This is a genomic window from Methylobacterium sp. P5_C11 (assembly GCF_054049775.1).
Genome location: NZ_JBFULS010000010.1, coordinates 1 through 111,146 on the forward strand (window position 1 = coordinate 1; position 111,146 = coordinate 111,146).

Consider the following 111,146-nt stretch of genomic DNA (forward strand, 5'->3'; position numbering starts at 1 on the left):
GAGACCCTCAAGGACGCGACCGTCAAGCGCTACCACTACGACAGCCACGACCAACTGCGGGAACACCTCGCCGCTTTCCTGGATGCCTACAACTTCGCCCGGCGGCTCAAGACCCTACGCGGCCTCACGCCATACGAAGCGACCTGCCGAGCCTGGGCAGACGACCCAGGCCGGTTCAGATACGACCCAACCCATCTCACCTCGGGACTGAACACCTAGAAGCTTGTTCGGTCCTGATACTGGCCCAACGCCTCAGGTCCGAACGATACGACCTCAGCGCTTAACGGCCTTTGGCTCGTTTCGGCGAACAGCTGAGGACGAGACCGGTCCAACAGCTGCTTCCATCCGTCGTTGCCTTTAATAATTAACCGGTCTATTTCTAAATCATGAAGTCCGAATCGGTATCAGCAGTCACGGCACGGAAGAGGGGGCGCCCGCCGCGGCTGGAGCCGGCCTACGGAATGTCGCGAGAGGCCTTGATCCGAGCCGGCGTCGCACTGCTGTCGGAGAAGGGGTACTCAGCCACCGGCCTCGAAGAGGTCCTACGCAGCGCCGGTGTGCCGAAGGGTTCGTTCTACCACTACTTCGCGAGCAAAGATGTCTTCGGTGCCGAGCTCGTCGACGCGTACGCGAACTATTTCGCGCGCAAGCTCGACCGCTGGTTGCTCGACGAAAGGACGGCCCCACTTCAGCGCCTGAGGAACTTCGTCGCCGACGCGCGTGTCGGTATGGCGCGCTACGAGTTCCGCCGCGGCTGCGTCGTCGGCAATCTCGGGCAAGAGATGAGCGCCCTACCGGAGTCTTTCCGGGACCGCCTGCATGGGGTTCTGCTGGACTGGCAGACGCGGACTGAGCGCTGTCTCAGAGATGCCCAGGCCGCCGGTGAGATCGCCGCGGACGCCGATTGCACGGCACTGGCAGCCTTCTTCTGGATCGGCTGGGAGGGCGCGGTCCTCCGCGCAAAACTTGAGCGCAACCCTGAGCCCCTCGACCTCTTCGCCAACCTGTTCCTGACCTGTCTGGCGCGCTGAGCGCCACCCGCGGAGTGCACCGGATGTTCAAGGCGATTGTGATCGAAAAGGATGAGGCGGGCTACCGCGCCGGCTTGCGCGAGATCGACGAGGCGCACCTGCCCGATAGCGACGTCACCGTCGATGTTGCCTACTCGACGCTGAACTACAAGGACGGACTCGCGATCACCGGCAAGGGCCAGGTGGTGCGCAAGTTCCCGCTGGCGCCGGGCATCGACCTCGCTGGCACCGTCCGCGAGTCTCGACATCCCGATTACAAGACGGGTGATCAAGTCATCCTCAACGGCTGGGGTGTCGGCGAGGCCCACTGGGGCGGGCTGGCACAGGTCGCGCGCCTAAAGGGCGACTGGCTGGTCCCGCTGCCCGAGGCGTTCACTCCGCGCCAAGCGATGTCCATCGGCACCGCCGGCTACACTGCGATGCTGTGCGTGATCGCGCTCGAACGCCACGGCGTAAGCCCGGACAAGGGCGAGGTCGTCGTCACCGGCGCGGCCGGCGGCGTCGGCAGCACCGCGGTCGCCCTCCTGTCGCGGCTCGGCTACACCGTCGTGGCGGTAAGCGGACGCTCGGAGGAGGCCAGCTACCTGCGCGGACTCGGCGCAGCTGAGGTGGTCGACCGGGCGGCGTTCTCGCAGCCGGGCAAGCCGCTCGCCCGGGAGCGCTGGGCGGGGGCTGTCGACGTGGTCGGCAGCCACACCCTCGCGAACGTCTGTGCTGCCACGAAGTACCGTGGCGTCGTCACGGCCTGCGGTCTCGCTCAGGGCATGGATCTGCCGGCGAGTGTGGCCCCGTTCATCCTGCGTGGTGTCAGCCTGATCGGCATCGACAGCGTGATGTGCCCGCGGCCTGAGCGGCTTGAAGCCTGGGGCCGGCTTGCCCGTGACCTGGACCCGGTCAAGCTCGACGCAATTACGAACGAAATCGGCCTGTCGGATGTCGTAGCCACGGCAGAGCGCCTGATGGCCGGCCAGGTGCGCGGCCGTGTGGTCGTCGACGTCAACCGCTAAAGGTCTCGATCCGACCCGGCAGTTCGACTGCTGGCGCATGTAACAAGAGCACGAGGAAAATCTGAATACAATGACTTGACGACAAGCGCGGCGCCGCCGCCGGACTGACAAAAACAATCGCAGTCCGCTCATAACAATGGAGGAACGACCATGAAGGGTGTATTCGCGCTGGCGATGCTGTTCAGCGGCACGGCTGCTGCGCACGCCGATCCTCTGCCGACCTTTCGCATCGGCGTGCTGAACGACCAGTCCGGCCTCTACGCCGACATCGCCGGCCCCGGATCGGTCGATGCCGCACGCATGGCGGTTGAAGACTTCAAGCCGGAGAACAAGGGCTTCCGTGTCGAGGTTCTATCGGCCGACCACCAGAACAAGCCCGATATCGGTGCGGCTATCGTGCGGCGCTGGTTTGACGTAGACCATGTCGACGCCATTGTCGACGTGCCGACATCGTCGGTTGCGCTTGCCGTCTCGAACATCGCGAGCGAGAGGAATAAGGCCTTTCTCATCGCCAGCGCTGGCAGCTCGGACCTGACCGGCAAGAACTGCACCCGCACGAACGTCCACTGGACCTACGACACCTGGGCGCTCGGCAACAGCACGGCCCGCGCGGTGATCAAGCAAGGCGGAAGATCTTGGTATTTTCTCACGACGGACTATGCGTTCGGCCACGCCCTTGAGCGCGATGCCACCGAGGCCGTGACGAAGGCCGGCGGCAAGTCCCTCGGCCACGTCCTCGCGCCCTTCCAGAGCACCGACTACTCCTCCTACCTTGTCCAAGCCCAGGGCAGCGGCGCGCAGGTCGTCGCGCTCGCCAATTCTGGCGGCGACACGATCAACGCCATCAAGCAGGCCTCGGAGTTCGGCCTCACCGAGGGCGGGCAGAAGCTCGTCGCACTCCTGGCCTTCATCTCCGACATCCATTCGATCGGCCTGAAGGTCGCTCAAGGTCTGACCCTGACCGAGGCGTTCTACTGGGACCTCAACGACGGCACCCGCGCCTGGGCAAAGCGGTTCGCAGCTCGCAATGGTGGCCGCTACCCGACCATGAACCAAGCCGGCACCTACGCCTCGACGCTCCACTGGATGAAGGCCATCGCCGCCATCGACAAGGACAAGGCGCATCACGGCACCGAGGTCGTCACGCAGATGAAGGCGATGCCGACCGAGGACGCGTTATTCGGGCACGGCTCGATCCGCGCCGACGGGCGCACCATCCACGACCTCTACCTGTTCCAAGTGAAGAGCCCGGCGGAGTCGAGGGGCGCGTACGATTACTATAAGCTTCTCGACACCATCCCCGGCGAGCAGGCCTTCCGGCCCATGGCCGACGGGGGCTGCCCCCTCGTGGCCAACACAGCCGCGAAGTGAGGTGGCCTGGCCATGGCGCTCCCTGACGCGGTCGAGGGCGCTGACGTCGCCGCCAAGCGGACGGCGATGGCGCTGCTGCTTCTCAGTGAGGTTGCGGCAATGGCGACGTGGTTCGCCACCACCGCCTCGATCGGCGCGATCCGCACGCACTGGACGTTGAGCCCCTTCCAGGAGGCTCTGCTCACCAACAGCGTCCAGGCCGGGTTCGTCGCCGGTACCCTAGTCAGCGCGCTGTTGGGGCTAGCGGACCGGTTCGACCTGCGCCGGCTGTTCTGCGGGTGCGCCGTGGTAGCGGGCCTCGCCAACTTGGCGATGCTGGCCTTCGAGCCTACTTCGCCGGTGGTGCCGCTGCTACGCTTCGTGACCGGGGCCTGCATGGCCGGCGTCTACCCGGTCGGCATGAAGATCGCCGCGACCTGGGCGGTGGGCGACCTGGGGCTGCTGATCGGCCTGCTGGTGGCCGCGCTCACCCTCGGCTCGGCGCTCCCGCATCTCGTGGCGGCATTCGGCCAGCTCGACTGGCACCTGCCGGTGCTCGGCGCGGCGCTGGGGGCGCTCCTGTCTGCTGCCCTGATCCGCTTCGTGCGCCTCGGGCCGCTGCGGTCGGAGGCGCCACCCCTGCGTCTGGAGAACGCGCTGGAAGCGTGGCGCAACCGCGGCGTGCGCCTGGCCAACCTCGGCTATCTCGGCCACATGTGGGAACTCTACGCCATGTGGGCCTGGATCGGTGCCTTCATGGCTGCGAGCTTCCGGGAACGCTACGGCAATGCGCCCCCGTTCCCCCCAGAACTCGCCGCCTTCGCTGTGGTCGCCGCCGGAGCTTTTGGTGCCATGCTCGGCGGCTGGGCGGCGGACCGGTTCGGACGCACCCTGGTCACCGGAGCCTCGATGCTCGCCAGCGGCTGCTGCGCCATCGCGGTCGGCTTCCTGTTCGGCGGCCCCGCCTGGGCGGTGCTGTCGGTAGGCGTGCTCTGGGGAGTAGCCGTGATCGCAGACTCGGCGCAGTTCTCCGCTGCGGTGAGCGAACTCAGCGATCGCCGGCTGATCGGCACGATGCTGACCGTCCAAACCTGTGTCGGTTTCCTGCTGACGCTCGTCAGCATCCAACTCATCGCCTTCGCGGGGACCTATTTCGGCTGGCGCTTCGCCTTCGCACTGCTCGCTATCGGGCCATTCCTGGGGCTCGCCTCGATGCTGCGGCTGCGGCGCCTGCCCGAGGCCAAGCGACTGGCGGGAGGACGCAAGTGACAGCGAGGAGAAAGCCGCCTGTGACCTTCACGACGATCACCTACGAGACGCTCGCGCCCGTGGCCCGCATCACGCTGAACCGACCGGAGCGCACCAATGCGATCAGCGCGACCATGCTCGACGAACTCGCGCAGGCGATGGACGCGGCCGAGGCCGACGCGGCGGTGCGCGCCGTGATCGTGCGCGGGGCCGGTACGGCCTTCTCCTCGGGCTTCGACCTCAAGGATCAGATGGCACTCCGCCCCGAAGGCGTGAGCCAGTGGCGCCCGATCCTGCGCAAGGACTTCGACGTGCCGATGCGTTTCTGGCACTGCCCGAAGCCGACCATCGCGGCGGTGCGCGGCCCGTGCCTTGCGGGCGCCTGCGAGCTGGCACTGGCCTGCGACCTGACCGTGGCGGCCGAGGACGCCTTCTTCGGCGAGCCGGAACTCAAGTTCGGGGCCGGAATCGTGGTGATGATCCTGCCCTGGATCGTCGGGCCGAAGGCCGCCAAGGAGATCATCCTCACGGGCGAGGACCGCATCCCGGCGCGGCGCGCCTACGAGATCGGGATGGTCAACCGGGTGGTGCCCGCCGCCGATCTCGACGACAGCGCCCTACACCTCGCCCGGCACATCGCCGCGATCGACCCGAACCTCGTTAAGGAGACGAAGCGGGCGATCAACCGCTCCATCGAGGCGCGCGGCATGCTGGAGGCCTTGGAGATGGCCCTCGACATCGACCTGCTGATCGAGGGCGAAGGGTCGCCGGACAAACGGGCCTTCATGGACATCGCCCGATCTCAAGGTCTCAAGGCGGCGCTGGAGTGGCGGGACAGCCGCTTCCCGGGAGCCAGGTCATGACCGGGGCGCTCGCGACGATCATGCGCGAGGGGCTCGCCCACCCAGGCAACCGAGTGGACGAGGCCTTCGGCCCCGGGATGTCGGGGCACGAGCTCGACGCGCACGCGGACCTCGTGGCGGGATTGCTGCGCGAGGCAGGCGTGCGTCCGCATGAGCCCGTGCATGTGAGCATCGGCAACCGAGCCCTTGATCTCGGGACGCTGCTCGGCGTCTGGCGGATAGGGGCTGTCGCAGTGCCCGTGCATCGGACCGCCGCGCCGCTCACCCGCGCGGCGGTCGAGCGGGCGACGCGCGCCCGCTTCTTGGTCGATGGGCTCACCCTAGATACGATCGTGGACGAGGCGCCGCCTGAGCGGCCACTTCTGAACGGGGCTGCGCTCGTAGTGTTCACCTCGGGCAGCACCGGAGCACCGAAGGGCGTGGTGCTCGGGCACGATGCCCTGGCGCGCAAGCTCGCGGTCCTCGATCGGTTGCTGGACTTCAGTCCGGACGATGTGGTCGTGGTGCCGCTCCAGTTGACGTTCATCTTCGGCATCTGGGCGAGCCTCCTTGCGATCCGCTCTGGGGCAACCCTCGTCCTCGTCCCGAAATTCACTCGCGCGACGCTCGCGGGCCAACTCGCCGCGCAGGCGACCGTGCTCGCCGCGGTGCCGACCATGCTGCGGGCCTTGCTTGCCGATGGTGCTCCGCCGGGTCCTAAGCTCCGTGCGGTGCTGACCGGGGGCGAGGCGCTCAGCCCGTCCCTGGCCCAAGCGGCCTGCGGCAGCTGGCCGGACGCCGAGCTCATCGACCTCTACGGATCGACCGAGACCGGCTCCTGCGATTTCTGCCACTGGCCGCGGGATGCCGCGGTGGCCGGGTCCATCGGTGTCCCGACAGAGGGCGTGTCGTTCCGCATAGTTCGAGACGACGGCACGCTGGCCCCTCCCGGCGCGGTGGGCGAGCTGCAGATTTGCACCGTGTGCGGCATGCTGGGCTACCTCGACAATGCCGAGCTGACCCAAGCCTCATTCGAGGCAAGTCACTTCAGAACGGGAGATCTCGCACGTCTGCGACCGGACGGTCAGGTTGAGCTCGTCGGACGCTCGAAGGAGATCATCTCGCGTGGCGGCAACAAGATCTCGCCGCTGGAGATCGAGAACGCCCTCTGCGCGCATCCGGACGTCGCTGCAACCTTGTGCGCCGGCGTACCCGACGAACGTCTCGGCGAGGCGATCCACGCCGTAGTCGTGCTGAAGCCCGGGCTCGCGTTGACGGTGGACGAGCTTAGGCGCTGGGCGTTGGCTAACCTCGAACGCTACAAGGTGCCGGACGTGATCGTCTTCAGCGACGTGCTGCCATGTGGCGCGACCGGTAAGGCGAGCCGTGCGATGGTCAGTACGATCACACAGGTGTCCACCGACACTTCGACAGCGAGCATGCATCGCGCGCTGCCGGGGCTTTGAGCATCAGGTACTTAATCCCGTTCAGATCCGAACTCAAAACGGAGGAAACGATGCCGGCCCAGCATGCTCCCTCGCCCCCGGCTGAAGACGAAGCCTGCCCCTGTCGCGACGGCATGTTCGCCACCCGCGGCGCCGACCGACGCCGGTTTCTCGTCGCCGCGGGTTCCGGCGTCGCCGCAGCACTTGCGGCGGGTCGGACTATGGCCGACGACGGAGTCCCAGCCGGCGCCCGCCATTTTGATGTGCCCAGTGACCCGACCAAAGAGCAGGGCCGCCCCGTCGCTGCGGACGGCGGCTATGGATCACGCTCACAGTTCGAGAAGGCTGTACGGGTACGCTACCCAACGCCCAACGAGAACACGTCCTGGTCATTGACCCCACTCGCCGCGCTGGTCGGCAACATCACGCCCTCCGGGCTACACTTTGAGCGGCACCACGGCGGCATCCCCTCCATCGATCCCAAGCGCCACAGCCTCGTCGTCCACGGTATGGTTGGCACCCCGAAGCGGTTCAGCATGGACGACCTCCAGCGCCTGCCATCGGTGACGCGCAAGCACTTCATCGAATGCTCCGGCAACGGCTTGACCGAATGGAAGAAGCCGACGCTCAAGACGGTTCAGGGCACGCACGGGCTGCTCAGCACGTCGGAGTGGACCGGCGTGCTCTTCTCGACCCTGGCCCGCGAGGTCGGCCTGCAAGAGGGAGGAGGCTGGGTTCTCGCCGAGGGCGCGGACGCCGCCGTGATGACCCGGTCCATCCCCCTGGAGAAGCTCCTCAAGGACGGGATCATCGCCTATGGCCAGAACGGCGAGGCGATCCGCCCCGAACAGGGCTACCCGGTCCGTCTGCTGCTGCCCGGCTACGAGGGCAACACCCACATCAAGTGGCTGCGGCGACTAGAGGTCAGCGACAAGCCCTTCATGACGCGGGAGGAAACCTCCAAGTACACGGACCTGATGGCGGACGGCCGTGCACGGCAATTCTCGCTCGACATGGACGCGAAGTCAGTCATCACGTTCCCATCCGGCGACATGCGTCTGCCCGGTCCCGGAGTCTACAACGTCACCGGCTTCGCTTGGTCCGGACGCGGGCGCGTACAATCGGTGGACGTATCGATCGACGCGGGCAAAACCTGGTATCCGGCCTACCTTGGCTCGGCGCCTGAGCCGATGTGCACGGTGCGCTTCACCTTCCCTTGGACCTGGGACGGCACGCCCGCCGTGCTGCAAAGCCGGTGCGTGGACGAGACCGGCTACTTTCAGCCGACGCGCCAGCAACTGCTCGCCATCCGCGGCGACCACGGGCCATCCGCCTCGATCTACCACCTGAATGCGATCCAGAGCTGGGCCGTCGCGAGCACCGGGGAGGTCAGCAATGTCCATGCGTGAGCGCGTGCGCGGCCTTGAACCGACGACGTCAGTTCTACTCGGCCTTATGCTTCTCGCGACGCCTGCGGCGTCCCAGACGGCGGCCGATACCCGCCTCGGCGTCGGCAAGCCGGTCACCGAAGCCGAGCTTGGGGCCTACTTTTCGATCCCGCCGAGCGGGAAGGGTTTGCCGCCGGGTCACGGCAATGCTCAGGAAGGCGCCACGGTCTTCCAGGAACAGTGCGCCGCCTGTCACGGTGAGAAGCTCCAGGGCAACATGGCGCCCGGCATCGGCGCCGATCGATTGGTCGGCGGTCGCGGCAGTCTTGCGTCGGATAATCCGATCAAGACGACTGAGAGCTACTGGCCGTACGCCACGACGCTGTTCGACTACGTCAAGCGCGCGATGCCGTTCAATGCGCCGGGCTCGCTCACGGACGACCAAGTCTACGCGGTCGTCGCGTACATCTTGTCGGAAGGACACGTCATCACGCCCGACGAGAATTTGGATGCGACCAGCCTACCCAAGGTGCAGATGCCCAACCGCGGCGGGTTCATCCCCGATCCTCGGCCAGAACTTAGTCTCTATCGATAGCGTATCATCGCGCGTTGGCCCTCATTCGGGATGGCGTCATAAAACGTAAAATCCTGCCTGCGATGTCTGCGCACAGGAAGCCAATATGCGCACGGTAGTGTCTGGGTTGGGCGCAAAGCCGAAGGTCCGGTTTCCGGCCGAAACTTGAGCTCCGCTGCCGGTGCAACCGCACCTTGCCGCATAACATCAGCCCGAACTCGTACGGACATGTGCCCGGCGGGGTCGTCGCTCACCTCGCGAGGGAGGCCGTTAGTCAGCGGCCAAGCGTTGGTTCGTGGACCGGTTGGGGGGATACATGGGCGAGTTCAATGTCGTGTTGCCCTCGTCCTGCCAGGCGTGATCCGGCGCTCGTTCATTGTCTCGAACAAGGGCGACCACCGCCGGCGAGGGCTCTCCACAGGATGACCCGCTAGAGCTCTCCGCCGGAACCCGCTCTCGCCGGCCTGATCTTTACTTGGCCGGCACCAACTCGGCTCTGGTAGGCCAGTTGTCGAGCAGGTCGATGATAGCGGTCTCACCGTCCTCCTTGTGCAAGGTAGACGGATCGATGTTTGTGATCCCAAGCTTCTGAAAAAAGATGCTGTTTCTCATCTTTGCGTCGGCTAGCAGCTTCGGATAGGAGATGATCTCTACAACCGCATCAGGATTGTTGAGATATCCGACAAGCCCCTGGCCATCCGGTGTTTCATGGAACCGATAACCTTCGATGGCCTCACGAAGAGAGTCCGTGATGTCTGCAATGATGTAGCAGTGAAATGTTGCGTTCTTCAGTCGTGGCGAGAGTTGTCGGCCCTTGGTGTCCTTCAAAGACGTTGATGTCTTAAAATTTTTAATATAGCCCATAATTTGCTTAAGCGGGTTCTCTTCGCCATCGTAGTCGTCTCTTGAAGGGCGCTTGAATTCTACCAATACCACCGTGTTGGCGGCTTCCTGCTCCCGCCAAGCGAAGCAGGTATCGTAGAAAAATGCGATATCAGGCCGGTCAAGGGATTTATTGTCCGTGTAAGACTTTAACGGACGGTCAGATGCAAAGTGCGCGAAAAACGCCAAGCGGTCGTCGATGAGCCAGAGTTTATGGTCACCGATCTCGATGCTGGCCGAGTCGGTGCGCATCGGCACGATGAGCTTGTGCACTGCCTCTTCGAGGTAGTGCTTGGTTGTGCCCTCTTGAAATTGAGCGTAGCGGTCTAAGATGTCGATCACGCTTTTCCTCAGCAGAACGTACTCCGCGAGTACACTTTTCTGCTGGTCCTGCACAAAGTCCTGATAAGCCTCTACTTTCCGACCAAGTTCCTCGGTGAAGCTCGGACCTGCCTTAGTGACCTCTTCTATTTGCTTGAACTCGTGGTTGGTCTTCCGAAATCTGTGACGGCACATTTCCACGTAGACGGCCTCCCTGGAGGTAACGCCAGGAGCTAGCTTATTGATGAAATCTTCCATCTCGCCGTGCAAGTATAGAAATTGAGGATATTCCTCGATCACCTGCTGCACGAGCTGGTGCTTCTTCTCCTTTAATCGACTTACGTATGTGTCGAGGTAGACCATGACCGACGCCTGAAGCGCGCGCCGGATGTCGCGGTTCTCCGCACTGTCAAAGCTGAAGCCAGTTCGTTCCTGGTTGACGTGGGCGTCGAGGTGGGCGCCCGATACGCACCCGATGTAAACCTCGTTGCCATCGAGGGATTTAAGGCCAATCGCATCGTCGATGACCGTCTCCTCGACCGCTCGATCGTTGGCGGTTAGGAACAGGCAGTTGTAGGCCTTCTTGTTCGTGTCGGGCCGGACCGATTTCGCGGCGCGGATGTGACGGATCGTGAGGTCAATCGAGGCGTCCTCTCCGAGCGGGATGGTCACGCGCTGCTCGGCCGTGTTCCGAACGAGGTCGCCGAATGCCGCCTTCAAATCCACGGTCTCGATCCCATCCGCCATCTTGATGGACGGGGCGAGATCCGCTGCCAGGAGCTGCATGAAATGCCCGATCATACGTTGACGCAGCGTAGGTGCGTCGACCGGGCACTTCGTGCCGTCAGCAGTGTCGTAGGTCCGCAGCGAGATCCGAGTGCCTGGTCCGGTCGGGAATGGCTCGATCCCGGTCTTCAGCAAGACCTGCTCGTCCTCCCTGAGCACGAAGTCGAAGGCTCGCACGGCAAGTGCACCGGAGTTGTCCAAGTAAGTGCTCTCGACCTTGATGTCTCGGAATACTTTGAGCCATCCGAGCCGGCCAACGCCTTCGCCACCTCGATGGAGTTTGTGTTGCGAGTCGGGCCGCAAGAACGACGCGTAGTTCTCGTCGTTCAAGCCGATCCCATTATCCTCTATCACGAATCCGATGACGGGAGAGTCGGGCTTCTTTGGGTCTTCCCGCAAGACCTCGACCTGAATGGAACCTTGTGTCTTCGCCTTGTCGCGGTGCCGATCGTCGATTGCATGCAGCCCGTTAGATACGGCTTCGAAGAGCGGCATGAGGGCAGAAATAGCGGAGGGCTTGAGCGACAGGCGCTTAACGCGGCCAATTAGGTCGGTTGCTAGCGTTGGCATTCTCGGTCCCTGGCCGTCGCGGGAACGAGTGGTGCTATGCGTAGCCGTGCCCGCACGGGCCGGCAATCGCCTGTGCGGGGCACATCAACAAGGTTGAAGGTATCGATGGTCCGATAGATGCAGTGCATCGCCGAGGTTAAGTTTATCATCGACGGCATGACGTAGAATGCATCATGGGCACGGTAGCACACTGGCGTAACAGCCACGAGCCCTCCGCTCGGCGTTCGATGACGTCGAAGACCCCGCACAAATTGATCATCCTTTCTGTGCCAGCCCTCGGAGCCGCCATTGTTCCTGCAAAATGGGATGTCCGGTACTAGGCGTTGAGCTGGTGTCCACTTATGGCGCGAAGCCGAACGCCCGCTTCTCACTGCTCAATCGCGGCAGTTCAACGCCATGCTCGTGCCGGCCCGATTCTCTGCGCACGCCCTCCGAGTTCGCTTGCCCAATCGTCCGTCAAGTGACTCGGCATGAGTTCGGCACTCATTGCGCCGAGCTGGACCCCGGCAATAGGCCACGGCGGAGCCGGAGCAGCTTCTCGGCAGCATGGGGAACGGCGAGGAACGCCATGGGGAACATGGGGAACACCTCGGCCGCTCAGAGGACGATATATCGCAGAAGGTGCAATGGGTTAGTTGGAGCGGGCGATCGGGATCGAACCGACGACATTCAGCTTGGGAAGCTGACGTTCTACCACTGAACTACGCCCGCCGACATGGCCGGCACGGAAATGGCTTGCTCCGGATACCGAACTCCGAATGCGCTCCGTGCGCTCATGTACGGCTACGATCTAGCAGCCCGAGGACGATGGCGTCAAACGGATCCTGGCCGGTCAAAGGTGCGCTCGGACGTATCGGTGAGGAGCAATCGCCGGCACGCCGAAGATTGCCGGCGCCTACCGGCCGCGCTGCCCACGACGAGGCGCAACGGCCCGCGGGTGCGGAGCGTTGTCGGCGTTTGGTCGAGGCAGCACCTTCCGACGAACGCGACCCGTCCCATGCCGGAGTCGCTAATTCTGAGGCGATCGTCCTGGGGGCCACGACGGGCTCCGGTCGAGACTACCGTCCGTGCGCCCGCGCGGCCTCAGGCGACGCGGGAGAGGCTGCCGGACTGCGATCCGAGCGTGCCGCGCGCCGAATCGTAGGCGCGGTTGCGTAGGGCCGTCTCGCTCGGCAACTGCTCGATCACGTTCCCAGACGACGGGTCGAGCACCTGGAAGACGATCGTGCTGGTGTCCCGGTCCTGGATGTAGCGCGCCTTTCCGCCATTCGACCCGATATCGAGCTTCACCGCGGGTTCGAGGGGCGCAGCATTCGCAAGAGGTCCTGGCGCCTCCTGCGACACGGCGGGGGCGGACGTCGCTCCGAGGGCATCGAGTCCCTGAGGCCCCGGCGTCGTGGTGGTCAACGGTCGGATCTCCATCCCCGGTCTCCTGCGATCCTGTGATCGGAGGATTGAGGCGGTTCGGGGCCTAACCGTCGGTTAACGCCGGAGACCGGTCCACCGGAGGCCGATCGGCGTTCGGGGATGCGATGAAGATCGCGTTAGCGCGCGCCCACAAATGTCCCGCATCGTTCCGGTGCGGGATCGGGCAGCGCCGCCCGGGTGGCACACGAAAAACCCGCGCCCGGTGGCGGGCAGCAGGTTCGGATCGATCGGTGTCGCGCGGCGCGGCGGTCCGGCGGTTGCCGGCCCCTTCGGATCGGGAAGGAGCCGGCTTTCCTGGCGGTCGTGTTGTCGTATCAGCCGGCGGCGTCGACGTAGAGTTTCCCGCCCTCCGCCAGGAATTCCTGCGACTTCGCCCGCATGCCGGCCTCGGCCTCGGCCTTCGACATCGCGGGCGACGCGCCCACGACCTCGCCGGCCTCCTCCATCGCCAGCACCTCGGCGCGCAGGTCCTGCGTGATCTTCATCGAGCAGAACTTCGGCCCGCACATCGAGCAGAAATGCGCGACCTTGTGAGCGTCCTTCGGCAAGGTCTCGTCGTGGTAGCGCCGGGCCGTGTCCGGATCGAGCCCTAAGTTGAACTGGTCCTCCCAGCGGAAGTCGAACCGGGCGCGGCTGAGCGCGTCGTCCCGGAGCTGCGCGGCGGGATGCCCCTTGGCGAGGTCGGCGGCGTGGGCGGCGATCTTGTAGGTGATGACGCCGGTCTTCACGTCGTCCCGGTCCGGAAGGCCGAGATGCTCCTTCGGCGTGACGTAGCAGAGCATCGCGGTGCCGAACCAGCCGATCATCGCGGCGCCGATGCCCGAGGTGATGTGGTCGTAGCCCGGCGCGATGTCGGTGGTCAGCGGGCCGAGGGTGTAGAACGGCGCCTCGCCGCACTCCTTCAGCTGCTTCTCCATGTTGACCTTGATCTTGTGCATCGGCACGTGGCCGGGGCCTTCGATCATCACCTGACAACCCTTGTCCCAGGCGATCTTGGTGAGCTCGCCCAGCGTCTCCAGCTCGCCGAACTGCGCGGCGTCGTTGGCGTCGGCGATCGAGCCCGGGCGCAGGCCGTCGCCCAGCGAGAACGAGACGTCGTAGGCCCGCATGATGTCGCAGATCTCGTCGAACCGCTCGTAGAGGAACGATTCCCGGTGCCCGGCGAGGCACCAGCGGGCCATGATCGAGCCGCCGCGCGAGACAATGCCTGTGACCCGCCGGGCGGTCAGGGGCACGTGGGCGAGGCGCACGCCGGCATGGATGGTGAAGTAGTCGATGCCCTGCTCGGCCTGCTCGATCAGCGTGTCCTTGAAGACCTCCCAGTCGAGCTTGAGCGGGTCGCCGCCGACCTTCTCCAGCGCCTGGTAGATCGGCACTGTCCCGATCGGGACCGGGCTGTTGCGGATGATCCACGAGCGGATGTTGTGGATGTTGCGGCCGGTCGACAGGTCCATGACCGTGTCGGCGCCCCAGCGGATCGACCAGACGAGCTTCTCGACCTCGTCGGCGGCCGAGGATGTCACGGCCGAGTTGCCGATGTTGGCGTTGATCTTGACCAGGAAGTTCCGGCCGATCGCCATCGGCTCCAGCTCGGTGTGGTTGATGTTGGCCGGGATGATCGCCCGGCCACGGGCGATCTCGTCGCGCACGAATTCCGGGGTGATGAACGGCGGGACCGAGGCCCCGAAGCTCTGGCCGTCCGCGAGCGCGGCCTCGGCGCCCGCGAGCATCGCCTCGCGGCAGACGTTCTCGCGATGGGCGACGTAGATCATCTCCTCGGTGATGATTCCCGCGCGGGCGAACTCGTACTGGGTCACCATCTGGCCCGGGGCCGCCTTGCGGATGGTCCGCTCGGCGGGGCAGGGGGCCACGAGCTTGTCGCCCGCGAAGCCGTTATCCTCGGGCTTCACCGCCCGCGGCGCGACGGCCGCGTAGCCGCGCGCCGCGATCCAGGGCTCGCGCACGCTGGGGAGGCCGGCATTGAGGTCGATGCGGGCGTCGGTCTCGGTGTAGGGGCCCGACGGGTCGTAGACCCGCACCGGCTCCTCCTTCGGATCGGAGAGGACGATCTCGCGGTAGGGGACGCGGATGTCCGGCCGTCCGGCCGGGTTCGCGTAGGCCTTGCGCGATCCGGTCACCGGACCCGTGGTCACGGTCTCGGGGCTGCCTTTCACGTCCTTGGGGAGAACGGGTGCGTTCATCGTGGGCCTCTCCTGGCTCTGGAGCGGTCCGGTCCACGCGATGGCCGAGATGAGATCCGGTCGCGCCACGCGCGGCCGCAGGTTCCCGTCCCTCCGCCGGTATGAGCCGGATCAGGTTCAAGGGTCAGGGCAATGCGCCCAATCTCAGCCCCCTGCGGGGCTCCCCTCGGAACGTTTCCAGACTCGGTCCCGCGCCCGCCTTTGTCAATGCATCCCCGGTTGCCTTAGACAACACATCAGGAAAACCCTTCGTCCGACCCCGCGCGCGCCCGGAATTTTCCACCCCGCATGCGTCTTCTCGCCGGTCTCTTGCTCACCGAGCTCTTGTTCGGCGGCCTCGCATGTGCCGTCCTCGCGCTCGGCCAGCGACGCTTCCTCTATCCGGGCGCTCAGGGTCGGCCGATCCGCGTGGCGGTGCCTCCCGGGATCGCGGCGATCACGGTCGCGACGGTGGACGGCGAGACCCTGCACGGGCTTTGGCGTCCTCCGCGGCCGGGCTGCGGCGTGGTCGTCACCTTCCACGGCAACGGATCCCGCCCGGAACCGCACGCGGCGCGCTTCGCCGCGGGTCCGTGGCGGGCGCAGGGCTGGGGCGTCCTCAGCGTGGCCTATCGGGGCTATCCGGGCTCGACCGGGCGCCCGGACGAGGACGGGTTGATCCGCGACGGTCTGGCGGCCGCGGCGGCCGCCACGGCACGGGCGCCCGGCGCGCCGATCCTGCTGCACGGCCACTCCCTCGGTGCCGCCATCGCGGTGGCCGTTGCCGAACGGGTGTCGTCGGTCGGGCTCTACCTGGAGGCGCCATTCGATTCGATGACCCATGCCGTGCGGCTGCATGTCTCGCTGGTCCCGACCTGGCTCCTGCGCGACACGTACCGCTCGGACTTGCGCATCCGCGGCGGAAGCGAGCCGGTGCTGATCGTGCAGGGCCGTGACGATCCGGTGGTGCCGGTCAGATTGGCCTTCGGCCTCGCTGCCGCGGCCGGTTCGCGGGCGCGGATCGACGTCGTCCCGGGCGATCACGTCTCCATCCTGGGTGTGCGGGATCGCGAGGCCGCGGAGGTGTTCGGCCGGCTCGTGCGGCCGGCCTGCCCGCACCTGACCGATGGGCGGCTTTAGGGGGAGAGGCCCGTGGTCGGGCGGCGATCGCAACGCTGGCGTGAGGACGATTCGGACACTGCGGGCGGGCAGAGCCCAGCCGATCCGGTCTGCCCGCTCTGCGAGCGGCCGATCCCGCGCCGCGCCCGATCCAGCCTCCATCACCTGACACCGAAGCTGAAGGGCGGTACCCACCACGGCACCGTCCGGCTGCATCAGATCTGCCATTCGGCGATCCACGCACGCTACAGCGAGGCGGAGATCGCCAGGCGCTTGGCCGACATGGAGGCCCTCCGGAGCGATCCGGAGATCGGTCGGTTCCTCGTATGGATCCGCGGAAAGCCCGACGATTTTCACGCCGCGACCCGCATGACCCGCGACCGTCGGGCGGCGCGGCGCAAGATCTGATCGGCCGCCGTTTACCGCCCGTTCGGCACGTCCGAAGATCGCGGCTGTTGCAGGCCTTGCCGTCAACCCGAGCGGGTTCAGGATCGCCCCGGTTTCGAGGGTGTGGCGATGGCTGGGGTCGGGGATGCGGGCGGGCGGCTCGCCTGGGTCGATATCGCCAAGGGGATCTGCATCCTCCTGGTGGTGATGATGCATTCCGTCACCGGGACAGGCGAGGCTATGAGCGGCGAGGGGTTCCTCCACCCGATCGTCGCCTTCGCGAAGCCGTTCCGGATCCCCGACTTCTTCCTGTTGTCGGGCCTGTTCCTGGGCCGCGTGATCGACCGTGACTGGCGGTTGTTCTCCGATCGCCGGGTCGTCCACTTCGCCTATTTCTACTTGCTGTGGCTGGTGATCCAGTCGGTCGTCAAATACGGGAAGATCGTCGGCGATGCCGGACCCGGGGCCTTCGCGGCCCACCTCGTCCACGCCCTGATCGAGCCGTATTCCAGCCTCTGGTTCATCTACCTGCTGGCGGTGTTCTCGGTCGTCACCAAGGCCCTGCGCCGCGTGCCGGGCTCCGGGCTTCTGGTCGCGGCCGCGCTCCTGCAGATCGCCGACATCCGCAGCGAGTCCACGCTCATCGAGGAGTTCTGTGCCCGGTACGTCTATTTCGTAGCGGGCTACCTGTTCGCCGACCGGATCTTCGGCCTCGCCGACATCGCGCGGCAGCGCCCTGGCCTCGGCCTCTGCGGCCTCGCCGCCTGGGCGGCTGCGGAGGGCTGGCTCGCGCTGACCCCGACGGCTGTCCCGGATCATCCCACCCTCGCCAGCCTGCCCCTCGTGAGCCTCGCCCTCGGCGCCGCTGGCGCACTGGCGATCGTGGTGGCCGCCTCCCTGATCGGCCTGGCCGGCGGTCCGATCGCCGAGGCCGTGAGAACCTGCGGACAGCGCTCGATCGTGATCTATCTCGCCTTCTCGTTGCCCATGGCGGCCACCCGGGAATTGCTCGTGCGCACCGGCGCGGTCGCCAATATCGGCCTCGCGTGCCTCACCGTGATGGCGATGGCGGTGCTGCTGCCGCTTGTCCTGGAGCGTCTCGTGCGCGGCACGGCGCTCGACCTGCTGTTCGTGCGGCCGCGTTGGTTCCGGCTCGTGTCCTCCGCTCCGCGCCCGCGGCCGGCCCTGCGGACCACCTGACGCGCCGGCCTCAGACCTCGAACGCGATACCGATCCGGCGGCTGCGCCGCCACACCACGGTGGCCGCCCGCGGCTCGGCGTCCGCCGATACGCGCAGCGGGAAGCGGTCGGGCACTACCTGTCCGTCCTCCACCTCGATCTGCGCCCCCGTCCCAGTGGCGTCCCACACGAGGCAGCCGACCTCGCCTGCGGGAAGCAGGACGGTGCCGAAGGTGAAGGCGTTCTTCCGGAAGGCGCCGCGCCGATTTTCCGACATCAGCTCCCCCATCCGGTCTCGCGCATGCGCGGACACGGGCTCCGCCGCATTCGATGATGCGGGATGAGGGTTAACAGGGCAGATACGATTTGAGGCCTGCCCGGATGCCGGCGATCAATAATCGTCCGGAACACCCCGGTAGCGGTGCGGCCTTGGTTCATAATCGTCGTCGTAAGGCCAGGACATCGGCGGCCGGTCGTAGTCGCGGCCTTAGCGGTAGGCGTCGCGCCGCGGGCCGTCGTCCTCGTCGCTGCGATAGCCGCCACCGCCTGCCGTGATGCGCGGCGCGTACCAACAGCTCTTCGCCTGACCCGGCGCGGGATCGCCGAAGGTCTGGCTGTTGCAGGGCACCATGCCACCCTGTGGAAACGGCCTGCCGTTCGTCCGGCCGGGGACGCCGTAATAGACGTTGGTCGGATAAGGCATCCGGCAGACGCCGCCATCCCGCGCACAGCCGACCAGATTTACAGTGTCGAGCTGATAGGCGAGGGCTGGAGCGGACGCCAGCGCGCCGGCCCCCAGCGTGAGGCCCCCGAAGGCCAGAGCGATCCGAATCTGCACACCCCCGAATCTCCGAGGTCTGCGGTCGGCACGCCGAATAATCCGGCGAGCGGCTTCCGGCCAGCGGCTCAGCTCGTTAAGGCGTCGGCCATGCAGGCTCGCAGCCCGGCCCACGGTCGGCGAGGCGGCCATCGGTGCGTGTGGATCGGGCGGAGCGACTCGTCGTCGAGCGGGTGAGGGCGCCCCTGGAGGCCTTGATGAGGGATGCGTCTGCGCAGGAGCTTCTCCTGCTGAGCGCGCTGCAGCAGTGCCGGATCCAGCTCGACGCGGCGCGAAGGGACGAGGCCGCCCGCGCGACCGTTCGGGAGGACCTGGAAGCCGCCCTGCGCCGCGAGGCGGTGCTCTCGGCCGCGATCGTCGAGGAGCGCGAGCGGACCGAGGCCGTCCGCCTCGTCCTGCAGGCGCTGGTGATGAGCATCGGCCGGTTGGGTCTGCGTCGGCGCCTGTTCCTGTCGCGCATCCAACGGCTTGGCCGCGAGACGCCGGATTCCGGTCCGCAGGCCGCCCGGCATGCGGTCCTGCTCGCGGAGTCGCGCCGGGTGCTCGGCACGCCGGCTGCCGACCCGCCGACCGACGGGTGAGGGACGTCGCCCGGGATCCGGAACGGGTGCCGAACGCATCGATAACGGCCCCTTAAACCGCCGCATTTAGCGTGCGGAAACCGTCTTGCGCCGCAGCCGGGATGCGCGCCGCGACGGAACATTCGAAGACGGGATGCATGGCCAAGGGTCGGGGCAGGATTGAGCCGAATTTCGACGTGCCCGAGGGGCGCGTCCGGGATCGCGGCGAACTCGATCTGCGCCTGTCCCGGGAGGACCGGCCCGGGGCAGGAGACGGCGTGGCGAAACGATCGGGCGGGACGGCGCGGCAGCCGGGCAAGGGGCCGGCCAAGACGACACGGCCGGCGAAAGCCCGCGGCCGACGCCGGCGCTCGTGGCTCGGCCGCATCGTCTACGGGACGGTCGTCCTCGGCCTCTGGGCGGTGATCGGGCTGGCCGGGCTGATCGCCTACCACGCCTCGCAGCTGCCGCCGATTGATCAGCTCGCCGTGCCGAAGCGGCCGCCCAACATCGCGATCCTGGCGAGCGACGGCTCGCTGCTCGCCAATCGCGGCGAGACCGGCGGCCGGGTGGTGTCGATCAAGGAGCTGCCGCCCTACCTGCCGCGCGCCTTCGTGGCGATCGAGGATCGGCGCTTCTATCAGCATTTCGGCGTGGATCCGGTCGGTATCCTCCGGGCGATCGGCCAGAACCTGACGCGACGCGGCGTGGCGCAGGGCGGTTCGACGCTGACGCAGCAGCTCGCCAAGAACCTGTTCCTGACGCCGGAGCGCTCGGCCTCGCGCAAGATCCAGGAGGCGATCCTCGCACTCTGGCTTGAGCACAAGTACACCAAGGACGAGATCCTCGAACTCTACCTGAACCGCGTCTATTTCGGCGCCGGCGCGTATGGGGTCGAGGCGGCCGCGCAGCGCTATTTCGGCAAGCCCGCCAAGGAGGTCAGTCTCGCGCAGGCCGCCATGCTCGGCGGCCTCGTCCAGGCGCCCTCGCGGCTTGCGCCGAACCGCAACCTCCCGGCGGCGCAGGCCCGCGCCGCGCAGGTCCTTGCCGCGATGCAGGAACTCGGCTTCGCCTCGCAGCAGGACGTGAAGGTGGCGCTCGCCCAGCCGGCGAAGCCCGCCAATGCCCGCGGCGGCGGCTCGGCCAACTACGTCGCCGACCTCGTAATGGACGTGCTGGACGATTACGTCGGCAAATTCGACACCGACATCACCGTCCAGACCACCGTCGATACCGGCCTCCAGGCGAGCGCCGAGAAGGCCCTCACCGACGAACTCAACGCCAAGGGCGCGCGGTTCAATGTCAGCCAGGGCGCGCTGGTCTCGATGCGGCCCGACGGCGCGATCCGCGCGTTGATCGGCGGGCGCGACTATGCCCAGAGCCAGTTCAACCGGGCCACCACAGCCAAGCGCCAGCCCGGTTCCTCGTTCAAGCCCTTCGTCTACCTCGCCGCCGTCGAGCACGGCGCCACACCCGACACGGTGCGGGACGATGCACCGATCCGCATCGGGAACTGGGCTCCGGAGAACTATTCCCACCGTTACGAGGGACCGGTCACCCTGCGCACCGCGCTCGCCCACTCGCTCAACACGATCGCGGTCCGCCTCGGTCAGGAGGTCGGCCCGAAGGCCGTGGTCCAGACCGCGCAGCGGCTCGGCATCACGTCGCCGCTCCAGGCCAACGGCTCGATCGCCCTCGGTACGTCCGAAGTCACGCTCCTGGAGATGGTCGGCGCCTACGGGGCCTTCGCCAATGGCGGCACCGGGGTGATCCCCTACGTGGTCACCGCCGTGAAGGGTCAGAACGGCAAGGTGCTCTACAAGCGGGCCGACAGCGGGCTCGGCCGGGTGATGAGCGCCGATGCCGACGGCATGATGAACGCGATGATGCACGAGACCTTCGTCAGCGGCACCGGCAAGAAGGCCGACATTCCCGGGTGGGATCTGGCCGGCAAGAGCGGCACCACCCAGGATTACCGCGACGCGTGGTTCATGGGCTTCTCCGGCAGCCTCGTGACCGGGGTCTGGCTCGGTAACGACGACGGCGAGCTGACCAAGAAGGTCACGGGCGGCAACCTGCCGGCCGAGATCTGGAAGACCTACATGACCCAGGCGCTGAAGGGACAGACGCCGGTCCCGCTCCCCGGCCTGAACCGGTGGCGCCGGCCGCCGGAGACGACTGCCTCCGTGGCGAGCGCCGCACCGGCCTCGCCGGGCGGCCTCCTCGGGCAGATCCTGGGCGAACCGGAGGCTCCGTCGCCGCGCCCGGCCGCACCGGGGCGCCGCGCCCAGAAGGACGACCGCAACTTCATCGAGAAGTTGTTCGGCCTCGGAGACTGATACTTCCAAATCGTCGCAGGTTTCGTACGGCGCGGGTGGTTCGCTCCCCGCGCTGCGAACGGATGCAGGCCCGGTTTGGGGCCGCCGGGAGCGGAAGCGCCGCTGCAGCCCTTCCTACTCATTTGATGGATGGCGCGACGGATATTGTTATCAGCACCGGTATAGTGCTTTTGAATTCGGCGAATAACCAATTTTTCAATATTCAGGGACGTAATATCGGCTTGATAGAAAGTCCGGCTGCCGCACCGGTGCGGCCGTCGGCAGCCCGATCGAGCCCATGGTCCTGCGCGCGACTGCCACAGCGATCCGAGCCCACCTCGCCGATCGCGCCTCGCGTCTGATCGCAGCCGGCGGCACGTGCCTGTTGCTCAGCCTGATCCTGCTCGGCGCCTACCTGTGCCTCGATCTGCGCGCCGTCGCTTGGCAGAATGCGCGGCGCAATACCGCGAATCTCCTAGCCGTCGTCGAAGAGAGCCTCGGCCACAGCCTCCGGACCTACGACCTGGCGCTGGAGAGTTCCGCGCGCCTTGCGAGCCGCCCGGACATCGCGACCCTGGATCCCGGCCTCAAGCGCTTGGCCCTGTTCGACAACACCAGCCCGGATTCCGGTCTCGGCGCGATCACCGTCACGGATGCGGCGGGCGACGTCCAAATGACGAGCGATCCCAACCAGCAGAAGCGGCCGAACCTAGGCACGCTGCCGGAATTCCAGATCCACCGCTCCGATCCCGATGCGGGCCTGATCCTGTCGGGGCCGACCGCCTCGCGTCTGACCGGGGAGCCGATCATCCGCATGACCCGGCGTATCTGGACGCTGGACGGCACCTTCGCGGGGATCGTGTCCGGGTCGATCGCTCTGGCGCATTTTCAGGCGCTGTTCGACCGGCTGCGCTTCGAGGACGGTCTCGCCCTGAACGTCTTTCATCGAGATGGGACACTCCTGATCCGCGCCCCGGCGCGCCCGGGCACGCTCGGTCAGAGCATCAGCGCGAGTGCAGGCTATCGGATCTACAGTACGCAGGCGCGCGGCGAGTTTCTGGGGCGCTCGTTCCTGGACGACGTCGAGCGGCTCTACAGCTTCGCCAACCTCGTCGATCTGCCGCTGATCGTGACCGTGGCCACGAACGTCGACCGCATTCGCGACGTCTGGATCTACAAGGCGGCGATCGTCGGCGTCCTGATCCTCTGCCTCTGCATCCTCACCTTCGGACTGACGATCCTGCTTCACCGGGAGATGGCGCGCCATGCCGCAACAGAGGCCTCCACCCGCGCCGCGAACGCCGCCCTCGCGGTGCTCGCCCGGACCGACGGCCTGACCGGCCTGCCGAACCGGCGCAGCTACGACGAGCACTTCGCCGCGGAGTGGAGGCGGGCCGCGCAACTCCGGACGCCGCTGGCCTTGATGATTGTCGACGCAGACCACTTCAAGCAATTCAACGACCGCTTCGGGCACCAGCGCGGCGACGAGGTTCTCAAGGCCGTGGCGGATTGCCTGCACAGGGCACTCGACGCCCAGGGCCTCAGCTTTCGGATCGGTGGTGAGGAATTCGTGGTGCTGCTGCCCGGTCTCGATGCGACGGCTGCGGTTATGACGGCCGAGCGTCTCCGCCGGGCGGTGGCCAATCTCCGGATCCCGCCTGCAGCCGATGTCGGGGGCCTCGCCACGGTGAGCATCGGGGTCGCCTGCGCCGATCCGGGCGCGGGACATCCCCCCGAGGCCCTGTTCGTCGCAGCCGACGCCGCCCTCTACGCGGCGAAGAAGGCTGGCCGCAACCGCGTGCGGGCCGCCCCCTCGGCCGACCCGATGACCCTGGCGCGGCGGGCCTGATCAGGCGGACGCCTCACAGCATGGGCAGGATGCGCGGCTGCGGGCCGCGCGGGAAATGGGCGTCGATCAGGGCGATCTCGGCCGTCCCGAGATGCAGATCTGCCGCTCCGGCATTCTCGACGGCCCGGTCCGGCCGGCCGGTCTTTGGGATCGTGAAGGTGCCCGGCAGACGGGTCAGGAAGGCGAGGGCCACGGCGTAGGGCGTGGTCGCGTGGGCCTGGGCGATGCCCTCCAGAACACGGCCTCCGGCGCTCGCGGGATCGGGGAAGTCACCGCTGCCGAAGGGCGAGTAGCCGACCATGGCGACGCCGTGCTTCTCGCACCAGGGCAGCACGGCATGTTCGATCGCCCGCTCGTTCAGGTGGTAGAGCACCTGATTGCAGGCGATCCGATCCGGCCCCGCGATGGCGAGGGCGCGGTCGAGGTTCGCGACGTCGAAATTGCTGACGCCCCAGGAGAGGATCTTGCCCGCCCGGCGCAGGTCCTCGAAACCACCGATCGTCTCCTCGAGGGGATGCTGTCCCGGCCAGTGCAGCAGGTAGCTGTCCAGTCGATCCGTCCGCAGGCGCCGGAGCGAGGCCTCGCATGCGCGCGCAACGCCGCGGCGCGTTGCGTTGCCCGGGACGACCTTCGAGACGAGGAAGACCTCCTCGCGGCAATCCGCGATGGCAGCGGCGACGATCGCTTCCGCATCGCCATACATCTCGGCCGTATCGATATGGGTCATGCCGGCATCGATTCCGGCCCGCAGCGCCCGGATCGCATCAGTCCGGTCCGAACTGTCGATGTGCCACGTGCCCTGGCCGATCACCGGGACCGGGACGCGCGTCGCTCCGAAGCTCCTGGCGTACATGGCAGCGCTCCCTCTTCGCTGTCGCAACGGTCGCTGGCGGCGATCCGGTCGGGTTCCGGGCGGCTTGCATGTCACGCTCGGCCGCGCCGCAACCCGGCACGCCTTACTCGCGCCATCTTGGGGCGTTGAGCAATGGGCGGCGGCTTTTCGCGGCGCTGAACTTTAGGCCGAAGCCTGAAAGCCTGCGGCGCGCCGCGCCTGGGCGTCCCCGCGCGGGGACGCTGCGCCGGGCCTCGGAAACCCGGTCCGGGGCGGGGTCCATCGGTTGGCCATGCTGGAGACGCGCCGATGCTGCCGGCCCACCGGATGTTCTGGGGTCTGATCCTGCTGGCGGCGGCCGGGGCGGGCCTCCTCTACAACATCATCTTCGCGGCCGGCGCATCGCCGCTCGCCGGGTTCACCTACGGCTTGTGCATGGGCGCCACGGTGCTGGCCTTCGACCGCGGGCTGATCCTGGCCGGCCTTCAGGCGCGGATCCGGCGGCTGCCGGCCTGGCTCTACGTTCCGGCCGCGGAACTCGCCTACGTGCTGATGATCATGGCGGGCAACGCCCTGGGCGGGCTAGTCGTGTGGGCCTTCGCCCTGACGCCGGACGATCTCACCTCGGCGACCCGGATGACCGCAAGGGTCCTCGCCTACGCCCTGGCCGTGTCGGGCCTGCTCGTCTTCGTGATCCGGATGCGCGACCTCGTCGGCGGCGAGGTGTTCGTGAATTTCATGATCGGCCGCTACCACAAGCCGGTGGCGGAGGAGCGCATCTTCCTGTTCCTCGACGTAGTCGGCTCGACCGCCTTCGCGGAGGCGCATGGTGACCTGCGCGCCCAGGAATATCTCGGCGCCGTGTTCGCGGCACTGGCCGAACCGGTCCGCCGCAACGGCGGCTCGGTGGACGATTACGTCGGCGACCTCGCCATGGTGACGTGGCCGATGGCGCGCGGGCTCAAGGACGCGCGCTGTGTCACTTGCCTGTTCGATGTGATCGACCGGATCGAGGCGGATTCCGGAGCCTGGACGGCCCGGTTCGGGACGGTCCCGCGTCTCCGCGCAGCCCTGCACGGCGGCTCGGTCGTCACGGCCGAAGTGGGCGTGGACCGGCACAAGATCGCGTATTTTGGCGATGCCGTGAACGTCACGTCGCGGATCGAGGCCCTGTGCCGGCCCCTCGGCGTCGGGATTCTGATCTCCCAGGATCTCCTCGGCCGATTGCCCCGTCTGCCCGCCGGGGTCCGGGCACGCTCACTCGGTGCCCATGCGCTCCGCGGGCGCGGCGCGCCACTGTCTGTGGCCACCCTCGAACGTGGTCCGGCCGAGAGCGCTCCAGTGGCGGATCTGGCGCCCCGGCGCGCCGCGGTCGCCCGCTGATGGCCGGGACCGATGGTGTAGGCGCCGGCATTCTGGTCGCCGCGAAGTTGGCGCTGCGTTTCGGGTTGCCGCTGCTGGGGCTCGTGGTCTTCGGCCGCGCCGTCGTGCTGTCGGTGGGGGGCGATATCGAGCGCTGGCAGTTCGGTCTGGGGGTGCTCCTGATCCTGGCGGGCTTCACGTCGAAGCTCGTGCCCCGGCCATGAGCGCCGGGCCGGCGGGACCGCCGATCTATCTCGATGCCGATGCCTGTCCGGTCAAGGACGAGACCTACCGGGTCGCCGCGCGGTACGGGCTAACCGTCCACGTCGTCGCCAACAGCGTGCTGAACCTGCCGCGCGAACCCTGGATCGAGCGCATCGTGGTCTGCTCGGAACTCGATGCCGCAGACGACTGGATCGCGGCGCGGGCCGGACCCGGGAGCATCGTACTCACCGCCGACGTGCCGCTGGCCGCCCGCTGCGTGAAGGCCGGCGCGACGGTCCTGGCCTTCACCGGCAAGCCGTTCAGCGAGTCATCGATTGGCCTCGCCCTCGCCACACGGGACCTGATGCAGTCGCTGCGAGAGGCCGGGACGATCACGGGCGGTCCGAAGCCGTTCTCCCGCGCCGACCGCTCGGCCTTCCTGTCGGCCCTCGATCGCGCCATCAACCGGATCCTGCGGGAACGGCCGAAACCGACCTGAGGCGCGATCGTGGTCGCCGACCTGTCGGTGGATCAGCCCTCGGTCGCTGGCACCAGCGCCTTGAGCGCCTCGTTGATGCGGTCCTGCCAGCCCGGCCCGTCCTTCTGGAAATGGGCCAGCACGGCGCTGTCGAGGCGCAGGCTCACGACCTCCCGCGAGCCCGGGATCGTCGCGGTGGGCCGTGCGACGGGCGGCGCCGGCGGCGGAGCGGCCGGCTTCGGTGTGGTGGCGGCCCGGAAAGCCGCCTCGGCCGTTGCGCGGGGATCGGTGAAGCGGCGGCGGTTGCGGTCGTCGGACATCGACCCCTAATCCTTCGCGGTCGTCTTCTTCGGTGCGGCCTTCTTCGCAGCACTCTTGGCGGTGCCCTTGGAGGCACTCTTGGAGGCGCCCTTGGCCGCCGCCTTGGCTTCCTTCTCGGCCGCCTTGGTCTGTGCGTCCGCGGCCTCCTTGGCGAGGCGGAGCGAACGCAGCTTCAGGGTTCGTTCGTCCACCGCCTTGATGGCCGCGTGATGCTCGGCCATCGCCTGGGCACCCTCGCGGGCCATGCGCTCCGCGCGTTCCGCGCGCTCGGCGCGGTTATCGGCACGCGTCTTGGCTTCCGCCTCCGCGTCGCGGGTGGCATTCACCTCGTCGAGGTCGTACTCGGTGTCGTCGCTCATCCTGTCCCTTTCAGCCCGGCTCAGAAGTCCCAACCCTGCGCATCCTGCCTGGGACGGGGACTGAGCGGGTCCGGCCTGTTCGAGGGGAGGGGGATAGGCCGGATGGTCGGCCATTCTGCGCAGTCACGGGACGCGCATGAAGTGCCAGTTCACCGAGGCTTTAGCATGCCCGGCGCGCCAATGGCGAATCGTGATCGCGGGCCGGGACTGACGACCCACACTATTCGTATCCGGCGTGAGACTGTGCCGGCCAGATGGGAGGTCAGTCGAGACTGACGGGTGGCTGCCCTCGCTCACCGGACTCGGAAGTTGAGCGGAATGGAGACGGACAGACTCGACTGCGTCACCCCGGGCGGCGCCGCCGGCAGGCTGCCGCGCACCGCCGCGAGGGCGGCGCTGTCGATCTGGCCGACGCCGCTGGAGCGGGCCACACCCGCGCCCGTGACCTGACCCGAGCGCATCACGGTAAAGCGGACCACGGCCGTTCCACCGCTGGTGCCGGCGGCGGCGTTCGCGTTCATCCGGCCATGGATCGCCGCGCTGATCGCGCCCTGCCATTGACGCATGGCGCCGGGATCGCTGCCTGCGGCTGCCCGACCGGCGTTGTTCTGGCGGGAGGCCGAGGCCGAACTGCGCTCGGCGCCCTGCTGGGCTTTGGCCTCGCGAGCCTTGGCCTCCCGGGCCGCCTTGGCCTTCGCCTCCCGGATCTCCTCGAGGCGCTCCTGCCGCGCCTCCTCGCGCTTCTGCTCTCGGAGCTTCTCCTCGCGGATCTTGCGCAGCTTGGCCTCCCGCTCGGCCTTGAGCTTGGCCGGGTCCGGTGCCGGCTTCGGCGGCTCCTCAGTCTTGGCGACCTCGGCGGGCGGCGGAGCCTGGGGCTCCGCGGCTTCGGAGGTGGAGGTGATGACCTGGCTCTGCGCCTCGACCGGCTGGGCCTCCGGTGGTGCCTCGACTGCCTGGGTCTCTTCCGGCTTCACCTCGGTCATCTGCGGGGGCGGCGGCTGGACGGCCTCGTCCGGTGGGGCGTCCACCGGCTTGGTCTCCGGAGGCGCCTCCTGGCTCATCTGCTGCTCTGCCGGCGCTTCGGTCGCCGCGTCGGTCATGAGCGGCGCCAGATCGACGGTGATCTGCTGCTCGCCCGTGGGCGCGGGGGGCGCGAGCCGCAGGACCATCACCGCAGCCAGCACGGCGGCGTGCAGGGTCAGGGCGACCAGGAAGGCGGCGACCAGCCCGGACGGCCGATGCTCGCCGAGACCGGCCGGCAGATCCGTCGACGTGGAGATGTTCATCGGATCAGCGTGCGGTCCCTGCGGGGGCGGCGGGCGATGCCGACGGGGCGCCGCCGGGCGACTGGGCGATCAGCGACACCTTGGTGAAGCCGGCCTGACCGACTAGGCCCATCACCTCCATCACCTTGCCGTAGGGGACGTCGCGGTCGCCGCGCACGAGGATCACCTGATCCTTGTCGGCGGCCGCCATCTCGCGCAGGCGCGGCACGATGCTGTCCATCGTGAACACCTCCTTGGCGATGGACGGGTTGCCGTCCTTGTCGACCGTCACCTCGGCGGGCTTCTTCGACTGCGCGACCTTGGGTGCTGCAGTCTTCGGCAACTGTACCGGTACGCCGGTCGTCATCAGGGGCGCCGCCACCATGAAGATGATCAGCAGGACGAGCATCACGTCGACCATCGGCGTGACGTTGATCTCGGACATCGGCATGTCGTCGAAGTCGTCGTCGTCGCTCGTGCGAAGGGATCCCATCGCCATGGGGCGTCTCCGGTACCGTTGCGTTGGGCTCTGTGCGGGCTGGCGCCGGCGGCTCTACTCGGCGGCGGCGCGGTGTGCGCCGGCTCGGTCGCGGGCGAGGCGGTTGCCCAGTACCGAGATGTAGGAGGCGAAGGTGCTCTGGATGCCGCCCACGTCGCTCGAGAGCTTGTTGTAGGCCATCACCGCCGGGATCGCGACGACGAGGCCGATCGCGGTCGCGAACAGCGCCTCGGCGATGCCGGGCGCCACCACGGCGAGGGACGTGTCCTGGCTCCGGGCGATCGACGAAAACGAATTCATGATGCCCCAGACGGTGCCGAACAACCCGACGAACGGGGCCGTGGAGCCCGACGTCGCGAGTAGCGACAGGCCGGTGCGCAGGCGCTTCACCTCGAGGGTGAGAGCGCCCTTCATCGCCCGCTCGATCCGTTCGCGGCGCTCCGCCCGCGTTTCGGAGGAATCCTGGTCGCGCCAGGCGTCGATGGCGGCCTTGACCACGTGGCCCGCGATGCCGCGGTGCTCGCCGTCGAGGCTTCCGCCGGAGCGCACGAGCGTGGCGAACGCCTTGGCCTGGCGCCGCGCCGCGGCGAGCCGGATGACCTTCTCGAACACCACCGTCCAGCAGGCGATCGAGGCGATCACCAGCAGGATCATCACACCCTTCACAATCGGGTCGGCCTGCAGGAACAGGCCGAGGAACGAGAAGTCGTGCGCCGCCTCGATCGGGGCTTGTGTCGGGTCCATCGCGGGCTCCTGGCGTCCTGGTCTGGTGCGGCCCTGCGCCGCCGTCGTGTTGTGTGCGGTGAAAGCCGCAGGCCGCCCGGCGGCCGTCGCCGCCGGGCGGTTTGGTTTCGTCGACCGTCAGATCGTCCGCATCAGCGGTCGAACTGGATGCCGGCCTTGCTCTCCGTCTCGGTCCGCTCCAGGCAGCCCTCCCGGGCCGCGTCGCCGCCGTCACAGGCCAGCACGTCGTTCAGGAGCACGCGCCCGACCTTGTTGCAGGCGATCCCGGGGAAATCGAAGATCTTCACGGTGGTCTTGCGCGGCGGAAGCGGCCCGAGTTCGACCGCCACACGCTTCTGCGCGACGCCCTCCGTATCGAAGGCGAAGAGGTCGACCTTGTAGGACTTCAGGCCGGTCCCCTTGGCGTTGTCGATCACCATGGTGATCCGGCAGGCCTCGCCGGCGGTCTCGAGCTTGTTGAGCTGGAGCTTGAGCGGCGCGGCCTTCTCGGACGCGTCCTGCGCAAGGGCCGATACGACCAAGAGTGCGGAGAGTGCGAAACAGGCCGCCGTGTCGAGGGCGACACGCCCGATCCGCCGGCGGTAGAGGGGAGCACGCAGGGCAAGCACCGTACCAGAGTCCTCTTCGACTTCGAGCCGGCCGACGACACCTGCCGCCCCGGCCAGTGTGATGGATCGCCGGCGGCCGATCAGTGCAGCACGGCGCGCGCGGGGCATTGGCTCGGCGCGAGGCGCCGGGCCGCCGCGTCGAGCGGACCGACTGCCGCCCGGACCGCCGCCACGAGGCGCGGCGCCGCGTCCTGCCCGGTGATCTCGGCCGCGGCCGTCTCGAGATCCGTCCAGAGACGCTGCCGTCCCCGGTTGATCAGGTTCACCAGCGCGCATTCATGGCCGGTCACCCGGCAGCAGCTCGCCGGCATGAACGACCAGTCGCCATCGCGTTCCGCCCGCAGGGCGCGGACGATCGCGACCATGCAGGCCACGAACTGGCACCCCTCCGCGGGGCCGAGCAACTGTTCGGCGCCGTCGAAGGCGGCGTTCCAACAGGCGACGTCGCTCGTCATGTATCCGGCCGCCACGAAACGGGCCACCGACAACGCCAGGATGTCGGCCTCGTCGCCGCACACCTCGGCGACGCGTCGGGTCGCCGCGTGGTCCGACAGGGTCAAGGGCGCGCTCATGGACTGCGGTGCCTCGCGTCGCAGGAAGGATGGCGTCGGACCGACCGTTTCGGTCGGGGCATCGCCTGTCGCGGCAGTATCCACGCCCGCGGCCGGGATCAAGGCCCGGGGAGAAAATCAGAGCAGTTCCAAATTGTTAGAGGAAAGCGTGGCCGTTGCGGTCATTGCCTGACACTCCCGGTTATATTTGCCGAAACGTCCTGGATGTCCGCGATCGGTCGTGGCCGCATGACACCGGCGCCCGCCCTTGATGGCCCCGGTGGGCTCGGCCATATCTATCGGTTGCCGGCGGCGTCTCGTCCGGCGGAGCGCTGCCCACGGTGGGCTCCCTGTCGACGAGGTGCTCAGGCATCCCGGGGGCGCGGCACGTCCCGGGGTCGGAGGCCTCGCTTTGTGGATGACGGCCGCGATGACGCGAACCTCGCCCTTCGGGCACCCGTTCCTGCTCGGCTTCGACGAGATCGAGCAGGCCCTCGACCGGGTCTCCAAAGCCGCCAACGACGGCTACCCGCCCTACAACATCGAGCGTCTGCCCCGCACCGACAGCGAGCCTGAGCGCCTGCGCATTACGCTCGCGGTGGCCGGGTTCACCCGCGATCAGCTGGACGTGATGCTCGAGGAGAGCCAGCTCGTCGTCCGGGGCCGGCAGGTCGACGAGCGCGAGCGCCACTTCCTCCACCGCGGCATCGCGGCGCGCCAATTCCAGCGGACGTTCCTGCTCGCCGACGGCATGGAGGTTCTCGGGGCGGACCTCGCACACGGCCTGCTGTCGATCGACCTTGTGCGGCCGGAGCCGGACCGCATCGTGCGCAAGATCGATATCGGTGCGCGGGGCTGACCAATTGATTGGGAGGCCGGGCTCCCCACATCAGTGTGGAGCCGCCGGTGCCTTCTGGATCGGCGGCAGACGCTCTGCCACCCTAGGAGGGCTTGATGTTCGCTTCCAATCCGTCTCCCTTGACCCCTGCCGATCTCGACCCGGCTGATTTCCAGCCGGCCGATCTGGCGGCACTCGGTGAGGGCCACATCGCCTATGTCCGGCCGATACGGTCCGACGAGGTGCATCGCTTCTTCCCGCAGGCCCCCGATCTGTCGCCCGGCCTCGACCTGTTCGCCCTGCTCTCGGCAAGCGGCGCGCCGATCATGCTCGCCGATTCCCGCGACGTCGTGCTGGCCAACGCCTTCGCGCACGATCTCCAGCCGGTGAGCCTGCACTGAACGGCCCGCCTCGATCGTCCGGTCAACGGGATCCGCGGACGCGGATCCCGGCGACGCGGGCTTTCATCCTCACGCAGCAAAGATCCGGGCGGACGCCGCGTCGGCGCATCTGAGCCCCAGCGGCGCCGGTCAGGCGATGGTGTCCACCGCGTCCACGAGCCGCGCGATATCCTGCGGTCGCGACAGGCGATGGTCGCCATCTGCGATGAGGGTCAGGACGGTGCCTTCGGCTGGAAGCCGGCCGAGGATCTTCAGCGCATGGGTGTAGGGGACATCGGTGTCCCGCATCCCTTGCAGGATATGAACCGGACAGCCCGGCTCGACCGGTCCGCCCAGCATGCAGTGCTGCCGGCCATCGTCGATGAGCGCCCGGGTGATCGGAGTCGGTTCCGGCGCGTACTCGCTGGGTTTCCGGAGGACGCCGTCGCGAAGGAGCATGGCCCGGGCAGCCTCGCTGAGACGGTTCCAGATCAGCTCTTCGGTGAAATCCAGGGCCGGCGCGATGAGCACGAGCCCCGCGGTCGTCTGCCCCCGGGCGGCCCGGTCGCGGGCGACCAGGCAGGCGATCCAGCCGCCCATCGACGAGCCGACGAGGATCGGCGCCGTCCCGGCATAGGCGTCGAGAACTGCCCGCGCGTCTTCCAGCCACCAGGAGATGGTGCAATCCGTGAACGTGCCCTCCGAGGCGCCATGCGCCGTATAGTCGAACCGGACGAGTCCGCGGCCTGTCTCGGACGCCCAGGCGTCCAGGGCGGTCGCCTTCGTGGCGGTCATGTCCGAGCGGAAGCCGCCGAGCCAGACGACCGGAGGACCGGCGCCGTCGCGCACCCGAACGGCGATGCGCCGGGCGGCGTCGTCCGTCCCGACGGTGAGGAATTCGGGGGTCGTGTCCATCATCGTCCGCTCCGATATCCCTCTCCGCGAGTGGAAGAAGTCCGGCCCTGAACGGTACGGCTTCAACCTCCGTTTACCAGACCGTAAAGCGCACCGGCGATGCTGGATCAATGGCAGCGAGCATTTGGCAGATACCGGCCGGGGGCATGCGTGTCCTCGCCGAAGGACCACGGACGAGCGACGTGTCCCACGCTCTGTCGGGCTTTCCGGCGGAGATCGGCGCCCTGGCGGGCGCGCGCATCCTGCAGATCATCCCCGAACTCGAAGCGGGCGGCGCCGAGCGCACAACGGTCGACGTGGCCGGTGCCCTCGCGGCCGTCGGCGCACGCGCGCTCGTCGCGACGGAAGGCGGGCGACTCGTCGGGGAGTTGCAGGCCAAGGGCGGCCACTGGCACCGCTTCCCAGCGGCCTCGAAGAATCCGGCGCGGATGGCCGTGAACGTGCTGCGGCTGATGGCGCTCTGCCGCCGCGAGGGCGTGCAGATCATTCATGCCCGCTCGCGCGCCCCCGCCTGGGTCGCCCTCGGCGCGGCCCGCCGCCTCGGGATCCCGTTCGTGACCACCTATCACGGCAGCTATTCCGGCCGCTCCAACGTGAAGGTGCTGTACAATTCGGTGATGGCCCGCGGCGACGTCGTGATCGCGAACTCGCATTACACCGCCGACCTGATCCACCGGCTGCACGCCGAGCAGGCGGGCGACCGGGTCCGGGTCATCCATCGCGGCACGGACCTCACCGTGTTCAATCCCGTGGCGGTCGGGGCGGCCCGGGTCGAGGCCCTGCGCCGGAGCTGGGCCGTAGCCCCGCACGAGCGCGTGATCCTGCTGGCGGCGCGCCTCACCGCCTGGAAGGGCCATCGCGTCCTGATCGAGGCCGCCGCGCAGATGCGCGACCGCGGCGTCCCCGACCTCGCCGTCGTGCTGGCGGGGGATCCCCAGGGCCGCGTATCCTACGAGCGCGAACTCGACGCGCTGATCGCCGCGCGGGGGCTCGGCGGCATCGTCCGCCGAGTCGGGCATTGCACTGACATGCCGGCCGCCTTCCGGGGCGCCTCCGTCGTGGCCGTTCCGTCCGTGGAACCGGAGGCGTTCGGGCGCTCGGCCGTGGAGGCGCAGGCGCTCGGCACGCCCGTCGTGGTGTCCGACCTCGGGGCCGTGCCGGAAACGGTGCTCGCCCCGCCGCAGGTATCCGGGAGCCAGCGCACCGGATGGCACGTGCCGGCCGGAGACGCGGCCGCACTCGCCGCCGCGCTCACCGAAGCCCTGTCCCTCGGCGCCAGCGCCCGCGACGCCCTCGGCCGCCGGAGCCGCGCCCATGTCGAGGCGCACTTTTCCCTCGAGCGGATGGTCGGCGACACGCTGGCGGTCTATGCAGGGTTGCTCGGTCGGTCCCAGTGAGCGGCCCGGGATTTCCGAGTTCGGTCTCCGCACGCGGCCGCCGATTATTTTCGGCCGCGCCGGGCTAGCCCGTTGACTCTGGCCGTGGTTCCACCAACGTAGTAAGTCCGGATGAGACCGGAGCGGCTGGCGGTCAGGTGGTCCTTCCGGGGATCGTCCGTTCCGCCGATTCGCCGTTGCAGCAGGAGACTGAAGCCATTCGTAGACCGATGAGAGCCATGCCGGCCCCGCAGAAGGACGGGCCGCGCGCGAACCGCGACATTCGCGGTGTGCGGGAAGTGCAGCTGATCGACGATACCGGGCAGAACCGCGGCGTCGTCCCCTTCTTCGACGCCCTCACTCTTGCTGAGGAAGCCGGTCTCGATCTCGTGGAGATCGCGCCGAATTCCGTGCCGCCCGTCTGCAAGCTGCTCGATTACGGGCGCTTCCGCTTCAACGAGCAGAAGAAGCAGAACGAGGCCCGCAAGCGGCAGAAGACGGTCGAGGTGAAGGAGATCAAGCTCCGCCCCGGCATCGACAAGCACGATTACGACACGAAGATGAAGTCGGTGCACCGCTTCTTCGAGGAGGGCGACAAGGTCAAGGTGACCCTGCGCTTCCGCGGTCGTGAGATGGCTCACCAGGACATCGGCTTGCGCCTCCTAGAGCGCGTGAAGAGCGAGACCGCGGAGATCGCCAAGGTCGAGAGCGAGCCCATGCTCGAAGGCCGCCAGATGATCATGATCCTCGCGCCGCGCTGACGGCAGGATCTTCGGATTTCGGACCCGCGCCGCCTCCTCACCGGGGCGGCGTTTTCATGTTGGCGCTTCCGATAAGCGTCGCCGCGGATTATGGGCAGCCATGGCCCTCGCCCCCGACGAGATCGAACGCTACGCCCGCCACCTCGTCCTCGCCGAGGTGGGCGGACCGGGTCAGGCCCGGATCAAGGCCGCGCGGATCCTGGTCGTCGGGGCAGGGGGGCTTGGTGCGCCGCTCATCCAGTATCTGGCGGCAGCTGGAATCGGCACGATCGGCCTCGTCGACGACGACACCGTCTCCCTGTCCAATCTCCAGCGCCAGGTCATCCACGGCACGCCGGATCTCGGCCGGCCGAAGGTCGAGAGCGCCGCCGACGCGGTGGCGCGCCTCAACCCGCACGTGGCGGTGATCCGGCATCCGTTCCGGATCGATCCCGACAACGCGGTCGATCTCATCGGCGGCTACGACGTCGTCGCCGACGGGTCCGACAACTTCGCCACGCGCTACGCGGTGTCCGACGCCTGCTTCCACGCGCGGCGGCCTCTGGTGACGGCAGCGCTCGGCCGCTTCGACGGCACGTTGACCACGATCCGCGCGCACGAAGCGTCGCCCGACGGGACTCCGAACCCGACCTATCGCTGCCTCTTCCCGAACCCGCCGCCCGCCGGCAGCGTGCCCGCCTGCGCGGAGGCCGGAATCCTGGGGGCCTTGGCCGGCGTGATGGGCTCGCTGATGGCCCTGGAGGTGATCCGCGCCGTGGCGGGCTTCGGAGAGCCCCTGGTCGGACGCCTGCTAATGGTCGATGCCCGCGCCATGCGGTTCGAGACGTTGCGCTACGGGTGGGATCCCGAGAATCCGCTCAGCGGCACCGGCGCCTCAGCCGCCTAGCGGGACCGGCGGCATCCAGGGGCCTTCGGCCTCCACCTTGCCGAGGCAGCATTTCTTGAACTTCTTGCCCGAGCCGCAGGGACAGGGATCGTTGCGGCCGACATCCTTGAACGGATTGCGCTGCGGCTCACCGGCCCCTTCCTCGGTCCAGTCGAGGGCCTCGACCGGATCGTCGAGGTAGCCGTACTGGTACGGTCCGAGGCGATCCCGGTCGTCAGGCTTCGCCTCTGCCTTGCGCAGCGTTTCCTTGAACCAGTCGGCGTCGCTCACCTCGTCGGTGAGGCGGCCATCGGCGCGGGCCGCGGCCGCCCGAGGGGCCAGATCCCGGAAGCCCAGATGCGCAATCGTCTCCTCCCAACCGACCCAGACCGGCGCCTCCTCGACGGCGGCCTGCGCATCGTCGAACCGGACCAGCAGGTCGTGCATCGCAGCCCGGTCGATCCGGCCTTCCAGGGTCAGGAAGGTGCAGGCGCTGAGCAGGGCCATGCGGGCGAAATCGTCGACGGTGCTGTCGAGGATGAGCCGGAACAGCGGCTGCGGATCGCCGTCGAACAGGCTCGCCAGAACCTTGGCGAGGGTCGCGGTCAAGGCATCGCCGATGACGGCGTCGAGGGTCTCCTCATCCTGCCGGAGCAGCCTGAGGAGCGGCGCCAGGGCGCGGGTGTCCCGGGCATGCGCCAGGACGTGCAGGCCCCAGAACAGGAGATTTGCCTCATCGGGCGCGAGTTCGCGCCCGTCCGCGGCCGCCTCGAGCAGCGGCAGGGTTGCCTCGGCCACGGCGGCGGGATGCTGAAGCGCCTCCCGCAGCGCCGCCTTCGGCCGGTACTCGGCCGCCGCGAGATCCGCGATAAGTAGGGCGATCCGGTCCATGGCGTTCCTCAGGTCCGGAGGGTCGCGCCCGTCCGGCGGGAGACCTCGGCGACGATCCGGGCGCTCACGGCCTCGATCTCAGCGTCGGTCAGGGTCCGCTCCACCGGCTGAAGGCGCACGGCGATCGCCACCGACTTGGAGCCCTCGGGCACGCCGGGTCCCTCGTAGAGGTCGAACACGTCGACCCCGGTGACGAGCTTGCGCTCGGCATTCTGGGCGGCCTTCACGAGGTCGCCCGCCGGCACGTCGCGGCCGACCACGAAGGCGAAGTCCCGGGACAGGGGCTGGAATTCCGAGAGCGCCAGTGTCGGCTTGGCCTTGGTCGGCTTGTGCTTGGGCAGCGGGAGGGCGTCGAGCACGATCTCGAAGGCCACGAGGTTGCCCTTGAGATCGAGGGCCTGCAGCGTCCGCGGATGCACCTCGCCGAACCAGCCGATCTCGGTCTTCGGGCCGAAGCGCAGGGTGCCGGAGCGGCCGGGATGCAGCCAGGACGGGCCACCCGCCGTGATCTGGAGGCCGCCCGTCGGCACACCGAGGCTGCCGAGCAGGGCCAGGGCATCGGCCTTGGCATCGAAGGCATCCACGGTCTGGCCTGCACCATCCCAGTGCCGTCCTGCGCCGGCCAGGGTCGCGCCTCCGCGGCGGACCGCTGCCGCACGGATGCTCTGGCCCTCCGGCTCGTCCGAGGCGAAGCACTGGCCGACCTCGAACAGGGCTGCGTCCGGATAGCCGCGGTCGGCATTGCGCTGGGCCGCGCGCAGGAGGCCCGGCAGCAGGCTCGGCCGCATGTCCGACAGCTCCGAGGCGATGGGGTTGGCCAGGACGAGATCGGCGCGGCCGCCGCCGAACAGCTCGGCATCCGCGTGCGGGACGAAGGACCACGTCACCGCCTCCATCAGGCCCCGGCTGGCCAGCGCCCGCTTCGCGGTCCGGGTGCGCTTCTGCATCACCGTGAGGAGAGGCCGGCCGATCCCGGCGAGCCGGGGCAGCGGCTTGGCCTCGATCCGATCCAGACCGGCGATGCGAACCACCTCCTCGACGAGGTCGGCCTTGCCTTCGACGTCGGGCCGCCAGGACGGCGTCAGAACCTTCACCCGGTCCCCGGTGCCCGAGACGTGGAAGCCCAACGTCTCCAGGATCAGCTTCATCTCGATGCGAGGCACCTCGATGCCGGCGAGGCGACGGACCTCGGTCCAGGGGAAGTCGATGATGTGCTCCGAATCCGGCGGCTCACCGGCGATCCGCGCCTGGGTCGGCGTGCCGCCGCAGAGATCCACCACCAGACGGGACGCGAGGTCGAGGCCCGGGAGCGTGAAGGCCGGATCGACGCCGCGCTCGAACCGGTATCGCGCATCGGTGATGATGCCGAGGCGACGGCCCGACTGGGCGATGTTGGCCGGGTCCCAGAGCGCCGATTCGATCAGGACGTCCGTCGTACCGGCGTCGCAACCGGAGTGCTGGCCGCCCATGATGCCGGCGATGGATTCCACGCCGTTCCGGTCGGCGATCACCACGGTCTCGTCGGTGAGCGCGTGGGTGCGCCCATCGAGGGCGAGGAGGCTCTCGCCGCTCTGCGCCCGCCGCACGGTAAGCGGTCCCGAGACCTTCGCCGCATCGAAGACGTGCAGCGGTCGGCCGCGGTCGAAGGTGACGTAGTTGGTGATGTCCACCAGGGCGTTGATCGGGCGCAGGCCGATCGCCCGCAGCCGGGCCTGCATCCAGGCCGGCGACGGGCCGTTCCTGACCCCTCGCACCAGCCGCACGGCGAACAGCGGGGCGAGATGACGGTCGTCCGGCGCGAAGGCCAGCTCGACCTCGACGGGACAGGCGCCTTCGCCGCGCACACCCGGCAGGGTCTCGCGCTTGAGTGTGCCGATGCCGGCGGCGGCGAGGTCGCGGGCGATGCCGTGGACGGAGGTGCAGTCCGGGCGATTCGGCGTGAGGTTGATCTCGATCACCGGATCGTCGAGCCCGGCATAGAGCGCGTAGGGCTGCCCGATCGGCGCGTCGGTCGGCAGTTCCATGATGCCGTCATGGTCGTCGCCGAGGCCGAGTTCCGCGCCCGAGCAGAGCATGCCGCGGCTCTCGACGCCGCGGATCGTGCCCACGGACAGGGTGATGGCCTTGCCCGGGACGTAGGTGCCCGGCGGTGCGAAGACCGAAACGAGGTCGGCCCGGGCATTCGGCGCGCCGCAGACCACCTGCACCGGCTCGCCGGCGCCGGTATCGACGGTGCAGACCCGCAGGCGGTCGGCGTTGGGATGCTGCTCGGCCGTAAGGATGCGGGCGATAACGTAGGGCTTGAGCGCGGCGGCCTTGTCGTCGACGCCCTCCACCTCCAGGCCGATCCGCGTCAGCGTATCGGCGATGGTGTCGAGGCTGGCCTCGGTGTCGAGGTGATACTTGAGCCAGGAGAGGGTGAATTTCATGATGGACCTTCGAGAGCCTGACGTCGGCTCGACCGTCGGAGGAACAGGATCACGGGGCCTTCATCGGAGCCGGACGGCGGCGGCGAGGGCGTAGGCGGCTCAGCCGGACAGGCCGCCCACCAAGCTCGGCACGTCGAGCGGTCGGAAGCCGTAATGGTCGAGCCAGCGGACGTCGGCCTCGAAGAACGGCCGGAGGTCGGGCATGCCGTATTTCAGCATGGCGATCCGGTCGATGCCGACGCCGAAGGCGAAGCCCTGGACGGCGTCCGGATCGAGGCCGCAATTGCGCAGCACGTTCGGGTGCACCATCCCGCAGCCGAGGATCTCCAGCCAGTCGTCGCCCTCGCCGAAGCGGATCTCGCCGCCCTTGCGCGAGCACTGGATGTCGACCTCCGCGGAGGGCTCGGTGAAGGGGAAGAAGGACGGGCGGAAGCGCATCTTGACGCCTTCCACCTCGAAGAACGCCTTGCAGAACTCCTCCAGCACCCATTTCAGGTTGGCGATGTTGGCGGCCTTGTCGATCACCAACCCTTCGACTTGGTGGAACATCGGCGTGTGTGTCTGATCGGAATCGTGCCGGTAGGTCCGGCCCGGGATGATCACTCGGATCGGCGGCGTCTGAGACCGCATCGTCCGCACCTGAACCGGCGACGTGTGAGTGCGCAGCACCTTGCGCTTCCCGTCCTTGTCGGGCGCCAGGAAGAACGTGTCGTGCATCTCACGGGCCGGATGGCCGGGCGGAAAGTTGAGGGCGGTGAAGTTCAACTCGTCCGTCTCGATGTCCGGACCCTCGGCGACCGAGAAGCCCATATCGGCGAAGATCGCGGTGATCTCGTCGATCACCTGGGAGATCGGGTGGATCCGGCCACGCACCTCCGGCGCCTCGCGGACCGGCAGGGTCACGTCCACCCGTTCGGAGGCGAGGCGGGCCTCCAGGGCAGCCTCGGCGAGGGCGGTCTTGCGGGCCGTGACGGCGCCCTGGACCCTGTCGCGCAGGCCGTTGATGAGCGGGCCGCGTTCCTTGCGCTCCTCGGGCGTCATGGAGCCGAGGGTCTTCAGCAAATCCGAGACGCTGCCCTTCTTGCCGAGCGCGGCGACGCGGACCGCGTCGAGGGCCGCCTCGTCGGATGCCGCGCCCACCTGGGCCAGGAGATCGCGTTCGAGGGTGTCGAGATCGGTCATCGCTGTCTTCGAACAGGGTTGGCTGAGTCGGCCGTCGCGGCCGTGCTCTGGCGCGTTGTGCGCCCGGGCGCAAGCGCGGGACCAAGCCCACGACCGCGCAAACGACGAAGGCGCGGCTCCCCCGGGGAACCGCGCCTTCCGTACGTCTCGCTTCAGGCCTGGATCAGGCGGCCTTGGCGGTGGTCTGCGGTAGCGCGGCCTTCGCCTTCTCGACGACGGCGGCAAAGCTCGCCGGCTCGTGGATCGCCAGCTCGGACAGGGCCTTGCGGTCGACGACGATGCCGGATTTCGCGAGACCGTCGATGAAGCGCGAATAGGTCAGTCCGTGCTCGCGGACCGCCGCGTTGAGGCGCTGGATCCAGAGGGCGCGGAACGTGCGCTTCTTGTTCTTGCGGTCGCGGTAGGCATACTGCATGCCCTTCTCGACCGCCTGCTTGGCGATCCGGATCGTATTCTTGCGCCGGCCGTAATAGCCCTTGGCGGCCTTCAGAACTTTCTTGTGCTTCGCGTGACTGGTCACGCCGCGCTTGACGCGGGCCATCGGTTATCTCCTGGATTCGACGAAAGACAGTGGCAACGGGTGTCGAAGGACTTACCGCGCGTTCGGCAGGAAGTACTTCTTCACGTTGGCGGCATCGCCCTCGAACAGGGTCGTGGTGCCGCGCAGGTTGCGGATCTGCTTGGTCGTCCGCTTGATCATCCCGTGGCGCTTGCCGGCCTGGGCGTACATCACCTTGCCGGTGCCGGTGATCTTGAAGCGCTTCTTCGCGCCCGATTTCGTCTTCAACTTGGGCATTTGGCTCTCCGTTGCGCGAAAGTCCCGCAGGCCGACCCGCGAGGGTCGGTTCAGGTTCGCGCGCTGATGCTTCTGGTGGAGCAGCACGAGCCGCCACGGCAGCCCTATCGGCCGGGCGGTTCGACGCGGGGCGGCTTATGACAGAAAGCTGACGCGACGGCAACGTCCATGCCGCTGCCGGCGCCCCAGCCTTGCGGCGGCGCCGAGCCCGGAGCGGCACCCTCTGAGTCGGAGGAATTCGGGGACAGCTTGCGCGGTGCACAAAACGGTGAGCGACAGCGGGGGGCCAGGAACCATAACCTTGGCCGTCCGTTTCATTCATGTCCCGCTCAGGCCGGCAGGGGTAGACCCCCCGTCAAAATCGGCCAACCAGGAGACACTTCGTGCGCATTGCCCAGATCGCTCCGTTGTCGGAGGCCGTCCCTCCGAAGTTCTACGGCGGCACCGAGCGCGTCGTCAGCTGGATTACAGAAGAACTCGTCCGCCAGGGTCATGAAGTCACGCTCTTCGCCAGCGGAGACTCCGAGACGACTGCCAAGCTCGCGGCCTGCACGCCGGAGGGCCTGCGCTTGCTCGGCTACCGGGATCACACCGCCAGCCACTTGGCGATGCTCCATCAGGTGCACCGCCGCGCGCACGAATTCGACATCCTTCACTTCCACATCGACCTGCTTCAGTACCCGATGTTCGAGGATCTGAACCACAAGTGCATCACCACGATGCACGGTCGCCTCGACGTGCCGGATTTCATGCCGGTCTATCGCACCTTCACGGGCATGCCGCTGGTCTCGATCTCCGACAACCAGCGCCTGCCGATGCCGTCGACCTCTAACTGGCTGGCGACGATCCATCATGGCCTGCCGGCCGAGAACTGCCCGTACTTCCCGGAGGCCAAGGGCGGCTACCTCGCCTTCCTCGGCCGGATCTCGCCCGAGAAGCGGCCCGACCGTGCGATCGAGATGGCGATCCGGTCCGGTACGCCGCTGAAGATCGCCGCGAAGGTCGACAAGGCCGACCAGGATTACTGGGACGAGGTCATCGAGCCGATGACCCACCACCCGCTGATTGAGTACATCGGCGAGATCAACGAGGAGCAGAAGAAGGATTTCCTCGGCAACGCGCTCGCACTCGCCTTCCCGATCGACTGGCCGGAGCCCTTCGGCCTCGTGATGATCGAGGCGATGTCGGCCGGAACGCCGGTGATCGCCTTCCGCAACGGCTCCGTGCCGGAGGTCATCAAGGATGGCGTCGGCGGCGTGCTCTGCACCACGATGGACGACGCCGTCGCCGCGGTCGCCCAGGTCAAGGCCATGAGCCGCGCCGGTGTCCGCCGCCACTTCGAGAGCCAGTTCACTGCCGAGTGCATGGTCAAGAAGTACGTCGCCGCCTACCAGGACCTGCTGGCCCGGGGCGCGGACGTGATCAAGCTGCCGACCTCCGGCTTCAAGCCGCAATATGGTGAGGTGAATGGCTCCGCCCGGCCGGCGATTCCGGTCGCCGCGATGCCGGCTTGAAACCCGGCACCGGGCTTGCGAGGCGGGACCGGGTCGGCCTAGCGTCTTAAAGGCGACTCATCCGTAGGGTGAACAAGGGCTGCTGCATCGCAAGGATGCGGCAGCCCTCTCGATTCGTACCTCTCTCTTGCACCTGGAGATGCCCTGCATGGCGGCGGACAACACGGCAGCGGCCCACGATGCGAAGGCCCGGACCGCGGCGAGCGCCGGAAGCGTGGCGCACGGCTTCCAGGACGCGGACGACGTGCTCCCGACCTATCACATCGAGGCCCAGACCTCCCTGGTCGAACGTCCTCTGCGCGCCCTGAAATTCGGCGAAGCCTTCGGGGTCCTCGATTCCTACGGCGACATCGGTGTCCAGCCCGGTCCCGAGGGCCTCTATTTCCAGGACACGCGCTACCTCTCGCGCCTGGAACTGACCGTGGAAGGCCAGCGCCCGCTGATGCTCTCCTCGGTGATGCAAGATGACAACGGTGCGCTCAGCGTCGACATGACGACGCCCGACATCCGCCTCGACGCGCATGACGAGACGGCGATCCCCCGCGAGACGATCGCGATCGAGCGCACCAAATTCCTGTTCCGCGGCACCTGCTACGATAGGATCGGCCTGCGCTCCTTCGATTCGAAGCATCGCCGCCTGCGCATCGCCGTGACCTTCGACGCCGACTTCCGCGACCTGTTCGAGGTGCGCGGCACGGATCGGCCGCAGCGCGGCAAGCGTGGGGTCCTCGTGGCGAGCGACCGGGAAGTCCAGTTCCGCTATGTCGGCCTCGACGAGATCGTGCGGACCACGGCCCTGCATTTCGGGCCGACCCCGGACCTGATCGAGCCGGGCCGCGTCGCCTTCGACGTGTCGCTGCCTCCGGGCGGCCGCGCGTCGCTGTTCATCCGCGTCGCCTTCGAGGCGCATCGCGCCTTCACCAAGCCGCCCGGCGACACGATGGTCGGCGAGGATGCGGCCGCCAAGCTGACCCTCGCGGCCAATGTCGGGGGGGCGCGCCGCGAGTCGAAGGACCTCGGTGAAGGGATGATCTTCGCCCGCGCCTACCGCGACGCGCGGCGCGATCTGCGGGCGCTGACCGCTGGCATCACCACGATCATCTCGTCGAACGATCAGTTCAACGAGGGCCTGTGCCGCGCCACCGCCGACCTCTACATGCTGGCGAGCCGCACCCCGGAGGGCATCTACCCGTTCGCCGGCATCCCCTGGTACTCCACGGTGTTCGGCCGGGACGGCATCATCACGGCGTTGATGGCCCTGTGGATCGATCCGAAATTCGCCCGCGGCGTGCTGCGCTACCTCGCCGCGACGCAGGCCAAGGCGGTCGACCCGGCGGCCGACGCACAGCCCGGGAAGGTCCTGCACGAGACCCGCCGCGGCGAGATGGCGATGCTCGGAGAGGTGCCGTTCCGCCACTATTACGGAACGATCGACGGCACGCCGCTCTTTGTGATGCTCGCCTGGGAGTATTATGCGGTCACCGGAGATCTGGAGACTGTCCGGGCGATCTGGCCGGCGCTGGAACTCGCCCTCGAATGGATGGACCGCTACGGCGACCGCGACGGCGACGGCTTCGTGGAATACGCCCGCGATACCGACAAGGGGCTGGAGAACCAGGGCTGGAAGGACAGCCACGATTCGATCTTCCATGCCGACGGCCAGCTCGCCAAGGGTCCGATCGCCCTCTGCGAGGTGCAGGGTTACGTCTACGCGGCCAAGCACGGCATGGCGAAGCTCGCCGCCCTCCTCGGGCACGATCCGATGGCCGAGCGCCTGACCCAGGAGGCGGCGCGCCTGCGCGAGCGGTTCGACGCGGCCTTCTGGAACGAGGAGATCGGCACCTACGCGCTCGCCCTCGACGGCGCGAAGAAGCAGTGCGCGGTGCGCTCGTCCAATGCCGGCCATGCCCTGTTCACCGGCATCGCCAAGCCCGAGCGGGCGTCGCGTGTCGCCGAGACGCTGCTGGGCAAGGACGGATTCAACGGCTGGGGGGTGCGGACCATCGCCAAGGGCGAGGCGCGCTACAATCCGATGTCCTACCACAACGGCTCGATCTGGCCGCACGACAACGCGCTGATCGCGATGGGTCTGGCGCGCTACGACCGCAAACACGAGGCCGCGCGCATCTTCCAGGGGATGTTCGACACCTCGCTCTACCAGGACCAGAAGCGGCTCCCGGAGCTGTTCTGCGGCTTCATGCGTCGCAAGCAGCGCGGGCCGGTCTCGTACCCGGTGGCCTGCAGTCCGCAGGCCTGGGCGGCGGCGGCGCCGTTCGCGTTCCTCGCGGCCTGCCTCGGCCTCGAGCTCGACCACAACCGCAACCGCGTCCGCCTGAAGAACCCGATCCTGCCGTCCTTCCTCGACGGCGTGACCCTCTACAACGTCAGGCTCGGCGGCTCGCGCCTAGACATCCGCTTCCAGCGCTACGACGACGACGTCACGGTCTCTGTGCTGCGCCGACACGGCGACGTGCAACTGGTGGTGACCAAGTAGGGCACCGCGCGGGGCTCCCGGGACGGCCCGCTTCGGGGTAAGCGGGCCGTGCGGCGCGTCACGCCGCCGAGGACGGGTTCATGCCGGCTGATCATCACGCTCCCGACGCGGCCCTGCGCCTCGCACAGGACCTGATCCGCTGTCCCTCCGTCACCCCGGAAGATCGCGGCGCCCTCGACGTGGTCGCCGACGTACTCCGGGCCGCCGGCTTCACCGTCGAGCGCCCGGTCTTCTCGGAGCCCGGCTATCCCGATACGCCGAATCTCTACGCGCGCGTCGGGCACGCAAGCCCATGCCTGGTCTTTGCCGGACACACCGACGTCGTGCCGGAGGGCGACGGCACCTGGCAGCACGGCCCGTTCGATGGCGCGGTCGCCGACGGGAAGCTCTACGGCCGGGGCGCCGCCGACATGAAGGGCGGGATCGCCTGCATGCTGGCCGCGACGCTTTCCTTCCTGGAGCGGCGAGACGCCGACGTCCCAGGCTCCATCGCCTTCCTGATCACCGGCGACGAGGAAGGGCCGGCGGTGAACGGCACCGTGAAACTGCTCGCCTGGGCGCGGGCACGGGGCGAGCGGTTCGACCATTGCGTGCTCGGGGAGCCGACCAATCCGGGCCGGCTCGGCGAGATGATCAAGATCGGCCGGCGCGGCTCGCTCACCGGCAAGCTGACGGTTCTCGGCCGTCAGGGCCACGTCGCCTATCCCCACAAGGCCGAGAACCCGATCCCGGGCCTGCTGCGCCTCGCCTCGGCACTGATCGCCGAGCCGCTGGACGGCGGGACCTCGCATTTCGATGCGTCGAACCTGGAATTCACCACGATCGACGTGGGCAACCCCGCCACCAACGTGATCCCGGCGACCGCGCGGGCGACGTTCAACGTGCGCTTCAACGATGACTGGACCGCGGAGAGCCTGGGTGCCGAGATCCGCCGGCGCCTGGAACTGGCAGCCGGAAACGCCGTGCGCTTCAGCCTCGACCTTCAGCCGTCGAACGCCCCGGCCTTCCTCACCCAGCCGGACGCCTTCGTCGATCTCGTGTCCGAGGCGATCCGGGCGGAGACCGGCCTGACACCCACGCTCTCGACCACGGGCGGCACGTCGGATGCCCGCTTCATCAAGGATGCCTGCCCGGTGATCGAGTTCGGCCTCGTCGGCGAAACCATGCATCAGGTCGACGAGTGCGTGGCGGTCGCCGATCTGGAGCGGTTGACGGCGATCTACGGGCGGGTGCTGGAGGCCTATTTCACGGGCTCGTAATCCACGCCCACGAAGGTCAGTCCCGCCGCCGGAGCCAGCGGTCCGCACCGGCGCTTCTCGCCCGAGGCGAGGATGTCGGCCACGTCGTCCGCCGAGAGGCGCCCGCAGCCCGCGAGCATCAGGGTCCCTACCATCGCCCGCACCTGATGGTGCAGGAAGGAGCGCGCCGAGGTCGCCACCACGATCTCGTCGTGCAGCGCCATCCGGGCACGGGTCACGTCGAGCTGCTCCAGCGTCCGCACCGGGCTGTTCGCTTGGCATTCGGCGGCCCGGAAGGCCGAGAAGTCATGGTGTCCGACGAGGTGCTGGGCGGCGGCGTGCATCAAATCCGCATCCAGAGGCCAGGGCACGTGCCAGACATGAGCCCGCGTCAGCGCCGCCGGGCTGCGCCGGTTGAGGATGCGGTAGCGGTAGTGCCGCCGGATGGCCGAGTGGCGGGCGTCGAAACTCTCCCGCACGATCTCGGCGGAGAGGATCGCCACCGGCTGCGGCCGCAGGTGGGCGTTCAGGGCGTCTCGAACCGTGTCGGTCCGCCAGTCCCTGGAAAGATCGAGATGGGCCACCTGATGGATGGCGTGTACGCCGGCATCGGTGCGGCCGGCGCAGGTGAGCCGCGCATCCTCTCCGGAGAAGCGCGTGACCGCCGCCTCGATCGCGCCCTGGACCGTCGGTTCGTCGGCCTGCCGCTGCCAGCCGCAGAATGGGCCGCCGTCGTATTCGATGACGAGCTTGTAGCGGGGCATCAGCCGAGGCGGGCGCCGGCCGTCAGGCGGGCGCCGCGGACGAACTCGGCGCCGCTCGCGCTGCCGCCCTTGCCGGCGCGGCGCAGCTCAGTCAGCCGCACAGCGCCGTCCCCGCAGGCGATGGTGCCTTCGGCATCGCGCAGCGTGCCCGGCTCGCCCGCGCCTTCCGCCGGGTCGGCGCGCAGAACCTTCACGCGCTCAGGCCCTTTGCCGAGATCGATCTCGAAGAACGCGCCGGGGAACGGCGACAGCCCATTGATCCGGTTGGCGACCTCGACGGCCGGCCGGGACCAGTCGATCCGCGCCTCCGCGTTGGTGATCTTGTGCGCGTAGACGACGCCGCCCTCCGGCTGCGGCGTGAAGGCCAGCGTGCCCGCCTCCAGCCGGGCGAGGGCCTGGGCCATCAGGTCGGCTCCGAGCGGCATCAGCGCGTCGTGCAACGCGCCCGCCGTCATGCCTGGCGCGATCGGAAGCCGGGCCTCCAGCGCCACGGGACCGGTATCGAGCCCCGCCTCCATCCGCATCACGCCGACGCCGCTTTCGGCATCGCCCGCCATCACGGCACGCTGGATCGGCGCCGCGCCACGCCAGCGCGGCAGCAGGGATCCGTGGAGGTTGAGGCAGCCGTGCTTCGGCGCGTCGAGGATCGCCTGCGGCAGCAGCATTCCGTAGGCCACCACCACGGCGACGTCGGCCCCATGGCCCGCGAAGGTCTCGGCCGCCTCCGGAGTGCGCAGCGTCGTCGGCGTCAGGACCGGCACGCCGAGCGTGTCGGCGAGCGCGTGGACCGGCGAGGGGCGCAGGCTCATGCCGCGGCCGGCCTTCGCGGGCGCGCGGGTGTAGACGGCGGCGATGTCGTGCCCGTCCTGTGCGAGCCGCGCGAGCGTCGGGACCGCGAAGTCCGGCGTGCCCATGAAGACGACGCGCATGGCCGGGTCAGGCCGCGTCGCGCTTGGCCGCCTTGGTGAACTTCTTGATCACCCGGTCGCGCTTCAACTTCGACAGGTGGTCGATGAACAGCACGCCGTTGAGGTGGTCGATCTCGTGCTGGATGCAGGTCGCGAGCAGGCCGCCGGCCTCGATCTCCTGCTCCTTGCCGTCGAGGTCGCGGAACTTCACGCGCACCCGGTCCGGCCGCTCGACCTCGGCGTAGTAGTCCGGAATCGACAGGCAGCCCTCGTCGTAGACCCGCATCTCCTCCGAGGACCAGACGATCTCGGGGTCGATGAAGACCCGCCCGTCGCGGACGCCTTCCTCCTTCGACGTGTCGATCGTGACGACGCGCTTGGCCACACCGATCTGAATCGCCGCCAGCCCGACGCCGGGGGCGTCGTACATCGTCTCGAACATGTCGGCGACCAGGGTGCGGATCTCGCCGGTGATCGGGCCGACCGGCTCGGAACCCAGGCGCAGGACGGGATCGGGAAGGATGACGAGCGGGCGGATGGTCATGGCGGAAACCGGCAGGGAAGGCGCCGGCACGGGTCCGGGCTCAGCGTCGAATAGGATGCGGCCGTGGACCGGTCAAATGCCCGATCGATGCGGGTTCTCGCACCTTAGAATGCCGTGCGGCTGCGGATCGCCGCCGACAGGGTGCCCTCGTCGAGATAGTCGAGTTCGCCGCCGACCGGTACGCCGTGGGCGAGGCGCGTCACCTTCACGCCGCAATGGCGGATCGACTCGGTGACGTAATGGGCGGTGGTCTGCCCGTCGACGGTGGCGTTGAGTGCCAGGATGACCTCGCTCACCTCGGGCCGGGCCACGCGGTCCACGAGACTCGCGAGGTTGAGGTGCTCCGGCCGCACGCCGTCCAGAGCAGATAGGACGCCCCCGAGCACGTGGTAGCGCGCCTTCACGGCGCCGGAGCGCTCGAGCGCCCAGAGATCGGAGACATCCTCCACCACCACGAGCGTCGTCGGGTCGCGCTCGGCGTCGCGACAGATCGTGCAGGGGTCGGAGGTGTCGACATTGCCACAGCTTGAGCACACGATGATGCGGTCGGCGGCCACCCGCATGGCGTCGGCGAGCGGCCCGAGCAGCGTATCGCGCTTCTTGATGAGCTGGAGGGCGGCCCGCCGCGCCGAGCGGGGTCCGAGGCCCGGCATGCGGGCCAGCAATTGGATCAGGCGCTCGATCTCGGGGCCGGCGACGGCTTGGGGCATCGTGCCTCTGGGGCGAGGTAAGGACTGGTCGTCCGGACGGGCATAGACGCCGCCGGGCGGCGCGCAAGGGTCCAGGCACCCGTGTGTGGTATATGGGTATTCCAGAGCCGCTCCGTCGATTGCAGCATGCTGCGCGACGAACGGAACTGCTTACAGACTTGGGTTCCTGAGTCCACGACTGCGGTCTAACCTGTTTGTCCACGTTGCGGGCTCCTGGCGGAGCCCATAATGACAGCGAAGCTTCGCCGCCTCATTCGAGAGTGGGACGGGAAGCGGCCGGGGAACGGTGAACCTGCGCGCGGCGGACCTGTACGACCGCGCGGACGTCCCCCGGGCAAATCCGGACGGTGCACCCGTCCGGCTCAGTCGCGTCGACGGTCGAACAGGGGCCCGGGAGATACGATCTTGACCAACATCGGTGATCACAACGCGGCCCACGGCGCGGATGCTGCCGGCTTCCGTGACCTCAAGGCCGTCCACTGGAATTTCGAGGCTCCGCGTCTTTACGAGGAGGCCCTGTCCCGCAAGGAGGCGCAGCTCGCCCGCGGCGGCGCCCTGGTAGCCACCACCGGCAGTCATACCGGCCGCTCGCCCAAGGACAAGTTCCTGGTCCGGGATGCCAGCACCGAGGCCGAAGTCTGGTGGGACAACAACGGCGCGATCACACCGGAGCAGTTCGAGGCCCTGCGCCAGGATTTCCTGAAGCACGCCGAGGGCCGGGAGCTGTTCGCACAGGATCTCTACGGCGGTGCCGACCCGGCCTACCGGGTGAAGGCCCGGGTGTTCACCGAGTTCGCGTGGCACTCGCTGTTCATCCGCAACCTGCTGATCCGGCCGGACCGCTCCGAGATCGCGTCCTACGTGCCGGACATGACGATCATCGATCTGCCGAGCTTCCAGGCGGATCCCGCCCGGCATGGCTGCCGGTCCAAGACGGTGATCGCCATCGACTTCACGAAGAAGCTCGTGCTGATCGGCGGCTCCGCCTACGCGGGCGAAATGAAGAAGTCGGTCTTTACCTACCTGAACTTCATCCTGCCGGGTAAGGGCGTGATGCCGATGCATTGCTCGGCCAACGCGGCGCTCGACGCCGAGGGCGGCTCGGCGATCTTCTTCGGCCTCTCCGGTACCGGCAAGACCACCCTGTCGAACGATTCCTCCCGCCAGCTCCTCGGTGACGACGAGCACGGCTGGTCGAATTCCGGCATCTTCAACTTCGAGGGCGGCTGCTACGCCAAGACCATCCGCCTCTCGCGCAACGCCGAGCCGGAGATCTACGCCACCACCGAGCGCTTCGGCACGGTGATGGAGAACGTGGTGATCGATACGGTGACGCGGGCACCGGATTTCGACGATTCCTCGCTCACCGAGAACACCCGCTGCGCCTATCCGCTGGACTTCATCGCCAATGCCAGCGCCACCGGCCGGGCCGGGCATCCGAAGAACATCGTGATGCTGACCTGCGATGCCTTCGGGGTGATGCCGCCGATCGCCAAGCTCACCGGCGCCGAGGCGATGTACCACTTCCTGTCGGGCTACACCGCGAAGGTGGCGGGCACCGAGCGCGGCCTGACCGGACCGGAGGCGACCTTCTCTACCTGCTTCGGTGCACCGTTCATGCCGCGGCACCCGAGCACCTACGGAAACCTTCTCCGTGACCTGATCGCCAAGCACAGCGTCGATTGCTGGCTCGTCAACACCGGCTGGACCGGCGGCGGCGTCGGCACCGGCCGGCGCATGCCGATCCGCGTGACGCGTCGCCTGCTGAGCGCGGCGCTGGACGGCTCCCTCGCCCAGGCCGAGTTCCGCCGCGATCCGTATTTCGGGTTCGCGGTGCCGGTCTCGGTACCGGGCGTCGAGCCGCACATCCTGACCCCGGTGAAGACCTGGGCCAACAAGGGGGCCTTCGTCGAGACGGCGGCGCGGCTGGTGAAGATGTTCGACGACAACTTCAAGCGGTTCGAAGGCCATGTCGACGCCGACGTGCGCGCCGCCGGGCCGACCGCACAGGCGATCGCGGCCTGAAAACGCGACCGGGCGGCCCGCAGGGCCSCCCGTCCCCGCCCGTCTTTGCGAGCGCAGCGAAGCAACCCAGGGCCGCGGGTCGTCGGCAAGCGTGGCGCTTCTGGATTGGTTCGCTGCGCTCGCAAAGACGGCGACGGATTCGATCGTCCCGTCCCGATCGCGCGCCTAGAACGGCAGCTTCATCCCCGGCGGCAGGGGCAGGCCCTTGGTCAATTCGGCCATGCGCTCCTGCATCGTCGCGTCGGCCTTGCCGCGGGCGTCGTTGCAGGCGGCGACGATCAGGTCCTCAAGGATCTCGCGCTCGTCCGCGACCATCAGGGTCGGGTCGATGCTGACACCCTTCATCTGGCCCTTGGCCGTCATCGTGACCCGCACCGAGCCGCCGCCCGAGGCGCCGGTCACTTCGAGGCCGTCCATCTCGGCCTGAAGGCTCGCCATCTTATCCTGCATGGCCTGAGCCTGCTTCATGATGCCCATCAGGTCGCGCATGCGGCTCTCTTTCCGGTTCGTTGTCTGATCTGATCTGGGTATGGGACCGCCGCCGCGCTACCACGTGCCGGATGGCGCCTCAGGCGTCGTCCTCGGCGCCGTCGAGCCGGGGGGCCTCATCGTCTCCGAGAGCCTCAGCCTCGCCCATAGGCAGGGCCTCCGAGGCGGTCTCTCGCACGTCGACGATCTCGGCGCCGGGGAAGCGCGTCAGGACCTCGCGGACGAACGGGTCGGCGGCGGCGTTCTCCCGACGGGTCTCGGTGGCGGCACGGGCCGCGGCGTCGAGGGTCGGCGCGCCCTCTTCCTTGGACAGGGCCACCGCCCACCGCCGTCCGGTCCACCGTTCGATGGCGGCGGAGAGGTCGGTGGCGAGGCTCGGACGGCCACCCGGAGCGAGCCGGAACTCGATCCGACCCTCCTCGAAGCGCACGAGGTGGATGTCCCGCTCCAGCGCGGTCCGAAGCAGGATGTCGCGGTTGGCATCGGCCAGGGCGATGAGGTCCTCGAACCGGCCGAGGCGCGGGGACGGCGGCGCGACGGGGGCCGGTCTCGGGGCCGGGGCGCTCACCGCTGTCGGGACCGCCACGGGCGGGAGCTCCGCCGGCATCGTTCGGGGCGAAGCCGCCAGCGCCGCCGAGCCACCGCCGCGCAGATCCGGGATCGGCGGCAGCGGCGGCCGCGCCGACACGGCGGGGGTCTCGTCCGTGGGCGCGGCGGCTGCCTCGGCCTTGAGCTGGCGCAGGGCCTCGTCGGGGGTCGGAAGATCGGCCGCGTAGGCGAGGCGGACGATCGCCATCTCGGCCGCCGCGAGCGGGCGCGGGGCTGCCTGGACCTCGGGAATCGCCTTAAGCAGGATCTGCCAAGCCCGCGACAGGGCGCGGATCGAGAGCTTATCGGCGAACTGGGCGCCCCGGACGCGCTCCGTTTCGCTGAGCGTCGGATCGGCGGCGGTCTCCGGCACCACCTTGAGCCGGGTCACGAGGTGCGTGAAGGCCGCGAGATCTGAGAGCACCACCGAGGGGTCCGCGCCGGAATCGTACTGCGCCCGCAATTCCGCGAAGGCCGCCGGCACCGAACCGCGCATCACCGCCTCGAACAGGTCGAGGATGCGGGCGCGATCGGCGAGACCCAGCATGTCGCGCACGCTCTGCGCAGTGATCGTGCCGGCGCCGTGGGCGATCGCCTGGTCGAGCAGCGAGAGGGCGTCGCGCACGGATCCTTCTGCGGCGCGGACGATGGCGCCCAGCGCCTCGTCCTCGACGGAGACGCCCTCGGCCGCGCAGACCTTCGCGAGATGCGCGTGCAGGGTCGGCGCCTCGACCCGGCGCAGGTCGAACCGCTGGCAGCGGGACAGGATCGTCACCGGAACCTTGCGGATCTCCGTGGTGGCGAACACGAACTTGGCGTGGGGCGGCGGCTCCTCCAGCGTCTTCAGGAAGGCGTTGAACGCCTTCTCGGACAGCATGTGGACCTCGTCGACGATGTAGACCTTGTAGCGCGCCGAGACCGGCCCGTAGCGGATCCCGTCGATGATCGCCCGGACGTCGTCGATGCCGGTATGCGAGGCGGCGTCCATCTCCAGCACGTCCATGTGCCGGGATTCCATGATCGCCGCGCAGTGGAGGCCGAGTTCCGGCATCGACACGGTGGGCCCGGTATCGGGCTGGCCGGCGCGGGCATAGTTGAGGCCGCGGGCGAGGATGCGCGCCGTGGTGGTCTTGCCGACGCCGCGGACGCCAGTGAGCATCCAGGCCTGGGGGATGCGGTTGGCCGCGAACCCGTTGGCCAGGGTGCGCACCATCGCGTCCTGGCCGATCAGGTCGCCGAAATTGGTCGGGCGATACTTGCGCGCGAGCACCCGGTAGGGCGTTGCCGCGGCGGGCGGCGCTGGGAACCCGGGCAGGCCCGGCTCGTCGTCAGGCGTGCCGGTCGAAGCGTCCATGCCGTGTCGGGATCGGGCTGCCGCGCGCTGGAATAAGGTGGGAGGCTGGACGAAGACCCGCTCGGTCTCGTTAGGGCTGCTTCCTTCCGGACCTGACCCGGTTGGCGAGTGAAACGTCCCTCGCCAACCCCCCGCCGGCTATATGGCCGCGCCGTCCGCCGAACGCAAGCGCCGCCTACTCGGCCTCGCGCTTCACGATGGCCATGGTCTTCGGATCGAGCTTCAGGTCGAACTTCTTGCCGTTGGCGTCGATGGCGTCATCGACCTCGATCATTCCGTCGTCGAGTTCGATCTCCTTCCACTTGGTGAAGCCCTCCTGCTTGAGCATGGCTTCGACCTTCGCCTGCTGGTCCGGCGGAAGCTTCTGATCGGCGCGGGCCGCCAAGCTGAAGCCGGCAACCAGGGTCAGTGCGAGGATGGATGTGGCGAGGCGCATGGCTGTCTCCGGTGCGTCGATTGTTTCCGGCTGTGAACAGGAATGCGGCGGCAGAGTTCCTGCGGGCTCACGATCTGCTTGAGCCTCCTATGATTCTCCCGCACATCTTGGCTGCGCCGGACTGCGGCGCGAGGAATCCTTGCCGATGGTCACCCGTGTCGCCACCGTGGCCTTCGAGGGCATCGAGGCACGCGCGGTCGACGTTCAGGTTCAGATCATCCCAGGGGCGGTGGTCTTCAACATCGTCGGCCTCCCCGACAAGGCGGTGGCCGAATCCCGCGAGCGGGTTCGCGGCGCCCTGATCGCGTCCGGGTTGGCGCTGCCGGCCAAGCGCATCACCATCAACCTGGCGCCCGCCGACCTGCCCAAGGAGGGCTCGCACTACGATCTGCCGATCGCCCTCGGAGTCATGGCGGCGATCGGCGCGATCCCGGCCGACACCCTCGCCGGCTACTGCGTGCTGGGCGAACTCGCCCAGGACGGCAGCATCACGGCGGTCGACGGCGTGCTGCCGGCCGCCATGGCGGCCGGCGCCCGGGGGCTCGGGCTCATATGCCCGGCCTCCACGGGTCCGGAGGCGGCCTGGGCCGGGGGCGACCTCGACGTGCTCGCGCCACGCTCGCTGATCCAGCTCGCCAACCACTTCAAGGGCAGCCAGGTCATGGCCCGGCCAGAGCCCGCCGTCGCCGCGCTGGCCGGGCCGCTCCCGGACCTCGCCGACATCAAGGGTCAGGAAGGCGCCAAGCGCGCGCTGGAGATCGCGGCGGCTGGCGGCCACAACCTGCTGATGAACGGCCCCCCCGGCTCCGGCAAATCCATGCTGGCGGCGCGGCTGCCCTCGATCCTGCCACCGCTCAATCCCCGCGAACTTCTCGACATCTCCATCGTCCAGTCGGTGGCGGGCGAGCTGAAGGGCGGCGCCCTCTCGAACCGCCGCCCGTTCCGGCAGCCACACCATTCCGCCTCGATGGCCGCCCTGGTGGGCGGCGGGCTCGGGGCGCGGCCGGGGGAGATCTCCCTCGCCCATGGCGGGGTGCTGTTCCTGGACGAACTGCCCGAATTCTCGCCGCAGGTGCTCGACAGTTTGCGCCAGCCGATGGAATCGGGCGCCGTGATGATTGCCCGGGCCAACCATCGGATCACCTATCCGGCGCGCTTCCAGCTCGTCGCCGCGATGAACCCCTGCCGCTGCGGCCAGGGCCTCGAGCCGGGCTACGCCTGCCGGCGCGGACCGAACGCGCGCTGCATGGCGCAATATCAGGCGCGGATCTCCGGCCCGCTGCTCGACCGCATCGACCTGCGCATCGAAGTGCCGGCGGTCACGGCCGCCGACCTGATCCTGCCAGCGCCGGCCGAGGGCTCCCGCGAGGCGGCCGCCCGGGTTTCGGCGGCTCGGGCGCTCCAGGCGGAACGCTTCACAGGGCGGGGACTGCCCGCCTCCACGACCAACGCGACCTGTCCGGCCAACCTCATCGAGGAGGTCGCGAGCCCCGACGCGGACGGCACGGCGCTGATCCGGCAGGCGGCGGAGACCATGCGGCTCTCCGCCCGGGGCTTTCATCGGACCCTCCGCGTGGCGCGGACCCTGGCCGACCTCGACGGGGAAGCGCAGGTGCGACGTCTGCACCTGGCGGAGGCCCTGTCGTATCGGGGCCGTGGCGACAGCGCGGCGGTCGCCGCTTGAGCGCCCGATCGAACGGGTCGCCCGCGGATCTGACGGTCTCCATCGGCCAGTACAGCAGCGCCGGTCGCAAGGCGGCCAACCAGGATTTCCACGGCACCCTGGTTCCGCCCCAGCCGGGCCTCAGCCGGAAGGGGATCGCCGTGGCGCTCGCCGATGGGATCAGCAGCAGCGCCGCCGGCGCGGCGGCGAGCGAGACCGCGGTGAAGAGCTTCCTCGGCGATTACTACGCCACGCCGGACACGTGGTCGGTGAAGACTTCGGCGCAGCGCGTGGTCGCGGCGGCGAACTCCTGGCTGTATGCCCAGACCCGGCGGGGCGCCGACCCGAACGATGCCGACCGGGGCTACGTCACGACCTTCGATGCCCTCGTCCTGAAGGCGTGCACGGCCCACCTCTTCCATGTGGGCGACGCCCGGATCTGGCGCGTGTCCGGGCGGTCCCTCGAACAGCTCACCGAGGACCACCGTGTGGTCGTCTCCGCGGCGGAATCCTATCTCGGCCGCGCCCTCGGGGCGACCGCCCGCGTGGAGATCGATTACCACGCGTTCGGCATCGCGGCCGGCGACACGTTCGTGCTGACGACGGACGGGGTCCACGAGCACGTCCGGCCCCGCGACATGGTGGCGGCGATCACGCAGGCCGAATCCCTGGATGCCGCGGCGCGCACCATCGCCGAGGCGGCCCTGGCCGCCGGCAGCCCCGACAACCTGACGATCCAGATCGTGCGGGTGGAAACCGTGCCGGCCGGGGATCCGGCCGACCTCCTCGGGGACACCGAGGGGCTCGATCCGGCGCCGCTGCTCGACCCGCCGGCCGACCTCGACGGCTTCCGTCTGTTGCGGATCCTCCATTCCGGCCCCCGCAGCCGCGTCTATCTCGCCGTGGAGGCCGAGACGGGCGAACAGGTCGCCCTGAAGGTCCTGTCGCTGGATCTGCGGGACGATCCGGCGCAGCGGAAGCGCTTCGTCATGGAGGAGTGGATCGCGCGGCGGATCGACAATCCCCACGTTCTCAAGGCCCATACCCAAGCGCGCCGCCGCAGCCACCTCTACACGGTCATGCGCTACGTCGAGGGCCAGACTCTGACCCAGTGGATGCGCGACCATGCCGCCCCCGAGCTCGAGGCGGCGCGCGGCCTCGTCGAGCAGCTCGCCCGGGGCGTCCAGGCCTTCCACCGGCGGGAGATGGTCCACCAGGACCTGCGGCCCGACAACGTGCTGATCGACACGGCGGGGACCGTCCAGGTCATCGATTTCGGCGCCACCCAGGTGGCCGGGGTGGTCGAGGGCGATCCGCGGATCGATCCGGCGGAGATCCTCGGCACCGTGCAGTACACGGCCCCCGAGTGCTTCCTCGGCGCGCCGGCCACGGCCGGATCGGATGTGTTCGCGGTTGGCGTCATCACCTACCAGATGCTGACCGGGCGGCTTCCCTATGGCGATGCTGTCCCTCGGGCGCGCACACGCGCCGCGCAGCGCCGGCTGCGCTATGCTTCGGCCCTCGCCGTGCGGCCGCTGCTGCCGGTCTGGGTGGACGGGGCGCTGCGCAAGGCCGTGCATCCGGACCCGGCGCGGCGCTATCAAGCGCTGTCTGCCTTCGTGCATGACCTCCGGCATCCGAACCCAGCCTTCACGGACGCCCGGCGGGCCTCGCTGCTCGAGCGCGATCCGCTGCTGTTCTGGCGCCTGCTCTCGCTGGTGCTCGGGCTCGTGGCGCTGACGCTCGCGGCGATCCTGGTCGGCGGGCGGGTGCGGTGAGCCCGGGGCCGTGGCTCAGGGATCGAGTTCGGGATAACGGCGGAAGATGCCGTCCTCGCTGAACGGGAGCCGGCGTTCGCTCTCGAGATAGGCGGCGATCCGCGGGCGTTGCGCGACGGCCTCATGAAGACGCGCCACGTTCGGGTTCGCGCGCAGGGCCGCGGCTGTCGCCCTGGGAAAGGCGTAGCGCAGGCCCGCGACGAGCTGGAACAGGGACAGATCCACGTAGGACACGTTTTCGCCGACGAGCCGGTCGCTGCCGTTGGACGACAGCACCCGCTCGAAATAGCTCAGAAATTTCGGGATCCGCTCGGCCCGGAACTCCGCGGCCCGGCGGAGCGCCTCGGGCTTCTGATCCGCGTAGTAGAGCCCGACGCCCAACGGATGGTGCGTGTCGTGGGCCTCGTCGACCGCGTCGACGATCGTCAGCTGCAGCTGATGGGTCCAGATCCGGTCGCGCTCGGATTCGCCGACGAGGCCGAGGCGCGGGCCGAGATAGAGGAGGATCGCGGCGGTCTGGCCGATGACGACGTCGCCGTCGCGCAGGAATGGCGGTGCCAGGGGCGGCCGCTTGTTCCCGGGATCCGTAAGGCGGTCGAGCATCGGCTCGATCCCGCCGGCCTCGTCATCCCGGCGGGCGACGTCGACGTATTCGGCGCCGGCTTCTTCCATAGCGAGGCGGATGAACTCGCCACGCCCCTGGATCATCGGCCAATAATGGAGCTCGTAGGGCATCGCCGCCTCCGCGAACGGGAAGGTGGAGCGCGCCCGTCCGCTTCCCGATCAGTTGCCGGTCGCGCCGTCCTCGGCGGACGCCTTGTCGACCGGCGGCTCGGCGCTCGCGACCGCCTTGCGGACGAACACCGGCTGGAGCCGCTCGGCGAGCTGCTGGTCGAGATGCTTGACGTAGGCGCCCTTGAAGTAGCGTTCGCCGGTCTTCGCACCGTAGAGGCGGTCATGCGCCTGGATCATCGCGGCGACTTCCGGGCGGCACAGGAAGCCCGTGATGCCGACGGCCTCATACCAGCGGCCCGCCCGGGCCTCTGCGGTCGCCTTCGGGTTCGAGAGCACCGTATCGGCGAAGCACGCGGTGGCGGCCTGCCGAAGGGGTGCCAGTTCTGCCTCTGCCTGCGCCGGGTTCACCGCCGGGGTGGCGGGCTGCCGGTGGGGGCGCGCCTGCGCGGCCGAGACGAGAGCGAGGACGGTCAAGGTGGCGAGGATCGAAGTCTTCATACGGGCGGCCTCGTCGGGTGTCCGAACCTGTTCAGGTCTCGCTCATGATTGCGTCGGGATCGGGGCTGACGGTGCGGTCCACGTGCCCGATACGGGGCAAGATCCGGACCGTTTCACGACGGCAACACCTCTTTCCCATTCCCTGTCTCAGCCGCGCCGCTCGGCGTTCCAGTAACCCCGGCAGGCGAGGGCTCCGGACGCGACCCAGGTGCCGGTTCCGAACCCGGCGGAATCCAGGCGCCCGCGCACGTCGGCCGTGGCGGCGCCGTTGGAGATGGAACCGCGGATCGCGCCGTTCCCCGCGACGCCGCCGTCGACCACGAAGGCTGTCCCGATGAACCGCGCCCGACCGTGCTTGATCCGCACCGGATAGCGATAGGCGCGGTCGCATCCGCCCGATTCGGTGACGATCTCGACGCCCCACGTGCCGTCGTACCGATCGGGCATGGACGCCCGGCGCGGTGCGGCGGCGGCGGGGGCTGCGCCGATGAGGAGCAGCGCGGCTGCGATACGGGGCGTCATGCGGCTTCGGTTCGGTTGGCGTCGCGAGGCGGGTGACCCGTCAGCGCGACGTCTGCGGCGCCGGCGACCGCAAGGCCGCCCGAAGCGCCGCGTTGAGGAGGGCAAGCAGATCGCAACCGACATGCAGGAAGGCGGCCACGCCCGCAGCCTTCAGCGGCTCGAGCAAGTCCGCCGGCCGGCCGGCGAGGTAGATCGGTCCTGCGCCAGCCTTCGCGAGAGCCTCGGCCGTGGCGACGGCGTGCTCGCCATAGATCGCGTCGGTGGAGCAGATGCAGGCGAGGGTCGCTCCGGAATCCCGGAACGCCGCCGCCGCGGCCTCGGCGTCCGGGAAGCCCTCGTTCGAGATGGCCTCGATGCCGCCCGCCGCGAAGGCATTCGCGGCGAAGGTCGCCCGGGCGTTGAAGGCCGCCACCGGGCCGAGATTGGCCAGGAACACCACCGGGCGCCGACCGGTCTTGGCGAAGCTCGCGTCCGAGGCGTCCCGCAGGGACTCGTAGGGCTCCGCGAGACGCTGGGACGGCAACGCATCGCAGGCGACGGCCGAGCCCGCGCCGAAATTCGAGCTGCCCGGCCCGGTCGCGGGGGAGACGTCGAGGACTGTGACAGGCTTCTCGGAGAGGTTCGGGAACTCGCTCGCGCCCGTGAGCGGTTCGCGGCGGGTCGCCACGGCCTTCGCGCGGGCCTCGCGGGTCAGCTCGATCCGCCGCTGCAGCTTCCCGACGCTGAGCGAGGCGACGATGCCGCCCTCGGCTTCGATCGCCTGGAACGCCGCCCAGCCCGCCTCGGCGAGGTCGGCGGTCAGCGCCTCGAAACCGCCTGCACCGGCCGCGGGGTCGCTGACGCGGGCGAGATGCGATTCCTCTATCAGCACGATCTGGCTGTTGCGCGCCGCGCGCCGCGCGAAGGCGTCGGGCAGGCCGAGGGCCTGCGTGTAGGGCAGGATCGCGACGCTGTCGGCGCCCCCCATGCCGGCGGACGCCGCCGCCATGCCGGTGCGCAGGATGTTCACGAATGGATCCCGCTTGGTCATCATCCGCCACGCCGTCTCGGCGTGGAGCCGCAGCGGCCTGGGATCGAGCCCGCAGGCCTGCTCGACCCGCGCCCAGAGGCGCCGCATCGCGCGGAACTTCGCGACCGTGACGAACTCGTCGGCATCGGCCGCCAGCAGTACCGCGATGCGGTCGCGGGCCGCAGAGAGGTCGTGGCCGGCGGAGTCCAGGGCGCGCAGATAAGCGACGGCGGTGGCGAGCACCGCGCCGAGTTCCGCCGCTTCGCCGGCGCCACCCTCGTGATAGGGCCGGCCGTCGGCCAGGAACGCCCGGCCGCGGAAGCCCGCCGCCTCCAGCTCCACCACGGTCGCGGCGAGCTGCGGGGCGATCTCGCTCCAGACCGCGCCGAGGCTGCCGGTGGCGGCCAGGACGCCGATCGGGTCGATGCCGAGATCGAGATCGTAGCTCGAGAGATCCTCGCCCCGGCGCTCCGCCAGGGCTTTCACGACCTGTGCGATCTCCAGGCCGCGGCCGCCGCCGTCGATCCGCAGGGCGATCAGCGGCAGCATCACACCCTTGAGCGCCGCGTCGAGATCCTCGACGCGCGTGGCGGTCAGGCCGTAGCCACGGGCGCCCGGTGCGCCCGCGAACGCCAGAACCAGGGCGTCGGCACCGCCTTCGAGGTCCGCCAGCGCCTGGGTATTGGCGACGCCGAGATCGGGATGGTCGACCCGCTGGGCGATCCGCCACGGACCCGGCTCGCGCACGGGCTGGGCCACCGGCTCGGCCCGGCCGTAGAGCGGCTCGATCCGCAGGCCATCGGCTGTCCGCGACACCAGCCGCTTCTCGAAATCGGCACCCTTCAGGACGCCTTCGACGAGGCCGAGCCAGCGTGCCCGGTCTGCGGGCTCGAAGAGGTCGGCGAGCGGTGTGTCTTCCATCGGAATGTCCCAGGCCGCGGTGTCTTCTGCACCGTTTTCGTGCGTTTGCGTCGCACGCCGTTTCGCCGCTGGCAATCGCCCGACGGTTCAGGAAACCTCAAGGCGCGGGTCACTGCTTTTTGATGGCCGCAACCGGGGTCGGAGCGGCGCTCCGCCTCAGCCGAGAATGATCAGACCGGCGAACCCGAGAGCGCCGACGATGATCCGCCACCACGCGAACAGCCAGAAGCCGTGGCGGGACACGTAGTCGAGGAGCACTCGCACCACGAACAGCGCCGCGACGAACGACACGATGAAGCCGATCACGATCAGGCCGACATCGTCGCCCGACAGGTATTTGTAGTTGTCGAGCAGGTCCTTGGCGAAGGCGCCCGCCATGGTCGGCATCGCGAGGTAGAATGAGAATTCGGTGGCGGAGCGCTTGTCGGCGCCCATCAGCATCGCGCCCACGATGGTGGCGCCCGAGCGGGACACGCCGGGGATCATCGCCAGACACTGGAAGATGCCGATCTTCAGGTCCATCGGCAGAGAGAAGTCGTAGACGTCGGTCTTCCGCACCTCGAGATCGGTGTCGTCGATGACGAGGAGCACCAGGCCGCCCGCCACCAGGGTCGCGCAGACGATCCAGGGGTTGAACAGGTAAGCCTTGATCATCTTGGAGAAGATGCCGCCGATGATCGCCGCCGGCAGGAACGCCACCAGGATCCCGAGCACGAAGCGGCGCGCCCTGGGGTCGGTCGGCATCGCGGTGGCGATCCCGAGCAGGCGGCGGAAATACACCGCCAGGATCGCCAGGATCGCGCCCAGCTGGATCAGCACCTCGAAGGTGTTGTTTGGCGAGTGGAAGCCGATGAAATGGGCGACCAGCAACTGGTGGCCGGTGGAGGAAACCGGAATGAACTCAGTCGCCCCCTCCACCAGCGCGAGCAGCACTGCCTTGCCGATGCTTACCGGATCCATCGAGACGCCTTGTGCCGTGGGCGCTCCGGCGCATGCCGAGCCGCCTGCCACGCAAAATGGTTGAGCCCGAGGCTTCGCCCATTAGGGTTGACGAGCGGTTACCGGGCCGAGCCGGGCGTGTTAAGGGCTCGGAAACGGTCGGGCAATAACGCTCCGTCCGAAGTCCTGCGCGCCGAAGACCTGCGCTTCAGGACCCTCGACGAGCGCGGGACCGGCCGCGCTGGCAGACCAAGCGTCCACCACGGCCTCGATGGCAACCCTCTACCACTTTCCCTTCTGCGCGAATTCCCGGTTCATCCGTCTCGTGCTCGCCGAGATGGGCATGGAGCCGACGCTGTTCGAAGAACGGCCCTGGGAACGGCGCGACGACTTCCTGCTGATCAATCCGGCGGGGGTGACGCCCGTGCTGCTGGAGCAGACCGGCCTCGTCATCCCCGGGGCGGGGGTCATCGCCGAGTATCTCGACGAGACCCGGGGCCTCGGGCTTTCCGGGCGGCGGATGCTGCCGGAGGACACCGTCGAGCGCGTCGAGGTGCGGCGCCTGCTCGACTGGTTCCTGGTCAAGTTCGAGTCCGAGGTGACCGCCTACCTCGTCAACGAGAAGATCTCGAAACGCTTCATGTCGGCCCACGAGGGCGGCGGCCCGCCCGACATGAACGCGATCCGCGCCGCGCGCGCAAACGTGCGCTACCACCTCAAGTACATCGGCTACCTGATCGCGCGGCGGCGCTGGATCGCCGGCGACAACCTGACCTATGCCGATCTCGCGGCGGCCGCCCATCTCTCCTGCGTCGACTATCTCGGTGACGTGCCGTGGGACGAGGACGAGATGGCCCGCAACTGGTACGCCCGGGTCAAGTCGCGGCCCTCGTTCCGCAGCCTGCTGGCCGATCGGGTGGCCGGCATGGCGCCCGCCGCCCATTACGCGGATCTCGATTTCTGAACGCCCGACGGATCTATCTCGGCGCCGATCTGCGCCGCCTCGTCGAGACCCGGGCTCGGACGCTCGGCTTCTGCGGCCTGCGCGTGACCCGCCCCGACCGGTTGCCCGACCTGCCGGGTCGCCTGTCGGCTTGGTTGGCCGAGGGCGCGCACGGCACCATGGACTGGATGGCGGAGCGGGCGGACCAGCGCGCCCGTCCCACCAGCCTGTGGCCCGGGCTGCGCAGCATCCTTGTTCTGGCGATGAGCTACAGGCCCGAGGACGATCCGCGCAACGTGGTGGCGCGACGGGACCGCGGCGCGGTGGCCGCCTACGCGCAGCGGCGCGATTATCACGAGGTTTTGAAGGGCCGGCTGAAGGAATTGGGCGGCTACCTGTCCGCCAAGGGCGACGTGCGGGTGAAGGTCTTCTGCGACACCGCCCCGGTCATGGAGAAGACCCTCGCCGAGGCGGCCGGCCTCGGCTGGCAGGGCAAGCACACGGTGCTGATCTCACGCACGCACGGCAATTGGCTGCTCCTCGGCGCGATCTACACCAGCGCGGAGTTCGAGCCGGATCCGCCTGCGCGGGATCATTGCGGCTCCTGCCGCGCCTGCCTGGACATCTGCCCGACGGATGCCTTCCCGGCCCCCTACCGGCTCGATGCGCGGCGCTGCATCTCGTATCTCACGATCGAGCATGCCGGGCCGATCACCGCGACGTTCCGGCCGGCGATCGGCAACCGCGTCTTCGGCTGCGACGACTGCCTCGCCGTCTGCCCGTGGAACAAGTTCGCCCGCACGGCGGCCGAGACCCGCCTCGCCGCGCGCACCGATCTGGCCGCCCCGTCGCTGGCGGATCTCGCCGGGCTCGACGATGCGGCATTCCGGTCCTTCTTCGCCGGCACGCCGGTCAAACGCACGGGGCGCGACCGCTTCCTGCGCAACGTCATGATCGCGATCGGCAATTCCGGCGATCCCGCCCTGGCGGACGCGGCGGTGGCCCGGCTCACCGACGCGTCCCCCCTGGTGCGCGGCATGGCGGTGTGGGCCTGCGCCCGGCTGCTCGCGCCGGATGCCCTGCGCGCCCTTCGCCGGCAGCACGCCGAGCGCGAGACCGATACCCATGTCCGCGACGAGTGGCTGGCCGTCGCCGCCTTGACGGAATCGCCGGCGGGCGAGACATCCGCCCCATGAACCTCTTCGTCTTCGGGCTTGGTTTCACCGGCCGCCGTTTCGCCGATCGGGCGCGGGCGCGGTTCGGGACCGTCCGCGCCACCGTCACCGACGCCGACGCCGCCGACCGCATCGCGGCGGACAGCGGCTTCGCCATGCGTGCCTTCGGACCGGAGGCCGACGATCCCCGGATCGCCGCGGACCTCGCCGACACGGATGTGCTGCTCGTCTCGGCGCCCCCCGGCGAAGCCGGCGATCCGGTGCTTCCCCGCTACGCGGACGTGATCGCGGCGAGTCGGATCGGCTGGATCGGCTACCTGTCCACCATCGGCGTCTACGGCGATCAGGGCGGGGCCTGGATCGACGAGGCGACGCCGGCGATCCCACGCAGCGCCCGCTCGAAGGTGCGCCTCGATGCCGAAGCGGCGTGGCTGGCACTCGGTGCACAGGCCGGCAAGGCCGTGCAGGTGTTCCGCCTCTCGGGCATCTACGGACCGGGCCGCAACCCGATCGTGAAGCTGCGGGAGGGCCGTTCCCAGCGCATCGTCAAGGCCGGACAGGTGTTTAACCGGATCCATGTCGACGACATCGCCACGACGCTGCTCGCCTCCATCGACAGACCGCGGGCCGGGGCGATCTACAACGTCACCGACGACGAGCCGACCGCACCGCAGACCGTGACCGAACACGCCGCGGCACTCACGGGCTTGCCGCTGCCGCCGGAGATCGATTTCGAGACCGCCGACCTGTCGCCGATGGCGCGCAGCTTCTACGGCGAGAACAAGCGCGTGCGGAACCGGTTGATCCGCGAGGAACTGGGCGTCGCGCTCGCCTATCCGACCTACCGCGAGGGCCTCGCGTCCCTCAAGGATCAGCCCTGATCAGGCCTCGAGATGGCGTGGCCGCACGAGCCGGCGGAGCAGGCCGTCCCGCGGACCGACCATCATCGAGGCGAGGTAGAGCGCGCCGGCTGCGAGCACGATGGCCGGGCCGCTCGGCAGGTCAAACTGGTAGGAGAGGCTCAGTCCCGAGACGCTCGCGATCGCGGCGATCAGCATCGACACCGGGATCAGCCCGGCGAGGTCGCGCGCCCAGAAGCGAGCCGCCACGGCCGGCAGCAGCATCAGCCCGACCGCCAGCAGGGTTCCGAGGGCCTGGAAGCCGCCCACGAGGTTCACCACGACCAGCGCCAGGAATGCGAGATGGACCGGACCGCCGCTGCGGCTCACGGTCCGCAGGAACAGCGGATCGACGCATTCCATCACGAGCGGCCGGTAGATCACCGCGAGGGCCATGAGGGTCAGCGTGCTGATGCCGCCGAGCAGCCAGAGCGCAGAATCGTCGAGGGCCAGCACCGAGCCGAACAGGAAGTGCATCAAATCGATCTGCGACCCGCGCAGCGAGACCAGCAGAACGCCGGCGGCGAGGGAGATCAGGTAGAAGGCCGCGAGGTTGGCGTCCTCCCGGACGACCGTGGCGCGGGTGACGGCCCCGGCGAGCAGGGCCACGGCGAGCCCGGCGACGAGACCGCCCAGGGTCATCGCCGGCAGGGACAGGCCGGCGACCAAGAAGCCGACCGCGGCGCCCGGCAGGATCGCATGGCTCATCGCGTCGCTCATCAGGCTCATGCGGCGCAGCGTCAGGAACACGCCCACGGGCGGTGCCGACACCGACAGCGCGAGGCAGCCCGCCAGTGCCCGGCGCATGAAGCCGAACTCGACGAAGGGCGCGACCAGGGATCCGAACGGATCCATCACGCGGCGTCCTCGTGGTGGTGATGCGGGCCGGCGCCGTGATCGTGGGCGTGGGCCGCCACGGCCCGCGGCCCGGCGCAGATCGCTGCGCCCTCGTCCCAGGCTTCGGACAGGTTGCGGGCGCGGGCGAGGTTGTCGGCCGTCAGCACCCGCGCGGTCGGCCCCCAGGCCACGGGCTCGCGGGCGAGCAGCAGCGTCGTCGGGAAGTGCGCCCGCACCTGTGCAAGGTCGTGGAGGGCTGCGACGACCGTCCGCCCCTCGCCATGCCACGTCCGGATCAACGCCAGGAGATCGTCCACTGTCCGCGCATCGATACCGGTGAACGGCTCGTCGAGGAGGACGACGGGGCAGTCCTGCAGGATCAGCCGGGCGAACAGGGCGCGCCGGAATTGACCGCCCGACAGGGTGCCGATCGGGCGCGCCGCGAAACCGTCGAGGCCGACCGTCGCCAGCGCGGCCTCGATTGCCGGGCGATGCCGGGTGAGGCTGCGCCATGCGCCCACGCGCCGCCAGAGGCCCATGCCGGCGAGATCCAGGACGCTTAGCGGAAAGCTCCGATCGATCTCGTCCGCCTGCGGCATGTAGGCGATCGCGCCCGCGCGCTCGATCCGGCCGTCGAGGCAGCGGATCTCGCCGACCATGCCCTTGAGGAGCGTCGACTTGCCGGCGCCATTCGGTCCGACCAGGGCCAGCAGGTCGCCGGACCGCACGGTCCCGTCGAGGTGGTGGACCGCCGGGTGACGGTCATAGCCGAGGGTCAGGCCGACGAGGCGGATCGGGTCGGAAATCGGCGACCGCGCGCTCATGCCGACAGCGCCCAGGCGATCGTCGACCACACCAGCATGGAGAGCATCGCGGCGAGCGCAAGGCGCAGGCCGATCCCGCTCTGGAACAGGGACCGCCGGGCCGCGCGTCTCGGTCTGGAAATGGTCGGCAAGGCGTCCTCGTCGCGCGCTCACGCCGGCGCGGGGACCACGCGGGGCTACTGGTGCGGTCCTGGGCGGCGGTGATACACTGTAACAAACCCGCACGACAACCTGCGGATCATTCCTGGAGCAATCATGCACCGTCACGAGGGTCACGACGCGTGCCACGCCGGCACCGGTGACATGCTCGCGCGGGCCGAGGCCCTCTGCCGCGAGCGCGGTCTTCAGTTCACGCCGCTGCGCCGGGAGGTGCTGGAGGCCGTCGCCGGAGCCGGGACGGCCCAGGGCGCCTACGACATCGCCGAACGGCTGAGCGTGCCGGGCAAGCGCGTGGCCCCGGTCTCGGTCTACCGCGCCCTCGATTTCCTGATGGAGCAGGGTCTGGTCCATCGGATCGCGAGCCGGAACGCCTTCATTCCCTGCGCGCATGAGCATGCGCCCGGGGAGGGCGTCATCTTCCTGATCTGCCGCACCTGCGGAGTCGTCGATGAGGCCTCGTCGCAGGAGGTCGAGGGCGGTCTCGGGCGCACGCTCGAGCGGGCCGGCTTCACGCCGACCCACAGCATCCTGGAGGTGGAGGGCGATTGCGGCGCCTGCCGCGACCTGAAGCAGGCGCGCTAGGAGACGCGGCCTTTCGGCGCTTCCCTAGAACGCGTTCTGGTAGGCCCGGCGCGAGACGATCGTCTGGATCATGATCTGGATGTCGAACCAGATCGACCAGTTGTCGATGTAGTGCAGGTCGCAGGCGACGCGCCGCTCCATGGCGAGGTCGGTCTGGGTCTCGCCGCGGTAGCCGTTGACCTGCGCCCAGCCGGTGATCCCGGGCCGCACGTTGTGGCGGCGGGCATACAGGGCGATCCGCCGCTCGAAGCTCCGGTCGTGGGCGAGGGCGTGTGGCCGGGGGCCGACCAGCGACATCTCCCCCCGGAGGACATTGATCAGCTGGGGCAGCTCGTCGAGATTCGTCCGCCGGAGGATTGCGCCGATCCGGGTGATCCGGCTGTCGTTTCGCGTCGCCTGCCGAAAGGTGGAATCCGCCTCCGCCCGCATCGACCGGAACTTGAAGACACCGAACGGCTGCTGGTTGAAGCCGTACCGCTTCTGGCGGAAGAAGACCGGGCCGGGGCTGTCGAGCTTGATCGCGAGGGCGATCGCCGCCAGCAGGGGCGACAGGGACACGAGGGCAATGGTCGCCACTGTCAGATCGAGGGCGCGCTTCAGCATCACCTCGCCCAGATTGAGCGGCCGACGCCCGATGTTGATCCCCGAGACGCCGCCGACCCGGGCGACCTGAAGATCGGGGAAGCGATCCAGGACGGCGCCAGGACGCAGGTGCAGGGCCGAGGGTACCCGCAGGAAGGCGTCGATGCAGCGCTCGACCTCGGCGGTATCGGCCCACGGGACCAGGACGAAGACGTCGTCCGGCCGGAGGAAGCGCACCACCGATACCGCAAGGTCGAGATCCTCCTGCAACTGGTCGTACCGGGTGGCCACGTCGGCGCCCGGGTCCACCCGCCGCAGGTAGCTCGTCCCGACGATCCGCGAACCGAGATGGTCGGCCTCCTTGCCCGCGTAGAAGCGCGCGATGTCCTCCTCGTAGCCCACGAGGTGAATCCGGCTGGCCGTGGCCGAACCGGCGCTCAGGCGGTCGCGCACGAAGCGGCGGACTGCCGTCCTGGCCGCGATCAGCACGGGCAAGCCCGCGACGAAGGTCCCGAGCGAGACGAGCCGAGAGTAATCGTTGGTCGTCTTCGTCATGAAGCTGACGACGAGCACCGCCGCCCAGGCGACCAGCCACAGGGACACCACCCGCTGGATGCCCGGCTTCTGCGTCGTCGCGCCCTCAAGGCTGTATTCCTCGCGCAGGGCGTTCGTGGCGACGATCACCAGTCCGAGCAGCGCCGCGAGCCGCAGGCTGCGCAAGCCCCCCACCCAAATCGTGCCGTCCTGAACGACGAGGTGGTAGGCGAGTTCGATGCTCAGGGTCACCGCGAAGATCGCCGCGAGGTCGGTGGCGGCGAGGGCCGTCGACAGGGCGATCCGCGCCACGGCGCGGCCGCGGCGCGGCAGCAGCGCAGACCACACGTTGCGCCGGCGCCCGGCCGAGTTGGGAAGCGCCTGAAACGTCTCCGGAAGCCGATCGTGAAACATCTGACCCGAACGTCCCGTCTTGATCGGACTCTGTACCAGTCTGAGACACGAAAGGTTTCAGCGCCGCCTGGTGACAGTGACGGAGCAAGCCGCGGGCCTCGCGGGTTCACGATCGCAGTCACGGAGGACACGGCGACCTAAGGCCCACCCTCGGGCGTTGCAATACATAATTAATGCTGAGTGACTGTTCAGCGCATGCAGCGGCGGCTTATGGTGCCGTTGAGTTGTTTCTGCAGGGCTTATTTCAATTCAGGCGCGTTTCTTCGATCGTCATTTCAACTAGGCGGGCGTTGCCGGCGACGGACCGGCTCGTGTTCGACGGCGTCGAGGGCTTGCCCTCGACGCCGGGAAGGACGGTCAGACGGCGCCCGCGTCCGCGTGGGTTCCGGCCGGGGCCCCGACGGTCTGGATCGTCTCGAAGCCCTCGAACTGGGGATGGCCGAGATAGAGGGGCTTGGTCGACGGAACGCGGCCATGCGCCTTCCGGAACTGCTCGGAACGGGTCCATGCCTCAAACTCCGCACGGGATCGCCAGATCGTGTGCGAGGCATAAAGCACGTGATCCTCGTGCTCGGGGCCGCGCAGCAGATGAAACTCTACGAAGCCCGGCAACTCACCGAGGTGGCTGTCGCGTCCGAGCCAGACGGCCTCGAAGTCGGCCGTCGCGTCCTTAACGACCTTGAAGCGATTCATCGCGATAAACATGCTGTTCTCCTGCCAGGCGCGAAACCTACAAGCTCCTGTGCTCCTACGGGAACCCCGGATGCGGCGACAGGGCACACCGCAAAATCAGCGCAGTCATCGCCATCGACATTTCAGCAACAATGTTGCAAAGATGTGGGTGTTTAAACTAGAAGCTGTAAGCTTTGACTTGCGAAGCTTGACAACTTGGTGTCCTACTGCGGCGCGGTTCACCTGTGTGGCTATCAGGGCTTTAGCCGGATTCTGATGGGTGGAACCTGGAACCTGGCGTGCACGACATGGGACTTAGGGGCGAGCGGTGAAGCGGCGCGATAGCGAGGCGAAGACACCGCGGCCCCAGGAGGAGGCATCCCACCCCATGGACAAGGAGTCCTCGCCCCAGCCCATGCCGAAGCAGACCACCGACGTCGATCGCCTTGTCGGCATCCGGATCACGGCCCTGCGCAAGGCCCGGGGCATGAGCCAGACCGCCCTCGGGAATGCGGTCGGCGTAACCTTCCAGCAGGTGCAGAAATACGAGAAGGGACAGAACCGGGTCGGTGCCGGACGGCTGCGCGAGATCGCGCGCCTTCTCGAGGTTCCGGTCTCGGCGTTCTTCGAGGAGAGCGAGCCGCGCGAGAGCGCCCAGGAAGACGTGTTCGGCTTCCTGAGCGCCCACGGCGCCATCGAGCTTCTGCGTGCCTACGCTCAGATCGAGGACGAGCAAATGCGCCGCGACGTGCTGGCCCTGGTCCGCAGCGCCGCGCGTCTCGCGCAGAACCGGATCGCCCCGCCGCCGGCGGAGTCGGCCTGAGGCTCCGCGCACGCGCGAACGCAGGTTGCCGAGCCTCGGACACGCAGCCTGTGGCTCAACGCGGCTGCCGCTTCAGGACGGTTCGGCCGCGATCAGGTGGAAGAAGCTTCCGGTGACCAAGCCGACCTGGTGACCGGCAAACCCCAGATCGACGCCCTCCGCGTCCGAGACGCGGGCGAGCGCCGTCGCCTCCGGGGCCATCGGCGACAGCTCGCTGGCATAATGGAACTCGTGGCCGACGAGCCGCGTGCCACCCTGCCCGAGCAGGCCCGCGCCGCACAGCCGGGCGACCCGGTAGCCGAGATGCAGCTTGCGCCGGTGATACGAGGTCTCGACGGGCAGCAGCCCTGCCATCGCGTGGGTGGTGCCGTCCGCGTCCTGGAGCGTCCGGCCGAGGACCATGTAGCCCCCGCATTCGCCGTGGACCGGGCGCGTTCGGGCGAAGCTGCGCAGACCTTCGAGGAACCGGCCGGCTCCGGAGATCCGCCCCGCATGCAGCTCGGGATATCCGCCCGGAAGCCAGCAGACGTCGCACACGTCCGGCGGCGCCTCGTCGGCGAGCGGCGAGAACGGCACGAGTTCGGCCCCCGCCATCCGCCACCCGGTTTCGAGGTGCGGGTAGAGGAAGCTGAAGGCCGCGTCGCGGGCGACCGCCACGCGCTGTCCCGGCGGCCGGGGCAGGCGCCCGGCGGAGTCCGGCACGGCGCCGCCCGCGCAGGCCGCGACGGCGTCGAGATCGATGCCAGCGTCCGCGAGGTCGGCCAAGCGGTCGAGGCGCGCCTGCAGATCGGCGGTCTCGCCCGCCTGGACGAGGCCCAGGTGGCGTTCGGGCAGGACGAGCTGCGCATCGCGCATCAGCGCGCCGAGCACGGGCAGCCCGGCACGCTCCATGCCGGCTTCGACGAGCCGCCGATGGCGGGCGCTCGCCACCTTGTTGAGGATCACCCCGGCGATCTGCACGCGGGGATCGTAGAGCTTGCAGCCCAGGGCCACGGCGGCGGCCGACTGCGCGGCACCGGACACGTCCACGACCAGCACCACCGGCCATCCGTAGCGCGCGGCGATGTCGGCATTCGCCCCGGTCCGATTCTCGGCCGCCCGGACGCCGTCGAACAGGCCCATCGAGCCCTCGGCGATCACGATGTCGGCCTGCGCCGCCGTCTCGCCCGCGAGGGCGTCGAGGAGCGGCGCGGCCATGGCGAAGCTGTCGAGGTTGAAGCTCGGCCGGCCGGTCGCCGCCTGATGGAACGCCGGATCGATGTAGTCCGGGCCGCACTTCGCACCGCGGACCCGCAGGCCGCGCCGCGAGAGGGCGCGCATCAGGGCGAGCGTCACCGTCGTCTTGCCGGAGCTGGAGCGCGGCGCCGCGACGAGGAGGCCGGGCGCGCTCACGACCGGCCGCCCACGGTGCCGCCGGGTCGGTAACGCCGGTCGTAGTCGTGCGCGTAGAGCGCGCTCTCGCGAAAGTCCGCGGCGCCGAGCGCCGGTCCGACCAGGATCAGGGCGGTGCGCTCCAGGCCGGCCTCCGCGACGAGGCCCGGCAGCGCCGCGAGATTGCCGACCAGTGCCCGTTCGTCCGGCCAGGAGGCCCGGAACACCGCCGCCGCCGGGCAGGACGGGCCGTAGAACGGGATCAGCTCCGCCGCGACGGCCTCGACCACGTGGATCGACAGGTGGATCGCCAGGGTCGCCCCGGTGGCCGCGTAGGCCGCGAGGGTCTCCCGCTCCGGCATGGCGCTCGCCCGGCCCGAGGTGCGGGTGAGCACCACGGATTGCGCCACGCCCGGCACGGTCAGCTCCCGGCGCAACAGGGCTGCGGCCGCCGCGAAGGCCGGGACGCCCGGGGTCACGGTGTAGGGGATGGAGAGCGCATCGAGCCGACGCATCTGCTCCGCCAGGGCACTCCAGATCGACAGGTCGCCGGAATGGAGGCGTGCCACGTCCTGCCCGGCCGTGTGGGCCGCCGCGATCTCCGCCACGATCGCGTCGAGGTCGAGGGGGGCGGTGTCGACGATCCGTGCCCCCGGCGGACACCACCCGAGGATCTCGGGGGCTACCAGGGATCCGGCGTAGAGGCAGACGGGACAGGCGGCTATGCGATCGCGGCCGCGCACCGTGATGAGGTCCGCCGCGCCGGGGCCGGCGCCGATGAAATGGACGGTCATGGCTCGGGCATCGTTGTCGAGCGGATCGCGAGGGCGCAGGTCGCGCCGCCGCTCGCGATCCGGGGGAGGGCGAGTCGGCTCTCCGGTCCGGCTTCGGCGAGGGCGGCCGCCTCGGCGACCGAGCCGACGCCGCGCAGGCGCTCGATCCGCGCCGAACGGGTGACGACCTGCCCATCGCAAGCTTCGAGCGCCGAGGCCGGCACGGAGGAGGGGGGCAGCCCGAAGCGGGCCGCCGCACCGCGGATCGCCGGCTCCGCTGCGCGGTCGGCCGGGGTGGCGATGGCCGCGAGGTCGGCACCGTCGGCACCGATCAGACCGAGCGCTCGGACGATCAGCGCAGCGATCTCGTCGGCCTCCGTGCCGTGGCGGAATCCGATCCCGGCGACGAGGGGACCCATCATGGCTTGGTCCAAGCCCATTGGGTCACCGGCATGGCGGGCCGCCAGCCGTGCAGGCCGCCCACCGGGCTGGCCCGATCGACGCTGAAGCGGCGCAGGCTCCCGCCCTGCGCCGCGAAGGCCGCGAGCAGCGCTGCCTCGCCCTGAAGCGTCACGGCGTTGGCGACGCAACGCCCGCCGGACGGCAGCGCCGCCAGGGCGGTTTCGAGGAGACCGGGCTCGGAGACGCCTCCGCCGATGAACACGGCCTCCGGGCGTGGCAGATCGTGGAGAGCCGCCGGCGCAGCCCCGACGACCACTGTCAGGTCGGGCACGCCCAAAGTTTCGGCGTTGCGCCGAATGCGCTCGGCGCGATCAGGTCGCGCCTCGATCGCGGTGGCGCGCAGGCTCGGGTGGCGCAGCAGCCACTCGATCGCGACCGACCCCGCCCCGGCGCCGATATCCCAGAGATGAAGGCCGGGATGCGGGCGCAGGGCCGCGAGGGTCAGCGCACGGATCTCCGCCTTGGTGAGCTGTCCGTCGTTCTCGAACACCGCGTCGTCGAGCCCCGGCGCGAGCGGTATCGCCGGGCCCGCGCCCGCGACCGTGATCGCCACGGTGTTGAGCGGATCGACCGGGCCGAGATCGAAGGCGTCGGCCCGCACCGCGCGGATCCGCTCGCGGGGACCGCCCATCGCCTCCAGAACAGTCAGCGTGGACGGCCCGAGGCCGCGCGCGCAGAGGAGTGCCGCCAGGGCTGCCGGCGTCGCGCCGTCCCAGGACAGCGCCAGGAGACGGGCGCCCGGTTGGATATGAGGGACGATCCGGGTCAGCGCGCGGCCGTGCAAGGTCACGAGGCCGCATTCGGCCATGGGCCAGCCGAGGCGCGCGCAGGCGAGGCTGAAGGCTGAGGGAGCCGGAAAGGCCCGGATCTCAGCCGGTGGCACGAGCCGGGCGATCTCGGCGCCCACGCCGTAGTGGAACGGGTCGCCGGTGGCGAGGATGCAGGTCGGCGCGCCCCGCCGGGCCAGGATCTCCGGATAGGCGTCGTGGATCGGGCTCGGCCAGGGCCGGGCCTCCGCGTCCAGCGGACCCGCGAGGACGAGGTGACGCCGGCCGCCATAGACCACCTGGGCAGCGTCGAGGGCCGCCGCGGCGGCGGGGCTCAGTCCCGCCCGTCCGTCCTCGCCGATGCCCACGATCGACAGCCAGGGGGCGCTCGAAGGGGCGCTCGACAGGGGCTCACCGCTCATGGACAAGGCGCCGATGACGAGCGGCGTGATGCGGATCCTGATCCTCGGCGGCACCGGCGAGGCGAGCAGCCTGGCCCGCGCGCTGGCCGTGAGGGCCGATCGGTCCGTGATGCTCTCCCTTGCCGGCCGGACGGCGGCGCCGAAGCCCGAGCCCGTGCCGACCCGGATCGGCGGGTTCGGCGGTCCCGAGGGTCTGGTGCGCTACCTGCGCGCCGCAGCGATCACGCACCTGATCGACGCGACCCATCCCTTCGCCGCGACGATGTCGGACCATGCCGCCCGCGCGGCGGCCCTGGCCGGTGTGGCCCTCCTCGCGATCCGCCGGCCGGCCTGGACGCGAGAGCCCGGCGACATCTGGATCGAGGTCGACCGGATGGAGGAGGCCGCGGCTGCCCTCGGCCCGGAGCCGCGGCGCGTGTTCCTGACGATTGGCCGCCAGGAGGCCGGCGCGTTCGGTGCGGCGCCGCAGCACGCCTATCTCGCGCGCAGCGTCGAGCCGCTCGGCGACATCCTTCCGGTGCCGCATCTCACCGCTCTCGAAGCCCGAGGCCCCTTCGACGAGGCCGCCGAGATCGCGCTGATGCGCGCCAGCGGGACCGAGATCCTCGTCAGCAAGAATGCCGGCGGCGCGGCGACCTACGGTAAGATCGCGGCGGCCCGTGCCCTCGGGATTCCCGTGGTGATGGTGCGCCGGCCGATCAAGCCCGAAGTGCCGAGCGTCGCCGATGCCGCCGGGGTGCTCCGCTGGCTGGACACCGACGATCACGCCGGTCCCTCGACCTTGCGCGCCGTGTAGACGAGGGGCGGCCGGCCCGCGCGGGGGATCAGCCGCGTCGTCGAGGCGCCCAGGATCACCATCGTCGCCATGTCGGCGGGCACGTCGCGCGCCTCCGCGAGGGGCGCGATCCGGATGGCCTCGTCCGGCCGGCTGATGGCGCGGGCAAACATCACCGGCGTCTCGGGTGCCCGGATCCCGGCCGCGATGTCCAGCGCGGCCCCGAGCTGCCAGGGCCGGGCGGTGGAAATCGGGTTGTAGAGCGCGATCACCAGATCGGCGCGCAGCACGGCCTCCAACCGGGCGGTCACCACCGGCCAGGGCTTGAGGTTGTCCGAGAGGGACAGCGCACAGAAGTCGCCACCGAGCGGCGCCCCGAGCCGTGCCGCCGCCGCCAGCATCGCGGTGATGCCGGGCTCCACGGTGATCGCGAGGTCGCGCCATCCCGGCTCGCCGTGCTCCACGGCCTCGAACACTGCCGCCGCCATGGCGAAGACGCCGGGATCGCCGCCGGAGACCACCGCGACCCGCCGGCCCGCGGCGGCGAGCTGCAGGGCGTGGCGTGCCCGGTCGACCTCGACGCGGTTGTCGCTGGCATGCCGAACAAGTCCGGGGCGCTCGGGCACGCGGGCCACGTAGGGGAAGTAGCCGATGACGTCCTCCGCCGCATCCAGCGCACGGCATGCGGACCCGGTCAGCAACGCGGCGTCGCCCGGGCCGAGGCCGACGACGGTGAGGCTGCCGCTCACGGCCGCCGGCCCTCGCCGGGCAGGAGGACCATGGAGAAGTAGGGCGCCTCGTCGTCCGGCTTGTCTGCCAGCATGACGACCCGCTCGCCGGCCATTGTCCCGCGCTCCACGTAGACCGCACGCGCGAGCAGCCCCGCCTCCGCCAAGGCGGCGCGCACCTTGGGCAGGTGGCGCCCGAGCTTCATCACCACAGCGGCATCGGTCCCGCGCAGGCGCTCGGTGAGCGCAGCGAGCGGAAGGGTTGCCGGCAGGACGGTGAGCACGTCGTCGCCCCAGGTGATCGGTTTGCCGGCCCGCGTCCAGCAGCCGGACATGCCGGTCACGCCCGGGATGACCTCGACGGGGAAGCGGTCCTTCAGCCGTCGCCACAGGTGCATGAACGAGCCGTAGAAGAACGGATCGCCCTCCGACAGGATCGCCACGTCGCGCCCGGCACCGAGATGATCCGCGAGCCGGCCGGCCGCGTCGTCGTAGAAGCCGGCCAGCGCCGCCACGTAATCCGGATGCTCGGGATGAATCTCGGTCGTATAGGGATAGGCCAGGGCTAATTCGCGGGCCGGATCGCGCAGGATCGCGTCGGCGATGGTACGGGCATTGCCCCGCCGGCCGCGCTTGCAGAAATGCACCAGCACCGGCGCGTGCATCAAAATGCGCTGCGCCTTCACGGTCAGCAGCTCCGGATCGCCCGGACCCATCCCGACCCCGTAGAGCGTGCCGGTCACCGCCGTCACCGGCAATGCCTCGGTCGGGCCTTCCAGGCGGTCGAACCCGTCCATCACTCGACCTCGCTGGCCAGCGCGTTGACGGCGGCGGCCGTCATGGCGCTGCCGCCGCGCCGGCCGTGGACGACCACGAAGGGCACGCGACTGTCGCGGGCGAGGGCGTCCTTCGATTCCGCGGCGCCCACAAACCCCACCGGGATTCCGATCACCGCGGCGGGTGGTGCCACGCCGGCGTCGAGCAGCTCGAGCAGGCGGAACAGGGCGGTCGGCGCGTTGCCCACCGCCACGACGCTCCCCGGCAGGTGCTCGCGCCACAGCTCCATGGCGGCGGCGGAGCGGGTCGTGCCGAGACTTTTTGACAGATCCGGGACACGCGGATCGCCCAGCGTGCAGATTACCCTGTTGTCGGCCGGCAGCCGAGACCGGGTGACGCCGTCGGCGACCATGCGGACATCGCACAGGATCGGCGCACCGGCCTGCAGGGCCGCGACGCCGGCTTCGGCAAAGTCCGGCGACATCTCCACGTCGGTGGGCAGGTCAGTCATGCCGCAGGCGTGGATCATCCGCACGACCACCCGCTCGGCGGCGCCCGACCAGCGACCGAGATCCGCCTCGGCGCGGATCATCGCGAAGGACCGCGCGTAGATCGCGCTGCCGTCGCGGACGTAGTCGTAGCGGGACGGGGACTCGCTGGCCGCGGCCGGCTCCGATCCTGTCTGGCGCAGGGCGTTCTGGCTCGCGCTCATGCCGGTCTCCTGGTCCTCCCGCACGCCGTCCGGGCGGTTTCCGGCGCGAAGGCGGCGGCAAGCCCGACGGTGTTGGCTCTTCCTAACCGCTCCAGCACGGCCTCGATAGGGAGGTCCATCGCCGGCTCATCGCCGGGGCCGCCGCCGATCACCACACCGTACAGGCCGTTCCGGCCGACGAGGGTGAGATCGGCCGGACCAGGCCGCGCACAGCCTTTGGCGCAACCCGAAACATGCGCGGATCGCCCCTGTTCCGCCAGGGTGCCGAAGGCTTCCGCGAGGCGCGCCGCATCAGACAGCGTCGGAGTCGACCCGGAGGCGCAGCCCGGAGCGCCCGTGCAGGCGTCGATCGCCCGCCGCGGATCGGTGGGCGCGACGATGAACACGTCGGCGAGGTCCGCCAGCGTCGCGGCGGCCAACCCGACCGACGATGCGATCAGCACGAAACCGCGATTGGGCGACAGCCGCAGCGTATCCGATCCGAGCGCCTCCGCGGCGTCGGCGATGCGGGTGAGGGCGGCGGCCGTGCAACGGCCGAACGGTGCATCCACGACAAGAACGTCCAGGCCGGCGCCGGCATGCAGCCCGGCCACGGGCGCGAACGGCGCATCGTTCCCGCGCGCCGCGATCGCCGTCCGGGCCGGGGGTGAGGCGGGCAGCCGCGGCGGCTGTCCCGGCAGGGCTCCGGTCACGCTGCGCTGCTCGTCCTCCGAGAGGTCGCGCATCCGCCGCCGGCCCGTAGACGCGAAGGCAGCGAGCAGCCGCGCCATGCGATCCGCGGCCTCGCTTTCGGGGCCGGTGACGAGGTCCCGCACGCCCGACGCGAAGGTGGCCGCGATCGTGACCGTGCCTCTGTCGCGGGCGGACATGAGGAGGTCAGCCTCGGGCAGCGCAACGCCGGGCTGGCCCGCGACGACCACCAGGGTCTTGGGYGGCAGCCCGGGGATGCCGCGCGCCGCCGTCTCGATGGCGTCGGCCAGCGCCGGGACGTCGATCACCGCCTCAGTGTCGAGACCGGCGTTGGGGCTCGTGAGCGTCACGCGCTGCGGGCCGGCATCGGACCGCACGTCGCCGAGCCCCGCCTCCTCGAGCAGGCCGGCCAAGGCCGTCCGGGTCGCATCGGTGACGCCGCGGACCTGAAGATTGGCCCGCGCGGTAAGGTCGAGGTGGCCGTTGCCGAAGCGCACCGCGCCCTCGGCCACGGCGCGGGCCTGGGCGAGCGTGAGGATGCCGAGCGGCGGATGCACCCGCGCCAGGAGCCCGTCTCCCGTGGGCATCGGGCGGGCGAGGCCGGGGCACCACCCCCGGCGTGCGGGCGCCTCGGGCAGGACGCGGCGGTAGCCGAACGGGCCGGCGCTCATTCGGCGGCCTCCCGGAGCAGCGCGTCGGCCGGCAGGGCGTTGCGCCGGCTGTGCCAGAGGCCGCGATCGCGGGCCGCATCGAAGCGCTCCAGGATCGCCCGGGTGGCCGCGGGATTTGCGGCGCGCAGGCGCTCGAACACGTCGGCATCGGCGATCCAGGCCGCGTAGAGCGTCTCGAAGCCGGCATCGGACACCGCGTCGCTGGCGGCGGCCAGGACGAAGACCGCGTCCAGCCCCTGGGCCAGCTCCTGAGCGCCCCGATACCCGTGGCGGAGCTGGGCGGAGATCCAGCGGGGATCGGCGAGGCGCGCGCGGATCAGCCGGGCCGCGTCCTCCCGGGCGGTCCGGGCCTTCGGCCGGTCGGGGCGCGATACGTCGAGGCTGTAGAGCGCGGGACTGGAACCCTCCAGAGCCGCGGCGGCGGCGAAGCCACCCATCGCGTCGACGGCGGCATCCCCGTCGAACAGGTCCCGCTCCGCCACGTCGAAGGCGTGGAGATAGGCATCGGCCGCCGCGACCCGGGCGCCGAAATCCGCGTCCGGTACCTCGCGGTCGCCGTAGGCGTGGGTGCTCGCGGCGAGGTAGGCCCGGCCGAGGTCGGCACGGTCCTCCCAGCCACCGTCCAGGGCGGCGCGGGCGGTACCGGCGCCGAAGCGACCCGGTGCCGCCCCGTAGACCCGTACCGCCGCTTCGCCCCGCCGCCGCGCCGCCGCGAGCGGGTTCTCGTCATCGGCCTCGTCCCGGTCTGCAACCGCGCGGGCGGCCCTGTCGATCAGCGCGAGCGTTTCCGGAAAGGTGTCGCGGAACGCGCCGGAGATCCGCACGGTGACGTCGATCCGGGGCCGGTCGAGCATCGCCAGGGGAAGGATCTCGAACCCGGTGACGCGGGTGCTCGCATGATCCCAGACCGGCCGCACGCCCATCAGGGCGAGGGCGTGCGCCACGTCCTCCCCGCCGGTGCGCAGGGTCGGCGACGCCCAGAGGTCCATGACGATCCGGGCCGGGTAGGCGCCCTCGTCCTGGAGGTAGCGGGTCACGACGGCGGCGGCGGCCTTCTCGCCGAGGAGCGCGGCGGCGCGGCTCGGGATTGCCCGCGGATCGAGGGTGGCGAGGTTGCGTCCGGTGGGCAGCACGTCGGCGCGCCCGCGGGACGGGGACCCGGACGGGCCTGGCCGGACGAAGCGCCCGTCGAGAGCGGCGAGCAGGCCGTCCCGTTCGGAGGCCGCACACGCGGCCACCGGGTCGGGCGCCCCGTCGGAGGTGCGGGCGAAAACGTGAAGGCCGTCGCGGAAGGAGGTCTCGCCGAGGTCGCACAGATGTGCGTCGAGCCGCGTCAGCGCCTCCTCCATCGGCGTATCGGCGACGATGCCGGCGCCGTCGAGCAGACCGGCCGACGCGGCCTCCTCGAGGATTGCGCCCGCGATGAGCTCGGCGCGGCGCGGATCGAGCACGCTGGCGGCGGAATACTCCTCCACCAGCTCGCGCAGGCGTGCGGCCTCCGGCGACAGGGCGTGGGCTGCGATGTCCGGGGTCAGGTGGCCGAGCGCGACGCCGCCGAGGCGGCGCTTGAGCGGTGCGGCCTCGCCCGGATCGTCGACGATGAAGGGATAGATCACCGGCAGGCCGCCGACGCACAGGGCCGGGAGACAGGCGGGTCCGAGCGCCACGGCCTTGCCGGGCAGCCATTCGGTGGTGCCGTGCGTGCCGAGCTGGATCAGGGCGTCGAACCGCTGCCGCAACCCGAGATGGAAGGCGAGATACGCGTGGGTCGGCGCCCGTTCGAGGTCGTGGTAGCCGGTCTTGCGATCGGGATCGCGCCCGCGATCCGGCTGGAGGAAGACCGCGAGGCCGCCGCCGTCGCGCGTCGGCGGGGCGGTGCCGGTCACCATCCGGAACCGGAAGGCGCCGTCGATGCAGGACGGATCGGAGGCCGGATCGCCCCAGGCGACCGTGACCGCCGCGCGGGTCTCCTCGGACAGGGTTCGCCACCACGCCCCGTAGGTGGACAGCGGCACCTGGAATTCGGCCGAACCCTCCGTGAGCTCGGCCATCAGCCGGCCCGGTTCCGGAAGACCGCCCGCCGCGTAGCCCGCGGCGGCGAGATCGGCGGCGATCGTCCGGACGCTCTCGGGCGTGTCGAGGCCGACCGCGAAGCCGACCCGGCCGCCCCGGGCCGGATAGTCGGACAGCACCAGGGCCAAGCGTCGCGCTCCCCGGGGACGTGCGGCGAGGCGCAGCCATCCCGCGGCCCGCTCGGCCAGCGCGGCGATCCCGGCAGCGTAGGGTACGGCCCGGCGCTGGGCGAAGCCGGCCAGTTCCGGGGATTCCTCCTTGAACGAGATCGGGAAGCCCGAGAGCCGGCCGTCGAATTCCGGAAGCGCGACCTGCATGGCGAGATCGGCCGCGCCGAGACCCCGGGCGGAGGCCTCCCAGGCCACCCGTGATGCGCCCACCGTGAAGGCCTGGAGCACCGGGCAATCGGCACCGTCGAGGACGAAGTCGAAGCCGTCCTCCCGGGCCGAGAAGGCCGTGGCCGCGATCACCAGGTCGGGCTTGCGCACCCGGACGACCTCGGCGATCGCGGCGGCGGCCTCCGGCTCCTTCAGGCTCGACACCGCCATCGGCAGCGTCCCGATCCCGCGGGCGCGCAGGGCCGCCGCGAGCGCGGCGAAGGGCTCGGTGTCACCGCTGAGCACGGCGGACCGATAGATCAGGAGGAGCACGAGAGGCGCGCTCCGCGTCCGCGATCCGGTGAGCGGGATCGCCGTTCCCGCCGCCGCGACGGCCGTCTCCAGGGGGAGGACGCCGCAGCCGGGGCACCAGGCGAAACCGCGCGGCAGAGCCTGCGGCGGCTCGACCGCGCCTTCGGCGCCCAACCGGACCGCGAGCGTCCGGAGCATCCGCCGGAGGTTGTCGGGGCCGCCGGCGCGGAAATAGGCGTCGAGCTGTCCGGCGAGGTCGGGGTCGGTCGAGAAGGTCGCGAGCCGCGGATCGGGCCGGTCGTCCCCCGGCAGGACCGCCAGCACGACGCCGTGCGCCCGCGCCGCCTCGGCACACCGCTCGATCCCGTAGCGCCAGTAATCCAGGCCGCCGAGACAGCGGATCACCACGACCTTGGCGCGGGCCACCACGCGTTCGACGTAGAGATCGACCGACAGCGGGTGCCGCAGCTTCGCGAGCTTGGCGAGCCGAAGGCTCGGCAGGCCGGGCTCCACGGCGTGAGCCTGCCCGACCGCCGCGAGGTCGCTGTCGGTGAAGGACAGCACCACGAGATCGCCGGGCTCCTGCCCGAGATCCACCGCCGCCTCACCATCATCGAGGGAGACGGAATCGATGCGGACGAGATGCATCGGCGGCCCCTAGAGCGCGGCCGCGCGGGCGAGCGCGCCGCCGGTCGAGCGGGGGCGCGCGTGCGTACTCATCCCGCGAGGGCCGCCGCCACGGCGTGACGGTCGAAGCCCTTAAGGCCGATCACCACGAGATTTCCGTCGCGGGCTTCCCCAGCTTTCCAGGGCCGGTCGAAATGGTGGGCGACGCGCCGGCCGACGCCCTGCACCACCAGGCGCATGGCCTTGCCCTCGACCTCGGCGAAGCCCTTGATGCGCAGGACGCCGGCGATCTCGGCCGCCTTCTCGACGCGGGCCGCGAGGTCCCCGGCGGTGACCGCCGGACGGACCCGCAGCGCCACGGTCTCGAAGTCGTCGTGGTCGTGATCCTCGCCCTCGCCGTGATGGGAGGGGCGCGCGGCGAGGTCGTCCTCGGCGGCCGCGCCGAGGCCCAACAGCACCCGCGGATCGATGGCGCCGTTCTCGGTCTCGACGACCTTCACGGCCCGGGGCAGATGGCCCTCCACCTCGGCGCGGACCCGGGCGCGGGTCGCGGCGTCGATCAGGTCGGCCTTGTTGAGCACCACGAGGTCGGCACACAGGAGCTGGTCCTCGAACACCTCCTCCAGCGGGTTGTCGTGATCGACCGACTGGTCCGCGGCCCGCTGGGCGGCCAGCGCCTCGGGGTCCTCCGCGAAAGCGCCCGAGGCCACCGCGGGGCCATCGACCACCGCGACGACGCCGTCGACAGTCACCCGGGACCGGATCGCCGGCCACTGGAAGGCCTGGACCAGCGGCTTCGGCAGGGCGAGGCCGGAGGTCTCGATTAGGATGTGTTCCGGCGGGTCGGCGCGTCCCAGCAGGGTCTCCAGCGCCGGCACGAAATCGTCCGCCACCGTGCAGCAGATGCAGCCGTTCGGCAGCTCGACGATGGCGTCCTCGGTGCAGCCCTCGACCCCGCAGGCGGCCAGGAAGGACTTGTCGAAGCCGACGTCACCGAACTCGTTCACCAGGATGGCGAGGCGGCGTCCCTTGGCGTTCTCGACGACGTGGCGGACCAGGGTGGTCTTGCCGGCGCCGAGGAAGCCCGTGACGATGGTGCAGGGGATCTTGTTCACGAGGGTCATTCCGCGGCCTCCAGGGTGCCGGCGGGACGCGGGCGAGGGTGGGGAAAGGGCGGGATCCGGGCGATCACGCCCGTGCGGAAGGCGGCGGGACGCGCGCGCCAGGGCACGAGGCCGTCCGGCGTCTCCGCGTAGGCCGCGAGCCCGGCGAGGATCGTGTCGGCCGAGGTAGCGGGATCCATGTCGCCGTACACGTAGGTCCAGCGGTCCGCCGAGGCGACCGCCACGGTGCACGGCCGCTTGCAGACGGACAGGCACTCCACGGGCTCGACCCGCAGTCCCGGCACGGCGTCGCCCCGCGCTTTGAGCGCCTCCAGCAGGAGCGCCCCGGCGCGGGGGCCGTCCGGGTCATCGTCCAGCCGGCGGCAGGTGGTGCAGACGTACAGCACGGTCTCAGGCACGGGCCGTCCCCCGCGCCGTCTCCCGCGAAAGCGCCTGCCACGCCCAGCCGAGCCCCAACCCGATCAGGATCCAGAACACGAACCCGATGGCCAGGGACCGGGCGGCGAATTGCGCGGCCAGGGCGGCCGGGAGTTCGGACGCGGCCTCCGGCGCCTGAGGCGCGCCGACGACGTGCGGGGCGACGATCAGGACGAGACCGCCCAGGATCGCGATCAGCGTACGGCGGACGGCGATCAGGTAGAGGCCCATGCCCGTCGCCGCCGCGGTCATCAGCCACCAGGCCTGCCGCGCGGCGAGCGGGGCAGCCGCGCTGCCGGGCAGTTCCGGCGGCAGGCCGAGGCCCGGCGCCAAGGCGACGCTGGCGAAGCCCGCCACCGCGAAGGCGAGGCCGACCTGCGGGGTCGGCTCCCGGCCGCAGGCGAGCATCACCGCGCCGAGGAGCAGGGCGTAGCCGACGCCGCCGACGAGGGTCGCGAGCGCCGTGAAGGCCATCCGCGGCAGGCCCTGACCAGGTTGCCATTCCGGCGCCGCGTCGGGCGCAGCGTGGTCATGCCCGGCATGCGCCAGGACGATCGGCAGCGGCTTCGCGGCCTGATGCGACGGTTCCTGCTGCTCGTAGCGCTCGGCCGCCACGATCAGCGGCGACGTCAGCGTGAGTTCGAGGCCCGTCACGACGGCAGCCGCGAAGAAGCCGGCGGCCAGCGCCGCCGACAGAAGCCGGATGATCATCCCTGTGACGATGGCGTCAGTGACAGGGGAAGTTCTGGGTGTGCCGGAAGTCGTGCGCCGCGTTGTGGAACGCGATCGCCGGCGAGAAGCCGGCCATGAACAGGAGGCCGAGGCCCAGCATGGCCGCGAGCGCCACGGCGATCGGACGCTCCGACGAGCGGGTGCCGGCGGCGACGGGGGCGAGGGTCGAGGTGGTCATCGTCGAATGTCTCCAGCCGCCCCACCGGCGGCAATGCGGGATCCTGTCGTGACGGCAGGTCTCCTGGCTCGCGGCTCGGCGCGCCTGCCGCCTTCCCGGATCGCTCCGGTGGCGCTCGGCAGACGCTCGCCGCTCACAGTTGCGGGGGCAGCCACGGAGTCGAGGCTCGCACCTCTCACCGCATTCCCTTTTCACCCCGTCGCCGGGGCACCGTCACCGCGCCGTTGTAGACGCATGCCAGCCACGACACAACGGAGCGCCGACGGATCGGATCCGAATCCCGTGGGGCTCGCACAATCCGGGTTGGGCTTGACGCATGCGGCCCGATGCGGGCACCGCCCGCAGCGGACGTCCGGTCGGTCCGGCGCGGGCGCATCCCTTCAGCTCCGGAGACCCGATGGCCCTGGCAGACGATCCACGTCCGGCGCTCGTCGATCTCACAGCCGGCCGTCCTCCGCGGGCCGTGGCAGCCGCCGGGAGGGAATGGCTCGAGGTCGATCTCGGCGGCCGCTTCCCGGTGCATTCGGTCGCGCTGCGTCCGGCCGCGGGGGCCGGCCTCCCGGAGGTCGGCGACGTGGCCGTGGCGGTCTCGCAGGACGGCGTCAGCTGGTCCGAGGCGGACATGGCCGGATGGACCGTCGCGCCCGACGCCCTGGTGGCCGTGCTCGCCCCGGACGAGCGGGCCTGGGCGCGGATCGTGCGGATCGCGACGACGGAGCCGGCGCGCGTCGGCGGCGTCGAAATCCGGGCCGACGAGGCCGCCGTCGATCTCATCGCCCTGCGGGCGGTCCTCGGTCTCGACGTGACGCTCCTGAACGAGAAGCCGGGCGCCAACGTCTACGTGAGCTACGCCCTCGAGGCCTCTCCCGGCCGCACCGGTCGCGACCTTGTCGGCCTGTCGCTGTTCGAGAACGGCGCCTTCGGCAACTGCCTCGTCCAGTACATCGTCGCCGTGTCGATCGCGAAGGCGCTCAACCTGAAATACATCAAGGTCCCGAAGGTCGATCGCAGCAAGGTAATCTTCCTGACCGAGCGGCTGACCTGCGACGGCATCACGTTCATCCCGCCGACCGAGCCGCTGCCGACGGATGGCTACTTCCTCTCGGGCCTCTACTTCGATCCGACGCAGTTCGAGCGCGTGGTCGGGCCGCAGGGACCGATCGATTCCCGAGCGATCGTTCAGGGCGTGATCCGGCCCCTGTTCAACGGTCTGCCGCGGAGCGTCCCGAACAAGCCCGACGATCAGCTCCTGATCCACATCCGCTCGGGGGACATCTTCAGCACCTGGGTCGACCCGCACTACCCGCAGCCGCCCTTCGCGTTCTACCGGATGGTGATCGACCGCCTCCTGGCGGAAGGGCGGATCCAATCGGTGAAGCTCGTCTTCGAGAACCGACTGAATCCGGTGATCGCCGAGGTCGAAGCCTACGCGGAACGGCGTGGCTTGCCGGTGGAGATCCAGAGCGAATCGTTGATCGCCGACGTCACCGCCCTGGTGAACGGCCGCTACCTCGTCTTCGGCCTGGGTACGTTCGGACCGGCGATCTGCCACCTGTCGGACCATGTCGAGCAGGTGTTCTACTTCGCGTCGAACTGGCCGCAGGGCTTCCAGTCGATTCCCACCATCGGAAAGGTGATCGAGGTCCGGGACCTCGAGGGGCGCTACATGAAGGTCGGCGAATGGCAGAACAGCGACGCGCAGCGCCGGACCATGATCGACTACCCCGCGGAGGCGCTCGCCTTCGATGATGCCTGAGCCCTCACGCGCCGGTCGACCGCGGCCCGCAATCGTGGCGGACCCGTGGTCTCACGGCGCCTTCCTGAGCTGCTCCGCCGGCGTTCCGGCGGGGCGTGTCGCGCCGGTATCGCGGACCGTCAGGGCCTCGGTGTACATCCGTTCGACGTCCGCCTTGAACACAGCGCGGGAATCCGGACGCGTGTAGAACATGTGGCCTCCGGGATAGACCGCGAGGCTCAGGCGGCCGGCACCATAGGCGGGAACCTGGGCCAACAGGAGTTTCGAGGCGAAATACGGCGTCACCAGATCGGTGAACCCGTGCGCCACGAGGACGCGCAGATGGCCGTCGAGCGCCAGGGCGCCCTTCAGGTTCGAGAGAACCTCCGGCGCCTGCCGGCCCGAACCCCAGCTCCAGCCGCGATTCACGGCGCCGTTGAGCAGTTCGTAGCGCATGTTGGGCACCGGCCATTTCAGCGTGCGCCCGTAGAGCTCGATCATGGCGCTGGTTAGCGGTGCCTGGAGCGCCGTGAGCTGCGGATCCTCGAAGCTCGATTGCGCCGCGTCCGGGTTCGGATCCCACCCGGTGATGCCGGTGTCGTAGGCGCTGGTGACCCGACCCTCGGCGCGATCGATCTCGCGCTGGGCGCTCCGCGTGGAGAGCCGCGCCGCCTGCGCACGCACGATCGCGGGATCCAGGCCGACCAGGGGGGCGACCTTCTCGGTCATGCGCGCAACGGCGGCCGCATCGCTCGGACCCTTCAGGAGGTCGGCCAGATAGGAGCCGACCGCGTAGGTTTCCGCGTCACCGAGGAGGGCGGACGTCGGCACCGTGCCGGCCCGTTCGAGGGCGCCGGCCGCCAGGGAGGGCAGCTTCAGCACGTACCCCCAGGGATTGGCCCGTGGCGTCTCGAGCCAGCCGAAGTCCAGAACCGGTGAGAGCAGCACCATGCCGGAGAGGCCGACGCCGACCTCCTCCTGCAGCTTCTCGGTGATGAGTGGGCCACGGAACCCGCCATAGCTCTCGCCGACGAAGAATTTCGGGCTCGCCATCCGATCATTGACGCGCAGGTAGCGGGCGATCGCCGCCGCGAGCGTTGAGGCATCGGACTCGACCGACCAGTAGGTCTTGCTGTTGCCGTCCGCGGACCGGCTGTAGCCGGTCCCGACGGGGTCGATGAAGATCAGATCGGTGAAGCCGAGCCACGTGCCGTCGTTGGGTGTCAGCGCCACCGGCTGGGACGGGCTGATGCTGTCGCCGCCGACGGGAAGTCGCCACGGGCCGATCGCCCCGACATTGAGATAGGCCGACGAGGCCCCCGGGCCGCCATTGACCGCGAAGGTCACGGGGCGCGCCTGGCCGTCCTTCGGCGCCATCGTGTAGGCGACGTAGGCGATCTCGGCCTGCAGCTTCCCGCCTTCGTCGACGAGGGGCAGGCTGCCGGCTGTGGCGGTGAAGTCGAGGGTCCTGCCGTCCGGCAGCGTGACGCTCTGCTTCGTCGTCGAGTCGGGCGGGAGGCGCCGACCCTCCGGGCCGCGCGGCGCCGGCTTGGTCTCCGTCGAGGGATGACCCGTCGGCGCGTCCTGCGCCGGGGCCGTCGCGGGCGCCGCGACCGTGAGGGCGAAGGCGAGCGCGACGTGCGCGAGAGATCTGCTGAGGGTCACCATCACGCCTTCTTGTTCCAGCGTCCGGACTCGTCCTGCTGCCAATAGGCGACCTCGTGACCGGCAGCCTTGGCCTGCTTCCACTGCTCGCGGGCGCGCAGCAGGGCGTCCTGATCGCTCCCGTCGAACAGGATGCAGATCCGTTCGTAGGCACCGGCATCCGGCGGCAGGTCGGCGCCCTCGACCAGGAAGCGGATCGAGGCCGCGTTGGGGTTCACGTCCCGGAGCGTCAGCACCACCGGCTGGCTGGCCGCATCGGGCTCGCGGTCGGTGCCGTGCGGCAGGAAGCTCTCGTCGGTGTAGGTCCAGAGGTGGTCGTCGAGCGCCTGCAGACGCTCTTCGCTCGCCGCCTGGATCGCGGCCTGCCAACCGCGCTCGCGGGAGCGCTCGACGAGGTTGGGCAGCACCTTCTCCAGGGGCTGCCGCTGCATGTGGTAGAAGAGAATCTCGGTCACGGTCCCGAGGATATAGGTCTCCGGGCGGCCGGGCGAGCAGCGGCGCGCCGCCGCGGCTCAGACCAGCCGGCTCTGCTCGATCGCCGCGCCGACGAAACCCTTGAACAGGGGATGCGGCTCGAAGGGGCGCGACTTCAGCTCCGGATGGAACTGCACGCCGATGAACCACGGGTGCCCGGCATGCTCCACCGTCTCGGGCAGGAGCCCGTCGGGCGAGACGCCGGAGAAGCGCAGGCCCGTGGCCTCGAGACGCTCCCGATAGGCCATGTTGACCTCGTAGCGGTGGCGGTGACGCTCCGAGATGGTCTCCGACCCGTAGATCCGGGCGATCTTCGAATCGGAGTCGAGCCTGGCCTCGTAGGCGCCGAGCCGCATGGTCCCGCCGAGATCGCCCGCCTTGGCACGCCGCTCGAGCTCGTTGCCGCGCAGCCATTCGGTGAGCAGGCCGACCACCGGCTCGGACGTCTCGCCGAACTCCGTGGAGTTCGCATCCGGCATTCCGGCGAGGGAGCGGGCGGCCTCGATGACGGCCATCTGCATCCCGAAGCAGATCCCGAGATAGGGGATCCGCTTCTCGCGGGCGTAGCGGGCCGCGCGGATCTTGCCTTCGGCGCCACGCTGGCCGAACCCGCCCGGCACCAGGATGCCGTTCAGACCCTCCAGGAACGGCGCGGGGTCCTCGCGCTCGAACACCTCGGCCTCGATCCACTCGAGGTTGACCTTCACCCGATGGCTGATGCCCCCGTGGGTCAGCGCCTCGGTCAGCGACTTATAGGCGTCCTTGAGGCCCGTGTACTTGCCCACGATGGCGATGGAGACCTCGCCCTCGGGGTTGCGGACGCGCTCTGAGATCGTCTGCCAGCGGACGAGATCCGGCTCTTCGCCGTGCTCCAGGCCGAAATGGCCGAGCACCTCCCTGTCGAGGCCGGCCTTACGGTAGGACAGGGGCACCTCGTAGATCGAGGCCACGTCCCGGGCCTCGATCACCGCGGTCTCTCGGACGTTGCAGAACAGCGCGAGCTTGCGGCGCTCGTCGACCGGGATGTCGCGGTCGCAGCGGCAGAGGAGGATGTCGGGCTGGATGCCGATGGAGCGGAGCTCCTTCACGGAATGCTGCGTCGGCTTGGTCTTCAGCTCACCGGCGGACGGGATGTAGGGCAGCAGCGTCAGGTGCACGTAGCAGCAGGTGCCGCGGGGCAGCTCCTGGCCGAGCTGGCGGATCGCCTCGAAGAACGGCAAGCCCTCGATGTCGCCCACCGTGCCGCCGATCTCGACGAGCACGAAATCGAACGCGTCGTTGCCGTCGAGAACGAAGTCCTTGATGGCGTTGGTGACGTGCGGGATCACCTGGATCGTGGCGCCGAGATAGTCGCCCCGGCGCTCCTTGGCGATGATGTCCTGGTAGATCCGGCCGGTGGTGATGTTGTCGGCCCGGCTCGCCGGCACGCCGGTGAACCGCTCGTAATGGCCGAGGTCCAGATCGGTCTCGGCGCCGTCGTCGGTGACGAAGACCTCGCCGTGCTGGGTCGGGCTCATCGTGCCCGGATCGACGTTCAGATACGGGTCGAGCTTGCGCATCCGAACCCGATAGCCTCGGGCCTGGAGCACCGCCGCCAGGGCCGCCGAGGCGAGACCCTTGCCGAGGGAGGAGACCACGCCGCCGGTGATGAAAACGTACCGCGTCATGGGCCTCGGTCCATAAAGAAGCTGCTGGCGTTTGCCAAACGACGGAGGCCCCGGCCCGCGCATGGGCTGGGGATCACGGAACGCATGGCGCGGACCGGCGGGGCGCCGGTCCGGCTGGGCAAGGGTGAGACGCTGCGCCGCGACCGGCGCGCGCCGTCAGCGCGACTGCGGCGCGTCCGGAACCGCCGGCTGGGCGGGAGCGGCCGGCTGGGCCGGTGCCGTGGCCGGCGCCCGGTCCTGCTGCTGGCGCAGGGTGTCGAGCAGGTTGTCGGCGCCGGTCGGCTGCTTGGCGGGCTGACCCRCCGTCTGCGGCGCGCCGCTATCGAGGATCGACTTCGGCGCCTGCGACCGATGCGACAGGATGGCGAGCACCAGGCTTGTGGTGAAGAACAGCGCCGCCAGGATCGCGGTCGCCCGCGTCAGGGCGTTGGCCTGGCCCCGGCCGGTCATGAAGCCGGCCACGCCGCCGCTTCCGCCGCCGCCGAGCCCCAACCCGCCCTCGGAGCGCTGGAGCAGCACGACGCCGATCAGCGCGAGCACGATGATGAGGTGGACGACGATCAGGACGGTCTGCATCGGTGTTCCGAGATCTACTTCCGCGTCGCGCGCCGGGATATTGACCGGGAGGCGGGCGCCCAGCGGCCGAAGCCCTAAAGCCACCGGCGCGGCCCCTGGCGAGAGGGTCGGCGTCGGCGACCCGCGGATCGGTCGGCCTGAATTCCGCCAGGGCCATACACCACCCGCCCGCCGCCGCCAACCTGACGCCGGCGGCGCGCTGTCGGGCGCGGGCCTCGCCATCGGAAGCGCGCCGTGCTCTTTCGGCCGCCGAGGGCGGCCGAGCGAACGTGCCGCCCCGTTCCGGGAGGCCTCATGTCCGTGTCACGCCGTTCGGCGCTCGCCGCCGCCCTTGCCGCCGCCCTTGCCGCACCCGTCCTTTTGCGGGCGCATCCGGGCCTCGCCGCCAATCAGGACGGCGACGCCGTCGAGGCCGCCGTCGACGCGTTGACCAAGGCCCTGCTCTCCGGTGACGGCGCGGCGCTCGATTCGCTGACCCATGAGGGCCTGAGCTACGGTCATTCCAGCGGCGTGGTCCAGAACAAGGCGGCGTTCATCGAGCCCCTCGCCACCAAGCGCGCGACGTTCCCGAGCATCACCCTGTCCGACAGGTCGGTCTCCGTCGTCGGGGACGACGCCATCGCCCGTCATGTCTTCACCGGCGAGGCCGTCACGAACGGCAAGTCGGCGCCGGTGCATATCGGCGTGATGCAGGTCTGGCACCGGGACGGCGCGCGCTGGCGGCTGCTGGCGCGACAGGCCTTCAAGCTCTGAGCGCATGGGCGCTCGATCGGGACGCGCTTTCGAAGGGCGCGACGTCGATCCCGGCGCGGGGGACCGATCTGCGGTGTCGCGCCGGCCGAAGTCTCGGATCGACGCTTACCGGTAGGCGGCGCAGATCCCCAGGAAGTCCTCGGCCACGAGGCTCGCACCCCCGACGAGCGCGCCGTCGACGTTGTCCACCGACAGGAGCTCGCGGGCATTCCCGGGCTTCACCGAGCCGCCGTAGAGGATGCGGATCTTCTGCGCCTCCTCGCCGACGAGCTTGTCGAGCATCTCCCGCAGCGAGGCGTGGACCTCGGCGATGTCGCGCGGCGTCGGGGTCCGGCCCGAGCCGATCGCCCACACGGGTTCGTAGGCGATCACCGTGTCGGCGGCCGTGGCGCCCTTCGGCAGGCCGATGGCGAGCTGGGCGCGGACGATATCCAGTGCGCGGCCCTGCTCGCGCTCCTCGATGGTCTCGCCGACGCAGATGATCCCGCACAGGCCCGCGCGGCGGGCGCCGAGCGCCTTGGCGTGGACGCCGTCATCGGTCTCGTGGTGGTAGGCGCGGCGCTCGGAATGGCCGACGATCACGTATTGCGCCCCCAGATCGGCGAGCATCTCGGCCGAGATCGAGCCCGTGAAAGCGCCGCTCGGGCGGGCGTGCAGGTTCTGGCCGCCAATCGCGATCGGAGAGCCGGCCGCCGCGGCGACGCAGGAACTGATCAGCGTCGCGGGCGGACAGATCAGCACGTCGATCCGTGATGCGAGATCCGGAGACAGCGCGTCGCGAATCGCCTCGACCACCTGGATCGAGGTCCGCGTGCCGTTCATCTTCCAGTTGCCGGCGACCAGCGGTCTCCGCCCCGACTGCGTCATGCCTGTCCTCGCTCCGCCGCGGCCTGTCTCGAAGTTGCCGGGGCCTACCAGAGCGAGCTTGGGCGTGCAAACGGGCCGGAGCCGCCGAGCCTTTGCCTGTGGACGCGAATGGTCTATCGCGGTCGGCTCTCAGGAACAGCGCCGCCCCGGCGACGGGACGGCCGCCGAAGGTACTCGATCACAGACCATGCTTCAGGGCATCCGCAACGCCAGCCAGCACTGGCTCGGCAAGATCGTCTTGACGATCATCTTCACGCTGCTGATCGCCGGCGTCGGGATCTTCGGCGTCGAGGAGTTCTTCCGCGGCGGCGCGAGCAACCAAGTGGCCACCGTCGGAAAGACGCCGATCACCGCCGAGCAGGTCCGGCAGGCCTACCAGAACCAGCTGCAGCGCTATCAGACGCAGCTCAAGCGTGCGATCACGCCCGATCAGGCGCGGATGCTCGGTCTCGACCGGCAGGTGATGTCCCAGCTGATCACCGAGGCCGCCCTCGACCAGAAGACCCACGATCTGGGCTTGGCGGTCCCGGATTCCGCTGTGATCAAGGCGATCCACGAGGAGAAGAGCTTCCAGAACCAGCAGGGCCAGTTCGAGCCCCAGCTCTTCTATCAGACCCTGCAGCGTGCGGGCCTGAACGAGGGGATGTTCGTGCGCGAGCAGCGCTCCGTCATCGCCCGGCTCCAGCTGGCCGAGGCCGTGTCCTCCGACCTGCACGTCCCGGTGGCGCTGCGCGAGGCCGTCCACCGCTACACGACCGAGCGCCGCGGGGTGTCCTACCTGATGCTGACCCCCTCGACGGCCGGCCAGATTCCGGACCCCACCGACGACGAGCTGAAGACCTGGTACGACGCCAACAAGTCCGGTTTCCGGGCGCCCGAGTTCCGTGCGGCGAACCTGCTCGTGGTCGAGCCGGAGGCGTTGGCCAAGCCGGAGGCGATCACCGACGCCGACGCCCGCGCGGCCTACGCCCTCAACAAGGACCGGTACGGCGCGCCGGAGAAGCGCACCATCCAGCAGATCGTGTTCCCCGACGCCGCCGCCGCCGAGGCGGCGCGCAAGGCGATCACGGACGGTTCGAAGACCTTCGATGCGGTGGCGGCGGAGCGCGGCACCGACGACAAGGACCTGACCCTCGGCACGCTGACCAAGAGCGAGCTGTTCGACAAGGCCGTGGCCGATGCCGCCTTCGCGCTGCCGGAGAACGGTGTGAGCCAGCCGGTCCAGGGCCGATTCGGGACCGTGCTGCTGCGGGTGACCAAGATCAAGCCCGGCACGGTGAAGCCGTTCGAGTCGGTCGAGGGCGAGATCCGCAAGGGCCTTGCCCTCGCCCGTGCCCGCGACGCCATGGAGACCACCCGCGATGCGATCGAGGATCAGCGGGCCGGCGCGAAGCCCCTCACCGACATCGCGGCGGAGCGTGGGCTGAAGGTCGTCACCGTCAAGGCCGTGGACGTGAACGGCAAGGGACCGGACGGGCAGCGGGTCACCGACATCCCCGATCCGGACACCACGCTGCCGGCCCTGTTCCGCGCCGAGATCGGCGGCGACAACGAGCCCCTGCGGACCAAAACCGGCGGCTACGTCTGGTACGACGTCACCGGGATCGACGCTGCCCACGACAAGCCGCTCGATGAGGTCAGGGACGGCGTCAAGGCCGGCTGGACCGCCGCGGAGATCGCCAAGCGCCTCCAGGCCAAGGGGCGTGAACTGGTGGAGAAGATCAACAAGGGCGAGACCCTGGAGGCCGTGGCCCAGGAGGTCGGCGTCAATCTGCAGGAGGCGCAGAACCTGTCGCGCAACCAAGCGCGGGACATGCTGAGCGCGGACGACGTGAACCTGATCTTCGCGACACCGGTCGGCAAGGCCGGTACGGCGGCGGCCGGCGATTCGCGCGCGGTGTTCAAGGTCACGGCGGCGACGGTACCGGCCTTCGTGGCCGACAGCCCGAGCGACAAGCAGATCACGCAGAACTTCCAGGCCGCCCTCGCCGACGACGTGCTGTCCCAGTACATCGGCGAGGTCCAGAAAAACGCCGGGGTGAAGGTCGACCCGGCGGCTCTGCGCCGCGCCATCGGCGGCGAGTACTGACACATGGCCGGGGAGCCCGAATTCGCGGCCTTCGCGGCGCGTTACGAGGCCGGGCAGCCGAGCCTCGTCGCCGTGAGCCTCGTCGCCGACCTCGAGACGCCGGTGGCGGCGTTCCTCAAGTTGCGCGCCGGGCATTGCGGGCCGGCCTTCCTGCTCGAATCGGTCGAGGGTGGTGCCGTGCGTGGCCGCTACTCGATGATCGGCCTCGACCCGGACCTGATCTGGCGCTGCCGGGACGGCGCGCCGGCGATCGCCCGCGGCGCCGATCTCACGGCGTTCGAGCCCGACGACCGGGCGCCGCTGGCGAGCCTGCGGGCGCTGATCGCCGAGAGCGCGATCGGTGACCCGGACGATCAGGACCTGCCGCCGATGGCGGCCGGCCTGTTCGGATATCTCGGCTACGACATGGTCCGCGCCATGGAGCGGTTGCCGGAGCCGAACCCGGATCCCCTCGGCGTTCCGGACGCGATCCTGATGCGCCCGCGGGTCATGGTCGTGTTCGACTCGATCCGCGACCTGATCACCGTCGTCTCGCCGGTGCGGCCCGCGGATGGCGTCGCGGCCCGGGCGGCCTACGAGGACGCGCTCCAGCGCCTCGACCGCGTCGCGGCCGCCCTCGAAGGCCCCCTCCCGATCGAGGCGCGGGTCGACCTGGCCGCGGTCGCCTATCCCGAGCCGGTCTCGAACACGCCGCCGGACGATTTCTTCGCCATGGTGGCGCGCGCCAAGGAGTACATCGTCGCGGGCGACGTCTTCCAGGTGGTGCTGTCCCAGCGCTTCTCGGCGCCGTTCACGCTGCCGGCCTTCAGCCTGTACCGCTCGCTCCGGCGCACGAATCCGGCGCCGTTCCTCTGCTATCTCGATTTCGAGGCCTTCCAGATCGTCTGTTCCTCACCGGAGATCCTGGTGCGGGTGCGGGAGGGTACCGTGACGGTCCGACCCATCGCCGGGACCCGCCGCCGCGGCGCCACCCCGGCCGAGGACGCCGCCCTGGCCGACGAACTCCTCGCCGATCCGAAGGAGCGGGCCGAGCATCTGATGCTGCTCGACCTCGGCCGCAACGATGCCGGCCGTGTCTCGCGGATCGGCAGCGTGCGGGTGACGGACTCGTTCTTCATCGAGCGCTACAGCCACGTCATGCACATCGTGTCGAACGTCGAGGGCGACCTCGACCCGCGCCACGATCCCCTGGACGCGCTGGCGGCCGGCTTCCCGGCCGGGACGGTCTCCGGGGCTCCCAAGGTGCGGGCGATGGAGATCATCGACGAGCTGGAGCGGGAGAAGCGCGGGCCGTATGCCGGCTGCATCGGCTATTTCGGCGCGCGCGGCGAGATGGATACCTGCATCGTCCTGCGAACCGCCGTGGTGAAGGACGGGCAGATGCACGTCCAGGCCGGCGCGGGGATCGTCTCCGATTCCGATCCGGCCTCAGAGCAGCAGGAATGCGTGAACAAGGCCAAGGCGCTGTTCCGCGCCGCCGAGGAGGCGGTGCGCTTCGCCGCGCAGGCCAAGCGGGGACAATAGCGCGCCCGTCCGCGACCGGGATCGCCGATCCGGTCCGGTGATCCCGGTCCGGATTGATGGCCCGGATTCATGACCCGACGGGGCACACGGTTGACCGCCTCGCCGCGAGCGGTCACATCGCCTGCATGTCCGAGCGTGCCGCCGCGATGTCCAACGTCCTCGTCATCGACAACTACGATTCCTTCACCTGGAATCTCGTCCATCTGATCGGCCCGCTCTGCGGCGCGATCGAGGTTGCGCGCAACGACGCCCTCACGATCCCCGAGATCCGCGCGAAGGCGCCGGATGCAATCGTGCTGTCACCCGGACCCTGCACACCGAACGAAGCGGGGATCTGCCTCGACGTGGTCCGCGAACTCTCCGAGGACATCCCGATCTTCGGCGTGTGCCTCGGCCTGCAGGCGATCGGGCAGGCGTTCGGAGGCGACGTGGTGCGGGCGCCGCTGCCCCTGCACGGCAAGGTCTCGACGATCCGCCACGGCGCAAGCGGCCTGTTCCGCGGCCTCAACGACAGCTTCGAGGCGACGCGCTACCATTCCCTCGTCGTCGATCGCGCGACCTGCCCGGCGTCGCTGCGGGTCACCGCCGAGGCCGACGGGCTGATCATGGGCCTCGAGCACGCCGAGCGCCCGCTCCACGGCGTCCAGTTCCATCCGGAGAGCATCCGGTCGCAACACGGCACGGAGATCGTCAAGAACTTCCTGGATCTCGCCGCCGCGTGGAACGTGGGGCGTGACAGGACGCGGCCCGACGTGCATTGACGCCGGGAGGCCGGGGCGGCCCTCCGTCAGAACCCATGGACAGTTTCAGACCCCATCTCGCGAAGGTCGCCGGGGGCCTCGCCCTCGACCGCGCCGAGGCCCGCGCCGCCTTCGACGACCTGTTGTCGGGCGAGGTGACGCCGGTCCAGGCCGGCGCCTTCCTGACCGCCCTGAAGGTGCGCGGCGAGACCGTCGAGGAGATCGTCGGCGCCGCCGAGGCCATGCGCGCCCGCATGACCCGCGTCGACGCCCCGGCGGGGGCGATCGACGTCGTCGGGACCGGCGGCGATCATTCCGGCAGCGTGAACGTCTCGACGTTGGCCGCGATCGTCGTCGCCGCCTGCGGGGTTCCCGTGGCCAAGCACGGCAACCGCGCCGCGACCTCGCGCTCCGGTGCCGCCGACGTGCTCGCGGCCCTCGGCGTGCGGCTCGGCCTCGACGCCGCCGGACAGGCGCGCTGTCTCGCCGAGGCGGGCCTCTGCTTCCTGTTCGCGCAGGCGCATCACCCGGCGATGCGCCACGTGGCCGCCGTCCGCTCGGAGCTGCCTGTGCGGACGATCTTCAACCTGCTGGGTCCGCTCAGCAATCCGGCGGGGGTCGGGTACCAGCTGTTCGGCGTCGCCCAGGAGGCGCTCGCCGAGCCGCTCACGCGCGTCCTCGCGGAACTCGGCAGCCGCCGGGTCTGGACCGTCCACGGGTCCGACGGTCTCGACGAGATCACCGTCACGGGGCCGACTCGGGTGGTCGCCCTGGACGCGGGACGGATCTCGCGCTTCACCATCGATCCGCGGGAACTCGGGTTGGCCCTGCACGCGCCCGGAGACCTGCGCGGCGGCGATCCCGCGGACAATGCGCGGGCTCTGGACGACGTCCTGGCGGGGGCACGCAACGCCTACCGGGACATCGCGGTTCTCAATGCGGCTGCGGCACTCGTCGTCGCGGGGGCCGCACCGGCCCTGGCGGACGGTCTCGCGCAGGCGCAGGATGCGATCGATTCCGGGGCAGCGCGGGCGACGCTCGCCCGCCTTGTCCGGGCCTCGAACGACCACTCCAACGGGCAGGAGGGCCGATGACTTCGCTGACGCACGAGGCGACGCAGGACGCCGTCTCCGCGGCCGCCTCCGAGCGCCCGAACGTCCTCGCCCGGATCGAGGCCTACAAGCGCCGCGAGATCGCCGAGGCGAAGCTGCGCGTGCCGCTCGCCAAGCTTGAGCGCCGGGTCGCCCAGGCCGAGCCCGTCCGCGGCTTCGCGGCGGCGATCCGCGCCCACCTCGCCGAGGACCGTCCGGCGCTCATAGCCGAGGTGAAGAAGGCGTCGCCCTCGAAGGGCCTGATTCGCGCCGACTTCGATCCGGCCCGCCTGGCCCATGCCTACGAAGCCGGTGGCGCGACCTGCCTTTCGGTGCTCACCGACGAGCCCTCCTTCCAGGGTCGGCCGGAATACCTGACCGCGGCCCGCGCGGCGTGCGGCTTGCCGGTCCTGCGCAAGGACTTCCTGTTCGAGCCCTATCAGGTCTACGAGGCCCGGGCCTGGGGCGCCGACTGTATCCTGGTCATCATGGCCTGCCTCGATGACGACGAGGCCGTCGCCCTCGTGGAGACGGCGCACCTCCTCGGGATGGACGTCCTCGTCGAGGTGCACGACGCTGCCGAGCTGGCGCGGGCCATTCCCCTCGGCACGGCGCTGATCGGCATCAACAACCGCAACCTGAAGACCTTCGACGTCTCGTTCGAGACCGCGATCCGCCTTGCGCCCGGGATCCCGACCGACCGCATCGCCGTGGCGGAGAGCGGCATCGGCGACCATGCCGACGTGGTCCGTCTCCGGCAGAACGGTCTCGGGGTGGTGCTGGTCGGGGAGAGCCTGATGCGCCAGCCGGACGTCGCGGAGGCGGCTCGTGCCCTGCTGTTCGGCGATGCCGAAGTCAAGGGCGGCAAGCCGCGGAAGAAGGCCTGAGCGATGCGGCCGGGCTCGACGCTGACCCATCTCGACACGAGCGGCGCGGCCAACATGGTCGACGTCACCGACAAGCCGGCCACCGACCGGACCGCCCGGGCGGAGGGGCAGATCGTGATGCAGCCCGCGACCCTGGCGTTGATCCGCGAGGGTGACGCCAAGAAGGGCGACGTGATCGGCACGGCCCGCCTCGCCGGGATCATGGCCGCGAAGCGCACGCACGAGCTGATTCCCCTGTGCCATCCGCTGCTGTTGTCCAAGGTGCGGGTGGAGTGCGAGCCTGACGACGCGCTGCCCGGCCTGCGCATCGCCGCCGAGGTTCGGGTGCAGGGGCCGACCGGGGTCGAGATGGAGGCGCTCACCGCCGTCTCGGTCGCCTGCCTGACGGTCTACGACATGGTGAAGGCCGTCGATCGCGGCATGCGGATCGAGGGCATCCGGCTCACAGCCAAGGACGGTGGCCGCTCGGGCTCCTATCGAGCACCGGCGGAATGAGCGGCCTGATATCGGTCGCCGACGCGCTGGCGCGGGTCCTGGCGAGCGTCAACGGTCCGGTCGAGTCTGAGACCGTGCCCCTGGCGCGGGCCGCCGGCCGGACACTGGCCGCCGACATCGCAGCAACCCGGACGCAGCCGCCGTTCCCGGCCTCCGCCATGGACGGCTACGCCGTCCGCAGCGCCGATGCCGCCGCGGCGGGAGCGGCCCTGCGGCTGATCGGCACCAGCGCGGCCGGACACGGTTACACCGGGCGCATCGGCGCCGGCGAGACGGTGCGGATCTTCACGGGGGCGCCGGTACCGGACGGCGCGGACGCGATCCTCATCCAGGAGGATGCGGTTGCCGCCGACGGCGCGGTCCGAGTCGTGGAGCCGGTTGAGCCGAACCGGTTCATCCGCCGCGCGGGGCTCGATTTCACCGCGGGCGACACCCTGATCGCGGCCGGCATGAGCCTCGATGCCCGGCGCTTGGCCCTCGCCGCGGCGGCCGGGCACCCGCGGCTGCCCGTACGGCGCAGGCCGCGCGTGGCGATCTTGGCCACCGGCGACGAGCTGGTCGAGCCCGGCGCCGAACCGGCCTGGGACCAGATCGTCGCCTCGAACAGCCTCGCACTCGGCGCCCTCGCCGCGGAGGCGGGCGCCGACCTGATCGATCTCGGCATCGCCGCCGACGATCACGGCGCGCTGGCCGACGCGTTCCGGCGCGCCCGTGCCGCACGGGCCGACCTGCTCATCACCCTGGGCGGGGCCTCCGTCGGCGATCACGATCTGGTCCAGGCCGCGCTCGCCAGGGAGGGGATCGACCTGGGATTCTGGCGTGTCGCCCTTCGGCCGGGCAAGCCCCTGATGCACGGCCGGCTCGGGGACATGCTGGTGATCGGATTACCGGGCAATCCGGTCTCGTCCATCGTCTGCGGCCTGCTCTTCGTGGTCCCGGCCATCCGCGCCCTTCTCGGCGATCCGCAGGCCGGCGCCGACCGCAGCGAGCCGGCCACGCTCGGCCGCGACCTCCCGGCCAACGACGGCCGGGCCGACTACATGCGGGCGCAACTCGACTCCGCGCCGGGCCGGCTGCCGGTGGCGACGCCCGAGCAGCGGCAGGATTCCTCGATGCTCGCGGTGCTCGGCCGCTCCGAGGCCCTGCTGATCCGCGAGCCGCAGGCGCCGGCGGCGGCCGCGGGCGATCCCTGCCGGATCATCCGCCTCGACCGCCGCCTGCTCTGATCCTCAGCGCACCACCCGCCAGGCCTTCAGCGGACCGGGCACGTCGAGCGGCACCAGACGGTCGCTGCGGACCGCGCCGCGCATGAGCCGGGTCGCGAAGGCCGTCTCGGCCTGGAGGTTGTCGGCCGGCCGCGCCGGGCAGGTGACGAGGTAGTCGACCCGGAAGGCGCTCAGCACCCGGTTCAGGTCGGCCTCCGTGCCGCCGAGGCCCTCGATGGCCGCGGTGAGGCCCGGGATGGCCCGGTGGTAGGGCGCGGCGACGATTCGGTGCGGCGTGCGCAGCAGGATCGATGGACCCAGGAAGATCGGCGCCAGCACGGTGCCCTCGGCCAGTCCCGCCAGGGGCCGAACGGCGGGATCGCCGAGGCAGGCGGCGGCCTGGGCCGGGTCGGGCGCGGTGCGGAGGTCGGGCGCGCAGGCCGCGGCCACGATCGCCGGGACCATCCAGAGGCTGCTCACCAGCCCGGCGCCGAGGAGGGCGTGCCCCCAACGTCCGATTCCGGCTCCCGGCAGGGCGGCGGCCGCCAAGGCGCGATCGAGCACGATACCGGCCACCAGCGGCACGAAGCCGGAGGCGATGTAGAGGCCGCGGAACTGGACGAGGCCGAGGATCAGGCCCGGCCAGAGGAACAACGCCACCACCGACCACGCCCGGCGCTCCGGCCCGCGCAATGCCATCCAGGCCGCGGTGAGGCTTGCCAGCAGTAGCACCGGATAGAAAACCAGGGCCTCCCACTGCCCCTGCGTCACAAACTTCGCCAGCGGCGCCATCTCGTTGACCGTGAGCAGCCAATGATCGCGCACCAGGGGCGGCATGTCGGGGAAGGGGCCGTCGAGGCAGGTCGGGAAGGCGGCGGCGAACCCCGCAATCAGCAGGGCGCCGGTGATCCCAGTGAGGGCCGCGCGCGCACCGAGGGTCTCCAGACGACGGCGCGCTGCCGCGGCTCCGACGGCGAAGGCGAGACCGCCGACAGCAAGCCAAAGCCACGGGAGGGAGAGAGCGTCGCACCGTGACGTCGCCCAGAGGGCGGGCGCGGTCTGCAGGGCGAACAAGGCGGGCGCCGCCGCCCCGAGCCCGATGCCGAAACCCGCCAGAAGTGGCAGAGCGGGCCGTCCGCGAAGGCACCAGTCGCCGACGAGATAGAGCGCGGCCAGGGCGACGAAGGGCAGACCTTCGAGCCCGACCGCCAGCGATACGGCAGCCAGGATGCCGCCGATCAGGCCTCTCCGGACGCCGCCGCCGATCATGCAGAAGGCGAGCCCCAAGAGCGCAAGGATCTGGACATTGTGGTGGTCGACCCGGCCCGCCTGGAACTGGATGGTGACCCCATAGGTCTGGGTCGCCGCAATCAGGCCCAGGAGCGCGGCACGACTACCGAAACTGTGCCGGATGCCGCGATAGAGCACCCAGCCGTAGACGCCGAACAGCAGCAGGGGCCAGAGCGCGGCCGTGAACCCCTCGGCGATTGCGCGACCTGCCAGCGGCGTCAGTGCAAGGACCATTCCGGCGATCGTCGCGTCCACGAGGCGCGACCAGTGGCTCGGCACGCCCGAAGGCGCCAGGAACCGATATTGGACGTTGTCGTACCAGCCCTGGCCGGCCAGCAGGTCGCGGACCTCCACGAGGCGCATGGCGTCGTCGGTATCGGGGACGCGCAGGTGCCGGATCGTTTCCCAGACGTCATGGGGCGCGTTCATCGTCGCGAGGCAGAGGGCGACGAGGATCCACAGGAGCGTGCGGGTCTCGGTTCGCCCGCGCGGCGGAAAGAGCGTCAGTGCCGTAGCCGGCATGGTTGGGTCACCCGGGCGGGCGGTGGATGCCCTCGCCGCCATGGTCGCGCGGGCGGGCTTAACACCCGGTCAAGGCACCCTCGCGATCCCTCCGATCGGGCACGGACCGGGCGCGCGGCCGTCCGGACGCCAGCGATTCCTTAACCACGACCCCGCATCCTGTAGCCAGGTCGGCGTCTCGCACGTCGCGCGCCGCACCAATCGCCGGAGCATGGGATGAGCCACCACACCGAGACGCTGGTGATCGGCGCAGGGCCTGCGGGCCTCACCGCCGCCTACCTGCTGTCGAAGAAGGGGCGCTCGGTCACCGTTCTGGAGCGGGATCCGGCCCAGGTCGGCGGTATCTCGCGGACCGTCTCGCACAACGGCTACCTGTTCGACATCGGCGGCCACCGCTTCTTCTCGAAATCCCAGGCCGTGGTCGATCTCTGGGACGAGATCCTGCCCAACGACTTCATCGAACGCCCGCGCCTGTCGCGGATCTATTATCGCGGCCGGTACTACGCCTACCCCCTCAAGGCCTTCGAGGCGCTGCGGAACCTCGGGCTGCTGACAAGCGCGGCCTGCGTCGCCTCCTATCTCTACGCCCGCCTGCGGCCGATCGACGAGCCGAAGACCTTCCACGCCTGGGTGCGCAACCAGTTCGGCGAGCGCCTGTTCGCGATCTTCTTCCAGACCTACACCGAGAAGGTGTGGGGCATGTCGTGCGACGCGATCTCGGCCGACTGGGCGGCGCAGCGCATCAAGGGGCTCGACCTCGGTGCCGCGATCCGCGACGGCATCAAGCGCTCGCTGGGCCTGCGCAAGCGCGCACCGGCCGGCGGTCCCGTGATCAAGACCCTCATCGAGTCGTTCCGGTATCCGCGCCGGGGACCCGGCATGATGTGGGAGGCCGCCGCCGCCAAGATCGAGGCTCAGGGCGGGCGTCTATGCCTCGACCGCAGCGTCGATTCCCTCAGCTACGATGCCGGCACCGGCATCTGGACGGTCGCGGCCCGCAGCGCCGACGGCCGGCGCGAGACCTTCACGGCCCGCAACGTCATCTCGTCGGCGCCGGTCCGTGAGCTGGTCGATGCGATCCGGCCTCGGCCGCTGAGCACCTTCAACGCCCGCGCGCTCAAGTACCGCGACTTCCTGACCGTGGCGCTGATCGCCAAGTCCCAGAAGAACTTCCCCGACAACTGGATCTACATCCACGACCCGTCGGTGAAGGTCGGCCGCGTGCAGAACTTCCGCTCGTGGTCCCCCGAGATGGTGCCGGACGAGGACCATACCTGTCTCGGCCTTGAATATTTCTGCTTCGAAGGCGACGGACTCTGGAACGCCGACGATGCCGAGCTGGTGGAACTCGCCAAGCGCGAGATCGGGCAGATCGGCCTGATCGACCCGGCCGACGTGGTTGATGCCTGCGTGGTCCGCCAGCCGAAGGCCTACCCGGTCTACGACGAGGATTACGCCGGCCACGTCGTCACCGTACGCCGGGAGCTGGAGCGGGACTTCCCGAGCCTGCACCTCGTGGGCCGCAACGGCATGCACAAGTACAACAACCAGGACCACGCGATGATGACCGCGATGCTCACCGTGGAGAACATCCTCTGCGGCCGGCGCCGGCACGACGTCTGGCGGGTCAACGAGGACGCCGAGTACACCGAGGCCGGCCTGTCGGGGGCCGCGGCCGCGTTGGGCAGCGAGCGCCTCGTGCCGCGCAAGGTTGCCTGAGCGGGATTCCCTGAGGGCGGATGCCCGAGGCAGAACAGCCGCGACGCCGCGTCACCGGAGCCGCTTGCCGGTTTGTCCTGCGCCTCTATCGTTCCCTCTCGGTAATGCCCTGGACCAAGGGCCGCCGGGAGGATTTGTTTCGATGCGATCTTTGCTTCTCGCCGCGCTCGTCGCGGGCGTGACCATGCCGGCCGCTGTCCTGCCTGCGCTGGCGCAGGGCGCTGCCCCAGCCGAGACCAAAGCCAAGACCGACGACCTCGAGAAGCTCGAGGGCTTCCACAGCACGGACACCCAGGCCGCCGCCGAAATCCCGCAGACCGGGCGGCGCGCGGACGCGATCCGCAAGAACCTGTCGAAGATCAAGCTGCCGGACGGCTTCAAGATCGACCTCTACGCGGTGGTGCCGGATGCCCGCGCCATCGCGGTCGGTCCCAATGCCGGCGTGCTGTTCGTCGGCACCCGCAAGAGCAAGATCTACACGGTCACCGACCGCGACAAGGACCGGGTCGCCGACGAGGTCCGCCCCTTCGCCCCCGGGATCACGTTCAAGATCCCCAACGGCGTCTGCTTCTCGAAGGACGGCGTGCTCACCGTGGTCGAGCAGAACCGCGTGCTGGCCTTCCCGGCCGCCGAGTTCTTCTACGAGAATCCGGATGTCGCCGCCGGCGTGCTGGTCAAGCAGGGCGACCTGATTCCGGCCGGCGAGGAGAGCTTCAATCACACCGCCCGCGTCTGCCGCGTCGGGCCGGACGGCAAGACCTACATCGCCCTGGGCCAGCCCTACAACGTGCCGCCGCCCGAGAAGATGGACCTCTACAAGAAGGCCGGCATCGGCGGCATCATCCGGATCGACGCCGACGGCAAGAACCGCGAGGTCTACGCCACCGGCATCCGCAACTCCGTCGGGATGGACTTCAACACCGACAAGTCGCTCTGGTTCACCGACAATCAGGTCGACGGCATGGGCGACGACAAGCCGCCGGGCGAGCTGAATCACGCCACCAAGGCCGGCCAGAATTTCGGCTTCCCGTGGTTCGGCGGCGGCTCGGTCCGCACGGTCGAGTACAAGGACCAGGCCCCGCCCGCCGACGCGGTCGCCCCGATGGCGGAGCTCGCGCCCCACGCCGCCGATCTCGGCATGACGTTCTACAACGGCAAGCAGTTTCCGGCCTCGTACAAGGGCGGTATCTTCATCGCCGAGCACGGGTCCTGGAACCGCACCGAGCCGGTGGGCGCCCGGGTGATGTTCGGCAAGCTCGGAGCCGACGGGAAGGTCGAGTCGGTCAAGCCCTTCGCGGAAGGCTGGCTCACCGGCGACGGCGAGTATCTCGGGCGTCCGGTGGACGTGGCGGTGATGCTCGACGGGTCGCTGCTGGTCTCAGACGATTCCGCCGGGGCGATCTACCGGATCTCCTACGAGAAGTAGTTTTTGTGACTGGGCGCCCCCCATCGAAAGGGGCGCCCCGGCGCGAACGGGCGCGACGCACCCCCTCTCCCGTCCGGGAGAGGGTTGGGGTGAGGGGTGCGCCGTCTCCGGAATGATCCGATCCCTCACCCTGTCCCTCTCCCGAGCGGGAGAGGGGACCCGCGCCCCGTTCGGCAGCGCGCGGTCCAATCTTGACCGGTCAGAGAATTCGAGCCCGCCCGATGATTCGCTTGCTTCTCCTACTGGCCGCCACCCTCGTCCCGCTCTCGGCCCAGGCCGGCGACGCGGCCGCGGGCAAGAAGCGCGCGACCGCCTGCCAGACCTGCCACGGGATGGACGGGCTCTCGAAGCTGCCGGAGGCGCCGAACCTCGCCGGGCAGGTCGAACCCTATCTGGTGAAGGCGCTCACCGAATACCGCGACGGCAAGCGGCAGAACGAGATCATGAACGTGGTCGCGAAGGAGCTGTCGGACGCCGACATCGCCAATCTGGCGGCGTACTATTCCGGCATCCAGATCGACGTGCTGCCGCCCGGGTAGCCTGAACGGTCTTTGCGAGCGGAGCGAAGCAATCCAGTTGCGCCACGTTCACCGATGTCGCGCGACCCTGGATTGCTTCACTCCGCTCGCAAAGACGCGGCGGATCAATCATCCATCTTCAGGGCGGCGATGAACGCCTCCTGGGGGATCTCGACGCGCCCGAACTGGCGCATCTTCTTCTTGCCTTCCTTCTGCTTGTCCAAGAGCTTGCGCTTACGCGAGATGTCGCCGCCGTAGCACTTGGCGGTGACGTCCTTGGACAGGGCCTTGATCGTCTCGCGGGCGATGATCTTGCCGCCGATCGCCGCCTGGACGGGGATCTGGAACAGGTGGCGGGGGATCAGGTCCTTCAGCTTCTCGCACATGGCCCGGCCGCGCGATTCCGCGCGGGTGCGGTGGACCAGCATCGAGAGGGCGTCCACCGGCTCGGCATTCACCAGGATCGACATCTTCACGAGGTCGCCCTCGCGGTAATCCGAGACGTGGTAATCGAACGAGGCGTAGCCCTTCGAGATCGACTTCAGCCGGTCGTAAAAATCGAACACCACCTCGTTCAGCGGCAGGTCGTAGACCACCATGGCGCGCTTGCCGACGTAGTTGAGATCGCTCTGGACGCCGCGGCGGTCCTGGCAGAGCTTCAGCACGCCGCCGAGATACTCGTCGGGCGTCAGGATCGTGGCGCGGATCCAGGGCTCCTCGATCGACTCGATCTTCATGATGTCCGGCATATCGGCCGGGTTGTGGAGTTCCTTCACCTCGCCGTCGCGCATCTTCAGGCGGTAGACCACCGAGGGCGCCGTGGAGATCAGGTCGAGGTTGAACTCGCGCTCCAGCCGCTCCTGGATGATCTCCAGGTGCAGGAGCCCGAGGAAGCCGCAGCGGAACCCGAAGCCGAGGGCGGCCGAACTCTCCATCTCGTAGGAGAACGAGGCGTCGTTGAGCCGGAGCCGGCCCATGGCCGAGCGCAGGTTCTCGAACTCGGCCGCGTCCACCGGGAACAGGCCGCAGAACACCACCGCCTGGACTTCCTTGAAGCCCGGCAGCATCTCGGTGGTCTGGCGCTTGTCCTCGGTGATGGTGTCGCCGACGCGGGTGTCGGCCACCTCCTTGATCGAGCCGGTGAAGAAGCCGACCTCGCCCGGACCCAGCGCGTCGATATCGGCCATCTTCGGCCGGAACACGCCGATCCGGTCGACGCCGTAGACCGCGTCGGCGCCCATCATGCGGATGGTCATGCCCTTCTTGAGGGTGCCGTCGATGATCCGCACCAGCACCACGACGCCGAGATAGGCATCGTACCAGCTGTCCACGAGGAGCGCCTTCAAGGGCGCGTCGCGGTTGCCCTTCGGGGCCGGCAGGCGCGTGACGATCGCCTCCAGCACCGCCTCGATATTGAGCCCTGTCTTGGCCGAGATCGGCACGGCTTGGGAGGCGTCGAGGCCGATCACCTCCTCGATCTGCTCCTTGACGCGCTCCGGTTCGGCGGCCGGCAGATCGACCTTGTTGAGGACCGGCACGATCTCGTGGTTGGCATCGAGCGCCTGATAGACGTTGGCGAGGGTCTGCGCCTCCACGCCCTGGGAGGCGTCCACCACCAGCAGCGAGCCCTCGCAGGCGGCCAGCGAGCGCGACACCTCGTAGGCGAAGTCGACGTGGCCGGGCGTGTCCATCAGGTTCAGGACGTAATCCTTGCCGTCCTGCGCCTTGTATTCCAAGCGCACGGTCTGCGCCTTGATGGTGATTCCGCGCTCCTTCTCGATATCCATCGAGTCGAGCATCTGCTCACTCATGTCGCGCAGCGCGACGGTGCCGGTGGCCTGGATCAGCCGGTCCGCCAGAGTCGATTTGCCGTGGTCGATATGCGCGACGATCGAGAAGTTGCGGATGGATTCGATCGGGGCTGTCATCGGCATTCCGTTCGGGCGCGCGCCGGCGCGCACCGTCTGATGTCGGGGCGTATTCGAATGGATCGGCTGCTGCGCGAGATAGCAGCGCCACGGGAAGGCGCCAAGCGCACCCGCGGTCGGCGCGCCATCCTGTCACCCGGGGCCGGAAGGACGGATCCCGAAAAACCGACGGGGGCCGGACGGGTCCGGCCCCCGGGGTCAGGGACGCAAGGTCCTGGCTTCGCTCCGCGCGAGCCGCTCAGCGGCCGCGATCGCGGATCAGACGCTCGATCTCGGCTTCGCCGTGGGAGCGCGCCTTGGCCTCGGTCGGGTGCTTCCGGTCCGAACGCTGGTGCAACTTCCCGTGCTTCCGGATGCTCCACTGGAACATCGAGCCGCTCTCGCCGACCGGCTCGACGTCGAGGCTGAAGGGGTAGGTATCTGTCTGGGTATCGCTCATAGCGCGGATATGGGGCATTCAGCGACGTTTCGCCATGCCCCATCGCGAAGTCCTTACATCGCGTCGTTGCATCATCACGTCTCCGACCCGGTTGCGCGCGCACGCGCGGCCATGGCAACGAGGCTTTTGCGCAGTGCTCCCATGTCGGCGACGCGTTCCGGGTAGAGCACCCGGGCGGTGCGGTCCCCCGCCATCAGGTCCATGCCCTCGGGGTCGAGGCCGGTGAGTCGCCAGGGCAGCCCGGCCTCGCCGCCGGCGCCGATCGCGTAGAGCGCCAGCGCGTCGGCGTGGTCGGCATTCATGTGCTCCACGGCGCCGCGCTCGGCTGCCACCACGGCCTCCGCGCCCGCGAGGTCGAGGAGCAGTTGGTCGCGGGTCAGCGTCGCGGCCTTTGCGAAGCCGCCGTTGAGGTGACCCGATTCGGGATCCAGGGCGAAAAAGCCGAAATCCGGGAAGTCGGCGTAGAGCTTCGCCTTGGGATGGCGGGCGAGGAACCGCTCCCGCGCCCGGGGCTCGCTGGTCTGAACCGCACAGCCGACGACCGTCAGACGAGGATGGGCGAGGGGATCGCCCTTGCCGCCCTGCGAGAATAGCAGCGAGCAGCGCGGATCGGCCAACAGGTTGCGTGTGTGGGCCGACAGCCGCGACAGCAGCATCAGCGGCGTCCCGTCCGCGTCGGTGGCCATCGTCACCAGCGACGCGAACGGGGTGCCGTCCGGGTCGAGGGTCGCGAGGGCGCCGGACCGGATGCCGCGCAGCAGGCTGCGCGACAGCCCGATCGCGTCGAACGGCGCCGCCTCGGCGGGCAGCGGACGGGCCGGGCCGCCCGCGCCCGGACCGCTCTCGATCGTCTCATCCATCCGCGATTCCTCCCCGCTCGCACGACCGCCTTCATCGGCTGCCACGTTAGCGGTGTCGGGGCGGAATGCGAGGCGCCCGACCCGCGTCAGATCGGCCGTCGACGTCGGACGTTACGGCCAAGCTATGACCGCCGCTCGCTTTTTCCGATCGGCCGTACTAAAGCACCTGTCCCTTTGCGTGCGCCGGGCTGCGCCGAAACCGCCCGGTTCGCGTTTTGTCTGCCCCTCGGGGGCCGGGATGCGGCGCGGCCTGTGCGTAAAGCCGGGACCGCGCCTTCGCCCGTTCAGTCAGGGACCGCGCATGCCGACCATCGCCCTCGTCGACGACGACCGGAATATCCTCACCTCTGTGTCGATCGCGCTGGAGACCGAAGGCTACCGCATCCAGACCTACACGGACGGTGCCTCCGCCCTGGACGGTCTGCGACACTCGCCGCCGGATCTCGCCATCTTCGACATCAAGATGCCGCGCATGGACGGCATGGAGCTTCTCCGACGCCTGCGGCAGAAATCTGACCTTCCCGTGATCTTCCTGACGTCGAAGGACGAGGAGATCGACGAGCTGTTCGGCCTGAAGATGGGCGCCGACGATTTCATCCATAAGCCGTTCTCGCAGCGGCTGCTGGTGGAACGCGTCAAGGCCGTCCTCCGGCGTTTCGCCAAGGAGGCCCCGGGCGCGACGCGCAGCGGCGAGGCCGAAATCGCGGCCCGCTCCCTGGAGCGCGGTGCGCTGATGATGGATCCCGAGCGCCACACCTGCACCTGGAAGGGCGAGCCCGTGACCCTCACGGTTACGGAGTTCCTGATTCTCCAGGCGCTGGCCCAGCGCCCCGGCGTGGTGAAGAGCCGGAACGCCCTGATGGATGCGGCCTACGACGATCAGGTCTACGTGGATGACCGGACGATCGACAGCCACATCAAGCGCCTGCGGAAGAAGTTCAAGGTGACGGACCAGGCCTTCGACATGATCGAGACGCTCTACGGCGTCGGCTACCGGTTCAAGGAGGCATGATCTTCAGGATCCTCGCCGCGTGACCGCCCGCACTCCTTCCCAGACTGAGGATGCCCGACCCCGCACCTCCCTGGCCCAGGCCCTGTCCCGCCCGCTCGCGTTGCCCCGCGCCCTGTGGGACGCCGTCGGCCAGCGCGCCTCGTCGAGCCTGACGCGGCGCATCGTCGTCCTTAACCTCGTCGGGCTGATCGCCCTGCTCGTCGGGTTTCTCTACCTGAACCAGTTCCGCCAGGGCCTGATCCAGGCACGGATCCAGAGCCTCGCCATCCAGGGCGAGATCATCGCGGGGGCGATCGCGGCTTCGGCGTCGGTGGACACCGATACGATCCGCATCGATCCCGACAAACTGCTCCAGCAGCAGGCCGGCGAGGCCGCCGAGGAGGAATCACAGCCGCTCGCGTTCTCGCTCAACCCCGAGAAGGTGGCGCCCCTCCTGTCGCGCCTCGTGACGCCGACGGGTAACCGCGCCCGGGTCTACGATCAGGAGGGCGGCCTCCTGTTCGACACCCGCACCCTGTTCAAGCGCGGCGACGCGAGCCGCCCCGATCCGCTGGAGCCGAAGCCCCACAAGCCCGGGATGCTCGAATCCGCGTTCGAGGCGGTCCAGTCGAAGCTCGGCGGCCTGTTCCGCGGCCGGACCGACGCGACCGAGGAAACGGGGCCGGTGAACGGCCATTCCCTCCGAGAGGTCCAAGCGGCCCTCGGCGGCAACCGCGACAGCCTCGTCCGCCGCAACAAGCTCGGCGAGACCACGGTCTCGGTTGCGGTGCCGATCCACCGGGCCGGCTCGGTCCGCGGCGCCCTGCTGATCTCGACCCAGGGCGACGCCATCGACCGGGTCATCGCCTCGGAACGATTCGGCCTGCTGCAGGTGTTCCTCGTGGCATCGGCGGTGATGGTGGTCCTGTCGTTCCTCCTGGCCGGCGCCATCGCGGGTCCGGTGCGGCGCCTCGCGGAGGCGGCCGAGAAGGTCCGCATGGGCATCAAGACCCGCGAGGAAATCCCCGATTTCACGGAGCGCACCGACGAGATCGGCCACCTGTCGGGCGCCTTGCGCGACATGACCCAGGCGCTCTACCGGCGGATCGACGCCATCGAGAGCTTCGCGGCCGATGTCAGCCACGAGTTGAAGAACCCCCTGACCTCCCTCCGCAGCGCTGTGGAGACGCTACCGCTCGCGAAGTCGGACGAGTCCCGCGGCCGCC

At 69.6% G+C, this 111,146-nt stretch carries 107 protein-coding genes, 1 tRNA gene, 1 other RNA gene and 2 riboswitches (1 of these 111 running past the window's edge); of the genes, 49 read left to right on the top strand and 60 right to left on the bottom strand.

Annotation, left to right across the window (positions count from 1 at the left end; all coding sequences use genetic code 11):
* From ACXJKQ_RS07820 to ACXJKQ_RS07860, 9 genes are all read left to right on the top strand, one after another.
* Positions 1-219 (top strand): IS3 family transposase (locus ACXJKQ_RS07820; RefSeq protein WP_457105201.1); only part of this gene is annotated, 219 nt, incomplete at its 5' end.
* A gap of 167 nt (positions 220-386) precedes the next feature.
* Positions 387-1,031, top strand: coding sequence for an acrylate utilization transcriptional regulator AcuR (gene acuR / locus ACXJKQ_RS07825; RefSeq protein ID WP_457105202.1), 645 nt, complete (start codon positions 387-389; stop codon positions 1,029-1,031).
* Between the two features lie 23 nt (positions 1,032-1,054).
* On the top strand, positions 1,055-2,038 hold the full coding sequence (gene acuI, locus ACXJKQ_RS07830) for an acrylyl-CoA reductase (NADPH) (protein WP_457105203.1): 984 nt from the start codon (positions 1,055-1,057) through the stop codon (positions 2,036-2,038).
* 150 nt (positions 2,039-2,188) lie between these two features.
* Positions 2,189-3,409 carry an ABC transporter substrate-binding protein gene (locus ACXJKQ_RS07835; protein WP_457105204.1) on the top strand — a complete coding sequence of 407 codons (1,221 nt, stop codon included), beginning with the start codon at positions 2,189-2,191 and terminating at the stop codon, positions 3,407-3,409.
* 12 nt (positions 3,410-3,421) lie between these two features.
* Positions 3,422-4,657, top strand: a complete 1,236-nt coding sequence (locus tag ACXJKQ_RS07840; RefSeq protein ID WP_457105205.1) for an MFS transporter — start codon at positions 3,422-3,424, stop codon at positions 4,655-4,657.
* Between the two features lie 20 nt (positions 4,658-4,677).
* Positions 4,678-5,499 (top strand): enoyl-CoA hydratase-related protein, encoded by an 822-nt coding sequence (locus ACXJKQ_RS07845; RefSeq protein WP_457105206.1) that lies wholly within the window; start codon positions 4,678-4,680, stop codon positions 5,497-5,499.
* The gene (locus ACXJKQ_RS07850; RefSeq protein WP_457105207.1) at positions 5,496-6,944 is read left to right on the top strand and encodes a class I adenylate-forming enzyme family protein; all 1,449 of its coding nucleotides are present in this window, start codon (positions 5,496-5,498) and stop codon (positions 6,942-6,944) included. Before ACXJKQ_RS07845 ends, ACXJKQ_RS07850 begins: the two co-directional genes overlap by 4 nt.
* Before the next feature lie 113 nt (positions 6,945-7,057).
* Positions 7,058-8,332 carry a sulfite dehydrogenase gene (soxC, locus tag ACXJKQ_RS07855; RefSeq protein WP_457105306.1) on the top strand — a complete coding sequence of 425 codons (1,275 nt, stop codon included), beginning with the start codon at positions 7,058-7,060 and terminating at the stop codon, positions 8,330-8,332.
* The gene (locus ACXJKQ_RS07860; RefSeq protein WP_457105208.1) at positions 8,319-8,906 is read left to right on the top strand and encodes a c-type cytochrome; all 588 of its coding nucleotides are present in this window, start codon (positions 8,319-8,321) and stop codon (positions 8,904-8,906) included. Before soxC ends, ACXJKQ_RS07860 begins: the two co-directional genes overlap by 14 nt.
* 450 nt (positions 8,907-9,356) lie before the next feature.
* On the opposite strand, the gene ACXJKQ_RS07865 is transcribed toward ACXJKQ_RS07860, so the two are convergent.
* From ACXJKQ_RS07865 to thiC, 4 genes are all read right to left on the bottom strand, one after another.
* Complete coding sequence (locus tag ACXJKQ_RS07865) at positions 9,357-11,444, bottom strand: hypothetical protein (protein WP_457105209.1); 2,088 nt, start codon at positions 11,442-11,444, stop codon at positions 9,357-9,359.
* Positions 11,445-12,080: 636 nt separating this feature from the next.
* A tRNA-Gly gene (locus ACXJKQ_RS07870) sits at positions 12,081-12,155 on the bottom strand.
* 372 nt (positions 12,156-12,527) lie between these two features.
* Positions 12,528-12,866 (bottom strand): hypothetical protein, encoded by a 339-nt coding sequence (locus tag ACXJKQ_RS07875; RefSeq protein ID WP_457105210.1) that lies wholly within the window; start codon positions 12,864-12,866, stop codon positions 12,528-12,530.
* Between the two features lie 320 nt (positions 12,867-13,186).
* Positions 13,187-15,073, bottom strand: a complete 1,887-nt coding sequence (gene thiC, locus ACXJKQ_RS07880) for a phosphomethylpyrimidine synthase ThiC (RefSeq protein WP_457105211.1) — start codon at positions 15,071-15,073, stop codon at positions 13,187-13,189.
* A gap of 71 nt (positions 15,074-15,144) precedes the next feature.
* A riboswitch (TPP riboswitch) is annotated at positions 15,145-15,250 on the bottom strand.
* 111 nt (positions 15,251-15,361) lie between these two features.
* Here thiC and ACXJKQ_RS07885 point away from each other — a divergent pair.
* The 3 genes from ACXJKQ_RS07885 to ACXJKQ_RS07895 all read left to right on the top strand — a co-directional run bounded on the left by ACXJKQ_RS07885 (position 15,362) and on the right by ACXJKQ_RS07895 (position 17,758).
* On the top strand, positions 15,362-16,192 hold the full coding sequence (locus ACXJKQ_RS07885; protein WP_457105212.1) for an alpha/beta hydrolase: 831 nt from the start codon (positions 15,362-15,364) through the stop codon (positions 16,190-16,192).
* 12 nt (positions 16,193-16,204) lie between these two features.
* Complete coding sequence (locus ACXJKQ_RS07890; RefSeq protein ID WP_457105213.1) at positions 16,205-16,579, top strand: restriction endonuclease; 375 nt, start codon at positions 16,205-16,207, stop codon at positions 16,577-16,579.
* Positions 16,580-16,687: 108 nt separating this feature from the next.
* Positions 16,688-17,758, top strand: a complete 1,071-nt coding sequence (locus ACXJKQ_RS07895; protein WP_457105214.1) for an acyltransferase family protein — start codon at positions 16,688-16,690, stop codon at positions 17,756-17,758.
* A 10-nt stretch (positions 17,759-17,768) separates the two neighbouring features.
* Here the strand turns inward: ACXJKQ_RS07895 and ACXJKQ_RS07900 are convergent, their stop codons facing one another.
* Positions 17,769-18,014, bottom strand: a complete 246-nt coding sequence (locus tag ACXJKQ_RS07900) for a pilus assembly protein PilZ (protein WP_457105215.1) — start codon at positions 18,012-18,014, stop codon at positions 17,769-17,771.
* Between the two features lie 210 nt (positions 18,015-18,224).
* Entirely contained in the window at positions 18,225-18,575 is a 351-nt protein-coding gene (locus ACXJKQ_RS07905; RefSeq protein WP_457105216.1) for a hypothetical protein, read from the bottom strand.
* A 197-nt stretch (positions 18,576-18,772) separates the two neighbouring features.
* On the opposite strand from ACXJKQ_RS07905, the gene ACXJKQ_RS07910 reads away from it, so the two are divergent.
* The 3 genes from ACXJKQ_RS07910 (at position 18,773) to ACXJKQ_RS07920 (ending at position 23,302) form a co-directional block, all read left to right on the top strand.
* Positions 18,773-19,156, top strand: a complete 384-nt coding sequence (locus tag ACXJKQ_RS07910; RefSeq protein WP_457105217.1) for an ATP-dependent helicase — start codon at positions 18,773-18,775, stop codon at positions 19,154-19,156.
* 137 nt (positions 19,157-19,293) lie between these two features.
* Entirely contained in the window at positions 19,294-21,474 is a 2,181-nt protein-coding gene (locus tag ACXJKQ_RS07915) for a transglycosylase domain-containing protein (protein WP_457105218.1), read from the top strand.
* Positions 21,475-21,751: 277 nt separating this feature from the next.
* Complete coding sequence (locus tag ACXJKQ_RS07920) at positions 21,752-23,302, top strand: diguanylate cyclase (protein WP_457105219.1); 1,551 nt, start codon at positions 21,752-21,754, stop codon at positions 23,300-23,302.
* 13 nt (positions 23,303-23,315) lie between these two features.
* Here the strand turns inward: ACXJKQ_RS07920 and ACXJKQ_RS07925 are convergent, their stop codons facing one another.
* Positions 23,316-24,155, bottom strand: coding sequence for an aldo/keto reductase (locus ACXJKQ_RS07925; RefSeq protein ID WP_457105220.1), 840 nt, complete (start codon positions 24,153-24,155; stop codon positions 23,316-23,318).
* A gap of 288 nt (positions 24,156-24,443) precedes the next feature.
* Between ACXJKQ_RS07925 and ACXJKQ_RS07930 the strand changes: the two genes are divergently transcribed.
* Genes ACXJKQ_RS07930 through ACXJKQ_RS07940 form a run of 3 tightly spaced genes read left to right on the top strand, consistent with a single transcriptional unit; the run spans position 24,444 to position 26,199 of the window.
* Positions 24,444-25,517 carry an adenylate/guanylate cyclase domain-containing protein gene (locus tag ACXJKQ_RS07930; protein WP_457105221.1) on the top strand — a complete coding sequence of 358 codons (1,074 nt, stop codon included), beginning with the start codon at positions 24,444-24,446 and terminating at the stop codon, positions 25,515-25,517.
* A complete protein-coding gene (locus ACXJKQ_RS07935; RefSeq protein WP_457105222.1) occupies positions 25,517-25,720 on the top strand; it encodes a hypothetical protein in 204 nt (67 codons plus the stop codon). Before ACXJKQ_RS07930 ends, ACXJKQ_RS07935 begins: the two co-directional genes overlap by 1 nt.
* Entirely contained in the window at positions 25,717-26,199 is a 483-nt protein-coding gene (locus ACXJKQ_RS07940; RefSeq protein WP_457105223.1) for a YaiI/YqxD family protein, read from the top strand. Before ACXJKQ_RS07935 ends, ACXJKQ_RS07940 begins: the two co-directional genes overlap by 4 nt.
* 32 nt (positions 26,200-26,231) lie before the next feature.
* On the opposite strand, the gene ACXJKQ_RS07945 is transcribed toward ACXJKQ_RS07940, so the two are convergent.
* The 7 genes from ACXJKQ_RS07945 to ACXJKQ_RS07975 all read right to left on the bottom strand — a co-directional run bounded on the left by ACXJKQ_RS07945 (position 26,232) and on the right by ACXJKQ_RS07975 (position 30,546).
* Positions 26,232-26,498: a BrnA antitoxin family protein gene (locus ACXJKQ_RS07945; RefSeq protein WP_457105224.1), complete on the bottom strand. Its 267-nt coding sequence runs from the start codon at positions 26,496-26,498 to the stop codon at positions 26,232-26,234.
* 6 nt (positions 26,499-26,504) lie between these two features.
* The gene (locus ACXJKQ_RS07950) at positions 26,505-26,858 is read right to left on the bottom strand and encodes a hypothetical protein (RefSeq protein WP_457105225.1); all 354 of its coding nucleotides are present in this window, start codon (positions 26,856-26,858) and stop codon (positions 26,505-26,507) included.
* Between the two features lie 293 nt (positions 26,859-27,151).
* Positions 27,152-28,144 (bottom strand): TonB family protein, encoded by a 993-nt coding sequence (locus ACXJKQ_RS07955; protein ID WP_457105226.1) that lies wholly within the window; start codon positions 28,142-28,144, stop codon positions 27,152-27,154.
* 4 nt (positions 28,145-28,148) lie between these two features.
* Complete coding sequence (locus tag ACXJKQ_RS07960) at positions 28,149-28,622, bottom strand: ExbD/TolR family protein (protein WP_457105227.1); 474 nt, start codon at positions 28,620-28,622, stop codon at positions 28,149-28,151.
* Between the two features lie 54 nt (positions 28,623-28,676).
* On the bottom strand, positions 28,677-29,366 hold the full coding sequence (locus ACXJKQ_RS07965; RefSeq protein ID WP_457105228.1) for a MotA/TolQ/ExbB proton channel family protein: 690 nt from the start codon (positions 29,364-29,366) through the stop codon (positions 28,677-28,679).
* Positions 29,367-29,497: 131 nt separating this feature from the next.
* Entirely contained in the window at positions 29,498-29,974 is a 477-nt protein-coding gene (locus ACXJKQ_RS07970; protein ID WP_457105229.1) for a Tat pathway signal protein, read from the bottom strand.
* 80 nt (positions 29,975-30,054) lie between these two features.
* Positions 30,055-30,546: a hypothetical protein gene (locus ACXJKQ_RS07975; protein WP_457105230.1), complete on the bottom strand. Its 492-nt coding sequence runs from the start codon at positions 30,544-30,546 to the stop codon at positions 30,055-30,057.
* Positions 30,547-30,955: 409 nt separating this feature from the next.
* Between ACXJKQ_RS07975 and ACXJKQ_RS07980 the strand changes: the two genes are divergently transcribed.
* Both ACXJKQ_RS07980 and ACXJKQ_RS07985 read left to right on the top strand, forming a co-directional pair.
* Positions 30,956-31,384 carry an Hsp20 family protein gene (locus ACXJKQ_RS07980; protein ID WP_457105231.1) on the top strand — a complete coding sequence of 143 codons (429 nt, stop codon included), beginning with the start codon at positions 30,956-30,958 and terminating at the stop codon, positions 31,382-31,384.
* Positions 31,385-31,479: 95 nt separating this feature from the next.
* Positions 31,480-31,764, top strand: coding sequence for a BQ00720 family protein (locus ACXJKQ_RS07985; protein WP_457105232.1), 285 nt, complete (start codon positions 31,480-31,482; stop codon positions 31,762-31,764).
* Positions 31,765-31,893: 129 nt separating this feature from the next.
* Here ACXJKQ_RS07985 and ACXJKQ_RS07990 read toward each other — a convergent pair whose 3' ends face one another.
* Positions 31,894-32,661 (bottom strand): alpha/beta hydrolase, encoded by a 768-nt coding sequence (locus tag ACXJKQ_RS07990; RefSeq protein WP_457105233.1) that lies wholly within the window; start codon positions 32,659-32,661, stop codon positions 31,894-31,896.
* A gap of 143 nt (positions 32,662-32,804) precedes the next feature.
* Between ACXJKQ_RS07990 and ACXJKQ_RS07995 the strand changes: the two genes are divergently transcribed.
* The 3 genes from ACXJKQ_RS07995 to ACXJKQ_RS08005 all read left to right on the top strand — a co-directional run bounded on the left by ACXJKQ_RS07995 (position 32,805) and on the right by ACXJKQ_RS08005 (position 35,681).
* A complete protein-coding gene (locus ACXJKQ_RS07995) occupies positions 32,805-34,055 on the top strand; it encodes a glycosyltransferase family 4 protein (RefSeq protein WP_457105234.1) in 1,251 nt (416 codons plus the stop codon).
* 218 nt (positions 34,056-34,273) lie between these two features.
* Positions 34,274-34,795, top strand: a complete 522-nt coding sequence (infC, locus tag ACXJKQ_RS08000) for a translation initiation factor IF-3 (protein ID WP_243908558.1) — start codon at positions 34,274-34,276, stop codon at positions 34,793-34,795.
* 100 nt (positions 34,796-34,895) lie between these two features.
* Entirely contained in the window at positions 34,896-35,681 is a 786-nt protein-coding gene (locus tag ACXJKQ_RS08005; protein WP_457105235.1) for a HesA/MoeB/ThiF family protein, read from the top strand.
* Here the strand turns inward: ACXJKQ_RS08005 and ACXJKQ_RS08010 are convergent.
* The 5 genes from ACXJKQ_RS08010 to rpmI all read right to left on the bottom strand — a co-directional run bounded on the left by ACXJKQ_RS08010 (position 35,670) and on the right by rpmI (position 40,958).
* Positions 35,670-36,551 carry a DUF1186 domain-containing protein gene (locus ACXJKQ_RS08010; protein WP_457105236.1) on the bottom strand — a complete coding sequence of 294 codons (882 nt, stop codon included), beginning with the start codon at positions 36,549-36,551 and terminating at the stop codon, positions 35,670-35,672. The genes ACXJKQ_RS08005 and ACXJKQ_RS08010 overlap by 12 nt on opposite strands.
* Positions 36,552-36,559: 8 nt before the next feature.
* Positions 36,560-38,980, bottom strand: coding sequence for a phenylalanine--tRNA ligase subunit beta (gene pheT, locus ACXJKQ_RS08015; protein WP_457105237.1), 2,421 nt, complete (start codon positions 38,978-38,980; stop codon positions 36,560-36,562).
* Positions 38,981-39,079: 99 nt separating this feature from the next.
* Positions 39,080-40,162, bottom strand: a complete 1,083-nt coding sequence (gene pheS / locus ACXJKQ_RS08020) for a phenylalanine--tRNA ligase subunit alpha (protein ID WP_457105238.1) — start codon at positions 40,160-40,162, stop codon at positions 39,080-39,082.
* Positions 40,163-40,325: 163 nt separating this feature from the next.
* Positions 40,326-40,703, bottom strand: a complete 378-nt coding sequence (gene rplT / locus ACXJKQ_RS08025; RefSeq protein WP_043355811.1) for a 50S ribosomal protein L20 — start codon at positions 40,701-40,703, stop codon at positions 40,326-40,328.
* A gap of 51 nt (positions 40,704-40,754) precedes the next feature.
* Positions 40,755-40,958, bottom strand: a complete 204-nt coding sequence (gene rpmI / locus ACXJKQ_RS08030; protein ID WP_007561407.1) for a 50S ribosomal protein L35 — start codon at positions 40,956-40,958, stop codon at positions 40,755-40,757.
* A gap of 383 nt (positions 40,959-41,341) precedes the next feature.
* On the opposite strand from rpmI, the gene ACXJKQ_RS08035 reads away from it, so the two are divergent.
* The 3 genes from ACXJKQ_RS08035 (at position 41,342) to dapE (ending at position 46,225) form a co-directional block, all read left to right on the top strand.
* A complete protein-coding gene (locus ACXJKQ_RS08035; protein ID WP_457105239.1) occupies positions 41,342-42,472 on the top strand; it encodes a glycosyltransferase family 4 protein in 1,131 nt (376 codons plus the stop codon).
* A gap of 148 nt (positions 42,473-42,620) precedes the next feature.
* Positions 42,621-44,966, top strand: a complete 2,346-nt coding sequence (locus ACXJKQ_RS08040; protein WP_457105240.1) for an amylo-alpha-1,6-glucosidase — start codon at positions 42,621-42,623, stop codon at positions 44,964-44,966.
* Between the two features lie 80 nt (positions 44,967-45,046).
* Positions 45,047-46,225: a succinyl-diaminopimelate desuccinylase gene (gene dapE / locus ACXJKQ_RS08045; protein WP_457105241.1), complete on the top strand. Its 1,179-nt coding sequence runs from the start codon at positions 45,047-45,049 to the stop codon at positions 46,223-46,225.
* Here dapE and truA read toward each other — a convergent pair.
* The 4 genes from truA to recR form a co-directional block, all read right to left on the bottom strand.
* Positions 46,207-46,968: a tRNA pseudouridine(38-40) synthase TruA gene (truA, locus tag ACXJKQ_RS08050; protein ID WP_457105242.1), complete on the bottom strand. Its 762-nt coding sequence runs from the start codon at positions 46,966-46,968 to the stop codon at positions 46,207-46,209. The two genes, dapE and truA, sit on opposite strands and share 19 nt — an antisense overlap.
* Positions 46,968-47,897 (bottom strand): methionyl-tRNA formyltransferase, encoded by a 930-nt coding sequence (gene fmt, locus ACXJKQ_RS08055; RefSeq protein ID WP_457105243.1) that lies wholly within the window; start codon positions 47,895-47,897, stop codon positions 46,968-46,970. The genes truA and fmt overlap by 1 nt, the downstream gene beginning before the upstream one ends.
* 7 nt (positions 47,898-47,904) lie before the next feature.
* On the bottom strand, positions 47,905-48,420 hold the full coding sequence (gene def / locus ACXJKQ_RS08060) for a peptide deformylase (protein ID WP_457105244.1): 516 nt from the start codon (positions 48,418-48,420) through the stop codon (positions 47,905-47,907).
* A gap of 104 nt (positions 48,421-48,524) precedes the next feature.
* Positions 48,525-49,130, bottom strand: coding sequence for a recombination mediator RecR (gene recR / locus ACXJKQ_RS08065; RefSeq protein ID WP_457105245.1), 606 nt, complete (start codon positions 49,128-49,130; stop codon positions 48,525-48,527).
* Between the two features lie 405 nt (positions 49,131-49,535).
* On the opposite strand from recR, the gene ACXJKQ_RS08070 reads away from it, so the two are divergent.
* A complete protein-coding gene (locus tag ACXJKQ_RS08070; RefSeq protein ID WP_457105246.1) occupies positions 49,536-51,155 on the top strand; it encodes a phosphoenolpyruvate carboxykinase in 1,620 nt (539 codons plus the stop codon).
* 165 nt (positions 51,156-51,320) lie between these two features.
* Here the strand turns inward: ACXJKQ_RS08070 and ACXJKQ_RS08075 are convergent, their stop codons facing one another.
* The 4 genes from ACXJKQ_RS08075 to ACXJKQ_RS08090 form a co-directional block, all read right to left on the bottom strand.
* Positions 51,321-51,644, bottom strand: coding sequence for a YbaB/EbfC family nucleoid-associated protein (locus ACXJKQ_RS08075; protein ID WP_457105247.1), 324 nt, complete (start codon positions 51,642-51,644; stop codon positions 51,321-51,323).
* Between the two features lie 79 nt (positions 51,645-51,723).
* Complete coding sequence (locus ACXJKQ_RS08080; RefSeq protein ID WP_457105248.1) at positions 51,724-53,586, bottom strand: DNA polymerase III subunit gamma/tau; 1,863 nt, start codon at positions 53,584-53,586, stop codon at positions 51,724-51,726.
* 35 nt (positions 53,587-53,621) lie between these two features.
* An RNA gene (gene ffs, locus ACXJKQ_RS08085) (signal recognition particle sRNA small type) lies at positions 53,622-53,720 on the bottom strand.
* Between the two features lie 41 nt (positions 53,721-53,761).
* Positions 53,762-54,022 (bottom strand): PepSY domain-containing protein, encoded by a 261-nt coding sequence (locus ACXJKQ_RS08090; protein ID WP_457105249.1) that lies wholly within the window; start codon positions 54,020-54,022, stop codon positions 53,762-53,764.
* 145 nt (positions 54,023-54,167) lie between these two features.
* On the opposite strand from ACXJKQ_RS08090, the gene ACXJKQ_RS08095 reads away from it, so the two are divergent.
* Complete coding sequence (locus tag ACXJKQ_RS08095; RefSeq protein WP_457105250.1) at positions 54,168-55,706, top strand: YifB family Mg chelatase-like AAA ATPase; 1,539 nt, start codon at positions 54,168-54,170, stop codon at positions 55,704-55,706.
* Positions 55,703-57,463 (top strand): protein kinase domain-containing protein, encoded by a 1,761-nt coding sequence (locus ACXJKQ_RS08100; protein ID WP_457105251.1) that lies wholly within the window; start codon positions 55,703-55,705, stop codon positions 57,461-57,463. Before ACXJKQ_RS08095 ends, ACXJKQ_RS08100 begins: the two co-directional genes overlap by 4 nt.
* Before the next feature lie 15 nt (positions 57,464-57,478).
* Here ACXJKQ_RS08100 and ACXJKQ_RS08105 read toward each other — a convergent pair whose 3' ends face one another.
* From ACXJKQ_RS08105 to ACXJKQ_RS08125, 5 genes are all read right to left on the bottom strand, one after another.
* Positions 57,479-58,198, bottom strand: coding sequence for a glutathione S-transferase (locus tag ACXJKQ_RS08105; protein ID WP_457105252.1), 720 nt, complete (start codon positions 58,196-58,198; stop codon positions 57,479-57,481).
* A 48-nt stretch (positions 58,199-58,246) separates the two neighbouring features.
* Positions 58,247-58,696, bottom strand: a complete 450-nt coding sequence (locus ACXJKQ_RS08110) for a hypothetical protein (RefSeq protein WP_457105253.1) — start codon at positions 58,694-58,696, stop codon at positions 58,247-58,249.
* Between the two features lie 147 nt (positions 58,697-58,843).
* Positions 58,844-59,218 (bottom strand): hypothetical protein, encoded by a 375-nt coding sequence (locus tag ACXJKQ_RS08115; RefSeq protein WP_457105254.1) that lies wholly within the window; start codon positions 59,216-59,218, stop codon positions 58,844-58,846.
* A gap of 40 nt (positions 59,219-59,258) precedes the next feature.
* Positions 59,259-61,148, bottom strand: coding sequence for a methylmalonyl-CoA mutase family protein (locus ACXJKQ_RS08120; RefSeq protein ID WP_457105255.1), 1,890 nt, complete (start codon positions 61,146-61,148; stop codon positions 59,259-59,261).
* A 156-nt stretch (positions 61,149-61,304) separates the two neighbouring features.
* Positions 61,305-62,108, bottom strand: a complete 804-nt coding sequence (locus tag ACXJKQ_RS08125; RefSeq protein WP_457105256.1) for an undecaprenyl-diphosphate phosphatase — start codon at positions 62,106-62,108, stop codon at positions 61,305-61,307.
* Positions 62,109-62,358: 250 nt separating this feature from the next.
* Between ACXJKQ_RS08125 and ACXJKQ_RS08130 the strand changes: the two genes are divergently transcribed.
* The 3 genes from ACXJKQ_RS08130 to ACXJKQ_RS08140 are packed head-to-tail and all read left to right on the top strand — an operon-like array spanning position 62,359 to position 65,086.
* A complete protein-coding gene (locus ACXJKQ_RS08130) occupies positions 62,359-63,051 on the top strand; it encodes a glutathione S-transferase family protein (RefSeq protein ID WP_457105257.1) in 693 nt (230 codons plus the stop codon).
* Positions 63,052-63,080: 29 nt separating this feature from the next.
* Positions 63,081-64,226 carry a tRNA epoxyqueuosine(34) reductase QueG gene (gene queG, locus ACXJKQ_RS08135; RefSeq protein WP_457105307.1) on the top strand — a complete coding sequence of 382 codons (1,146 nt, stop codon included), beginning with the start codon at positions 63,081-63,083 and terminating at the stop codon, positions 64,224-64,226.
* On the top strand, positions 64,223-65,086 hold the full coding sequence (locus tag ACXJKQ_RS08140) for an SDR family oxidoreductase (protein WP_457105258.1): 864 nt from the start codon (positions 64,223-64,225) through the stop codon (positions 65,084-65,086). Before queG ends, ACXJKQ_RS08140 begins: the two co-directional genes overlap by 4 nt.
* On the opposite strand, the gene ACXJKQ_RS08145 is transcribed toward ACXJKQ_RS08140, so the two are convergent.
* From ACXJKQ_RS08145 to ACXJKQ_RS08155, 3 genes are read right to left on the bottom strand one after another with little or no spacing between them, the layout of a single operon-like run.
* A complete protein-coding gene (locus tag ACXJKQ_RS08145) occupies positions 65,087-65,959 on the bottom strand; it encodes a metal ABC transporter permease (RefSeq protein ID WP_457105308.1) in 873 nt (290 codons plus the stop codon).
* Positions 65,959-66,765 (bottom strand): metal ABC transporter ATP-binding protein, encoded by an 807-nt coding sequence (locus ACXJKQ_RS08150; protein WP_457105259.1) that lies wholly within the window; start codon positions 66,763-66,765, stop codon positions 65,959-65,961. Before ACXJKQ_RS08150 ends, ACXJKQ_RS08145 begins: the two co-directional genes overlap by 1 nt.
* On the bottom strand, positions 66,762-66,896 hold the full coding sequence (locus ACXJKQ_RS08155; RefSeq protein WP_457105260.1) for a hypothetical protein: 135 nt from the start codon (positions 66,894-66,896) through the stop codon (positions 66,762-66,764). Before ACXJKQ_RS08155 ends, ACXJKQ_RS08150 begins: the two co-directional genes overlap by 4 nt.
* 124 nt (positions 66,897-67,020) lie before the next feature.
* Here ACXJKQ_RS08155 and ACXJKQ_RS08160 point away from each other — a divergent pair, with 124 nt between their 5' ends.
* The gene (locus ACXJKQ_RS08160; RefSeq protein WP_457105261.1) at positions 67,021-67,506 is read left to right on the top strand and encodes a transcriptional repressor; all 486 of its coding nucleotides are present in this window, start codon (positions 67,021-67,023) and stop codon (positions 67,504-67,506) included.
* Between the two features lie 24 nt (positions 67,507-67,530).
* On the opposite strand, the gene ACXJKQ_RS08165 is transcribed toward ACXJKQ_RS08160, so the two are convergent.
* Together ACXJKQ_RS08165 and ACXJKQ_RS08170 are read right to left on the bottom strand one after the other, a co-directional pair.
* Positions 67,531-69,036: an undecaprenyl-phosphate glucose phosphotransferase gene (locus ACXJKQ_RS08165; RefSeq protein WP_457105262.1), complete on the bottom strand. Its 1,506-nt coding sequence runs from the start codon at positions 69,034-69,036 to the stop codon at positions 67,531-67,533.
* A 357-nt stretch (positions 69,037-69,393) separates the two neighbouring features.
* Positions 69,394-69,741 (bottom strand): antibiotic biosynthesis monooxygenase family protein, encoded by a 348-nt coding sequence (locus ACXJKQ_RS08170; protein WP_457105263.1) that lies wholly within the window; start codon positions 69,739-69,741, stop codon positions 69,394-69,396.
* 355 nt (positions 69,742-70,096) lie between these two features.
* Between ACXJKQ_RS08170 and ACXJKQ_RS08175 the strand changes: the two genes are divergently transcribed.
* Positions 70,097-70,531, top strand: a complete 435-nt coding sequence (locus ACXJKQ_RS08175; protein ID WP_457105264.1) for a helix-turn-helix domain-containing protein — start codon at positions 70,097-70,099, stop codon at positions 70,529-70,531.
* Positions 70,532-70,603: 72 nt separating this feature from the next.
* On the opposite strand, the gene ACXJKQ_RS08180 is transcribed toward ACXJKQ_RS08175, so the two are convergent.
* The 4 genes from ACXJKQ_RS08180 to cbiE are packed head-to-tail and all read right to left on the bottom strand — an operon-like array spanning position 70,604 to position 74,326.
* Positions 70,604-71,923, bottom strand: coding sequence for a cobyrinate a,c-diamide synthase (locus ACXJKQ_RS08180; protein WP_457105265.1), 1,320 nt, complete (start codon positions 71,921-71,923; stop codon positions 70,604-70,606).
* Positions 71,920-72,696, bottom strand: a complete 777-nt coding sequence (gene cobM / locus ACXJKQ_RS08185) for a precorrin-4 C(11)-methyltransferase (protein ID WP_457105266.1) — start codon at positions 72,694-72,696, stop codon at positions 71,920-71,922. The genes ACXJKQ_RS08180 and cobM overlap by 4 nt, the downstream gene beginning before the upstream one ends.
* Positions 72,693-73,097 carry a cobalamin biosynthesis protein gene (locus ACXJKQ_RS08190; protein ID WP_457105267.1) on the bottom strand — a complete coding sequence of 135 codons (405 nt, stop codon included), beginning with the start codon at positions 73,095-73,097 and terminating at the stop codon, positions 72,693-72,695. The genes cobM and ACXJKQ_RS08190 overlap by 4 nt, the downstream gene beginning before the upstream one ends.
* The gene (cbiE, locus tag ACXJKQ_RS08195) at positions 73,094-74,326 is read right to left on the bottom strand and encodes a precorrin-6y C5,15-methyltransferase (decarboxylating) subunit CbiE (protein ID WP_457105268.1); all 1,233 of its coding nucleotides are present in this window, start codon (positions 74,324-74,326) and stop codon (positions 73,094-73,096) included. The genes ACXJKQ_RS08190 and cbiE overlap by 4 nt, the downstream gene beginning before the upstream one ends.
* Before the next feature lie 13 nt (positions 74,327-74,339).
* Here cbiE and ACXJKQ_RS08200 point away from each other — a divergent pair, with 13 nt between their 5' ends.
* Positions 74,340-75,122, top strand: a complete 783-nt coding sequence (locus tag ACXJKQ_RS08200; protein WP_457105269.1) for a cobalt-precorrin-6A reductase — start codon at positions 74,340-74,342, stop codon at positions 75,120-75,122.
* On the opposite strand, the gene cobJ is transcribed toward ACXJKQ_RS08200, so the two are convergent.
* The 9 genes from cobJ to ACXJKQ_RS08245 form a co-directional block, all read right to left on the bottom strand.
* On the bottom strand, positions 75,089-75,850 hold the full coding sequence (gene cobJ / locus ACXJKQ_RS08205; RefSeq protein WP_457105270.1) for a precorrin-3B C(17)-methyltransferase: 762 nt from the start codon (positions 75,848-75,850) through the stop codon (positions 75,089-75,091). The two genes, ACXJKQ_RS08200 and cobJ, sit on opposite strands and share 34 nt — an antisense overlap.
* Positions 75,847-76,626, bottom strand: a complete 780-nt coding sequence (locus ACXJKQ_RS08210) for a precorrin-2 C(20)-methyltransferase (protein WP_457105271.1) — start codon at positions 76,624-76,626, stop codon at positions 75,847-75,849. Before ACXJKQ_RS08210 ends, cobJ begins: the two co-directional genes overlap by 4 nt.
* Positions 76,626-77,318, bottom strand: coding sequence for a precorrin-8X methylmutase (locus ACXJKQ_RS08215; RefSeq protein ID WP_457105272.1), 693 nt, complete (start codon positions 77,316-77,318; stop codon positions 76,626-76,628). The genes ACXJKQ_RS08210 and ACXJKQ_RS08215 overlap by 1 nt, the downstream gene beginning before the upstream one ends.
* Positions 77,315-78,679, bottom strand: a complete 1,365-nt coding sequence (locus ACXJKQ_RS08220) for a precorrin-3B synthase (protein WP_457105273.1) — start codon at positions 78,677-78,679, stop codon at positions 77,315-77,317. Before ACXJKQ_RS08220 ends, ACXJKQ_RS08215 begins: the two co-directional genes overlap by 4 nt.
* Positions 78,676-82,029 (bottom strand): cobaltochelatase subunit CobN, encoded by a 3,354-nt coding sequence (gene cobN / locus ACXJKQ_RS08225; protein WP_457105274.1) that lies wholly within the window; start codon positions 82,027-82,029, stop codon positions 78,676-78,678. The genes ACXJKQ_RS08220 and cobN overlap by 4 nt, the downstream gene beginning before the upstream one ends.
* A gap of 68 nt (positions 82,030-82,097) precedes the next feature.
* Positions 82,098-83,132, bottom strand: a complete 1,035-nt coding sequence (gene cobW / locus ACXJKQ_RS08230; protein ID WP_457105275.1) for a cobalamin biosynthesis protein CobW — start codon at positions 83,130-83,132, stop codon at positions 82,098-82,100.
* On the bottom strand, positions 83,129-83,530 hold the full coding sequence (locus tag ACXJKQ_RS08235) for a DUF1636 family protein (protein ID WP_457105276.1): 402 nt from the start codon (positions 83,528-83,530) through the stop codon (positions 83,129-83,131). The genes cobW and ACXJKQ_RS08235 overlap by 4 nt, the downstream gene beginning before the upstream one ends.
* On the bottom strand, positions 83,523-84,260 hold the full coding sequence (locus ACXJKQ_RS08240) for a CbtA family protein (RefSeq protein WP_457105277.1): 738 nt from the start codon (positions 84,258-84,260) through the stop codon (positions 83,523-83,525). Before ACXJKQ_RS08240 ends, ACXJKQ_RS08235 begins: the two co-directional genes overlap by 8 nt.
* A gap of 16 nt (positions 84,261-84,276) precedes the next feature.
* Positions 84,277-84,459: a CbtB domain-containing protein gene (locus ACXJKQ_RS08245; RefSeq protein WP_457105278.1), complete on the bottom strand. Its 183-nt coding sequence runs from the start codon at positions 84,457-84,459 to the stop codon at positions 84,277-84,279.
* A 36-nt stretch (positions 84,460-84,495) separates the two neighbouring features.
* Positions 84,496-84,689: riboswitch (cobalamin riboswitch) on the bottom strand.
* Between the two features lie 167 nt (positions 84,690-84,856).
* Between ACXJKQ_RS08245 and ACXJKQ_RS08250 the strand changes: the two genes are divergently transcribed.
* A complete protein-coding gene (locus ACXJKQ_RS08250) occupies positions 84,857-86,215 on the top strand; it encodes a coagulation factor 5 8 type domain-containing protein (RefSeq protein WP_457105279.1) in 1,359 nt (452 codons plus the stop codon).
* Positions 86,216-86,266: 51 nt separating this feature from the next.
* Here ACXJKQ_RS08250 and ACXJKQ_RS08255 read toward each other — a convergent pair whose 3' ends face one another.
* From ACXJKQ_RS08255 to secG, 4 genes are all read right to left on the bottom strand, one after another.
* Complete coding sequence (locus tag ACXJKQ_RS08255) at positions 86,267-87,862, bottom strand: S10 family peptidase (RefSeq protein ID WP_457105280.1); 1,596 nt, start codon at positions 87,860-87,862, stop codon at positions 86,267-86,269.
* Positions 87,862-88,314: a DNA polymerase III subunit chi gene (locus tag ACXJKQ_RS08260; protein ID WP_457105281.1), complete on the bottom strand. Its 453-nt coding sequence runs from the start codon at positions 88,312-88,314 to the stop codon at positions 87,862-87,864. Before ACXJKQ_RS08260 ends, ACXJKQ_RS08255 begins: the two co-directional genes overlap by 1 nt.
* A 57-nt stretch (positions 88,315-88,371) precedes the next feature.
* The gene (locus ACXJKQ_RS08265) at positions 88,372-90,000 is read right to left on the bottom strand and encodes a CTP synthase (RefSeq protein ID WP_457105282.1); all 1,629 of its coding nucleotides are present in this window, start codon (positions 89,998-90,000) and stop codon (positions 88,372-88,374) included.
* Positions 90,001-90,156: 156 nt separating this feature from the next.
* Complete coding sequence (secG, locus tag ACXJKQ_RS08270) at positions 90,157-90,576, bottom strand: preprotein translocase subunit SecG (protein ID WP_457105283.1); 420 nt, start codon at positions 90,574-90,576, stop codon at positions 90,157-90,159.
* 294 nt (positions 90,577-90,870) lie between these two features.
* On the opposite strand from secG, the gene ACXJKQ_RS08275 reads away from it, so the two are divergent.
* Entirely contained in the window at positions 90,871-91,329 is a 459-nt protein-coding gene (locus tag ACXJKQ_RS08275) for a nuclear transport factor 2 family protein (RefSeq protein WP_457105284.1), read from the top strand.
* A gap of 105 nt (positions 91,330-91,434) precedes the next feature.
* On the opposite strand, the gene tpiA is transcribed toward ACXJKQ_RS08275, so the two are convergent.
* Positions 91,435-92,196, bottom strand: coding sequence for a triose-phosphate isomerase (gene tpiA, locus ACXJKQ_RS08280; protein ID WP_457105285.1), 762 nt, complete (start codon positions 92,194-92,196; stop codon positions 91,435-91,437).
* Positions 92,197-92,383: 187 nt separating this feature from the next.
* Here tpiA and ACXJKQ_RS08285 point away from each other — a divergent pair, with 187 nt between their 5' ends.
* From ACXJKQ_RS08285 to ACXJKQ_RS08315, 7 genes are all read left to right on the top strand, one after another.
* The gene (locus ACXJKQ_RS08285) at positions 92,384-94,285 is read left to right on the top strand and encodes a SurA N-terminal domain-containing protein (protein ID WP_457105286.1); all 1,902 of its coding nucleotides are present in this window, start codon (positions 92,384-92,386) and stop codon (positions 94,283-94,285) included.
* A gap of 3 nt (positions 94,286-94,288) precedes the next feature.
* On the top strand, positions 94,289-95,809 hold the full coding sequence (gene trpE, locus ACXJKQ_RS08290; protein ID WP_457105287.1) for an anthranilate synthase component I: 1,521 nt from the start codon (positions 94,289-94,291) through the stop codon (positions 95,807-95,809).
* Between the two features lie 146 nt (positions 95,810-95,955).
* On the top strand, positions 95,956-96,570 hold the full coding sequence (locus ACXJKQ_RS08295) for an anthranilate synthase component II (protein WP_457105309.1): 615 nt from the start codon (positions 95,956-95,958) through the stop codon (positions 96,568-96,570).
* Between the two features lie 35 nt (positions 96,571-96,605).
* A complete protein-coding gene (gene trpD, locus ACXJKQ_RS08300) occupies positions 96,606-97,643 on the top strand; it encodes an anthranilate phosphoribosyltransferase (protein WP_457105288.1) in 1,038 nt (345 codons plus the stop codon).
* The gene (gene trpC, locus ACXJKQ_RS08305; protein ID WP_457105289.1) at positions 97,640-98,527 is read left to right on the top strand and encodes an indole-3-glycerol phosphate synthase TrpC; all 888 of its coding nucleotides are present in this window, start codon (positions 97,640-97,642) and stop codon (positions 98,525-98,527) included. The genes trpD and trpC overlap by 4 nt, the downstream gene beginning before the upstream one ends.
* A 3-nt stretch (positions 98,528-98,530) precedes the next feature.
* Positions 98,531-99,022 (top strand): cyclic pyranopterin monophosphate synthase MoaC, encoded by a 492-nt coding sequence (gene moaC, locus ACXJKQ_RS08310; RefSeq protein WP_457105290.1) that lies wholly within the window; start codon positions 98,531-98,533, stop codon positions 99,020-99,022.
* A complete protein-coding gene (locus ACXJKQ_RS08315) occupies positions 99,019-100,248 on the top strand; it encodes a molybdopterin molybdotransferase MoeA (protein WP_457105291.1) in 1,230 nt (409 codons plus the stop codon). Before moaC ends, ACXJKQ_RS08315 begins: the two co-directional genes overlap by 4 nt.
* Before the next feature lie 3 nt (positions 100,249-100,251).
* Here the strand turns inward: ACXJKQ_RS08315 and ACXJKQ_RS08320 are convergent, their stop codons facing one another.
* Entirely contained in the window at positions 100,252-102,039 is a 1,788-nt protein-coding gene (locus tag ACXJKQ_RS08320) for a hypothetical protein (RefSeq protein WP_457105292.1), read from the bottom strand.
* Between the two features lie 216 nt (positions 102,040-102,255).
* Between ACXJKQ_RS08320 and ACXJKQ_RS08325 the strand changes: the two genes are divergently transcribed.
* The 3 genes from ACXJKQ_RS08325 (at position 102,256) to ACXJKQ_RS08335 (ending at position 105,723) form a co-directional block, all read left to right on the top strand.
* Positions 102,256-103,758: an NAD(P)/FAD-dependent oxidoreductase gene (locus ACXJKQ_RS08325; RefSeq protein WP_457105293.1), complete on the top strand. Its 1,503-nt coding sequence runs from the start codon at positions 102,256-102,258 to the stop codon at positions 103,756-103,758.
* Positions 103,759-103,900: 142 nt separating this feature from the next.
* The gene (locus ACXJKQ_RS08330; RefSeq protein ID WP_457105294.1) at positions 103,901-105,184 is read left to right on the top strand and encodes a PQQ-dependent sugar dehydrogenase; all 1,284 of its coding nucleotides are present in this window, start codon (positions 103,901-103,903) and stop codon (positions 105,182-105,184) included.
* Positions 105,185-105,405: 221 nt separating this feature from the next.
* Positions 105,406-105,723 carry a c-type cytochrome gene (locus ACXJKQ_RS08335; protein ID WP_457105295.1) on the top strand — a complete coding sequence of 106 codons (318 nt, stop codon included), beginning with the start codon at positions 105,406-105,408 and terminating at the stop codon, positions 105,721-105,723.
* 104 nt (positions 105,724-105,827) lie between these two features.
* On the opposite strand, the gene lepA is transcribed toward ACXJKQ_RS08335, so the two are convergent.
* The 3 genes from lepA to ACXJKQ_RS08350 form a co-directional block, all read right to left on the bottom strand.
* A complete protein-coding gene (gene lepA / locus ACXJKQ_RS08340) occupies positions 105,828-107,630 on the bottom strand; it encodes a translation elongation factor 4 (RefSeq protein WP_457105296.1) in 1,803 nt (600 codons plus the stop codon).
* A gap of 238 nt (positions 107,631-107,868) precedes the next feature.
* On the bottom strand, positions 107,869-108,069 hold the full coding sequence (locus ACXJKQ_RS08345; protein WP_457105297.1) for a hypothetical protein: 201 nt from the start codon (positions 108,067-108,069) through the stop codon (positions 107,869-107,871).
* A 74-nt stretch (positions 108,070-108,143) separates the two neighbouring features.
* A complete protein-coding gene (locus ACXJKQ_RS08350) occupies positions 108,144-108,929 on the bottom strand; it encodes a HugZ family pyridoxamine 5'-phosphate oxidase (RefSeq protein WP_457105298.1) in 786 nt (261 codons plus the stop codon).
* Between the two features lie 301 nt (positions 108,930-109,230).
* On the opposite strand from ACXJKQ_RS08350, the gene ACXJKQ_RS08355 reads away from it, so the two are divergent.
* On the top strand, positions 109,231-109,941 hold the full coding sequence (locus ACXJKQ_RS08355; protein WP_457105299.1) for a response regulator transcription factor: 711 nt from the start codon (positions 109,231-109,233) through the stop codon (positions 109,939-109,941).
* Between the two features lie 19 nt (positions 109,942-109,960).
* Positions 109,961-111,146, top strand: the 5' portion of a protein-coding gene (locus ACXJKQ_RS08360) for a stimulus-sensing domain-containing protein (RefSeq protein ID WP_457105300.1). Its footprint extends 620 nt past the window's final position; the window shows 1,186 of its 1,806 coding nt (coding positions 1-1,186); it begins with the start codon at positions 109,961-109,963; the stop codon falls past the right edge of the window.

Excerpts from the sequence above, each read along its gene's own strand:
- acuR (WP_457105202.1), top strand. The coding sequence starts at position 387 with ATGAAGTCCGAATCGGTATCAGCAGTCACGGCACGGAAGAGGGGGCGC.
- acuI (WP_457105203.1), top strand. The coding sequence starts at position 1,055 with ATGTTCAAGGCGATTGTGATCGAAAAGGATGAGGCGGGCTACCGCGCC.
- ACXJKQ_RS07835 (WP_457105204.1), top strand. The coding sequence starts at position 2,189 with ATGAAGGGTGTATTCGCGCTGGCGATGCTGTTCAGCGGCACGGCTGCT.
- ACXJKQ_RS07840 (WP_457105205.1), top strand. The coding sequence starts at position 3,422 with ATGGCGCTCCCTGACGCGGTCGAGGGCGCTGACGTCGCCGCCAAGCGG.
- ACXJKQ_RS07850 (WP_457105207.1), top strand. The coding sequence starts at position 5,496 with ATGACCGGGGCGCTCGCGACGATCATGCGCGAGGGGCTCGCCCACCCA.
- soxC (WP_457105306.1), top strand. The coding sequence starts at position 7,058 with ATGTTCGCCACCCGCGGCGCCGACCGACGCCGGTTTCTCGTCGCCGCG.
- ACXJKQ_RS07860 (WP_457105208.1), top strand. The coding sequence starts at position 8,319 with ATGTCCATGCGTGAGCGCGTGCGCGGCCTTGAACCGACGACGTCAGTT.
- ACXJKQ_RS07865 (WP_457105209.1), bottom strand. The coding sequence starts at position 11,444 with ATGCCAACGCTAGCAACCGACCTAATTGGCCGCGTTAAGCGCCTGTCG.
- ACXJKQ_RS07875 (WP_457105210.1), bottom strand. The coding sequence starts at position 12,866 with ATGGAGATCCGACCGTTGACCACCACGACGCCGGGGCCTCAGGGACTC.
- thiC (WP_457105211.1), bottom strand. The coding sequence starts at position 15,073 with ATGAACGCACCCGTTCTCCCCAAGGACGTGAAAGGCAGCCCCGAGACC.
- ACXJKQ_RS07885 (WP_457105212.1), top strand. The coding sequence starts at position 15,362 with ATGCGTCTTCTCGCCGGTCTCTTGCTCACCGAGCTCTTGTTCGGCGGC.
- ACXJKQ_RS07895 (WP_457105214.1), top strand. The coding sequence starts at position 16,688 with ATGGCTGGGGTCGGGGATGCGGGCGGGCGGCTCGCCTGGGTCGATATC.
- ACXJKQ_RS07900 (WP_457105215.1), bottom strand. The coding sequence starts at position 18,014 with ATGTCGGAAAATCGGCGCGGCGCCTTCCGGAAGAACGCCTTCACCTTC.
- ACXJKQ_RS07910 (WP_457105217.1), top strand. The coding sequence starts at position 18,773 with ATGAGGGATGCGTCTGCGCAGGAGCTTCTCCTGCTGAGCGCGCTGCAG.
- ACXJKQ_RS07915 (WP_457105218.1), top strand. The coding sequence starts at position 19,294 with ATGGCCAAGGGTCGGGGCAGGATTGAGCCGAATTTCGACGTGCCCGAG.
- ACXJKQ_RS07920 (WP_457105219.1), top strand. The coding sequence starts at position 21,752 with ATGGTCCTGCGCGCGACTGCCACAGCGATCCGAGCCCACCTCGCCGAT.
- ACXJKQ_RS07925 (WP_457105220.1), bottom strand. The coding sequence starts at position 24,155 with ATGTACGCCAGGAGCTTCGGAGCGACGCGCGTCCCGGTCCCGGTGATC.
- ACXJKQ_RS07930 (WP_457105221.1), top strand. The coding sequence starts at position 24,444 with ATGCTGCCGGCCCACCGGATGTTCTGGGGTCTGATCCTGCTGGCGGCG.
- ACXJKQ_RS07935 (WP_457105222.1), top strand. The coding sequence starts at position 25,517 with ATGGCCGGGACCGATGGTGTAGGCGCCGGCATTCTGGTCGCCGCGAAG.
- ACXJKQ_RS07940 (WP_457105223.1), top strand. The coding sequence starts at position 25,717 with ATGAGCGCCGGGCCGGCGGGACCGCCGATCTATCTCGATGCCGATGCC.
- ACXJKQ_RS07945 (WP_457105224.1), bottom strand. The coding sequence starts at position 26,498 with ATGTCCGACGACCGCAACCGCCGCCGCTTCACCGATCCCCGCGCAACG.
- ACXJKQ_RS07950 (WP_457105225.1), bottom strand. The coding sequence starts at position 26,858 with ATGAGCGACGACACCGAGTACGACCTCGACGAGGTGAATGCCACCCGC.
- ACXJKQ_RS07955 (WP_457105226.1), bottom strand. The coding sequence starts at position 28,144 with ATGAACATCTCCACGTCGACGGATCTGCCGGCCGGTCTCGGCGAGCAT.
- ACXJKQ_RS07960 (WP_457105227.1), bottom strand. The coding sequence starts at position 28,622 with ATGGCGATGGGATCCCTTCGCACGAGCGACGACGACGACTTCGACGAC.
- ACXJKQ_RS07965 (WP_457105228.1), bottom strand. The coding sequence starts at position 29,366 with ATGGACCCGACACAAGCCCCGATCGAGGCGGCGCACGACTTCTCGTTC.
- ACXJKQ_RS07975 (WP_457105230.1), bottom strand. The coding sequence starts at position 30,546 with ATGAGCGCGCCCTTGACCCTGTCGGACCACGCGGCGACCCGACGCGTC.
- ACXJKQ_RS07980 (WP_457105231.1), top strand. The coding sequence starts at position 30,956 with ATGACGCGAACCTCGCCCTTCGGGCACCCGTTCCTGCTCGGCTTCGAC.
- ACXJKQ_RS07985 (WP_457105232.1), top strand. The coding sequence starts at position 31,480 with ATGTTCGCTTCCAATCCGTCTCCCTTGACCCCTGCCGATCTCGACCCG.
- ACXJKQ_RS07990 (WP_457105233.1), bottom strand. The coding sequence starts at position 32,661 with ATGATGGACACGACCCCCGAATTCCTCACCGTCGGGACGGACGACGCC.
- ACXJKQ_RS07995 (WP_457105234.1), top strand. The coding sequence starts at position 32,805 with ATGCGTGTCCTCGCCGAAGGACCACGGACGAGCGACGTGTCCCACGCT.
- infC (WP_243908558.1), top strand. The coding sequence starts at position 34,274 with ATGCCGGCCCCGCAGAAGGACGGGCCGCGCGCGAACCGCGACATTCGC.
- ACXJKQ_RS08005 (WP_457105235.1), top strand. The coding sequence starts at position 34,896 with ATGGCCCTCGCCCCCGACGAGATCGAACGCTACGCCCGCCACCTCGTC.
- ACXJKQ_RS08010 (WP_457105236.1), bottom strand. The coding sequence starts at position 36,551 with ATGGACCGGATCGCCCTACTTATCGCGGATCTCGCGGCGGCCGAGTAC.
- pheT (WP_457105237.1), bottom strand. The coding sequence starts at position 38,980 with ATGAAATTCACCCTCTCCTGGCTCAAGTATCACCTCGACACCGAGGCC.
- pheS (WP_457105238.1), bottom strand. The coding sequence starts at position 40,162 with ATGACCGATCTCGACACCCTCGAACGCGATCTCCTGGCCCAGGTGGGC.
- rplT (WP_043355811.1), bottom strand. The coding sequence starts at position 40,703 with ATGGCCCGCGTCAAGCGCGGCGTGACCAGTCACGCGAAGCACAAGAAA.
- rpmI (WP_007561407.1), bottom strand. The coding sequence starts at position 40,958 with ATGCCCAAGTTGAAGACGAAATCGGGCGCGAAGAAGCGCTTCAAGATC.
- ACXJKQ_RS08040 (WP_457105240.1), top strand. The coding sequence starts at position 42,621 with ATGGCGGCGGACAACACGGCAGCGGCCCACGATGCGAAGGCCCGGACC.
- dapE (WP_457105241.1), top strand. The coding sequence starts at position 45,047 with ATGCCGGCTGATCATCACGCTCCCGACGCGGCCCTGCGCCTCGCACAG.
- truA (WP_457105242.1), bottom strand. The coding sequence starts at position 46,968 with ATGCCCCGCTACAAGCTCGTCATCGAATACGACGGCGGCCCATTCTGC.
- fmt (WP_457105243.1), bottom strand. The coding sequence starts at position 47,897 with ATGCGCGTCGTCTTCATGGGCACGCCGGACTTCGCGGTCCCGACGCTC.
- def (WP_457105244.1), bottom strand. The coding sequence starts at position 48,420 with ATGACCATCCGCCCGCTCGTCATCCTTCCCGATCCCGTCCTGCGCCTG.
- recR (WP_457105245.1), bottom strand. The coding sequence starts at position 49,130 with ATGCCCCAAGCCGTCGCCGGCCCCGAGATCGAGCGCCTGATCCAATTG.
- ACXJKQ_RS08075 (WP_457105247.1), bottom strand. The coding sequence starts at position 51,644 with ATGCGCGACCTGATGGGCATCATGAAGCAGGCTCAGGCCATGCAGGAT.
- ACXJKQ_RS08080 (WP_457105248.1), bottom strand. The coding sequence starts at position 53,586 with ATGGACGCTTCGACCGGCACGCCTGACGACGAGCCGGGCCTGCCCGGG.
- ACXJKQ_RS08090 (WP_457105249.1), bottom strand. The coding sequence starts at position 54,022 with ATGCGCCTCGCCACATCCATCCTCGCACTGACCCTGGTTGCCGGCTTC.
- ACXJKQ_RS08095 (WP_457105250.1), top strand. The coding sequence starts at position 54,168 with ATGGTCACCCGTGTCGCCACCGTGGCCTTCGAGGGCATCGAGGCACGC.
- ACXJKQ_RS08105 (WP_457105252.1), bottom strand. The coding sequence starts at position 58,198 with ATGCCCTACGAGCTCCATTATTGGCCGATGATCCAGGGGCGTGGCGAG.
- ACXJKQ_RS08110 (WP_457105253.1), bottom strand. The coding sequence starts at position 58,696 with ATGAAGACTTCGATCCTCGCCACCTTGACCGTCCTCGCTCTCGTCTCG.
- ACXJKQ_RS08115 (WP_457105254.1), bottom strand. The coding sequence starts at position 59,218 with ATGACGCCCCGTATCGCAGCCGCGCTGCTCCTCATCGGCGCAGCCCCC.
- ACXJKQ_RS08120 (WP_457105255.1), bottom strand. The coding sequence starts at position 61,148 with ATGGAAGACACACCGCTCGCCGACCTCTTCGAGCCCGCAGACCGGGCA.
- ACXJKQ_RS08125 (WP_457105256.1), bottom strand. The coding sequence starts at position 62,108 with ATGGATCCGGTAAGCATCGGCAAGGCAGTGCTGCTCGCGCTGGTGGAG.
- ACXJKQ_RS08130 (WP_457105257.1), top strand. The coding sequence starts at position 62,359 with ATGGCAACCCTCTACCACTTTCCCTTCTGCGCGAATTCCCGGTTCATC.
- ACXJKQ_RS08140 (WP_457105258.1), top strand. The coding sequence starts at position 64,223 with ATGAACCTCTTCGTCTTCGGGCTTGGTTTCACCGGCCGCCGTTTCGCC.
- ACXJKQ_RS08145 (WP_457105308.1), bottom strand. The coding sequence starts at position 65,959 with ATGGATCCGTTCGGATCCCTGGTCGCGCCCTTCGTCGAGTTCGGCTTC.
- ACXJKQ_RS08150 (WP_457105259.1), bottom strand. The coding sequence starts at position 66,765 with ATGAGCGCGCGGTCGCCGATTTCCGACCCGATCCGCCTCGTCGGCCTG.
- ACXJKQ_RS08160 (WP_457105261.1), top strand. The coding sequence starts at position 67,021 with ATGCACCGTCACGAGGGTCACGACGCGTGCCACGCCGGCACCGGTGAC.
- ACXJKQ_RS08165 (WP_457105262.1), bottom strand. The coding sequence starts at position 69,036 with ATGTTTCACGATCGGCTTCCGGAGACGTTTCAGGCGCTTCCCAACTCG.
- ACXJKQ_RS08170 (WP_457105263.1), bottom strand. The coding sequence starts at position 69,741 with ATGTTTATCGCGATGAATCGCTTCAAGGTCGTTAAGGACGCGACGGCC.
- ACXJKQ_RS08175 (WP_457105264.1), top strand. The coding sequence starts at position 70,097 with ATGGACAAGGAGTCCTCGCCCCAGCCCATGCCGAAGCAGACCACCGAC.
- cobM (WP_457105266.1), bottom strand. The coding sequence starts at position 72,696 with ATGACCGTCCATTTCATCGGCGCCGGCCCCGGCGCGGCGGACCTCATC.
- ACXJKQ_RS08190 (WP_457105267.1), bottom strand. The coding sequence starts at position 73,097 with ATGATGGGTCCCCTCGTCGCCGGGATCGGATTCCGCCACGGCACGGAG.
- cbiE (WP_457105268.1), bottom strand. The coding sequence starts at position 74,326 with ATGAGCGGTGAGCCCCTGTCGAGCGCCCCTTCGAGCGCCCCCTGGCTG.
- ACXJKQ_RS08200 (WP_457105269.1), top strand. The coding sequence starts at position 74,340 with ATGACGAGCGGCGTGATGCGGATCCTGATCCTCGGCGGCACCGGCGAG.
- ACXJKQ_RS08210 (WP_457105271.1), bottom strand. The coding sequence starts at position 76,626 with ATGGACGGGTTCGACCGCCTGGAAGGCCCGACCGAGGCATTGCCGGTG.
- ACXJKQ_RS08215 (WP_457105272.1), bottom strand. The coding sequence starts at position 77,318 with ATGAGCGCGAGCCAGAACGCCCTGCGCCAGACAGGATCGGAGCCGGCC.
- cobN (WP_457105274.1), bottom strand. The coding sequence starts at position 82,029 with ATGCATCTCGTCCGCATCGATTCCGTCTCCCTCGATGATGGTGAGGCG.
- cobW (WP_457105275.1), bottom strand. The coding sequence starts at position 83,132 with ATGACCCTCGTGAACAAGATCCCCTGCACCATCGTCACGGGCTTCCTC.
- ACXJKQ_RS08240 (WP_457105277.1), bottom strand. The coding sequence starts at position 84,260 with ATGATCATCCGGCTTCTGTCGGCGGCGCTGGCCGCCGGCTTCTTCGCG.
- ACXJKQ_RS08245 (WP_457105278.1), bottom strand. The coding sequence starts at position 84,459 with ATGACCACCTCGACCCTCGCCCCCGTCGCCGCCGGCACCCGCTCGTCG.
- ACXJKQ_RS08250 (WP_457105279.1), top strand. The coding sequence starts at position 84,857 with ATGGCCCTGGCAGACGATCCACGTCCGGCGCTCGTCGATCTCACAGCC.
- ACXJKQ_RS08255 (WP_457105280.1), bottom strand. The coding sequence starts at position 87,862 with ATGGTGACCCTCAGCAGATCTCTCGCGCACGTCGCGCTCGCCTTCGCC.
- ACXJKQ_RS08265 (WP_457105282.1), bottom strand. The coding sequence starts at position 90,000 with ATGACGCGGTACGTTTTCATCACCGGCGGCGTGGTCTCCTCCCTCGGC.
- ACXJKQ_RS08275 (WP_457105284.1), top strand. The coding sequence starts at position 90,871 with ATGTCCGTGTCACGCCGTTCGGCGCTCGCCGCCGCCCTTGCCGCCGCC.
- tpiA (WP_457105285.1), bottom strand. The coding sequence starts at position 92,196 with ATGACGCAGTCGGGGCGGAGACCGCTGGTCGCCGGCAACTGGAAGATG.
- ACXJKQ_RS08285 (WP_457105286.1), top strand. The coding sequence starts at position 92,384 with ATGCTTCAGGGCATCCGCAACGCCAGCCAGCACTGGCTCGGCAAGATC.
- trpE (WP_457105287.1), top strand. The coding sequence starts at position 94,289 with ATGGCCGGGGAGCCCGAATTCGCGGCCTTCGCGGCGCGTTACGAGGCC.
- ACXJKQ_RS08295 (WP_457105309.1), top strand. The coding sequence starts at position 95,956 with ATGTCCAACGTCCTCGTCATCGACAACTACGATTCCTTCACCTGGAAT.
- trpD (WP_457105288.1), top strand. The coding sequence starts at position 96,606 with ATGGACAGTTTCAGACCCCATCTCGCGAAGGTCGCCGGGGGCCTCGCC.
- trpC (WP_457105289.1), top strand. The coding sequence starts at position 97,640 with ATGACTTCGCTGACGCACGAGGCGACGCAGGACGCCGTCTCCGCGGCC.
- moaC (WP_457105290.1), top strand. The coding sequence starts at position 98,531 with ATGCGGCCGGGCTCGACGCTGACCCATCTCGACACGAGCGGCGCGGCC.
- ACXJKQ_RS08315 (WP_457105291.1), top strand. The coding sequence starts at position 99,019 with ATGAGCGGCCTGATATCGGTCGCCGACGCGCTGGCGCGGGTCCTGGCG.
- ACXJKQ_RS08320 (WP_457105292.1), bottom strand. The coding sequence starts at position 102,039 with ATGCCGGCTACGGCACTGACGCTCTTTCCGCCGCGCGGGCGAACCGAG.
- ACXJKQ_RS08325 (WP_457105293.1), top strand. The coding sequence starts at position 102,256 with ATGAGCCACCACACCGAGACGCTGGTGATCGGCGCAGGGCCTGCGGGC.
- ACXJKQ_RS08330 (WP_457105294.1), top strand. The coding sequence starts at position 103,901 with ATGCGATCTTTGCTTCTCGCCGCGCTCGTCGCGGGCGTGACCATGCCG.
- ACXJKQ_RS08335 (WP_457105295.1), top strand. The coding sequence starts at position 105,406 with ATGATTCGCTTGCTTCTCCTACTGGCCGCCACCCTCGTCCCGCTCTCG.
- lepA (WP_457105296.1), bottom strand. The coding sequence starts at position 107,630 with ATGACAGCCCCGATCGAATCCATCCGCAACTTCTCGATCGTCGCGCAT.
- ACXJKQ_RS08345 (WP_457105297.1), bottom strand. The coding sequence starts at position 108,069 with ATGAGCGATACCCAGACAGATACCTACCCCTTCAGCCTCGACGTCGAG.
- ACXJKQ_RS08350 (WP_457105298.1), bottom strand. The coding sequence starts at position 108,929 with ATGGATGAGACGATCGAGAGCGGTCCGGGCGCGGGCGGCCCGGCCCGT.
- ACXJKQ_RS08355 (WP_457105299.1), top strand. The coding sequence starts at position 109,231 with ATGCCGACCATCGCCCTCGTCGACGACGACCGGAATATCCTCACCTCT.